Source organism: Nocardia sp. PLKS1-43, assembly GCF_059510335.1.
The window spans coordinates 115344-230686 of record NZ_JCAJZQ010000006.1 but is presented as its reverse complement, the minus strand read 5'-3'; the positions used below and the strand labels follow the sequence as shown (position 1 = coordinate 230686).

At 67.8% G+C, this 115343-nt stretch carries 105 protein-coding genes and 2 pseudogenes (2 of these 107 cut by a window edge); 54 read left to right on the top strand and 53 right to left on the bottom strand.

Features of this window, described 5'->3' with window-relative positions; genetic code table 11:
- A protein-coding gene (gene pdxH / locus AC5WS7_RS22920; protein WP_495956807.1) for a pyridoxamine 5'-phosphate oxidase crosses the window boundary here: on the bottom strand, positions 1-448 show its 5' portion. 230 nt of this gene lie to the left of the window's left edge; only the first 448 of its 678 coding nucleotides appear in the window; its start codon is at positions 446-448; its stop codon lies off the left edge, out of view.
- 257 nt (positions 449-705) lie between these two features.
- Between pdxH and AC5WS7_RS22915 the strand changes: the two genes are divergently transcribed.
- Positions 706-1851, top strand: coding sequence for a citrate synthase 2 (locus tag AC5WS7_RS22915; RefSeq protein ID WP_067886537.1), 1146 nt, complete (start codon positions 706-708; stop codon positions 1849-1851).
- A 150-nt stretch (positions 1852-2001) separates the two neighbouring features.
- Positions 2002-2928 carry a polysaccharide deacetylase family protein gene (locus AC5WS7_RS22910; protein ID WP_495956614.1) on the top strand — a complete coding sequence of 309 codons (927 nt, stop codon included), beginning with the start codon at positions 2002-2004 and terminating at the stop codon, positions 2926-2928.
- Positions 2929-3048: 120 nt separating this feature from the next.
- Here the strand turns inward: AC5WS7_RS22910 and AC5WS7_RS22905 are convergent, their stop codons facing one another.
- Positions 3049-3783 (bottom strand): hypothetical protein, encoded by a 735-nt coding sequence (locus AC5WS7_RS22905; RefSeq protein WP_495956613.1) that lies wholly within the window; start codon positions 3781-3783, stop codon positions 3049-3051.
- Positions 3784-3925: 142 nt separating this feature from the next.
- Between AC5WS7_RS22905 and serC the strand changes: the two genes are divergently transcribed.
- The 3 genes from serC (at position 3926) to AC5WS7_RS22890 (ending at position 7493) form a co-directional block, all read left to right on the top strand.
- Positions 3926-5053, top strand: coding sequence for a phosphoserine transaminase (gene serC, locus AC5WS7_RS22900; RefSeq protein ID WP_495956612.1), 1128 nt, complete (start codon positions 3926-3928; stop codon positions 5051-5053).
- 262 nt (positions 5054-5315) lie between these two features.
- Positions 5316-6500: a septation protein SepH gene (gene sepH / locus AC5WS7_RS22895; RefSeq protein ID WP_495956611.1), complete on the top strand. Its 1185-nt coding sequence runs from the start codon at positions 5316-5318 to the stop codon at positions 6498-6500.
- 243 nt (positions 6501-6743) lie between these two features.
- Positions 6744-7493 carry a DUF6928 family protein gene (locus AC5WS7_RS22890; protein ID WP_495956610.1) on the top strand — a complete coding sequence of 250 codons (750 nt, stop codon included), beginning with the start codon at positions 6744-6746 and terminating at the stop codon, positions 7491-7493.
- A 17-nt stretch (positions 7494-7510) separates the two neighbouring features.
- Here AC5WS7_RS22890 and AC5WS7_RS22885 read toward each other — a convergent pair whose 3' ends face one another.
- Both AC5WS7_RS22885 and AC5WS7_RS22880 read right to left on the bottom strand, forming a co-directional pair.
- A complete protein-coding gene (locus AC5WS7_RS22885) occupies positions 7511-7813 on the bottom strand; it encodes a DUF2537 domain-containing protein (RefSeq protein WP_495956609.1) in 303 nt (100 codons plus the stop codon).
- On the bottom strand, positions 7810-8613 hold the full coding sequence (locus AC5WS7_RS22880; RefSeq protein ID WP_495956608.1) for a TrmH family RNA methyltransferase: 804 nt from the start codon (positions 8611-8613) through the stop codon (positions 7810-7812). The genes AC5WS7_RS22885 and AC5WS7_RS22880 overlap by 4 nt, the downstream gene beginning before the upstream one ends.
- 221 nt (positions 8614-8834) lie before the next feature.
- Here AC5WS7_RS22880 and AC5WS7_RS22875 point away from each other — a divergent pair, with 221 nt between their 5' ends.
- The gene (locus AC5WS7_RS22875) at positions 8835-9197 is read left to right on the top strand and encodes an FKBP-type peptidyl-prolyl cis-trans isomerase (RefSeq protein WP_495956607.1); all 363 of its coding nucleotides are present in this window, start codon (positions 8835-8837) and stop codon (positions 9195-9197) included.
- A 51-nt stretch (positions 9198-9248) separates the two neighbouring features.
- On the opposite strand, the gene AC5WS7_RS22870 is transcribed toward AC5WS7_RS22875, so the two are convergent.
- The 4 genes from AC5WS7_RS22870 to AC5WS7_RS22855 form a co-directional block, all read right to left on the bottom strand.
- Entirely contained in the window at positions 9249-10601 is a 1353-nt protein-coding gene (locus AC5WS7_RS22870) for a sensor histidine kinase (RefSeq protein WP_495956606.1), read from the bottom strand.
- Positions 10598-11302 (bottom strand): response regulator transcription factor, encoded by a 705-nt coding sequence (locus tag AC5WS7_RS22865; protein ID WP_495956605.1) that lies wholly within the window; start codon positions 11300-11302, stop codon positions 10598-10600. Before AC5WS7_RS22865 ends, AC5WS7_RS22870 begins: the two co-directional genes overlap by 4 nt.
- Before the next feature lie 44 nt (positions 11303-11346).
- Positions 11347-11736, bottom strand: a complete 390-nt coding sequence (locus AC5WS7_RS22860; protein ID WP_495956604.1) for a hemophore-related protein — start codon at positions 11734-11736, stop codon at positions 11347-11349.
- Positions 11737-11814: 78 nt separating this feature from the next.
- The gene (locus AC5WS7_RS22855; RefSeq protein ID WP_495956603.1) at positions 11815-13935 is read right to left on the bottom strand and encodes an AMP-binding protein; all 2121 of its coding nucleotides are present in this window, start codon (positions 13933-13935) and stop codon (positions 11815-11817) included.
- 318 nt (positions 13936-14253) lie between these two features.
- Here AC5WS7_RS22855 and AC5WS7_RS22850 point away from each other — a divergent pair, with 318 nt between their 5' ends.
- From AC5WS7_RS22850 to AC5WS7_RS22825, 6 genes are all read left to right on the top strand, one after another.
- Positions 14254-18276: a sensor histidine kinase gene (locus AC5WS7_RS22850; protein ID WP_495956602.1), complete on the top strand. Its 4023-nt coding sequence runs from the start codon at positions 14254-14256 to the stop codon at positions 18274-18276.
- The gene (locus tag AC5WS7_RS22845) at positions 18273-18686 is read left to right on the top strand and encodes a roadblock/LC7 domain-containing protein (protein ID WP_011207200.1); all 414 of its coding nucleotides are present in this window, start codon (positions 18273-18275) and stop codon (positions 18684-18686) included. The genes AC5WS7_RS22850 and AC5WS7_RS22845 overlap by 4 nt, the downstream gene beginning before the upstream one ends.
- 7 nt (positions 18687-18693) lie before the next feature.
- Positions 18694-19068 carry a DUF742 domain-containing protein gene (locus AC5WS7_RS22840; RefSeq protein WP_040818858.1) on the top strand — a complete coding sequence of 125 codons (375 nt, stop codon included), beginning with the start codon at positions 18694-18696 and terminating at the stop codon, positions 19066-19068.
- The gene (locus AC5WS7_RS22835; protein WP_174435003.1) at positions 19049-19651 is read left to right on the top strand and encodes a GTP-binding protein; all 603 of its coding nucleotides are present in this window, start codon (positions 19049-19051) and stop codon (positions 19649-19651) included. Before AC5WS7_RS22840 ends, AC5WS7_RS22835 begins: the two co-directional genes overlap by 20 nt.
- A gap of 364 nt (positions 19652-20015) precedes the next feature.
- Complete coding sequence (locus AC5WS7_RS22830) at positions 20016-21506, top strand: carboxyl transferase domain-containing protein (protein WP_495956601.1); 1491 nt, start codon at positions 20016-20018, stop codon at positions 21504-21506.
- A gap of 72 nt (positions 21507-21578) precedes the next feature.
- Positions 21579-22436, top strand: a complete 858-nt coding sequence (locus tag AC5WS7_RS22825; RefSeq protein ID WP_495956600.1) for an aldo/keto reductase — start codon at positions 21579-21581, stop codon at positions 22434-22436.
- A gap of 17 nt (positions 22437-22453) precedes the next feature.
- On the opposite strand, the gene AC5WS7_RS22820 is transcribed toward AC5WS7_RS22825, so the two are convergent.
- On the bottom strand, positions 22454-23791 hold the full coding sequence (locus AC5WS7_RS22820; protein ID WP_495956599.1) for an NAD(P)-binding protein: 1338 nt from the start codon (positions 23789-23791) through the stop codon (positions 22454-22456).
- A gap of 122 nt (positions 23792-23913) precedes the next feature.
- Between AC5WS7_RS22820 and AC5WS7_RS22815 the strand changes: the two genes are divergently transcribed.
- The 4 genes from AC5WS7_RS22815 to AC5WS7_RS22800 all read left to right on the top strand — a co-directional run bounded on the left by AC5WS7_RS22815 (position 23914) and on the right by AC5WS7_RS22800 (position 28637).
- Positions 23914-24639 carry an enoyl-CoA hydratase gene (locus AC5WS7_RS22815; protein WP_495956598.1) on the top strand — a complete coding sequence of 242 codons (726 nt, stop codon included), beginning with the start codon at positions 23914-23916 and terminating at the stop codon, positions 24637-24639.
- Positions 24639-25793 (top strand): MBL fold metallo-hydrolase, encoded by a 1155-nt coding sequence (locus tag AC5WS7_RS22810; RefSeq protein WP_495956597.1) that lies wholly within the window; start codon positions 24639-24641, stop codon positions 25791-25793. The genes AC5WS7_RS22815 and AC5WS7_RS22810 overlap by 1 nt, the downstream gene beginning before the upstream one ends.
- 36 nt (positions 25794-25829) lie before the next feature.
- On the top strand, positions 25830-26261 hold the full coding sequence (locus AC5WS7_RS22805; RefSeq protein WP_495956596.1) for an antitoxin: 432 nt from the start codon (positions 25830-25832) through the stop codon (positions 26259-26261).
- A gap of 117 nt (positions 26262-26378) precedes the next feature.
- Complete coding sequence (locus tag AC5WS7_RS22800) at positions 26379-28637, top strand: ATP-dependent DNA ligase (protein ID WP_495956595.1); 2259 nt, start codon at positions 26379-26381, stop codon at positions 28635-28637.
- Here the strand turns inward: AC5WS7_RS22800 and AC5WS7_RS22795 are convergent, their stop codons facing one another.
- A complete protein-coding gene (locus AC5WS7_RS22795; protein ID WP_495956594.1) occupies positions 28638-29282 on the bottom strand; it encodes a cysteine hydrolase family protein in 645 nt (214 codons plus the stop codon).
- Positions 29283-29477: 195 nt separating this feature from the next.
- Here AC5WS7_RS22795 and AC5WS7_RS22790 point away from each other — a divergent pair, with 195 nt between their 5' ends.
- Entirely contained in the window at positions 29478-30722 is a 1245-nt protein-coding gene (locus tag AC5WS7_RS22790) for a lipase family protein (RefSeq protein ID WP_495956593.1), read from the top strand.
- A 9-nt stretch (positions 30723-30731) separates the two neighbouring features.
- Here AC5WS7_RS22790 and AC5WS7_RS22785 read toward each other — a convergent pair whose 3' ends face one another.
- The 4 genes from AC5WS7_RS22785 to AC5WS7_RS22770 form a co-directional block, all read right to left on the bottom strand.
- A complete protein-coding gene (locus tag AC5WS7_RS22785) occupies positions 30732-31364 on the bottom strand; it encodes a DUF8020 domain-containing protein (RefSeq protein ID WP_495956592.1) in 633 nt (210 codons plus the stop codon).
- Positions 31365-31651: 287 nt separating this feature from the next.
- A complete protein-coding gene (locus tag AC5WS7_RS22780; RefSeq protein ID WP_495956591.1) occupies positions 31652-32389 on the bottom strand; it encodes an energy-coupling factor transporter transmembrane component T family protein in 738 nt (245 codons plus the stop codon).
- A gap of 49 nt (positions 32390-32438) precedes the next feature.
- A complete protein-coding gene (locus AC5WS7_RS22775) occupies positions 32439-34568 on the bottom strand; it encodes an ATP-binding cassette domain-containing protein (protein WP_495956590.1) in 2130 nt (709 codons plus the stop codon).
- 281 nt (positions 34569-34849) lie between these two features.
- Complete coding sequence (locus AC5WS7_RS22770) at positions 34850-36313, bottom strand: flavin-containing monooxygenase (RefSeq protein ID WP_495956589.1); 1464 nt, start codon at positions 36311-36313, stop codon at positions 34850-34852.
- An 86-nt stretch (positions 36314-36399) separates the two neighbouring features.
- Between AC5WS7_RS22770 and AC5WS7_RS22765 the strand changes: the two genes are divergently transcribed.
- On the top strand, positions 36400-37461 hold the full coding sequence (locus AC5WS7_RS22765) for an AraC family transcriptional regulator (RefSeq protein ID WP_495956588.1): 1062 nt from the start codon (positions 36400-36402) through the stop codon (positions 37459-37461).
- A 255-nt stretch (positions 37462-37716) separates the two neighbouring features.
- On the opposite strand, the gene AC5WS7_RS22760 is transcribed toward AC5WS7_RS22765, so the two are convergent.
- The 6 genes from AC5WS7_RS22760 to AC5WS7_RS22735 all read right to left on the bottom strand — a co-directional run bounded on the left by AC5WS7_RS22760 (position 37717) and on the right by AC5WS7_RS22735 (position 44972).
- Positions 37717-38493 carry a metallophosphoesterase gene (locus tag AC5WS7_RS22760; RefSeq protein ID WP_495956587.1) on the bottom strand — a complete coding sequence of 259 codons (777 nt, stop codon included), beginning with the start codon at positions 38491-38493 and terminating at the stop codon, positions 37717-37719.
- Positions 38494-38652: 159 nt separating this feature from the next.
- A complete protein-coding gene (locus tag AC5WS7_RS22755) occupies positions 38653-39423 on the bottom strand; it encodes an RluA family pseudouridine synthase (RefSeq protein WP_495956586.1) in 771 nt (256 codons plus the stop codon).
- A 322-nt stretch (positions 39424-39745) separates the two neighbouring features.
- A complete protein-coding gene (locus AC5WS7_RS22750) occupies positions 39746-41101 on the bottom strand; it encodes a WS/DGAT/MGAT family O-acyltransferase (RefSeq protein WP_495956585.1) in 1356 nt (451 codons plus the stop codon).
- A 105-nt stretch (positions 41102-41206) separates the two neighbouring features.
- A complete protein-coding gene (locus tag AC5WS7_RS22745; RefSeq protein ID WP_495956584.1) occupies positions 41207-43000 on the bottom strand; it encodes an acyl-CoA dehydrogenase in 1794 nt (597 codons plus the stop codon).
- A gap of 136 nt (positions 43001-43136) precedes the next feature.
- Positions 43137-43697, bottom strand: coding sequence for a TetR/AcrR family transcriptional regulator (locus tag AC5WS7_RS22740; protein WP_495956583.1), 561 nt, complete (start codon positions 43695-43697; stop codon positions 43137-43139).
- A 39-nt stretch (positions 43698-43736) separates the two neighbouring features.
- On the bottom strand, positions 43737-44972 hold the full coding sequence (locus AC5WS7_RS22735) for a cytochrome P450 (RefSeq protein ID WP_495956582.1): 1236 nt from the start codon (positions 44970-44972) through the stop codon (positions 43737-43739).
- A gap of 145 nt (positions 44973-45117) precedes the next feature.
- On the opposite strand from AC5WS7_RS22735, the gene AC5WS7_RS22730 reads away from it, so the two are divergent.
- From AC5WS7_RS22730 to AC5WS7_RS22695, 8 genes are all read left to right on the top strand, one after another.
- Positions 45118-46389: a GlnX family signal transduction membrane protein gene (locus AC5WS7_RS22730; RefSeq protein ID WP_495956581.1), complete on the top strand. Its 1272-nt coding sequence runs from the start codon at positions 45118-45120 to the stop codon at positions 46387-46389.
- Positions 46386-47354 carry a glutamate ABC transporter substrate-binding protein gene (locus AC5WS7_RS22725; protein ID WP_495956580.1) on the top strand — a complete coding sequence of 323 codons (969 nt, stop codon included), beginning with the start codon at positions 46386-46388 and terminating at the stop codon, positions 47352-47354. Before AC5WS7_RS22730 ends, AC5WS7_RS22725 begins: the two co-directional genes overlap by 4 nt.
- A gap of 8 nt (positions 47355-47362) precedes the next feature.
- Positions 47363-48541 (top strand): hypothetical protein, encoded by a 1179-nt coding sequence (locus AC5WS7_RS22720; RefSeq protein WP_495956579.1) that lies wholly within the window; start codon positions 47363-47365, stop codon positions 48539-48541.
- 233 nt (positions 48542-48774) lie between these two features.
- Positions 48775-50994 carry a serine/threonine-protein kinase gene (locus AC5WS7_RS22715; protein ID WP_495956806.1) on the top strand — a complete coding sequence of 740 codons (2220 nt, stop codon included), beginning with the start codon at positions 48775-48777 and terminating at the stop codon, positions 50992-50994.
- Positions 50991-52031, top strand: coding sequence for a double zinc ribbon domain-containing protein (locus AC5WS7_RS22710; protein ID WP_495956578.1), 1041 nt, complete (start codon positions 50991-50993; stop codon positions 52029-52031). The genes AC5WS7_RS22715 and AC5WS7_RS22710 overlap by 4 nt, the downstream gene beginning before the upstream one ends.
- Entirely contained in the window at positions 52028-53314 is a 1287-nt protein-coding gene (locus AC5WS7_RS22705) for a vWA domain-containing protein (protein WP_495956577.1), read from the top strand. The genes AC5WS7_RS22710 and AC5WS7_RS22705 overlap by 4 nt, the downstream gene beginning before the upstream one ends.
- Positions 53315-54013 carry an FHA domain-containing protein gene (locus AC5WS7_RS22700; RefSeq protein ID WP_495956576.1) on the top strand — a complete coding sequence of 233 codons (699 nt, stop codon included), beginning with the start codon at positions 53315-53317 and terminating at the stop codon, positions 54011-54013.
- A 163-nt stretch (positions 54014-54176) separates the two neighbouring features.
- Complete coding sequence (locus AC5WS7_RS22695; RefSeq protein ID WP_495956575.1) at positions 54177-55646, top strand: amino acid permease; 1470 nt, start codon at positions 54177-54179, stop codon at positions 55644-55646.
- Between the two features lie 97 nt (positions 55647-55743).
- On the opposite strand, the gene AC5WS7_RS22690 is transcribed toward AC5WS7_RS22695, so the two are convergent.
- Positions 55744-56862 carry an amidase family protein gene (locus AC5WS7_RS22690; protein ID WP_495956574.1) on the bottom strand — a complete coding sequence of 373 codons (1119 nt, stop codon included), beginning with the start codon at positions 56860-56862 and terminating at the stop codon, positions 55744-55746.
- The gene (locus AC5WS7_RS22685) at positions 56859-57941 is read right to left on the bottom strand and encodes an acetamidase/formamidase family protein (protein ID WP_495956573.1); all 1083 of its coding nucleotides are present in this window, start codon (positions 57939-57941) and stop codon (positions 56859-56861) included. The genes AC5WS7_RS22690 and AC5WS7_RS22685 overlap by 4 nt, the downstream gene beginning before the upstream one ends.
- A gap of 294 nt (positions 57942-58235) precedes the next feature.
- Here AC5WS7_RS22685 and AC5WS7_RS22680 point away from each other — a divergent pair, with 294 nt between their 5' ends.
- From AC5WS7_RS22680 to AC5WS7_RS22670, 3 genes and pseudogenes are all read left to right on the top strand, one after another.
- Positions 58236-59558: an amidohydrolase family protein gene (locus AC5WS7_RS22680; protein WP_495956572.1), complete on the top strand. Its 1323-nt coding sequence runs from the start codon at positions 58236-58238 to the stop codon at positions 59556-59558.
- Positions 59551-60099: a DUF1097 domain-containing protein gene (locus AC5WS7_RS22675; RefSeq protein WP_495956571.1), complete on the top strand. Its 549-nt coding sequence runs from the start codon at positions 59551-59553 to the stop codon at positions 60097-60099. The genes AC5WS7_RS22680 and AC5WS7_RS22675 overlap by 8 nt, the downstream gene beginning before the upstream one ends.
- A 29-nt stretch (positions 60100-60128) precedes the next feature.
- Positions 60129-60332 (top strand): annotated as a pseudogene (locus AC5WS7_RS22670) (cytosine permease); the annotation flags it as partial.
- 386 nt (positions 60333-60718) lie between these two features.
- On the opposite strand, the gene AC5WS7_RS22665 reads toward AC5WS7_RS22670, so the two are convergent.
- Complete coding sequence (locus AC5WS7_RS22665) at positions 60719-61621, bottom strand: DMT family transporter (protein ID WP_495956570.1); 903 nt, start codon at positions 61619-61621, stop codon at positions 60719-60721.
- A gap of 341 nt (positions 61622-61962) precedes the next feature.
- Here AC5WS7_RS22665 and AC5WS7_RS22660 point away from each other — a divergent pair, with 341 nt between their 5' ends.
- From AC5WS7_RS22660 to AC5WS7_RS22650, 3 genes are all read left to right on the top strand, one after another.
- On the top strand, positions 61963-62688 hold the full coding sequence (locus AC5WS7_RS22660) for a ParA family protein (protein WP_495956569.1): 726 nt from the start codon (positions 61963-61965) through the stop codon (positions 62686-62688).
- A complete protein-coding gene (locus AC5WS7_RS22655) occupies positions 62688-63530 on the top strand; it encodes a hypothetical protein (RefSeq protein ID WP_495956568.1) in 843 nt (280 codons plus the stop codon). Before AC5WS7_RS22660 ends, AC5WS7_RS22655 begins: the two co-directional genes overlap by 1 nt.
- Positions 63531-63818: 288 nt before the next feature.
- Positions 63819-64907 (top strand): C40 family peptidase, encoded by a 1089-nt coding sequence (locus AC5WS7_RS22650; protein ID WP_495956567.1) that lies wholly within the window; start codon positions 63819-63821, stop codon positions 64905-64907.
- A gap of 39 nt (positions 64908-64946) precedes the next feature.
- Here the strand turns inward: AC5WS7_RS22650 and AC5WS7_RS22645 are convergent, their stop codons facing one another.
- From AC5WS7_RS22645 to AC5WS7_RS22635, 3 genes are all read right to left on the bottom strand, one after another.
- A complete protein-coding gene (locus tag AC5WS7_RS22645; protein ID WP_495956566.1) occupies positions 64947-66221 on the bottom strand; it encodes an amidohydrolase in 1275 nt (424 codons plus the stop codon).
- Between the two features lie 160 nt (positions 66222-66381).
- Positions 66382-66903: a MerR family transcriptional regulator gene (locus AC5WS7_RS22640; RefSeq protein WP_495956565.1), complete on the bottom strand. Its 522-nt coding sequence runs from the start codon at positions 66901-66903 to the stop codon at positions 66382-66384.
- 104 nt (positions 66904-67007) lie between these two features.
- Positions 67008-67376: a VOC family protein gene (locus AC5WS7_RS22635; protein WP_495956564.1), complete on the bottom strand. Its 369-nt coding sequence runs from the start codon at positions 67374-67376 to the stop codon at positions 67008-67010.
- 129 nt (positions 67377-67505) lie between these two features.
- Between AC5WS7_RS22635 and AC5WS7_RS22630 the strand changes: the two genes are divergently transcribed.
- Complete coding sequence (locus AC5WS7_RS22630; RefSeq protein ID WP_495956563.1) at positions 67506-67706, top strand: hypothetical protein; 201 nt, start codon at positions 67506-67508, stop codon at positions 67704-67706.
- Here the strand turns inward: AC5WS7_RS22630 and AC5WS7_RS22625 are convergent.
- Positions 67703-68209, bottom strand: a complete 507-nt coding sequence (locus AC5WS7_RS22625) for a SixA phosphatase family protein (RefSeq protein WP_495956562.1) — start codon at positions 68207-68209, stop codon at positions 67703-67705. The genes AC5WS7_RS22630 and AC5WS7_RS22625 overlap by 4 nt on opposite strands.
- A gap of 234 nt (positions 68210-68443) precedes the next feature.
- Here AC5WS7_RS22625 and AC5WS7_RS22620 point away from each other — a divergent pair, with 234 nt between their 5' ends.
- The gene (locus AC5WS7_RS22620; protein WP_495956561.1) at positions 68444-70111 is read left to right on the top strand and encodes an FAD-dependent oxidoreductase; all 1668 of its coding nucleotides are present in this window, start codon (positions 68444-68446) and stop codon (positions 70109-70111) included.
- A 75-nt stretch (positions 70112-70186) separates the two neighbouring features.
- Here AC5WS7_RS22620 and AC5WS7_RS22615 read toward each other — a convergent pair whose 3' ends face one another.
- From AC5WS7_RS22615 to AC5WS7_RS22605, 3 genes are all read right to left on the bottom strand, one after another.
- Entirely contained in the window at positions 70187-70960 is a 774-nt protein-coding gene (locus AC5WS7_RS22615) for an acyl-[acyl-carrier-protein] thioesterase (protein ID WP_495956560.1), read from the bottom strand.
- A gap of 176 nt (positions 70961-71136) precedes the next feature.
- Positions 71137-72282 (bottom strand): transglycosylase SLT domain-containing protein, encoded by a 1146-nt coding sequence (locus AC5WS7_RS22610; protein WP_495956559.1) that lies wholly within the window; start codon positions 72280-72282, stop codon positions 71137-71139.
- Complete coding sequence (locus tag AC5WS7_RS22605; protein WP_495956558.1) at positions 72279-72566, bottom strand: hypothetical protein; 288 nt, start codon at positions 72564-72566, stop codon at positions 72279-72281. The genes AC5WS7_RS22610 and AC5WS7_RS22605 overlap by 4 nt, the downstream gene beginning before the upstream one ends.
- A gap of 137 nt (positions 72567-72703) precedes the next feature.
- Between AC5WS7_RS22605 and AC5WS7_RS22600 the strand changes: the two genes are divergently transcribed.
- Complete coding sequence (locus AC5WS7_RS22600) at positions 72704-73678, top strand: NADPH:quinone oxidoreductase family protein (RefSeq protein WP_495956557.1); 975 nt, start codon at positions 72704-72706, stop codon at positions 73676-73678.
- Positions 73679-73812: 134 nt separating this feature from the next.
- Positions 73813-74928 (top strand): winged helix DNA-binding domain-containing protein, encoded by a 1116-nt coding sequence (locus tag AC5WS7_RS22595; RefSeq protein ID WP_495956556.1) that lies wholly within the window; start codon positions 73813-73815, stop codon positions 74926-74928.
- Positions 74929-74949: 21 nt separating this feature from the next.
- Here AC5WS7_RS22595 and AC5WS7_RS22590 read toward each other — a convergent pair whose 3' ends face one another.
- The gene (locus tag AC5WS7_RS22590; RefSeq protein WP_495956555.1) at positions 74950-75465 is read right to left on the bottom strand and encodes an Lrp/AsnC family transcriptional regulator; all 516 of its coding nucleotides are present in this window, start codon (positions 75463-75465) and stop codon (positions 74950-74952) included.
- A 136-nt stretch (positions 75466-75601) separates the two neighbouring features.
- Here AC5WS7_RS22590 and hppD point away from each other — a divergent pair, with 136 nt between their 5' ends.
- From hppD to AC5WS7_RS22550, 8 genes and pseudogenes are all read left to right on the top strand, one after another.
- A complete protein-coding gene (hppD, locus tag AC5WS7_RS22585) occupies positions 75602-76792 on the top strand; it encodes a 4-hydroxyphenylpyruvate dioxygenase (protein ID WP_495956554.1) in 1191 nt (396 codons plus the stop codon).
- 39 nt (positions 76793-76831) lie between these two features.
- Positions 76832-77365: a DUF3558 domain-containing protein gene (locus AC5WS7_RS22580; RefSeq protein WP_495956553.1), complete on the top strand. Its 534-nt coding sequence runs from the start codon at positions 76832-76834 to the stop codon at positions 77363-77365.
- A gap of 8 nt (positions 77366-77373) precedes the next feature.
- Entirely contained in the window at positions 77374-77910 is a 537-nt protein-coding gene (locus AC5WS7_RS22575) for a DUF3558 domain-containing protein (protein WP_495956552.1), read from the top strand.
- Between the two features lie 362 nt (positions 77911-78272).
- Positions 78273-78647 carry a 30S ribosomal protein S12 gene (gene rpsL, locus AC5WS7_RS22570; protein ID WP_014353064.1) on the top strand — a complete coding sequence of 125 codons (375 nt, stop codon included), beginning with the start codon at positions 78273-78275 and terminating at the stop codon, positions 78645-78647.
- Between the two features lies 1 nt (position 78648).
- Positions 78649-79119: a 30S ribosomal protein S7 gene (gene rpsG, locus AC5WS7_RS22565; protein ID WP_040818938.1), complete on the top strand. Its 471-nt coding sequence runs from the start codon at positions 78649-78651 to the stop codon at positions 79117-79119.
- Between the two features lie 184 nt (positions 79120-79303).
- Positions 79304-81406 (top strand): elongation factor G, encoded by a 2103-nt coding sequence (gene fusA, locus AC5WS7_RS22560; RefSeq protein WP_495956551.1) that lies wholly within the window; start codon positions 79304-79306, stop codon positions 81404-81406.
- Positions 81407-81536: 130 nt separating this feature from the next.
- Positions 81537-82727, top strand: coding sequence for an elongation factor Tu (gene tuf / locus AC5WS7_RS22555; RefSeq protein ID WP_495956550.1), 1191 nt, complete (start codon positions 81537-81539; stop codon positions 82725-82727).
- A gap of 135 nt (positions 82728-82862) precedes the next feature.
- Positions 82863-83018: pseudogene (locus AC5WS7_RS22550) on the top strand (DUF433 domain-containing protein); the annotation flags it as partial.
- Between the two features lie 38 nt (positions 83019-83056).
- On the opposite strand, the gene AC5WS7_RS22545 reads toward AC5WS7_RS22550, so the two are convergent.
- From AC5WS7_RS22545 to AC5WS7_RS22520, 6 genes are all read right to left on the bottom strand, one after another.
- Positions 83057-83491, bottom strand: a complete 435-nt coding sequence (locus tag AC5WS7_RS22545) for a type II toxin-antitoxin system VapC family toxin (protein ID WP_495956549.1) — start codon at positions 83489-83491, stop codon at positions 83057-83059.
- Positions 83488-83775 carry a type II toxin-antitoxin system Phd/YefM family antitoxin gene (locus AC5WS7_RS22540; RefSeq protein ID WP_495956548.1) on the bottom strand — a complete coding sequence of 96 codons (288 nt, stop codon included), beginning with the start codon at positions 83773-83775 and terminating at the stop codon, positions 83488-83490. The genes AC5WS7_RS22545 and AC5WS7_RS22540 overlap by 4 nt, the downstream gene beginning before the upstream one ends.
- A gap of 35 nt (positions 83776-83810) precedes the next feature.
- On the bottom strand, positions 83811-85274 hold the full coding sequence (locus tag AC5WS7_RS22535) for a hypothetical protein (protein ID WP_495956547.1): 1464 nt from the start codon (positions 85272-85274) through the stop codon (positions 83811-83813).
- Positions 85275-85383: 109 nt separating this feature from the next.
- Entirely contained in the window at positions 85384-86334 is a 951-nt protein-coding gene (locus tag AC5WS7_RS22530) for a hypothetical protein (protein ID WP_495956546.1), read from the bottom strand.
- A 136-nt stretch (positions 86335-86470) separates the two neighbouring features.
- Positions 86471-87094 carry a TetR/AcrR family transcriptional regulator gene (locus AC5WS7_RS22525; protein ID WP_495956545.1) on the bottom strand — a complete coding sequence of 208 codons (624 nt, stop codon included), beginning with the start codon at positions 87092-87094 and terminating at the stop codon, positions 86471-86473.
- Between the two features lie 5 nt (positions 87095-87099).
- Positions 87100-87447 carry an SPW repeat domain-containing protein gene (locus AC5WS7_RS22520; protein ID WP_495956544.1) on the bottom strand — a complete coding sequence of 116 codons (348 nt, stop codon included), beginning with the start codon at positions 87445-87447 and terminating at the stop codon, positions 87100-87102.
- Between the two features lie 226 nt (positions 87448-87673).
- On the opposite strand from AC5WS7_RS22520, the gene AC5WS7_RS22515 reads away from it, so the two are divergent.
- On the top strand, positions 87674-88858 hold the full coding sequence (locus AC5WS7_RS22515) for an NAD(P)/FAD-dependent oxidoreductase (RefSeq protein WP_495956543.1): 1185 nt from the start codon (positions 87674-87676) through the stop codon (positions 88856-88858).
- 73 nt (positions 88859-88931) lie between these two features.
- Positions 88932-89708, top strand: coding sequence for a glutamate racemase (locus tag AC5WS7_RS22510; protein ID WP_495956542.1), 777 nt, complete (start codon positions 88932-88934; stop codon positions 89706-89708).
- 513 nt (positions 89709-90221) lie between these two features.
- Here the strand turns inward: AC5WS7_RS22510 and AC5WS7_RS22505 are convergent.
- Complete coding sequence (locus AC5WS7_RS22505) at positions 90222-91295, bottom strand: 2Fe-2S iron-sulfur cluster-binding protein (RefSeq protein ID WP_495956541.1); 1074 nt, start codon at positions 91293-91295, stop codon at positions 90222-90224.
- A gap of 58 nt (positions 91296-91353) precedes the next feature.
- Positions 91354-91998 carry a mycofactocin system transcriptional regulator MftR2 gene (gene mftR2 / locus AC5WS7_RS22500; protein WP_495956540.1) on the bottom strand — a complete coding sequence of 215 codons (645 nt, stop codon included), beginning with the start codon at positions 91996-91998 and terminating at the stop codon, positions 91354-91356.
- Between the two features lie 382 nt (positions 91999-92380).
- Here mftR2 and mftF point away from each other — a divergent pair, with 382 nt between their 5' ends.
- Entirely contained in the window at positions 92381-93739 is a 1359-nt protein-coding gene (gene mftF, locus AC5WS7_RS22495) for a mycofactocin biosynthesis glycosyltransferase MftF (protein ID WP_495956539.1), read from the top strand.
- 45 nt (positions 93740-93784) lie between these two features.
- On the opposite strand, the gene AC5WS7_RS22490 is transcribed toward mftF, so the two are convergent.
- From AC5WS7_RS22490 to AC5WS7_RS22480, 3 genes are all read right to left on the bottom strand, one after another.
- Positions 93785-94756 (bottom strand): NAD-dependent epimerase/dehydratase family protein, encoded by a 972-nt coding sequence (locus AC5WS7_RS22490; RefSeq protein WP_495956538.1) that lies wholly within the window; start codon positions 94754-94756, stop codon positions 93785-93787.
- Positions 94753-95193, bottom strand: a complete 441-nt coding sequence (locus tag AC5WS7_RS22485) for a MerR family transcriptional regulator (RefSeq protein ID WP_495956537.1) — start codon at positions 95191-95193, stop codon at positions 94753-94755. The genes AC5WS7_RS22490 and AC5WS7_RS22485 overlap by 4 nt, the downstream gene beginning before the upstream one ends.
- Positions 95194-95458: 265 nt before the next feature.
- A complete protein-coding gene (locus AC5WS7_RS22480; RefSeq protein ID WP_495956536.1) occupies positions 95459-96394 on the bottom strand; it encodes an esterase/lipase family protein in 936 nt (311 codons plus the stop codon).
- Between the two features lie 674 nt (positions 96395-97068).
- Here AC5WS7_RS22480 and AC5WS7_RS22475 point away from each other — a divergent pair.
- From AC5WS7_RS22475 to AC5WS7_RS22460, 4 genes are all read left to right on the top strand, one after another.
- On the top strand, positions 97069-97341 hold the full coding sequence (locus AC5WS7_RS22475; RefSeq protein WP_495956535.1) for a hypothetical protein: 273 nt from the start codon (positions 97069-97071) through the stop codon (positions 97339-97341).
- Positions 97342-97406: 65 nt separating this feature from the next.
- Positions 97407-98123 (top strand): NUDIX hydrolase, encoded by a 717-nt coding sequence (locus AC5WS7_RS22470; protein ID WP_495956534.1) that lies wholly within the window; start codon positions 97407-97409, stop codon positions 98121-98123.
- A 125-nt stretch (positions 98124-98248) separates the two neighbouring features.
- Positions 98249-100270, top strand: a complete 2022-nt coding sequence (locus tag AC5WS7_RS22465) for a glycosyltransferase family 39 protein (protein ID WP_495956533.1) — start codon at positions 98249-98251, stop codon at positions 100268-100270.
- A gap of 249 nt (positions 100271-100519) precedes the next feature.
- Positions 100520-101170 (top strand): hypothetical protein, encoded by a 651-nt coding sequence (locus tag AC5WS7_RS22460; protein WP_495956532.1) that lies wholly within the window; start codon positions 100520-100522, stop codon positions 101168-101170.
- Between the two features lie 31 nt (positions 101171-101201).
- On the opposite strand, the gene AC5WS7_RS22455 is transcribed toward AC5WS7_RS22460, so the two are convergent.
- The 11 genes from AC5WS7_RS22455 to AC5WS7_RS22405 all read right to left on the bottom strand — a co-directional run bounded on the left by AC5WS7_RS22455 (position 101202) and on the right by AC5WS7_RS22405 (position 112414).
- The gene (locus tag AC5WS7_RS22455; protein WP_495956531.1) at positions 101202-102452 is read right to left on the bottom strand and encodes a TetR/AcrR family transcriptional regulator; all 1251 of its coding nucleotides are present in this window, start codon (positions 102450-102452) and stop codon (positions 101202-101204) included.
- 192 nt (positions 102453-102644) lie between these two features.
- Positions 102645-103403, bottom strand: a complete 759-nt coding sequence (locus tag AC5WS7_RS22450) for a hypothetical protein (protein WP_495956530.1) — start codon at positions 103401-103403, stop codon at positions 102645-102647.
- Between the two features lie 14 nt (positions 103404-103417).
- Positions 103418-104593, bottom strand: a complete 1176-nt coding sequence (locus AC5WS7_RS22445; RefSeq protein ID WP_495956529.1) for an MlaD family protein — start codon at positions 104591-104593, stop codon at positions 103418-103420.
- Positions 104590-105765 (bottom strand): MCE family protein, encoded by a 1176-nt coding sequence (locus AC5WS7_RS22440; RefSeq protein WP_495956528.1) that lies wholly within the window; start codon positions 105763-105765, stop codon positions 104590-104592. Before AC5WS7_RS22440 ends, AC5WS7_RS22445 begins: the two co-directional genes overlap by 4 nt.
- Complete coding sequence (locus tag AC5WS7_RS22435; RefSeq protein WP_495956527.1) at positions 105765-106868, bottom strand: MCE family protein; 1104 nt, start codon at positions 106866-106868, stop codon at positions 105765-105767. Before AC5WS7_RS22435 ends, AC5WS7_RS22440 begins: the two co-directional genes overlap by 1 nt.
- Positions 106868-107905 carry an MCE family protein gene (locus AC5WS7_RS22430; protein WP_495956526.1) on the bottom strand — a complete coding sequence of 346 codons (1038 nt, stop codon included), beginning with the start codon at positions 107903-107905 and terminating at the stop codon, positions 106868-106870. Before AC5WS7_RS22430 ends, AC5WS7_RS22435 begins: the two co-directional genes overlap by 1 nt.
- A complete protein-coding gene (locus tag AC5WS7_RS22425) occupies positions 107902-108924 on the bottom strand; it encodes an MlaD family protein (RefSeq protein WP_495956525.1) in 1023 nt (340 codons plus the stop codon). The genes AC5WS7_RS22430 and AC5WS7_RS22425 overlap by 4 nt, the downstream gene beginning before the upstream one ends.
- Positions 108921-110339 (bottom strand): MlaD family protein, encoded by a 1419-nt coding sequence (locus AC5WS7_RS22420; RefSeq protein ID WP_495956524.1) that lies wholly within the window; start codon positions 110337-110339, stop codon positions 108921-108923. The genes AC5WS7_RS22425 and AC5WS7_RS22420 overlap by 4 nt, the downstream gene beginning before the upstream one ends.
- A gap of 11 nt (positions 110340-110350) precedes the next feature.
- The gene (locus tag AC5WS7_RS22415) at positions 110351-111214 is read right to left on the bottom strand and encodes an ABC transporter permease (RefSeq protein WP_495956523.1); all 864 of its coding nucleotides are present in this window, start codon (positions 111212-111214) and stop codon (positions 110351-110353) included.
- Between the two features lies 1 nt (position 111215).
- Positions 111216-112025: an MlaE family ABC transporter permease gene (locus AC5WS7_RS22410; RefSeq protein WP_495956805.1), complete on the bottom strand. Its 810-nt coding sequence runs from the start codon at positions 112023-112025 to the stop codon at positions 111216-111218.
- 164 nt (positions 112026-112189) lie between these two features.
- Positions 112190-112414: a hypothetical protein gene (locus tag AC5WS7_RS22405; protein ID WP_495956522.1), complete on the bottom strand. Its 225-nt coding sequence runs from the start codon at positions 112412-112414 to the stop codon at positions 112190-112192.
- Positions 112415-112716: 302 nt separating this feature from the next.
- On the opposite strand from AC5WS7_RS22405, the gene AC5WS7_RS22400 reads away from it, so the two are divergent.
- From AC5WS7_RS22400 to AC5WS7_RS22390, 3 genes are all read left to right on the top strand, one after another.
- Positions 112717-113622 (top strand): oxygenase MpaB family protein, encoded by a 906-nt coding sequence (locus tag AC5WS7_RS22400; protein WP_495956521.1) that lies wholly within the window; start codon positions 112717-112719, stop codon positions 113620-113622.
- 153 nt (positions 113623-113775) lie between these two features.
- Positions 113776-114219 (top strand): SRPBCC family protein, encoded by a 444-nt coding sequence (locus tag AC5WS7_RS22395; protein WP_495956520.1) that lies wholly within the window; start codon positions 113776-113778, stop codon positions 114217-114219.
- 204 nt (positions 114220-114423) lie between these two features.
- Positions 114424-115343, top strand: the 5' end (the start) of a protein-coding gene (locus AC5WS7_RS22390; protein WP_495956804.1) for an acetoacetate--CoA ligase. Its footprint extends 1024 nt past the window's final position; the window shows 920 of its 1944 coding nt (coding positions 1-920); the start codon lies at positions 114424-114426; the stop codon falls past the right edge of the window.

Genomic DNA, 115343 nt, shown 5'->3' with positions numbered 1-115343 from the left:
GCCGGGACTGCTGCGAGGCCCACGCGCCGAGCTGGGAATTGCGCGGACGCGAGCGCCAATACACCGCCGTGGTCTCCGGACCGACCTGTTTCACCGGCCCGCGCACGGTGACCTGTCTGCCGAGGGCGGGCCAGGCGAACGTCGCCGAGGCGTAAGGGATCGCGGCGAGCTGATTTCCCTTGGCGGAATCGTAATTCGTGTAAAAAGTCACACCGGCTTGCGAGAGCCCTTTGCACAGCACCGTGCGCGACGCCGGGCGCGGGCCCGCGCCGCTCATCTCCACCGTCGCCAGGACCATGGCATTCGGCTCGGCGATACCGGCCCGGGTGGCTTGCTCGATCCAGTTGCGCAGCAACGGTTCCCAGCCTTCGGACAGCCAGGATTCATCCAGATCGGGATCGCCGCCGTATTCCGCGCGCATGGCGGCGATATCCATTTCCGCGCGCATCGCCGCACCCACATCGGGGTACCCGGGGGTCGAATTTCCAGTGGGAAATCCCACTGTGGCTTCCGCGGAACCGGGTGAATTCTCCTCGTCGCGCATGGACCAGAGGTTACTCCGCAGTATTGGAAGGACTAAGGTTCTTATCGGTCGACGCGCGTGGCGCAACGTCCGAGTGAACCTCCGGCTATCTCGCGCGTCGCAGTGAAACAGCGTGGCCGCCCAGAGATCGTGCGGTCCGAATCGCAAGGAGAGTCACCGCAATGACCACCAGCGCTGCGGCATCCACCGGCCCCGCCGTACCCCCCGATTTCGTCAGCGGACTGGAAGGCGTGGTGGCGTTCACCACCGATATCGCCGAACCCGACAAGGACGGCGGCGCGCTGCGGTACCGCGGCGTGGACATCGAGGACCTGGTCGCCAACCGGGTGACCTTCGGCGATGTGTGGGCGCTGCTCGTGGACGGCGAATTCGGCCACGGCCTGCCCCCGGCCGAGCCGTTCCCGCTGCCGATCCATACCGGTGACGTGCGCGTCGACGTACAGGCCGGCCTGGCCATGCTCGCCCCCATCTGGGGTTATCAGCCGCTGCTGGACATCGACGACGCGACCGCGCGGGAGAATCTGGCGCGCGCTTCGGTGATGGCGCTGTCCTACGTCGCGCAGTCCGCCCGCGGCATCTATCAGCCCGCCGTGCCGCAGAAGAAGATCGATGAGTGCACCACGGTCACCGAGCGGTTCATGACCCGCTGGAAGGGCGATCCGGACCCCCGGCACACCCAGGCCATCGACGCGTACTGGGTGTCCGCGGCCGAGCACGGCATGAACGCGTCCACCTTCACCGCCCGGGTGATCGCGTCGACCGGCGCGGACGTGGCCGCCTCGCTCTCGGGCGCGATCGGCGCGATGTCCGGTCCGCTGCACGGCGGCGCGCCCGCTCGCGTGCTGCCGATGATCGAGGAGGTCGAGCGCACCGGCGACGCTCGTGCGCTGGTCAAGGGCATTCTGGATCGCAAGGAGAAGTTGATGGGCTTCGGCCACCGGGTCTACCGGGCCGAGGATCCCCGCGCGCGGGTGCTGCGCGCGACCGCCGAGCGGCTGGGCGCGCCCCGGTACGAGGTGGCCGCCGCGCTGGAACAGGCCGCCCTCGCCGAGCTGCGCGAGCGCCGTCCCGATCGCGCCATCGAGACCAATGTCGAATTCTGGGCCGCGGTCATTCTCGACTTCGCCGAGGTGCCCGCGCACATGATGCCCGCGATGTTCACCTGCGGCCGCACCGCGGGCTGGTGCGCGCACATCCTGGAACAGAAGCAACTGGGCAAGCTGGTGCGTCCGGCGGCGATCTACACCGGGCCCGCGCCGCGCAGCCCGGAATCGGTCACCGGTTGGGCGTCGGTCGCCGGCAAGTAACTCGGAACAACGGCATTCGGCTGCCCGCCGCCCACCGCGGGCGGTCGAGTGCTTTCGGGTGAATTCACGCGGAACGGCAGGTGCCGCCGATTCTCGCCGGTGGGCGCGTGAGATCTGCCCCGGCCCAGGTCTTCCCGTACGATCCGTGCCGTGTTCGAACGAGTGATCTCCCGGCGTGGCCTGCTGACGGCGGGCGCGGTGACGGCCGCCGGCCTGGTGAGCGCGGCCTGCGCCGAGGCGTGGGGATCCTCGCCGACCTCCGCGACGTTGTCCGCCGCCACCCGGCAGCCGCTTCCTGTCACCGCCACGCGGGACCCGGCGGCAATGTTCGCGGCCACGACCGGGACTCCCGCGAACGCGCCCGCGGCACAGTCGGCTTCGGGACCCCAGCCCGAGGCCGTGGCCGCCGCGCATCACGGGCAGCGACCGGCGACGTGGGCGATGGCCATGCCCGGGATCATCACCACGTTCGCCCCGGCGGGCAAACAGATGGCACTCACCTTCGACGCCTGCGGCGGCCCCGGAAACGATCAGATGAATGAAGTTCTGATGAATTTCCTGATATCGCAGCGTATTCCGGCGACATTGTTCCTGAATGAACGCTGGATCGACGCCGATCCGAAGCGGGCGGAATCGCTCGCGAACAATCCGCTGTTCGAAATCGGTAATCACGGCACCCGGCACTGCCCGCTGTCGGTGACCGGACGTTCGGCGTACGGCATCCCCGGAACCGCTTCCGCGCAGCAGGCGGTGGACGAGGTGTGGGGTAACCACGAACGCTTGATCCGGTTGACCGGCCGCGCACCGCGATTCTTCCGCACCGGGACCGCGCATTACGACAACGTCGCCGTCGAGATCGTGCACGAACTCGGCGAGACCCCGGTGGGATTCAGCATCAACGCCGACGGCGGGGCAACCTTCAGCAGTCCGCAGATCCAACGCGAGATGGCCGCCGCCGTCCCCGGCGCGATCGCCCTGGCCCACATGCACCGGCCGAAATCCGCCACGGCTCCCGGCATGCTGGCCGCCATCACCCGATTGCGTTCCGCCGGTTACGAATTCGTCCACCTGCCGTAGTCGCGGCCACTGCCGCTCCCGGCGCGCCTGAGGTGAACGTCGAGGCGCGGACCGCTCGAATCGGTGACGGTGTGCGTGCGCACCGTTCAGCCGGCAGGCGCTCGATCCCGGACAGTGGGGCTATTCGGACGCGGCCCAGTCGACCGCGACCGATTCCCCGCGGTCGACGGTGAAGAAGGCGACCTCCAGATGCCTGCCCCGATCGACCAGTTCGATCGCGGACAGCGGAACGGGCTGGATGATGCGGACCCACCAGGGGCGGGGTTCGTCCCAGGCACGCAGTTCCAGGTCGAGTCGCAGGACCGGATCGTCGCGTCCGGTGTAGTCGGCGGCGACGGGACTGGCCGCGAGCACGGTGGCGTCGGCGCGGCGGCCGTTGGCGAGGATCTTCGCGATGCCGACCCGGGTGGACTCCTCGGGTCCCGGAACGTACAGCACGACCCGATCGCGATCTCCCGGATCGACCCGGCAGCCGACGACATCACCGGGCTGCATGGCGATCAGATCCATCTCGCCGACGCGCTGGCGGATCCGTGTCTCGTAGGGCCGGCGATCCTCGATATCGACGCGGATCCAGAAAAGGTGCCCGGGTTCGGCGCGGCCGCCCGCGACGCCGTCCGCCTTCCGCACCACCGCCGGCCCGGCGAACGGCGGCATCCGGCAGGGTCGCACCCCGAGAATCCGCGCGGTGCCCGCGAGCCCCAGCATCAGCACCTCACGCTGGGCCGGTTCGGACAGCGCGCCGTGCCGGATCGCGAAACCGGGCGAACCCCAGTGCGCCGACCAGCGGCCGAACAGGCCGGAACGAGTGCTCGAGATCACCGGTGCTGGTCGTTCGCTCGCGCGCTCCCGCATAGGCTTACGGTAACCGGAATACGAGATGCATCACGGCCTTTCGACCATCTATGCGAAGAAATTCCGGATTAGCCCGAAGGTCGAAGCGGTCGGACGCGAGGCAAATTAAACATCGCGGTGGCGGGCCATTAGGCTTGGGACCATGACCGCTGCCTTGCCGAGCATCCCCGCCGAACTCAAACCAGCCGACGGACGTTTCGGCTGCGGACCGTCCAAGGTCCGTCCGGAACAGCTGAACGCGCTGGTCGAGGTCGGCGCGTCGGTGTTCGGCACCAGCCATCGGCAGAAGCCGGTCAAGGACGTCGTCGCGCGGGTGCGCGCGGGCCTGCGCGAGCTGTTCTCGCTGCCCGACGGCTACGAGGTGGTACTCGGCAACGGCGGCACCACCGCGTTCTGGGATGCGGCCGCCTTCGGCCTGATCCGGGAGCGTTCGCTGCACCTGACCTACGGTGAGTTCAGCTCGAAGTTCGCCGCCGTGGCCAAGAAGAACCCGTTCATCGGCGATCCGATCGTCGTCTCGACCGATCCGGGCACCGCGCCCGAGCCGGTCGCCGATCCGCAGGCCGATGTGATCGCCTGGGCGCACAACGAGACCTCGACCGGCGTCGCGGTTCCGGTCCAGCGTCCGGCCGGTTCGGAGAACGCGCTGATCGCCATCGACGCCACCTCGGGCGCGGGCGGTCTGCCGGTGAACATCGCCGACTCCGACGTCTACTACTTCGCCCCGCAGAAATGCTTCGCCTCCGACGGCGGGCTGTGGATCGCCCTGATGAGCCCCAAGGCGCTCGAGCGGGTCGCGGAGATCAAGGAGTCGGGCCGGTTCACCCCGGAATTCCTGTCCCTGCCGATCGCGGTCGACAACAGCTCCAAGGATCAGACCTACAACACCCCGGCGCTGGGCACCCTGCTGCTGCTGGCCGACCAGATCGAGTGGATGAACGCCAACGGCGGCCTGGACTGGACGGTCAAGCGCACCCTGGATTCCTCCTCACGGCTGTACGCCTGGGCCGAGTCCAGTGAATTCGCCACCCCGTTCGTGGCCGATCCGGCGCATCGCTCGCAGGTCGTCGGCACCGTCGATTTCGTCGATTCGGTCGATGCCGCGCAGGTTGCGAAGGTGCTGCGCGCCAACGGAATCGTCGACACCGAGCCGTATCGCAAACTGGGCCGCAACCAGTTGCGCGTCGGTATGTTCCCGGCGATCGATCCCGATGACATCACGCAGCTGACGCGTAGTATCGACTGGGTCGTCCAGGAAATCGCCAAGTAGGCGAATGCGGCAGGGGGGTCGGTCGGATGTTTCAGCGGATTTCGGCCATTGAATGGCGATCCGGCCGGGTCGCGAACATGCTGATCGAAGCGGGCTGAATTGAACACGATAGCGCGCGCGGAAGTCTCCCGGGAGATTTCCGCGCGCGTGTCCTGCCACATGAATCTCAGAAGTGCACTACTGTTCCAGAACGTGGGCGGTGTCGCGAGCCATGCTGTGATCGACGCGGCGCTGTGTTCGCTGCACTGATAAGGAGGTAACGGTGCGTGAGCTTCGAGTGATCGGTCTGACGCCCGATTCCGCGCACATCGTGTGCATCGATCCCGAGTCCGGACAGAAGTACCGGCTCGCCGCCGACGAAAAACTGCGCGCTGCCGCCCGAGGAGACCTTGCCCGATTCGGCCAGATCGAGATCGAAACGGAAGCGACTATGCGTCCTCGCGATATCCAGGCCCGTATCCGTGCCGGTGCGTCCGTGGAGCAGGTGACCGAGGAATCCGGAATGCCGCTGAGCCGCGTCGAGCGGTTCGCCTATCCGGTCCTGCTCGAGCGCGCGCGGGCCGCGGAGTTGGCGCAGAAGGCGCACCCGGTTCGCAAGGACGGCCCGGCCGTGGAAACTCTCATCGATGTGGTCTCGGCCGCGTTCGCCGAGCGCGGCCACAATATCGATATCGCCGAATGGGATGCCTGGAAGGACGAGAAGGGCTACTGGGTCGCCCAATTGCAGTGGCAGGCAGGTCGTTCGGTGATCGCCGCGCACTGGCGTTTCCAGCCGGACGCGCACGGCGGTTCGGTGACGCCGCTGGACGACCCGGCCAATGATCTGGTCGATCCCGATTTCGGCCGGGCGCTGCGCGGCCTGGCGACGATACTGCCCGAACCCGCCGCCGAACAGGCCGCGCCGGTGGAGCCGGTGGCCCCGGTGGCGCCGACCCCGCCGCCGCGTGACGAGCCCGCGGCGGTGACCGAGCGGGAAACCGAGGCCGAGGAATTCTTCGAGAAGCGTGCCGTCGGTGGCAGTTCGGTGCCGGTGGCCGCGCAGTCGACTCCGGTCGCCGCGCCGCCTGCCGCACCGTCCCGGGAGCCGCAGGCCCCGGCCGCGGAGTACGCCGCGCCCGCACGTGAGCAGTCGGCGCCGGCCGCGACGCCGTCGCGCGAACAGGTCGAGCCCGCACCCGAACGCGCGCAGCCCGCGGCGGCGAAGGCGACCAAGCCCGCTGCCGCGGCGAAGCCGGCTCCGGCACCCGCGGCGAAGCCGGCCGCCGCCACGGCGAAGTCCGCTCCCGCCGCGGCGGCGAAGTCCTCGCCCGCGGCCGCCGCGAACCAGCCGGCCACCGAGGAGGCCAAGCCGCCCGCCAAGCAGACGCGGTCGAAGGCCAAGCGCGGCAAGGCGCCCATGCCGTCCTGGGAGGACGTGCTGCTGGGAGTGCGCAGCTCGGGTCACTGATTTTCCGCCTCGCACACCGGGGTTCGCCGATCCGGTGATATGTCCGGTTCCGGCGAAACCGGTCTTGACACGCGCACGCGTCATCCGAAGTGCACCGTTTCGGTGTGCCGGAGGGTAGATTTTTCTCATAGCGCCCAGCTATTTCGGGCGGGCACCGGTGATGGTGGGTTCGGATGTCATCCGGCGCTGTGATTGCTGTGGAGTAGCTATGCTTACCCGTACGAGGATCGGGAGGTGTCGCAAGTGCCGTCCACTGCTTCGTCCCTCTGGTACGTCGACGCGCCCGACCCGGTCGCGGTGCTGCGCGAGCATCCGGATCCGGATCCGGCTGCCGCACTGGCGCTTGCCCGGCAGCTCAATCCCGATCTCGACGTGGTCCCGGCCGCCTCGGGCACTTTGAAGGTCTGGGCCGGGCCGGATCCTGGCTCGATCTATATCGGCTGCTATCCGGGCGTCACCGTGGTGTGCACGACGCAGGCCGCGGTGGCCCGGCCGACCCGGCTTCCGGAGTTGCTGGTCCGTCCGCTCGCCTCCGAGCACAGCTATCTGATCTCGTACGACGTCGAGCGGGGCTGGGGGGCGTTCGCCCATTGGGAGCGTGGCGAATTCCGCCGGTCGTTCAGTTCCACCCGAGTCGACATTCTCGAGAACGAGGGGTTGCCGCAGGTGTGGGAGCGGTCGTACTGGGCGGGGGAGCATCCATTGCGTTTGCTGCCCGGCGAATTCCCGGACCCGCAAACCCTGCCGTTCGATCCGACCGAATTCGCCGACGGGGCCAATGCCGAATGGCTCGGCTTCCATTATCGCGGCGGGCAGCACGACGGCGCACTCGAGCCGGAGGATGTTCCGGTCTGCGGCTTCAGCCTGTTCCCGAAGGGGCAGGCGCCGTTGCCGATCCGTCCGGACCAGGCGCAGGACGACTCGCACAACAGCGGTCGCTGGTTCGGCTGGCTGCGCGGTCGAACCGATCACGTGCACGAGACGACGGCGTGAACGACGGCTCGTGTGAGTCAGGAAGAGATCGCGGCGACCAGTAGAGCGCTCCAGCCCAGCCCGACTCCGACGGCGACGCCCAGCAGGATCCACCGCACGACCGGCGTGCCGCGCCAGCGCCAGGCGCTCGGGGCCGCGCCGCCGACCGCGACGAGGTTCACCACGACGGCCAGCGTCCAATGCACCTGTGCCAGTGCGGCTCCGAACGCGTACACCCCGGCGGTGGCGAGCACCGCCACCAGGGCGGACACCGCGATTCCCGCCGCCCATGGCGTCGGTTCGGGATAGGCGCCGTAGCGGGCGCCCGGAGGCTGATTCACGAGATGCGCACCCTTTCGTAGAAGGCCATCGCGGCGGCGGTGGCCACATTGAGCGAATCGGTGCCCGGCGTCATCGGGATGCGGGCGCGAATATCGGTGGCGGCCATGGCCGTTTCGGTCAGTCCCGGCCCCTCGGCTCCGAGCAGCAACGCCACCCGGTCACCGGTCATCACCCGGGCCAGTGTGGCCGCGGTCGGGTCGGGCGTCAATGCGATGACCTGAAAACCCTTGCTGCGCAACATGTCCAGACTTGCGGGCCAGTCGGGCAACCGGGCGAACGGCACCCGCAGCACATGCCCCATCGAGACCCGCACCGCGCGCCGGTACAGCGGGTCGGCGCAGCGGTCGCCGAACAGCACGGCGTCCGCGCCGAGCCCGGCCGCGTTGCGGAAGATCGAGCCGATGTTCTCGTGATCGTTGACGCCCTCCAACACCGCGACGGTCCGCGCCGAGGCCAGTATCCGGTCCGGATCGGGTTCGGCGGGACGGCGAGCGGCCGCCAGCACCCCGCGATTGAGATGGAATCCGATGATCTCGGCCATCACCTCCGCGGTGGCTCGGTAGTACGGCACGTCCACGCCGGTCAGATCGCCGGCCAGTTCCTCGTATCGCCGAGCGACGCCCAGCAGTCCGAACGGAGTGAAGCGCGAATCCAGCATTCGCCGCACCACCACGACGCCCTCGGCGATCACATACCCCTGGCGTCCGGGTAGATCCGGGCGGCGATCCGCGGATTTGAGGTCGCGGAACGCCGCGACCCGCGGATCGGCGGGGTCCTCGATATCGATCACGTCGGCCACGACGCACAATCCTGCCACCGACATGGACAACGCCGACCCCTGTGGTCAGCCAGTCCCACCGGCCCCGAATAACGCCAACTTTGAAGGGCGAGCCTTCGGGGGCCAAGACCCGCCGGAGCGGAGCGGAGGCCGGTGACACAGCCCGCATCAACTTTCTGGTTTCGCGAGCAACGATATGGTGAACAGTAAATTGGCTAACCCATCGCAACGGAAGAGGACGCATGACCAAGCCTGAAGTCGAGTTCCAGGACGGCCCCGCGCCGAGCACTCTGGTGATCAAGGACCTCGTCGAGGGTACGGGTGCCGAGGCGGCGCCCGGTGGCACCGTCGAGGTGCACTACGTGGGCGTGGAATACGACACCGGTGAGGAATTCGACTCCTCGTGGAGCCGTGGTGAGTCCATCACGTTTCCGCTGCGCGGCCTGATCCAGGGCTGGCAGGACGGCATCCCGGGGATGAAGGTCGGCGGCCGCCGCCAGCTCACCATCCCGCCGGAGCAGGCCTACGGTGCGGCCGGTGCGGGTCATCCGCTCTCGGGGAAGACCCTGGTCTTCGTCATCGACCTGCTGAACGTCGTCAACTAGCGGCGTCGCACACCCCTCGCGCGCACGGCACCGCGCGTGCCGTGCGGGTGCTCACCGGTTCGGGAATTCCAGTACCAGCCGCACCCCGCCCAGGACACTGTCCTCGAAATAGGCTCTCCCGCCGTGCAATTGGGCCTGCTGGGCGACCAGAGCCAGCCCCAGCCCGGAACCGCCCTTGGTGGCCTGGCTGCCGCGGATGAATCGTTCGAAGACCTCGGCTCGCTCCTGCGCGGGAATGCCGCGCCCGTCGTCGTCCACCGAGATCACCACGCCCTCGGGCGTGCGATGTGCGGCGACCAGCGCCCGGGTCGCGCCGCCGTGCCGGGCGCTATTGGTCAGCGCGTTGTCCACCGCGAGGCGCAGCCCGGTGGGCAGGCCCCGGATGATCAGTTCCGGATCGGTGTCGATGCGCACAGTCAACTGCGGGAAGAGCCGCATGGCGTCGTGGGCGGACTGGTCGATCAGATCACCGAGGTCGGTCTCCACGTGGTCGCGCTCGTTGGTGAGCTCACCGGCCGCGAGCCGTTCGAGTGCGGCCAGGGTCGCCTCCACCCGGGACTGGCTGCGTTGCAGATCGGCCAGGATCTCCGCGCGCTGGTCCGCGTCCAGGTCCAACGTGCGCAACACCTCGAGATCGGTGCGCATGGCGGTGAGCGGGGTGCGTAGTTCGTGTGCGGATACCGCGGCGAAATCGCGGGCGGTCTCGAGTGCGGCGGCCGTTTCGGCCTGTGCGGCGCGCACCCGATCCAACAGCGAATTCACCGCGTCGGCGAGTTGTTCGGCCTCGCGCACCCCCGACCCGTCCACCCGGGTCGCGCTCTCGCCGGTGCCGCTGTGCGCGCCGACCTGCCGGGTCAGATTCACGATCGGCCGTACCGCCCGGCCGCCGAACATCCAGCCGAGCGCTGCCGCGGCGACCATTGCCAGTCCGGCCGCGGACAACACCCAGCGACGTTGCTGGCTGGTCGCGTGATAGGCGTCGTTCAGCGGAATGCCCATCGAGACCACGCGGCCGGGCTGCTGATTCTCGGTGGTGGTCATGATGCGGTACGGAGTGTCGTCGAGGGTGACGGTGTGCGAGCCCGGATCCAGTTTCGGCAGTCGCATGAGCGTCGAGGCCTGGACCTCGCCGTCGTCGCGGACGGTCACCGCCAGATCCTTGCTGGGGGTGACCACCGACAGCACCCCGGCCGCGATCACCGGCTGCATCAGCACGATGCGCGAGGCCACGTTCAGTTCCTGATCGGCCTGGGTGATGGCGTTGCGCTGGATGGCGACCATGGACAGCCAGCCCAGCAGAGCGGTGAGGATGATCGCGCCGAGTGCGGCGGCCGCCGCCACGCGGGTGCGCAGCGAATAGGAGCGACGACGCCGTCGTCGCATCCACGGTGCCGCGACGGTCACTTCGGCGCTCGCAGCACGAAGCCGACGCCGCGGATGGTGTGCAGCAACCGCGGCGTGTCGTCGGCCTCGAGCTTGCGGCGCAGATAGCCGACGAATACGTCGACCACATTGGTGTCGGCGGCGAAGTCGTATCCCCACACCAGTTCGAGCAGGCGTTCGCGGCTCAGTACCACCCCGGCGTTGCGGGCGAGTGTGGACAGCAGTTCGAATTCCCTCTTGGTGAGCTCGAGTTCCCGGCCGTTGAGCAGGGCGCGATAGCCGGCCTCGTCGACCTCGAGCGGGCCGACGCTGATCGCGCCCGGCGTCAGCGGCGCGGGAGGGTCGGTGCGGCGCAGCAGCGCCCGGATCCGGGCGACCAGTTCGGCCAGGACGAACGGTTTGACCAGATAGTCGTCGGCGCCGGACTCCAGTCCGGCGATCCGGTCGTCCACCGAATTTCGCGCGGACAGGACACAGATGGGCACCTCGTTACCCATCGCCCGCAGTGCGGTGACCACCCCAGCGCCATCCAGGACAGGCATGTTCATATCCAGGACGAGTGCGTCGGGGGACTGCTCGGTCACGCTGCGCAGCGCCTGCGCGCCGTCGCGGGCGATGATCACCCGGAACCCGGACAGCCGCAGTCCGCGCTCGACCGAGGCCAGCAGATCCTCGTCGTCGTCGACCAGCAGAACGGTCGGATTGTCGTGGCTCGTCACCACTACATTCTGCACAGATGGGCGGGCCGGGCCCGGGTAACAGACCGTCAGTAGTTGTGGCAGCTGTCCGCGACGGCCTGGATGGTCTGCTGCATACCCGAGGCTCGGGGATCGTTCTGGATCTGCCGCTGCGCCTCGGGATGCTGGGCGAGATATTGCTGGGCCTCGGCGCGGCGCTGCTGGACCGGCTCGTCGAACTTCGCCTTCAGCTGTGCCTTCTGGCTGGGATTGGAGTCCAGGATCGAGGCGAGCTGGGGATTCTTGGCGTGTAGCGCGCGATCGACCTGATCGAAGCTGCAAGTCGAATTCAGCAGGGGCGCAACCATATCCATCGGCGCGGCGGCGGCGATGCCGGGGGAGAGCAGGGCGGCGGCGGTGGCCAGGCCACCGATCGCGAGGACGGTGCCGGTGCGGCGGCGGTTACGCAGCGTGATCATGAGAAATCCTTCCGCTCGGGGAACGACCGAGACTCTAGGGTCACGCTCTGGGGCCGCTGTGAACCGATTATGAGAAGACTATGAGGACCGGACCGGGGAGCCGTCGGCCGCCGTGCCCGGGCCCGCGGGATGACCGGCGGCGATGATCTGGTCATCCAGCGCGACCAGCACGGCGGGGTCCTCGATGGTGGCGGGCATCTCCCACTCCTCGCCGGAGACGATCTGCCGCATGGTCTTTCGCAGGATCTTGCCGGAGCGGGTCTTGGGCAGCGCCTGCACCACGATGACGTCGTACAGGGTCGCGATCGCGCCGATCTGCTCCCGGACGCGGGCGGTGAGTTCCTCGCGCAGCCGATCCGGATCGACCTGGACGGTTTGCCCGGCCCCGTCGGATTTGAGCACCACGTAGGCGATCGGGCGCTGGCCCTTGAGTTCGTCGGGGATGCCGATCACGGCGCATTCGGCGACGGCGGGATGTCCGGCCACCGCGGCCTCGATACCGCCGGCCGAGAGGCGGTGCCCGGCCATGTTGATCACGTCGTCGCTACGGCCCAGGACGTAGAGGTAGCCGTCCTCGTCGAAGTAGCCGGAGTCGCCGGTCAGGTAGTGGCCGGGGAAGGCCGACAGGTACGAGCGCACGAATCGGTCGTCATCGCCCCACAGGCCGGTGAGCGTGCCCGGGGGCAGGGGTAGGCCGATCACGATGTTGCCCTCGGTGCCCGCGGCGACCGCGTCGCCCTCGAAGTCCAGCACCCGCAGGCGGTAGCCGGGCACCGGCAGCGAGGCCGAGCCGGATTTGATCGGAAGTTGCTGCAGCCCCAGCGGATCCGCGCAGATGGGCCAGCCGGTTTCGGTCTGCCACCAGTGGTCCACCACCGGGCAGTCCGGGCGATCGGCCAGCACCACGTCGCGGGTCCACTCCAGGGTGGTGGGGTCCAGCCGCTCACCGGCGCAGAACAGCGCGCGCAGACCGGACAGATCGTGCCGGTGGGCCGCGGCGGCGTCCGGATCGGCCCGGCGGATCGCGCGCAGTGCGGTCGGTGCGGTGAACATCACGTGCACGCCGTGCTGTTCGACCATGCGCCAGTACGCGCCCGGATCCGGGGTACCGACGGGTTTGCCCTCGTAGAGTACGGTCGTCGCGCCGATCAGCAGGGGTGCGTAGACGATGTAGGAGTGCCCGACCACCCAGCCGATATCGGAGGTGGTGAGCATGACCTGGCCGGGGGCCATGTCGTAGATGTATCGCATCGACCAGATCAGCGCGACCGCGTGGCCGCCGTTGTCGCGCACCACGCCCTTGGGCTTTCCGGTGGTGCCGGAGGTGTAGAGGATATAGAGCGGATCGGTCGCCGCGACCGGAACCGGATCGGCCGGCTCGGCGTCCGCGACCATGTCCTCCCAGTCCAGCCATTGCGCGGCAACGCTTTCCGCGGAGCCCGGCAGGTGTTCGGTGGCGGGCTGGGGCGCCGCGAACCGCAGGATCGGGAAGTTCGGGCGCTGTTTGACCACCACGTGCCGGGGCGCGATGGTGCGGACCAGATCCAGCGCCTGCAACACGATCGGCGGGTACTCCAGCCGCTTACCCGGTTCCAGACCGCCCGAGGCGGTGACGATCAGCACCGGTTCGGCGTCGTCGATGCGGGCGGCCAGTTCGTGCGCGGCGAATCCGCCGAACACCACCGAATGCACCGCCCCGATCCGCGCGCAGGCCAGCATCGCGATGACGGCCTCCGGAATCATCGGCATATAGATGACGACCCGGTCGCCGGTGCGCACCCCGAGTCGCAGCATCGCCCCGGCGAACTGCGCCACCTCGGCAAGCAGTTCGGCATAGGTGTAGACGACGGTGGCGCCCGTCATGGCGGAGTCGTAGATGAGCGCGGGCTGGTCGGCGCGGCCTCCGGTGGCGTTCCAGACTCGATCCGAATTCGATCCGGTCTCGATGAGATCACGACCCGGCGCGGCCGCTGTCGAGGGCTCTATCGGTGTGATATCGCGCACATGACGGTCCAGTGCGTTGTAGCAGGTGTTGAGCCGAGCGTCGGGAAACCAGCGGGCCGTCGGGCGGGCGGTGCCGTCGAGAATCTGCGTGGGGGGAACATCCCAGCTGACAGCAGCCGCGGCCGCGCCCCAGAAGTCCGACGGGTCGACCAGGCTCGTCTGGTAGGTGGGCCGGTACTCCTGCTGTGCGTTCAACCGTGTGACTCCCTGCCTCGCCTCGACGCCCGCCTCGATAGATCAGCCTGATTGTGGCAGACTTCACGCGGCGTCCGGGCGGGCGCCGCGACCTTTGATTTTGTCCAGAACAGGCTGGTCAATGTGCGGAGGTTGCCAACAGGTCACACAAGAAGTTATTGATCCGTTAGAATCGCATGTCACATATTTCGGCCGTCAAGGACGCAATTTCACGGCCTGCCGCAGATCTCGGCCCGCTGTGCCAAACGAGTCCAGCCATGCGATCGTGGAGGCTCGCTGATGGCGCATGGCTGGGGCCAGTTTGGAAAGTGAGTGAAGATGCGCGACGCCGCTAGGTCCGGCAACAAGCGTTGGGCGCTTAGCAACTGGGACCTGCGTTGGAAGGTTACGGCGGTTCTGGCCGTCCCCCTTCTCGTTGCGGTGGTGCTCGGCGCGTCCAGGATCGCGGCGCAGTTCAGCGACTCGAGTCGACTGGATGCCGCGGTGACACACGTCGGGGCGATTCCTGCGGTGACCGGCCTCAGTGGCGCGGAGGCCACGGTGGCCAGTGAACAGATGGCGCAGATCGCCCCGGGCCAATCGCTGGTGCAGGACGCCGATCTCACCGCCCTCGACAACGCCATCAACTCCGCCCAGAAGAACTCGGCGCGGCTGGACGGCGTGCCGGGCGGGCAGAGCGCGCTCGACCAGATGATCACCGGTGCCAAGGAGGTGCGGGCCAACGGACACACGCCGTCCCCCTCGGTCACCGACGCGGTCAACCACGAGGAGAGCATCCGGCAGAACAGCGTCCGGACGACCGAGCAGATCACCTCGACCGTCTCCGACCCGCAGGTGGAGCAGGCCAAGCTGCGCCTGGTCGACACGCTGAACACCCGCGCGGTGGAGGTTTCGGAGGTCGCCGCCATCTCGGAGGCGCTGCGCGGCGATTCCAAGGGCGCGCTGCGCGACTTCCAGATCGCGGCCAACACCGAGCGGCAGATGCTCTCCACCCTGGCGCACCGCTTCCCGGACAACGATCCGACGATCACCGCGCTGAACCAGCTGGTGAACAAGCGAATCGAATTGGCCGGCAGCCCGCAGGCCGCCGTCGGCCAGATTCCGGTCGCCGACCTCAAGCAGTCCCTGCAGGACAGCCTGTCGTACTACCAGAAGATCGTCGACAGCTCGACCAGTCAGATCACCGCGCGAGTGAACCACCTGGCCGACGACGCCCGCACCGGCGCGATCCGGTACGCGATCATCGTCATCGCGACGATCATGGCGGCGCTGCTGCTCGCGGTCGTCATCGCGCGCTCGATGATCGTGCCGCTGCGCAAGCTGCGCCTGGCCGCGCTGCGCGTCGCCGAGCACGACCTCGGTCACGAGGTCTCCCGGCTACGTGACGGCGCATCCCCGGAGGACGTTCCGCTCGAGCCGATGCCGGTGCACACCGACGAGGAGGTCGGCCAGCTCGCTCGCGCCGTCGACGACATCCACGGCCAGGCGTTGCGCCTGGCGGCGGATCAGGCCTCGATGCGTACCCAGGTCAACGATATGTTCGAGACCCTGGCCCGGCGCTCGAAATCCCTTGTCGACCATCAGCTCTCGCTCATCGAGGCGATGGAGTACGACGAGAAGGACCCGCGTCTGCTGGAGAACCTCTTCCGGCTGGACCACCTCGCCGCCCGTATGCGACGCAACGGCGACAACCTGCTGATTCTGGCCGGTACCCGGCAGCGGCGCGGTAAGTCCGCGCCGGTCGAGATCGCCGACGTGCTGCGCGCGGCCATCTCCGAGGTCGAGGACTACGAACGGGTGAAACTGGGCGCCACCCCGCGCGGCGCCATCACCGAACCCGCCGCCTCCGATCTGGCGCACCTTTTCGCCGAGTTGCTGGACAACGCGCTGCGCGCCTCGCCGCCGGAGACCGACGTCAAGTTCACCTTCGCGCAGGCACACGATCAGGGCCTGCTGGTCGAGGTCGCCGACCGCGGTATCGGCATGCCCCCGGCCGAGATGGCCGACATCAACCGCCGCCTGGAGACCGCCGCCGAGGTGGGCCCGGACACCGCGCGGCACATGGGTCTGTTCGTGGTCGGCCGGCTCGCCGAGCGGCACGGTCTGACGGTGCGGCTGCGGCCCACCTTCGACACCGCCCGGGATCCGGGCGTCACGGTCACGGTGCATCTGCCCAAGCCGATCATCGTCGCGCCGGTCGGCGGCACGCTCGCCGTGCCGACGCAGGCCACCCCGCAGGTGCCCACGCCGTCGCAGCCGATTCCGGTGCAGCCGCAGTCGACCACTCCGTCGGCCACCATGCAGACGCGTGCGGTCACCCGTACGCCGAGCGGCAACATGATGGTGACCGTGGACCCCGGTGTCAGCGGGGCGATCCCGACCGAATCCGAGGATGTCGAGGACGCCGTATCGGCCCAGGGCGTGATCGGGTCCACCCCGCCCGCGCCGAACGGCGGCCTGCCGCTGCGTCAGCCGGGAGGCGCGGCGCCGAGCGGGCTGCCGCAGCGTCAGCCGGGCAGTGCGACGCCCGGGGGACTGCCGCAGCGTCAGCCCGGCGCGGATGGCCCGACCCTGCGGCGCAGCACCGTCGACGGCGGTCCGGGTCTGCCGCAGCGCGAGCCCGGCGCCAACGGTCCGCAGATGCCGGGTGCGCAGCCCGGCGCGAATCTGCCGCAGCGCCCGAATACCGGTGGCGGACTCGCGCAGCCGCAGGCCAACCTGGCCGCGAACATGCTCAAGCGTCAGCCCGGCGCCGCGGGCCAACCGCGCACCGGCGGTCTGCCGCAGCGTCAGCGCGGTGACAACGGTGCGCCACAGCGTGAACCCGGTGCGGGCGGTGTGCCGCCGCGCGCGGCCGGTGGCCCCGGCGGCCTGCCGCAGCGCGGTATGGGAGCTGCGGGTCTGCCGCGTCGCGGAGGTCCGGCGGGTCCGGATGCGCCGGGCGGTCCGACGCCACCGCAGGGCCCCGGCGGTCTGCCGGAGCGTCCGGCCGCCAACCGGCAGCCGGGTCCCGGTGGTCTACCTCGGCGCGAGCCCGGTGCCAACGGCCTGCCCCAGCGCGGACCCAGCGGTCTGCCGCAACGGGGCGATGGCCCGCCGCAGCGCGATACCGCGGGTAACGGCCTGCCGCAACGCGGACCGAACGGTCTGCCTCAGCGGGATGCCGCGAAGGGCGGACTGCCCCAGCGTGATACGGCGGGCAATGGTCTGCCGCAGCGCGATTCGGCCGTGCCGCAGCGGGATACGCCGGGCACCGGCCTGCCGAAGCGCGATCCGCTGACCGGGGATCTCCCGCAGCGCGATGCCGCGAGCAACGCCCTGCCGCAGCGGGATTCGTCCGCCGGTGGTCTGCCGCCGCGCGAAGGCGGTCTGCCGCAACGTGAGCCGGGTGCCAACGGTCTGCCGCGACGTCAGCCGGGTGCGAACGGTCTGCCGCAGCGCGGGCCGGGTGGTCTGCCGCAGCGGGATGCCGCGAGCAACGGTCTGCCGCAACGGGAGAACACCGGCAACGGTCTGCCGCAACGGGAGGGCAACGGCCTGCCCAAGCGCGAGAGCCCCGGTCTGCCGCAGCGGGAGAACACGGCCGGCGGTCTGTCGAAGCGCGATCCGCTCACCGGGGATCTGCCCAAGCGCGATGACCCGCTGACCGGCGATCTGCCGCAACGCGATTCCGCCGGAACCGGTCTGCCGCGGCGCAGCCCGGCTTCGCCCGGATTGCCGCAACGGGATTCGGCGGAAATTGGGATACCGCAGCGGGATTCGGGTATAACCGGTCTGCCGCAGCGCAAGCCCGGTGCCGAACTGCCGCCGCGTCCGCTGCCGACGCCCGGCCTGAGCCTGCCGCCCGCGGATCGGTCGGCCGAGAACACAGACAAGGGGGAGGACCTGGGCGAGGGCCGCGAACGCGGTCGCCACAGTTTCAAGTCCAACCCGCAGAAGACGGCCGCGTTCTTCCAGACGCGGTTGCAGCCCACCGAGGACACTCGCTCGTCGATGGCCGACAGTCCGATCTTCGCGGAGATGATGTCGGCCTGGCTGGCGGATCCGAATTCGGATCGTTCGCAGGTGGCTGCCGCCTTCGAGTCGCCGGGCGACGAAGGCTGGGAGGCCGCCCGCCGGGCGGTCGAGGCGCCGTCGGACAAGCGCACCGCATCCGGACTGCCGCAGCGCGATCCGGGTAACCGGCTCGTTCCCGGCGGTGTCGGTGGCAAGGTCGACCGGGTACCGAGTAGCCGTGACCCCGAGTCCATCAGGTCAAGTCTGAGTCGTCACCAGCAGGGCGTCCGGGATGGCCGCGCAATGAAGGCAATGAACCTTACCGGAGATAAAGGAGACCGATGAACCCCGATCTAGGTGGTACGAACCGTCAGCTGGACTGGCTGGTTTCGAACTTCGCCAACGAGGTTCCTGGCGTCGCTCATGCCGTGCTGGTTTCGGCGGACGGTCTGTTGATGGCCGCGAGCGCCCAGTTGCCCGTGGACCGTGCCGAACAGCTATCCGCAGTGACTGCCGGGCTGGCCAGCCTCTCGGTGGGTGTGTCGAACCTGTTCGAGGGCGGCACCGTTCTGCAGTCGGTGGTCGAGATGGAACACGGCTACCTATTGCTGATGGCCGTCGGCGACGGGTCCTATCTGGCCGTGCTGACCAACACGTCGTGCGACATCGGCCAGGTCGGCTACGAGATGGCGTTGTTGGTCGAGCGGGTGGGCCAGACGGTTCAGGCGACGCCTCGCGTCACGATGGGTTCCTGATGGTGGGATGGACATAGACAACCAGCGCGTGGGGAGCGCCGAGCCGAGCCTCGTACGCCCATACTCACTGACCGCCGGCCGTACGCGGCCGACGGTCGAGTTGGCGTTGGAGGCCCTCGTCGCAGCGCAAGCGGTCGCCTTCGAGCGGCAGTTCGAACTCACCAATATCGAGACGTCAATTGTGGAGTTGTGCAGGGAGTCGCCATCGGTTGCCGAACTGGCTGCCCGGCTGGGTATCCCGATCGGGGTGGCACGCGTTCTCGTTGCCGATCTCATCGAGGCCGGACATGTACGAGTCTCGGCGACATTGAAGGACGACTCGAGCGACGATGAACGTCGCGAGCTGATCGAAAGGGTTCTTAGTGGACTCCGGCGTATTTGATTCGACGGCCCAGGTCGATACCCGCACCAGTAAACCTACCTCGGCGAAGATCGTGGTCGCGGGCGGTTTCGGTGTGGGCAAGACGACCCTGGTCGGTGCGGTTTCGGAGATCGTTCCGCTGCGCACCGAGGCATTGGTCACCAATGCCAGTGTCGGGGTCGACAGCCTGGCCGCCGTGCCGACCAAGAACACCACCACGGTGGCGATGGACTTCGGCAGGATCAGCCTCGCCGACGACCTCGTGCTCTACCTGTTCGGTACACCGGGGCAGTACCGCTTCTGGTTCATGTGGGACGACCTGATCCGCGGCGCCATCGGCGCCGTGGTCCTGGTCGACACCCGCCGGCTGGAGGACAGTTTCGCCGCCGTCGATTACTTCGAGGCGCGGAGCCTGCCGTTCCTGGTAGCCATCAACGAATTCGACGATGCGCCCAGGTATCCGACCGAGGACATCCGGCAGGCGCTGGCGGTCCCGGCGGACGTGCCGATCATGTCGATCGACGCGCGTCGGCGCGAGCCGGTCAAGCAGGCGCTGGTCTCGGTCACCGAGTACGCGCTGCGCAAGGTCGTACAGGGCTACTGAGCGGCCCGGCGATCCAGGGTCGCGAGCCCTGTCGGCCGGCGAAGGGCCGCCCGGCGCTCCGCGGCGTGTTCCGGCGCTACGGAGTGATCCCAGTCGCACCCTTGCCGGGGATGCGCACGATCGTCCGATCCGAGTGGGTCGGATGTGTCGCGCATCCCGGGCAAGGGTGCGACTGTCCGTGACTCGATGAGGGCTGCCCTCCATTAGCTCTCACCGTCACGAATGCCGTGTGGCGGACCACCCACGCCTCCGCGAACATATCTTCAACGGGGTTGACCGGGCCCCGGCCCGACGAGCGGAGCGGAGGCCGAAGATTCAGTCAGCGCGAGAGTTCTTGGCGGAGTTGCTCGATCAGGATTCGTTCGTGAGCTGGGATCGGCCGCCGGTGGAGGTGGCCGCGGGGCCGGAGTATCGCGAGGACTTGCGCCTGGCCGCCGAACGCGCGGGGGTGGACGAGTCGGTGGTGACCGGCGAGGGCCGGTTGCGGGGACGGCGGATCGCCGTGATCGCTTGTGAATTCGGGTTTCTCGCGGGTTCGATCGGGGTGGCGGCGGCCGAGCGGATCGTGCTGGCGGTGGAGCGGGCGACCGGACTCGGGCTGCCCCTGCTGGCCTCGCCGACCTCGGGCGGGACCCGGATGCAAGAGGGCACAGTCGCTTTCGTGCAGATGGTCAAGGTCGCCGGGGCCGCGACGATGCACAAGGCGGCCGGATATCCGTACCTGGTGTACCTGCGCGATCCGACGATGGGCGGAGTGTTCGCATCCTGGGGTTCGTTGGGGCACATGACGTTCGCGGAGCCGGGCGCGCTGATCGGCTTCCTCGGGCCCAGGGTGTATCGGGCGCTGTACGGGCGGCAGTTTCCCGCTGGCGTGCAGACCGCCGAGAATCTGTATCGCAGCGGGGTGATCGACGGCGTGGTGCCCGCCCGGGTGTTCCGGCGGATCATGCATCGGTTGTTGAACGTTGTGGACAACTCTCGGCCACAGGGGATTTCGGAATCGAGCGAGCCGGCCGGGTCGCCGGCTGCCGAACCCGCCGGGACGGATGAGACGAAACAGGCTGCCGGACAACCGAGTTCGGCTTCGATCCGAGCGGCCTGGGATTCGGTACTGATCTCCCGCCGTCCGAGCCGTCCCGGAATACGCGACCTGTTGCGCCACGTGACGGACCGAGTTCCATTGAGCGGCACCGGTCAAGGCGAATCGGACCGGACCGTGGTTCTCGCCCTGGCCCGCCTGCGTGGTCGGTCGTGCGTGATATTCGGTCACGATCGCGCGGGGCAGACCGACGAGAACACCATGGGCCCGGCCGCTTTGCGGGAGGCGCGGCGCAGCATGCAGTTGGCCGCGGAACTGCGCCTGCCGCTGGTCCTGGTGATCGACACCGCCGGTGCGGCGCTCTCGCGCGAGGCCGAGGAACGCGGGCTCGCCCCCGAAATCGCCCGCTGCCTGGCCGATCTCATCACGCTCGGCACCCCCACGGTGTCGGTGTTGCTCGGACAGGGCAGTGGCGGCGGCGCGCTGGCCCTGCTCCCGGCCGACCGGGTACTCGCCGCGACGCACGCCTGGCTCGCGCCGCTGCCGCCGGAAGGCGCCAGCGCCATCGTCTTCCGCGATACCGAGCACGCGCCCGGCCTCGCCGACGCGCAACGCATCCGCGCGTCCGACCTGCTGGCCGACGGGGTGGTGGATCGCATCGTGCCCGAGAATCCGGACGCCGCGGACGAACCGGTCGATTTCGCCCGCCGTATGGTGAGCGCGATCGCCGCGGAGTTGACCTGGTTGGGCGGTCGATCGGCGGACGAACTCGTGCTCGCTCGGCAGCGGCGATATCGCCGCTTGGGCTTGCGATGAGTGACCGATGGCGGACCAACACGCTCGGGAGCGTTCGTTGACGGTTGGACGAACCGCTTCTACCGTCGAATTGTGACCTATCGCAGCGAGACCAGTGCCGTCCCCTCGAGCGTCCTGAACGACGGGTCCGTGATACCGAGGTTGGGTTTCGGTGTCTTCCAGGTTCCCCCGGAGGAGGCAGCGGCGGCGGTCGGCACCGCGCTCGAGACCGGGTATCGCAGCATCGACACGGCGGCCGTGTACGCCAACGAGGCCGGTGTGGGCCAGGCGGTGCGCAAATCCGGCCTGGACCGCGACGAGGTCTACATCACCAGCAAGGTGTGGAATTCCGAGCAAGGTTACGACTCCACGCTGCGTGCCTTCGACGCAACCATGGCCGAGCTGGACATGGATTATCTGGATCTGTACCTCATCCACTGGCCGGTGCCCGCCGCCGATCGGTTCGTGGACACGTTCCGGGCGATGCAGGAGATCAAGTCGCAGGGGCGGGTCGGATCGATCGGTGTGTCCAATTTCACTCGCGAGAACTTGGAGCGGCTGATCGGCGAAACCGGGGAGGCCCCGGTACTGAACCAGATCGAATTGCACCCCAGCCTGGCACAGCGGGAACTGCGTGCCTTCCACGCCGAACACGGCATCGCGACCGAGGCGTGGGCCCCGCTCGGACAGGGCTCGGAACTGAAGGATCCGACGATCGCCACGATCGCCGGGGAACTCGGCCGCACCCCCGCTCAGGTGATCATCCGCTGGCATCTGCAACTGGGCAATGTGGTGATTCCCAAGTCGGTGACGCCGTCCCGGATCGCGGAGAATTTCGACGTGTTCTCCTTCGAGCTGAGCCCCGAGCAGATGCAGCTCATCTCCGCGCTGGACACCGGTTCTCGTCTCGGTCCGGACCCGGCCGACTTCAACGTCGGCCTGGAGGCCTGATCCGCACGGTCCGTCCGCTACGGCCGGCGCAGACCGAGGTATTCGGTGAGTTCCACCGCCGCGGCGCGGCCCGCGCGATTCGCGCCGATGGTGCTGGCCGACGGTCCGTAGCCGAGCAGGTGGATGCGCGGGTCGGCGGCGACCTGCGTGGCCAGCCGTCCGGTCATGGTGATGCCGCCGCCGGGCCCGCGCAACCGCAGCGGCGCGAGATGATCGAGCGCGCTGCGGAATCCGGTGGCCCACAGGATCACCTCGGCGGTCTGGAAGGAGCCGTCCGCCCAGCGCACGCCACCCGGTTCGATCCGGCTGAACATCGGATGCCACTGCATGACGCCGCGCGCGCGTGCGGCACGAATCCGGTCGTCGACCGGTAGCCCGGTCACCGAGACCACAGAGCGCGGCGGCAACCCGCGCCGCACCCGGTCCTCGACCATCGCCACCGCGCGCCGGCCTGCCTCGCAGGTGAATTCTTCGGTGCGCCAGCGTGGTTCGGTCCGCGACGTCCAGGTCGTCGTGGTCACCTGCGATATCTCGTCGAGCAGCTGCACCGCCGAGATTCCGGCGCCGACGACCACCACGTGCCGCCCGGCGAACTCCTCGGCGCTGCGATAGTCGTGGGCGTGCAGTTGTCGTCCGGCGAACGTCTCGGCGCCCGGATAGTAGGGGATGAAGGGCTTCTCCCATGTTCCCGTCGCATTGATCAGCCCGCGCACCCGCAGTGTGCCCGCTTCCGGAACATCGGAAACCGTTGCCGTTCGGGCGGTTTCGGCAGCAGTACTGGATTGCCCATCGGACGGTGCTGCCGCCTCGCGACGTGTCCCAGTCGCAGTCGCACCGGAATATGCTGTCGCACTGTCGAATTCAGCAGGATCGGTCGCATCGGGCGATGTGTGGCCGGCCGCGTCGGCCGCCTCGCCGGAACGGGCCGCCGCACCGCCGGATGCGCCCGGAACGGTCTCGGCGTGCAGGAGGCCGTCGACGGATTCGGCGGGGCAGGTGCTGGGGGTGGCGCGGTCGCACACCACGCGCACGGTGGTGGGGCGGTGCACTCGCAGGTCGAAGCGCTGTTCGTAGCGGGCGTAGTACTCGGGAACGGCGGTGGCGGCCTGGGCGTGCTCGGAACCGGGCCCCAGCACCTCGGCGAAGGCCATTCCTGGGAGGTCGTGTACGCCGTTCACGGTGGTGAGCGTGAGCGAGGGCCAGCGGAACTGCCAGGCTCCGCCGGCGCCCGGTGCGTGATCGACGATCAGAAAGTCCTGTTCGGGACGCAATCCGAGGCGCCGGAGGTGATATCCGGCGGACAGGCCGGCCTGTCCGGCGCCGATCACCAGGATATCGACATCGGGTGCGGTCACGGCCGCCACAGTACCGCCAAGTACGTCGGGTGCGGCCGGGCGACCGCGCACCGCATACAGTGAAGGTTGTCCGAGGCGAGACGATGCGTCCAGTCCATCACCGTACGAACCGGGGAGGCCCCTTGCTCGCAGTGAGCCGCGATGGTGACGTGGTCACCATCGAATTACAGCGTCCGGAGCGCCGTAACGCGCTCAACGAGGAATTGGTCGGGCTGCTGCGAGAGGCCGTGGTCACCGCCGCTGCGGATGCCCGGGTCATCGTGCTGACCGGGCAGGGCACGGTCTTCAGTGCGGGCGCGGATCTCAACGGGGTGTACTCGCAGACCTTCCTCGATGCCCTGATGGACATGCTGTCCACGATCGAATCCGTCCCGGTTCCGGTCATCGCCGCGCTGAACGGCCCGGCGCTCGGCGGCGGTGTCCAGCTGTCGCTGGCCGCGGATCTGCGGGTGATGGCGCCCGACGCCTATATCGGTATCCCGGCCGCGAAAATCGGTGTCTCCGTTGACCGTTGGACCGTGCGACGGTTGGCCTCGATAATCGGCGGCGGCCCCGCGCGCAGCATCCTGCTCGGTCTGGACACCGTATCTGCCTCCGACGCATATACTTTCGGCTTCGCGAACCGGATCGGCACAGTGGCCGACGCGCAGGGGTGGGCCAAGTCGATCGCGGAGCTGGCACCGCTGTCGCTGCGGCACCTGAAGCTGGCGCTCAACGACGACGGCACCCGCGATCCGCAGTCACCGGCCCAGCGCGACGCGCTCGAGGCCGCGTGGACCAGCGCGGACGCGCAGGAGGCGCGGCTGGCTCGGCAGGAGAAGCGCCCGGCGAAATTCGAGGGGCGCTGATGAGCATCACCACGATCGTGCGCCGAACCGTGCTGGGCCTGGCCGGTGCGGTCGGACTGAGCTGGGTCGCGCGGGCGGTCTGGGAGATGCCCGGGGCGATGGGCGCTTCGGTATCGGCCATCGCGCCGGTGGCCGCGCGGTCCGCGCGCTATCGCAACCGGCAGTTCTACAACACCGAACCCAGTTCGCAGATGGCCCCGGGATCCGGTGTGTCGCTACTGTTCTCGGCTCTGACCCGGCGCGGTGTCGGACGTCCGCCGGGCCGGATCCCGCTGGTCACACCGGATGTCCCCGAACAGGCCGGCGCTCTGGCGGTCACCTGGTACGGGCACGCCTCGACGCTGGTCGAGGTCGACGGGTATCGGGTGCTCACCGATCCGGTGTGGAGCGAACGGGTTTCGCCGTCCGCGATCGTCGGGCCGACCCGCATGCATCCGGTGCCGGTGCCGCTGTCGGAGCTGCCGCCACTGGACGCGATCGTCATCTCGCACGACCACTACGACCACCTGGACCGCGATACGGTCAGCGCGCTGATCGCGGCCCAGGATGCGCCGTTCGTGGTGCCGATCGGCATCGGCGCGCATCTGCGCATGTGGGGTGTTCCCGAGCACCGCGTCGTCGAATTGGATTGGAACGCTTCATTTTCCCTGTCCGAACCGGTTGGCGGCGGGCAGCCGGGTGAACTCGCGATCACCTGCACCGAGGCGCGGCACTTCTCCGGCCGCGGGCTGGTGCGCAATACGACGTTGTGGGCCTCGTGGGCGATCGCCGGACCCACCCGGCGCGCCTATTTCGGCGGAGATACCGGTTACACCAAGGCATTCGCGGAGATCGGCGAGAGCCTGGGCCCGTTCGATCTGACGCTGTTGCCGATCGGCGCGTACGACGTGCACTGGCCCGATGTGCATATGAATCCGGAGGAGGCGGTGCGCGCACACGCCGACGTGTGCCGCGGGAATTCCGGTCACGGCCTGATCGTCCCGATTCACTGGGCGACCTTCAATCTGGCATTCCATGGCTGGTCGGAGCCGGTGCGGCGGCTGGTCGCCTCGGCCCGTGCGGCTGGAACTCCGGTATCGGTTCCGTTGCCGGGTCAACGTATCGATGCCAATGCGCTATCACCGCAGGTTCACTGGTGGGAAGATGTGGTCTGACCAGCGATAGATCCGACGGGTGAAGGAGCGGGACGCATGAGTCTGATGGATACACTCAAGGGCTTGGTCGGCAAGGGGAAGGAGGTTGCCGCCGAGAACGCCGACAAGATTCAAGCGGCCGTGGACAAGGCCGGTGGGTTCATCGATGAGAAGACCCACGGTAAGTACTCCGATCAAATCGGCAAGGGCGCCGCGGCGCTGAAGAACGCCATCCCCGAGCAGCCCGGATCGGCCGCCTCCGAGCCCGCAGCCGAAGCGGCTCCCGCGGCCCAGGCCGAGGCCGCTCCCACGCCGCCGGCCGAGGCCGCACCAGCTCCCACACCGCCGGCCGAGGCCGCACCCGCAGTGAAGCCGCCGGCGGATGTGGTCGCCGAGCCCACGCCCCCGGCCGAGTCGGAGGCGGCCGCGGATACCGAATCCGCTCCCGAGGCCGCGCCGCCGAGCGAGACCGAGCCCGGCAAGAGCTGATTTCCGGTGGTCCGTCGTCGGACGGGATGTGCTGTGCCGGTGGTTCGCACCGCCCGTCCGTCCGCGGGCCGGTGTGTGCGAAGCCGATCCGCAGTTATCGGCCCGTAAACTTCGATCATGGCCACCCGCCGGGATTTCGGGGGTATCGAGGTTGAGCTGAGCAACCTCGACAAGGTGCTGTATCCGTCGACCGGAACCACCAAAGGCCAGGTCATCGACTATTTCACCGGGATCGCCCCCGCGCTGCTGCCACATATCGCGGACCGGGCGGTGACCCGCAAACGCTGGCCCAACGGCGTGACCGAACCCGCCTTCTTCGAGAAGAACCTCGCCGCGCACGCGCCGAGGTGGCTCGACCGCCGGGCGCAGGAGCACTCGAATCGCCGGGTGGTGTATCCCGTGATCGACTCGGTCGCGGGACTGGCCTGGCTCGGGCAGCAGGCAGCGTTGGAAATCCATGTGCCGCAATGGATTTTCGACGACGAGCGACGAGGGCCGATCACCCGGCTGGTCTTCGATCTGGATCCCGGCCCGGGGGTGGGGCTGGCCGAATGCGCGCTGGTCGCGATACGGATCCGCGATACGGTCCGCGATGCCGGACTGGATGCCTACCCCGTGACCAGCGGAAGTAAGGGAATTCACGTCTACGTGCCGCTGGCGCACATGCTCGATGCCTCCGGGGCCTCGACCGTCGCCAAGCAGGTCGCGGTGGGCCTGGAGAAGCTGTATCCGGATCTGGTGACCGCGACGATGGCCAAGGCGGCCCGGACCGGCAAGGTCTTCCTGGATTGGAGTCAGAACAATCCGTCCAAGACCACCATCGCCCCCTACTCGCTGCGCGGGCGCACCTCGCCCATGGTCGCCGCGCCGCGCGCCTGGGACGAGATCGAAGACCGGGAGAACTTGCGGCACTTGAGCTTCGAGGAGGTGCTGACTCGCTGGCGTGAGCAGGGCGATCTGCTGGCAGGCCTGGATTCGGCGCACGCGGCCGGCACGCCGGACCCGCTGCGCACCTACCGCTCGATGCGTGATCCCGACCGGACTCCCGAACCCGTTCCGCTGCAACCGCCTACGCCGGGCTCGGGCGATCGCTTCGTCGTACAGGAACATCACGCCCGCCGCCTGCACTGGGATGTGCGACTCGAGCGCGAGGGCGTCCTCGCGTCCTGGGCGGTGCCGAAGGGGCCGCCGACATCGAGTACGCAGAATCGGCTCGCCGTGCGGACCGAGGATCATCCGCTGGAGTACCTCGAGTTTCACGGCTCGATTCCCAAGGGGGAGTATGGCGCGGGCGAGATGACGATCTGGGATTCGGGCACCTACGAGACCGAGAAGTGGCGCGAGGACGAGGTGATCGTGCGCTTGCGCGGCAGCCGCCTGAACGGACGCTACGCACTGATCCGGACCAAGGGCGATCAGTGGCTCATGCATCTGATGAAGTCGGAAGCTGCTGCGGGGGAGAGTCTTCCGAGTGACAGCGGGCGTCGTGCCGCCGAGATGCCGCACGATCTGAGTCCGATGCTGGCCACTCCCGGCGACGTGGCCACCCTGGACGCGCGGGACTGGGCGTTCGAGACCAAATGGGACGGCTTCCGATTGATCGTCGAGATCGAGGACGGCGTGGTCACCGCCCGGAGCCGAGCCGGAAACGTTGTGACCGAACGCTATCCACGCCTGGCCGCGCTGGCCGAGGATCTCGCCGAACATCGGGTGGTGCTCGACGGAGAGGCGGTCGTCTTCGATGCCGACGGCACGTCGAACCTCGCCCTCTTGCAAGCGGATTCGGTGCGCGCCGAATTCGTCGCCTTCGACGTGTTGTATCTGGACGGTACATCCCTTGTCCGCAAACGCTTTTCGGATCGCCGCCGGGTGCTGGAGGCGTTGGCCGCCCGCTCGCCCGCCCTGCGGGTACCGCCGCCACTGGAAGGGTCCGGCGCACAGGCATTGGACTACAGCCGCGAACACGGGTTGGAGGGTGTGGTCGCGAAACGGCGGGACTCGGTCTACCTGCCGGGACATCGCGGACAATCCTGGGTCAAGACCCGAAACTGGCGCACCCAGCAGGTGGTCATCGGCGGGTGGCGGCGCAGTGCCGCGCGTCCGTTCGCCTCCCTGCTGGTGGGGGTGCGGCACGAGGGCGCGCTGATCTACGCCGGTCGGGTCGGTACCGGATTCGACGAACGGGAAATGGCGAATCTGGCCGCCCGTATGCACGGGCTGCAACGCAAGACCAGCCCGTTCGACAACGATCTCACGCCGGCCGAACGCCAGGACGCGGTCTGGGTGACCCCGAAACTCACCGGCACCGTGCGCTACATGAACTGGACCGAATCCGGCCGCCTCTGGCACCCGGGGTGGCTCGGATCCGATACCTGATCAGATCTTCCCGGCCAGTAGCGGGACGATGATGTCCACATCGGTAACGATCGCGTTGCCCTGGAAGGCAAAATCGTCCAGCGCCCGGCCCATGGCCGCTTCGTCTCGGCCACCGCAGGCATCACCGATGACGACCGGGACGAAGCCAAGATCGGTGGAGTGTGTGACGGTGGGCGCGATCCCGATCTCCAATGCGACACCCGCGATGGCATAGGAGACGATGCCCAGGTCGCGCAGCGTCGCGGCCAGTGGCGTTCCCTCGAATGCGGACATGGTGGTTTTGTCGAACACGATTTCGTCCGGCCCGGGACGCAACTCGGGCACCAGTTCGAAGCCCGGCGTGTCGCGCAGCAGTATCGGTCGCAGGTCCTCGACCGAATCGACGCCCTGCCACGTCATCGCCATACGGAGGGCGAACACGCCGCTCAGGCGCGGTGGCAGGAACATGTGCCGCAGGAAGACGATGGGATACCCGCCCTCCCGTGCGGCCCGGACCACTCGCACCACCCGCGCGACGATCGCATCGGCATGCTCGAGCTGGGACAGCACGCCCACCTGCATGTCGTAGACGATCAGCGCCATCCGGTGCGGGCTGCAGACGTCGGCGAGTCCGTCCGGAATGTCGAGCCCATTGCCGTGTCGCACGAACTCTCCTTTTGTCGCACGCGGTTTCGACCCACAGTACCGGGCCTCGGGTGTGTCGGGGGAAAGGTTGCCCGACCGGCCGCGGACATCGTTGACCTGGGTATTCGGGACCGATACCGTGCACAGTCGGTGGTGAGGTGCGGTCGGGGTGATCGGTGCCCGCGGCGCCTCGTGTGGCGACGTGGGAGGTTGCGGATGGGATTCGGCCGGCTGGCGGGTGCGCACGCCTCGCCTCGACGGGCGGGCATGGTGCTGACCATGGCGATCGCCATGCTGCTGGGCCTGCTGTCGGCGCAGGTGGCCCGCGGCGAGGTGCTGACTCCGGATGCCGATCCGTTCTACGCCGCACCCGCGGATCTGGCCGCGCATCCCGACGGTGCGGTGCTCGGGATGCGCCCGATCGACGTGTTCGGCTTGCCCCTTCCCGTCTCGGCCTGGCAGTTGCGGTACCGCACAACGGATTCGGTGAACCGCCCGATGCTGGACGTGGCCACGGTGGTGGTGCCGACCACGTCGTGGGACAAGGGCCCGCGGCCGCTGCTGAGTTATCAGGTACCCGAGGACAGCCTCGGCACCCGGTGCTCGCCGTCGTTCGCGTTCTCCGGCGGGCACGATCCGGGTGTGGTGAACACCCTGCTGGACGTGCCGTTCATGACCGCCGCCCTGTTGCGCGGATGGGGGTTGGTGATCAGCGATTACGAGGGCCCGTACTCGCGCTTCATGGACGGGCCGGGGGCGGGCCGGGCCGTCCTGGACGGCGTGCGGGCGGCGCTGAACTTCGCACCCGGCGGGGTTCGTGCGACGAGCCCCGTTGGGGCGTGGGGATATTCGGGTGGCGCGTTCGCCACGCTGTGGGCGGCGCAGTTACGCGCGAGTTACGCGCCGCAGGTGCGCTTCGCGGGAATCAGCACCGGCGGTGTTCCGGCCGACATCCCCGCGATCGCCCGGCGCGTGGACGGCGGAATCCAGGCCGGACTGGCGTTGCTGATCGTCCTGGCGCTCACCCGCAATCACCCGGAATCGGGGCTGCCGGGCATGCTCAACGATCGCGGGCGGGCGTTGCTGGCCGCGAACGCCACCGCCTGCGGATCCGAACTGGTGCCGCAATACGTCAACGCCCGTGTCGATGATTATTCCGCTGCCCCGAATCTTCTGGACAGCAAGGAATTTCGCGGTGTCGCCGCGGCGAACGAACTGGGCGTCGACGCGCCGGACAGTCCGTTGTACATGTATCACAGCAACTCCGACGACGTGATTCCCGTGGCCGGGTTCAGCTCCCTGGTCGAGCGATACTGCGCGAAGGGCGCGACCTTGACCGCGATCCATTCGCCGTTCCCCACACACAACGGCGCGGCGGCCGGAGAGGCCCTGGGCGGTATGAATTTCCTCGCCGACCGCTTCGCCGGGCGGCCCGTCAGACCGGGCTGCACCATCCGCTGAACCTGGAGGTCACTGATTCCATTTGCTGGTGCCGGGCGCGGCGCCGAGGGTGTTGACCAGATCGAGACCGGCGACGATCAGTGCGGGACCGCCCACTACGATCGTGCCGATGATGCCGCCGACCGCGGCTCCGGCCAGTACGCTCGCCACCACGCCGGGCCCGCTGACGATCCCGGTCAGCCCGATCAGCGCGCCCAGGGCCGTCCCGATGAAACCGCCGATCGCGGTGGCGACGCCGAACTGGGTCGAAAAGGCTTCCAGCGCACGCTGATTCTCGGTGACCGAGGCGACCGGGAGGGCCTTGGCCGGGCGGGCCGCGGCCACATCTTTCACCGCGGTCAGATCCAGTTCGCGTGAATCGGTGCTGATCCGGTGTGGCAGTGGGTATTCCGTGCCGTTCTGCCGTATCGACAGCGGCAGCGTGAGGACGGTGTTGCCGCCGGTGTCGCGGATGTCGACGGTGCGCTGATCGGTGGCCAGGCGGAACGAGCCGCCGGTGAGGGTGGTTCGAACCGTGTTGCCCACCAGTTCGGTGGCGTAGTGCACAACCGGCATGGCGGGGTCGGCGTGCACGGTACCGGCCCCGAGGCCGAGGGCGATGGCCACCGGCACGACGGTAGCGATGAACTTGCGCGGGAGCATTGGATGTTCCAATCTTCACCAGAGTCGTCGGAAACATGAGGCGCGCGCGGGCGTGGACTTCCGCTACTCGATGGGCTGCGCGCGGGTCCGTGCAGCGAGATGGCAACCGCTGCACGTTCGGGCAATCTTAGAGATTTTTCTGGGTTGAAGCCCGTGAATTTTGGGTATTCCCATAGGTTACGGTCAGGATTGGATGATTCCGGGGGATGAAAGAGACTCCGGGTCGGTTGCGTCCCCGCGACTTTCGCGCATATCGGAGGATTCCTACCGATCGGTCCGGATGTTTTCTACAGCGCGAGGTTGATCGCCACTGCCGCAACGCATATCGCGATGACGACGAGCAGTGCGATCGCGTCGCGGCGCCCCGGCGCGCTCGGATACGCGGTGAGCTGCCCGGTGCCGCCCCGTGCGGTGATCGCCTCGCCGAGTTCGCCAGCGCGGCGCGTGGACACCGCCATGGCGGCGGTCAGGATGTCCATCATCGCGTTGTCGGTGGCGCGTTGCAGCAAACCGTCGTTCGGCCGGAGTTTGCGCGCCGCTCGAAGGATGCGCATCTCGTCGAGCAGCAGCGGAAGTCCGCGCAACGTCAGCGCCACCACCACGGCCCACTCGTCCACCGGGATGCGCAGCAAGCGTAGCGGCGCACCGAGTTTCGCCAGTGCGGGGGCGATCTCGCCCATCGGCGTGGTCCACGCGATCAGGAAGGAGGAGATCACCAGCAGCAGCGCGAACGTCATCGTCTGCGCGTAGTGCAGCACCGCCGCCCAGCCGGCCGGCAGCGAGGTGAAGGCGCCGATGCTCAGCAGCGCCCAGAACTGCCAGGGCAGTCGCGGCAGGGTGCCCGGCGGCAGGTGCGCCACCGCGCCGACGGCGATAAGGAAGGCCACCACCAGGCCGAGCACCGGCCAGGACGGCTCGAACAGGACGATCAGGCTGATCAGGAAGACCGCGATCATCTTCGTGCCGGCCCACAGCCGGTGCACCGGACTCTGGACCGGGACCTCGCGCAGCAACACCATGGTCATCGCTGGGCTCCCGGAATGTCGGACGTAATGCGTTGTGCGGGGAAGGTTCTCATCGGTTACCTCCGGTCGCGCCGGGCCGCTTCGGGGTCAGCCTGCTCAGGCTGCGGGCCGCGAGTCCGGGAGCCTCGACAGGTTCGGTCGTCGGCTGCGCGGCGGTTTCGGGGATCAGACCGTGCCGCAGGTGCACGGTGCGGTCGCAGACGCCCGTCATATCCTCCACGTCGTGCGAGATGACGATCAGCGTCAGGCCCGAATCCCGCAGCCGGGCAAGAAGTTCCACCACTTCGGCGCGGCCCTGCGGGTCGAGTCCGGCCAGTGGTTCGTCGAGCACCACCACCTGCGGATGGCCGGCCACGATCGCCGCGAGCACCACGCGTTTGGCCTGACCGCCGGAGAGTTCCTCGATCGAGCGTGAGGCCAGTGCGCGATCCAGGCCGACCGCGTCCAGCGCCCGGCCGACCGCGGCCGAACCGGTGCCGCTGCCGCCCCAATCCTCGATCTCGGCGGCCACGGTCTGTCGCTGCAGCTGTAGCCGGGAATGTTGGAAGGCCAGCGCGACCGTGCCGATCCGGGTCGAGACCCGATGGGTGGCGAGGCCCTCGCGCAGTTCGCAACGGCCCTGGGTCGGTTCGACCAATCCGGCCATGATCCAGGCCAGGGTCGATTTGCCGGAACCGTTGCCGCCCACGATCAGCAGTGCCTCACCGCGTCGCACGGTGAGGTCGACGCCGTGCAGAGCCGTTGCGGCCCAGGGAGTTCCGCGATTGTAGGTGTGGCGGACGTCGCGCAGTTCCAGGATCGGCTCGCCCATCGGGCGGCGGCGTTCGTCGCGGGCGGGTCGCGGCCAGGCGGGCAGCCGATCCACCTGCCGTCCGGCGGACAGGTGGACCACGCGGTCCGCGGCCGCGGCATCGGCTTCGTGGTGGGTGACCAGGACGACCGCCATCCCGTGCCGCCGGGGCAGTTCGGCCAGCAGGGCGACCAGATCGCGGCGCCCCTCGGGATCGATCATCGAGGTGGCCTCGTCGGCGATCAGCAGTGCCGGTCTGCGGGCCAGTGCCGCGGCCACGGCCAATCGCTGCTGCTGGCCGCCGGACAGCGTCGCGGTCTCGGACTTGCCCATCCCACCGAGCCCGACCTCGGCCAGCAGCGACTCCACGTCGACCTGTCCGGCCAGTTCCGGCGACAGGCCCCACACCACGTCGTCCGCGACCTGCACGCCCAGGGTCTGGCTCTCCGGCCGCTGCAGCACCAGCGCGGTGCCGCCGAGCCGGCCGAGGCCCGCTGAGCCGGGACGTTCGACGGTGCCCGAGCTGGGCGGCTGTCCGGCCAGCAGCCTGGTCAGGGTGGATTTACCCGAACCGTTGTGGCCGACGACGGCCACGAACTCCCCGACGTCCACGGTGAGCGAGACCGCGGTGAGCGCGTCGGCGCGCGCCCCGGGATAGCGGAACGACGCCTCGCGCAGGGTGACCGGCAGTGGCGCGATCGGGCGGTCGTCGTGCGGCGCGTCCAGCAGGTCCCGGCCGGGCAGCCAGGTCAGCCGGTCCAGCACCGAACCCAGCGCGAACCAGGAGAACAGCGCGGAAGCCACCAGTCCGATGAGGATGCTGCCGCCGATATAGATCCACCACCAGTGCAGCACCTCGTCGGTGATCGATCCGAGCGCCCGGCCGAGCGGTGCGAGCTGGGGCTGTTGTTCGGCGAGGCGCTGCACGCCCTTGGACAGGTTGCGGACGGTCTCGAACATCAGGTGCCGCGCGGCGGTGAACACCAGCAGTGTCCCGACCGAGCACAGCGAGTACGCCAGACCGGCGAGGATCGACAGGCCCAGGACCGCGGGCAGACCGCCGCCGCGACGTTTGACGATGCCGACGATCCCGCCGATGGTCGCCATCGCCACCGTGGTGAACGCGGGCAACATGCCCGCCACCACGAAGGTGACCAGCGTCGCCGCCACACCCGCGGTGAACAGGGCGCGCAACCGGTGCCGATGCGCGAGCAGACCCATCGGCACCGCCGCGATCAGCATCAGCGCGGTGGCGATCGGAAGCACCGTGCCGACCGTCACCAAACCGACCGTGACGCCGGCCAGGACCGCCCCGGTGGCCAATTCGATCGGGCGCAACGGCCCGCGCCCCAGCCGGGGCCGTTCGCTGCCTGTGGAAAGAGCGGTCACGGATCAAGTCTGCCAGGCCCGCCTGAGCGTTGTCCGAGTGCGAGCGGCGGGAAACCTGTGCGGCCGCTGTGTGTAGCCGGGTACGCCTGTGGACGACTGGGGATGAGCGTCCGGCCGGGGTTCGAGCGCCGGTTCCGGTAGCCGCCGTCAAGTGCGGGCAGTGGTCGCAGGGCGTGCGCCCGTGCCACAACCGTCCGGAGGCAGGTACAGCACGTCCGATTCCAGGCGCGGCGGCCTCGCCACGCCTGGGACGGCCGGTTGAGCGTCGATCGGGCCGGGGATCAGGGCGTGCGCGTAAGGGTGTAGTCGGCCGGGTGCAGGGTTCGGGTGCGGAGGCGGTAGGCGGTGACCGTGCCGGGCCAGTTGTTGGTGATGCGGCCGCTCGCGTCGCGGTACCAGCTCGAACAGCTGGACCAGGGGGTACGGCGAAGCCGGCGCTGGGTGCGGGCGTCGAAGTCGCGGGCGGCCTGTTCGGTGACCTCGAGGGTGTGGCCGGGGTGGTTGGTCAGGTGGGTCAGCGCCTGGCGGATGTAGCGGGACTGGCATTCGATCATGTACACGATCGAGCCGATGCCCAGATTCGTGTTGGGGCCGTACAGCAGGAACATGTTCGGGAAGTGCGGCACCGTCATGCCCAGGTGGGCGCGGGCACCGTCGGCCCAGGCTTCGGCCAGATCCAGGCCGTCGCGGCCGAGAATTCGCATCGGCCAGAGGAATTCGCTGCCCTTGAAACCGGTGCCGTAGACGATCACGTCGGCTGGGTGCACCACGCCGTCGGCCGTGCGCACTCCTTCGGGGACGATCTCGCTGATCGCGGTGGTGACCACGTCGACGTTGGGCTGGACGAGGGCAGGGTAGTAGTCGTTGGAGAACAGCACCCGTTTGCACAGCACCGGATAGTCCGGGGTGAGTTTCGCGCGCAGGGCCGGATCGGCGACCGCGCGGTGCAGGTCGGCGCGGCACAGGGATGCCACCAGGCGTCGCAGGAACGGCAGATCGGCCAATCCCAGGGCGAAGAACTCCAGGAAACACCACACCCAGAGCCGTTGTGCCAGACGCAATCCCGGTATGTGGCGGAACATCGCGTGGTGAATCGGCCGGTACTCCCGGTCGGTGCGGCTCACCACCCACGCCGCGGTGCGCTGGAAGACCGTCAGCTGGGCGACCCGCGGCTGGATCGCCGGGACGAATTGGATGGCGCTCGCGCCCGTGCCGATCACGGCGACGCGTTTACCGGTCAGGTCCACCGTGTGATCCCACTGCGCGGAATGGAAGGACGGCCCTCGGAAGGTGTCGCGCCCCCCGATGTCGGGCAGTTGCGGCCGCGAGAGTTGACCGACCGCGGAGATCAGCACGTCGGCGTTGTATTCCGCGCCATCGGCGGTGCGCACGTTCCAGGTTCCGGTGGATCCGTCGAATGCGGCCTCGGTGACGTCCGCGCCGAATCGGATGTGCTCGAGCAGGCCGTGCTCGGCGGCGAGGTCCCGCAGGTAGTTCAGGATGTCGGCCGCGCCCGAATAGCGGTGCGGCCAATCCGGTTTGGGTGCGTAGGAGTACGAGTACAGCGGAGAGGGCACATCGCACGCCGCACCCGGATAGGTGTTCTCCCGCCAGACTCCACCGGGTTCGGTGGCCCGCTCCAGGATGGTGAAATCCTCGAATCCGTTGCGGCGCAGCTCCATCGCCATGCCGAGGCCGCCGAATCCCGCGCCGATGATGATGACCGATGGTCTCCTCACTGACATTGTGGCGCTCCTCACAGTTGCGGGTGTAGCCTCCACTTTAAAGAGCGGGAGCGCTGGTGATCGAGATATTCGGCCATAATCGGAGTATGGCAACGGAGCAGCATCCCGCGATTCGCGATTGGGATTTCCCGCGAGGGATGGCGAGCGTGGCTCTCATGGTCGGCTACGCCCGCGAATATGGCGTGCCCCCCGAGGCCATGCTGCGCGGCACCGCCCTGACCGAGCGCACCCTCGCCGATCCGGACGCGCAGATCGATGCGCGAACCGAATTGGCGGTCATCCGCAATCTGGTGCGCGCGCTCGGCACGGAACGTCCGGCGCTCGGCGTCGAGGTGGGGCGCCGTTATCACATCACCACCTTCGGCATCTTCGGCTTCGCGTGCGTCAGCAGTCCGACCCTGGGGGAGACGATCGACTTCGCGCTGCGTTATCTGGAGTTGAGCTTCACCTTCTGCCTGCCGGTAACCCGTTGGGAGCCGGGCCAATTCGTTGCCGATATCCGCGACGAGCTGGTCCCCCCGGACGTGCGGCGCTTCCTGGTGGAACGCGATGTGCTGGCCATGCATCAGGTGATGAGCGATCTGCTGGGCCGCCCGCTGGTGCTGCTGCGGGCCGAATTCGATTATCCGGAGCCGGAATACGCCGGCCGCCTCGCCGAGATCATCGGTGTGCGACCCCGTTTCGGGCAGCCGCAGAATCTGTTCGCCCTCGATCCCGCGGTGCTGGAACAGCCGCTGCCGCAGGCCAACGAGTACACCTGGGCGATGTGTCTGGCCCAGTGCCGGGAGCTGGTACATCGCCGCCGCGCCCGCACCGGCATCGCCGCCGAGGTCCGAATGCGTCTGGTGCCGCGCGGTGGCGTGGACGGCTACGCGGCGCCCCTGGGAATCGATGCGGTCGCCCGCGATCTCAATATGAGCACTCGCACCCTGCGCCGCCATCTGGACGCGGTGGGGACCAGTTACCGGGCACTCCTGGACGAGGTCCGCCGGACCCTGGCCGAGGAAATGCTCACCGCGACGCCGCTGTCGGTCAGCGATGTCGCCATCCGCCTCGGCTACGCCGAGGCCTCCACGTTCATCTACGCCTTCAAACGCTGGACCGGCACCACTCCGGCCTCGTACCGCCGCGAGCGGGTGCGCAAGTAATCGGTCCGTTGTGCGCTCGCCGGATGCGGTCGCACCGGCCGTTTACCGCCGGAAGTGAGTACAGACGAGAGGCGGCCTCTCGTCCAGGTGGTCGCCGCACACGTCTCGTACTACCGCGAGCAGGCACGCACCGGGGGCAGCCGCTCGGTCACGAATGCGGAGTTCTGCACGCTGCCCGTTCCGGCGCGAGGGGCTCGGATGGTTCGCAGCGGTGAGTTCGCGCGGTGCGAATGAGGTCTTGACGTGGCGGGTTCGCTATACGGCGGCTATCCGGCCGCCCATGGGGACCGGGCGCAGCAAAGTGGTGAGGCGGCCGTCGTCGATGACGTGCAGCAGGAGTGCCGGGTCGGGGGCGTAGTCGATGGGGACCTCGCCGGGGGTGGCGACCTCCCAGGCGCCGCCGATGGTCGAGGCGACGCTGGGGGCGACGACGAGCGGTTTACCTCCGAACAGCGTGGTGCCCATGGTGTGCATGTGGCCGGTGAGCACGCCGAGGATGCGGTGATCCGCCGCGACGATCTGCTCCAGCCACTGCGGATTGGCCAAGCGGATGGGGTCGACGACCGTGCTGTACATCGGCATCGTCGGATGATGCAGCGCGATCAGCACCGCATCGCCGGGTGGAGTGGCACGCAGCAGATCGGTGAGCCAGGCGAAGGTGTCGTCGTCGAGTTCGCCGCCCCCGGTACCGGGCACCGTGGAATCGAGCAACGCCACCGTCAGACCGTCCAGGCGCATCGCCCGATCCAGCGGCTCGCCCGAGGCCGCCTCGCCGAGCAGTACCCGGCGCAGCGCGGCTCGGTCGTCGTGGTTTCCGGGCAGCACCCACAGCGGGATCGTGGTCGACCGCAGGGTGGCCAGCGCCTGTTCGTACTCTTCGGGCTTGCCCGCATCGGTGATGTCGCCGGTGAGCAGGATCGCATCGGGTTGTCGCGGCAGCGTGGCCAGATAGGCCAGCACCCGTTCGACTCTTTCGGCGTTCCTGGCCTTCAGATCGAAATGTGTATCGCTGAGCTGAGCCAACAAAATCATCGGCGGGTGCCTTCTCGTGAGATCGCGCCGTTGCGCCCGAGCGTGCCTGGACAGCACCTCATCAGGCTAGATTGCGGGTTGCCGTCGCGTCTTCATGAGACGCGCCACCGAATATAGCGGAGATGCATGACAATTCGGTCTCTGTGGCCGGCGGGCGGGTCACGCGTCCGCCGCTTGTGCGAGCAATGCGTCCGGATCGTCGGTGAGCCGGACCGTGCCCGCGGTCCAGAAGTCCGGGCCCGGCGCGGCGACGAGGTCCAGGCCGGCGGGTTCGCGCCACGGCGCGTCCAAGCCCAACCGCCACGAATGCAGGTGGGTGCGCGAGTAGGCGCCGGATCGGTCGAACAGGGGATCACCGGCGATCGGATGGCCGATCCAGGCCAGATGCACCCGGATCTGGTGGCGGCGGCCGGTGATCGGGCGCACGGCGAGCACCGTGTGCCCCGCCCCGCGCAGCACGGTGCTGAATTCGGTGCGGGACGGATAGTTCTTGTCCGCCAGCACATCTCGCTGCGCGACGGACCAGGTGGCACTTGCCGGACCGTTGTCGGTGCGCACGATGCTCTCGCGCGGAGCCGCGATCCGAACCCGGTTCTTGCGGCCCACACTCAGCGGCAGATCGATGACGCCGCGATCGGGCAGTCCGGTGGACGCGGTGACGGCCAGATAGGACTTCTCGGCCGTGCGTTTGTTGAACTGCCTGGTCAGCTGGCCGTGCGCGGCGAGATCCTTGGCCAGGAGCACCAGCCCGGAGGTCACCTTGTCGATGCGATGCACCGGATACAGCGTTTCGCCATCCGCCTCGGCGAGCCGCACGATATCGGTATCGTGGCGTTCCCCGGTCACGGAGATTCCGGCGGGTTTGTTCAGCGCCAGAATCGCCGCATCCTCCTCGAGACGGCATCGTGCGCGCAGTTCCGGCCAGTCCATACCTGCAATAGTGGCGTCCGGCGTTCGGCGGCTACTGTGCGGCCCCCGCGGCGTCACCCATCGTGCCCGTAACGGCCGTGTGCGCACGTGCCGTCAGATGCCGTGGGGAGCCACCGACCCCATCGGCCGGATACGCCGCACCAGACGCGCTGCCGTGAGCGTACGCAATACGTCGTAGAGCCTGATGGGTGACCATTGCGAGCGTTTCGCGCACCCGGTTCAGGATCGAGTCGGTTGCGAGCCGACCCGGCCGACGCATCTCGATCGAACCGAACCGCTGAATGTTCGTTCGATGCGGTGTTCCGCACTGGTGTCCGAGTTTCTAGCAGGTCGCGTGTTCGAGTTCGGTGAGGGCGGTGTCCAGGTGGTCGACGAGGGTGGGCAGCTGGGGGACCGAGCGGCGGCAACCCACGATGCCGACGTCGAAACTGTCCGCGGTGCTAGTGACCGTGATGTTCATGGCCTGGCCGTCGAACGGGATGGACAGCGGGTAATTGTGTTCGAGCCGGGCGCCCTGCAGATAGGCGGGTTCGCGTGGGCCGGGCACGTTGGAGATGACGAGGTTGAACGGCACGCGGGGCAGTGCCTGGAAGCCGGGGAGGAACGTCAGCCCGACCGGGGACATCAGCAGTGCGGACAGCGCCAGCGCCTGCAATCGCGGCAGCTCGGTGAAGACGCGCTTGGCCTCGCGCATCGATGTACTGATCGCGGCCAGCCGCTGCGCCGGATCCGCGATATCGGTGCCGAGATCACACAGCAGCGCGGCTACCAGGTTGCCCTCGAGTCCGGTGTCGCTCGCGCGGCGCAGATTCACCGGAACCATGGCGGTGAGGGACTTGTCGGGCAAGGCATTTCGCTTCATCAGGTATTCGCGCAGGGCTGCGGCGGACAGCGCCAGGACCACGTCGTTGACGGTGGTGCCGGTGGCCCGGCGCACGGCGTGGATGCGTTCCATCGGCCACGATCCGACGGCGATACTGCGGGCGCCGCCGATCGGGACGTTGAACATCGTCGAGGGTGCGGACAACGGCAACGCCAGTTTGCCCTCGGCCAGCGCGCGCACCGCATTGCGCACGCCACCGACCTCGCCGGCCAAGCGCGGTAGCGCGTGCCGCACCTGCTGCCACAGGCTCTCCGGGACGTCGGGGTCTGGTTCGGGCTCGCTGTGGCTCACCGTCCACGGCGCGCGGATCCGGGTGGCGCAGGGGTCCTCGGAGAGGCTGCGCTGCAACAGCCGCTGCGCGGAGACGCCATCGATGAGCGCGTGATGCATCTTGACGTAGAGGGCCAGCCGATCCTGTGCCATTCCCTCGATGATCCGGCCCTCCCACAGCGGGCGGTGCCGGTCCAGCAAAGCGCCGTGCAGATGTTCGACCAGGTCGAGCAGTTCGGCCGTGCCGCCGGGCTGGGGTAGTGCGCAGCGGCGCAGGTGATACTCCAGATCGATCTCGCCGTGCGCCCAGACCACGCTGGAGAAGCTGCCGAGGATGCGCCGCTGCTGCCGGCGGAAGCGCGGGCGCACCGGCGTGGCGGACATCAGTTCCGCGTAGAGCGAGCGTACGAAATCCTCGCCCCGCTCGGCGGGCCGTTGATAGATCTGCAGGCTGCCCACGTGCATGGGGTGCTCACGTGATTCGGCCGTGAGGAAGAGAGCGTCGATCGGGTTGAGAAGTTCCATCGGATCCGCCTATACCGGGTGGGTGTAGCCCTTGGGTGTACGGTCGGCGTCGTTGCCTCCGTCCGGACGAATGCGACCTGATCCTGCTCGACGTGCTCGGCGCGACTACAGCGCCGCGGGGTCCAGGTCCAGGGTGGTGCGGTCGAGCGAGTCGAGCAGATCGAACAGCGGTGTGGTGCGCGGAAGTTCCCAACGATAGAAATAGCGTGCCGCGACGCGTTTGCCCTCGTAGAACACGCCGGAATGTTGGTGCGCGGCGACGGCCTGTTCCAGCCAGATCCAGGCCAGCACCACATGTCCGAAGGCCTCGAGGTAGGCCGCCGAATTGGCCAGCGCGATTCGCGGATCACCGGACTTCCACAGCAGTGCGGTGCTGGTCGCGATGCGCTGGGTGGCCAGCGCCAGATCGTCGCCGAAATTGCCGAGTTCGGCGTCGCCGGTGGCTCCGGCGGCGGTGATGGTTTCGGCGATGGTGTCCATCAGCAGCGACAACGCGGCCCCGTTGTCGGCGGTGACCGCGCGCCCGAGCAGATCCAGGCTCTGAATGCCGTGTGTGCCTTCGTGAATCGGATTGAGCCGGTTGTCCCGGTAGTGCTGTTCCACGTCGTAGTCGCGGGTGTAGCCGGCGCCGCCGTGCACCTGGATCGCCAGATCGTTGGCGGCCAGGCACCACTGGCTCGGCCAGCTCTTGGCGATCGGGGTGAGCACGCGCAGCAGCGCCTCCGCCCGGTTGCGTTCGGAATCGGTTGTGGCACTTCGTAGATCATCGATCAGGGTGGCGCAGAACAGCTGCAGTGCCAGGGCGCCCTCGGCATAGGACTTCTGGGCCAGCAGCATGCGGCGCACATCGGGATGGTCCACGATCGGCGCCTGCGGGCCGCCTTTGGCGCCGGTCGGGCGGCCCTGCGGGCGATTGCGTGCGTAATCCAGCGCCTTGAGATATCCGGTGTATCCCAGGGCGGTCGCCGCGAGTCCGACGCCGAGCCGGGCCTCGTTCATCATGTGGAACATATAGGCCAGCCCGCGATGCGGCGCTCCGACGAGATAGCCCACCGCGCCGGGCCGTCCGCCCGGGGTGAACGCGCCGTCGCCGAAGACCGGCGCGGTGTTGACCGTGCCGCGCCAGCCCATCTTGTGATTGATCCCGGCCAATACCACGTCGTTGCGCAGGGTGTCCGAACCGTCTTCTGCCGGAAGGAATTTGGGCACGATGAACAGGGAGATGCCGCGAGTGCCCGCGGGCCCGCCCGGAATTCTGGCCAGCACCAGGTGGACGATGTTCTCCGACAGATCGTGATCGCCGCCCGAGATCCACATCTTGCGGCCGAACAGCCGGTACGTGCCGTCCTCCTGTGGTTCGGCGCGGGTGGTGATATCGGCCAGATTGGAGCCGGCCTGCGGTTCGGACAACGCCATGGTGCCGAAATACCGGCCCTCGATCATCGGCGTGACGAACCGCTCGATCTGCTCGGGCGAGGCGTGCGCGGCGAGCAGATTCGCATTGCCCATGGTGAGCATCGGATAGCTGGTCGTGGCGACGTTCGCGGCGTAGAACCAGGACATGCACGCGGTGAACACGGTGTGCGGCAACTGCATACCGCCGACGCGCTCACTCATCGCCGCGCCGATCATTCCAGCTTCGGCGAACGCCTTCAACGCCCGCTCGACCTCCGGCAGGACGTGCACCTTCTCCCCGTCGAAGGTGGGCTCGTGCAGATCGTTCGCGCGGTTGTGCGGGGCGAAGTATCTGGTCGCCAGCTCCTGCGCCAGTTCCAGGACCTGATCGAAGGTCTCGCGGGAGTGTTCCCGGTAGTACTCGCGCTCGGTCAGGCGCGCGGTGTCCAGCCACTCGTACAGCAGGAACTCGAGGTCCCGCGCCGACATGATGAGCGAATTCATGGACTCCACCCTCGCGATCCGCGAGCCCGCGCGCAACCCTCTGCCGATACCCGCACCCGGTGCACGAAGACGCACCCCGTACCGGGCTCGCGCGGGGTGCGGATCCGCGTTCGGGGTGCGCCCGGACGTCCGCGAATCAGCGGTGCGCGGAGCTGAACAGCGGCGCGATGAAGCGGTGCAGCATCTGCGCCTCCTCGGCCTCGTCCCGGCCCGGGACGGTCAGCAGCGAGACGATCGTGCGAGTCAGCCAGCGGGCGAGCAGCGTCGCGTCCCGGTCCGGCGCGGCGCCGGTCACCGAACCGGCAATGGCCTCGATGACCTGCGAAGTCTGCGCGATTTCGATGGCCAGCCCGGCATCTCCCGGACGGAACCAGGCGATCAGCAGCGGATCGGTGCGCACCGCCCGCAGACTGGCCAGCACGCCCGCGACCGCGCGCTCGCCCGGATCGGCGATCCCGGCGATCTCCTCGGCGACCCGCGCCCCGACGTGCCGGGCCGCGCGATGTACGAAGGCCAGTTGCACCGCCTGCCGGCTGTCGAAGTAGCGGTACAGCGTTGCCCGGGAACATCCCGCGGCCTTGGCGATATCGCCCATCTGCGTGGCCGCCACCCCGCGTTCGGCGAACAACCGCGCCGCGGCGTCCAGGATCCGTTCGGCGGCGCTCAACGAGCGCGCCTCACCCAGCCAATCGCTCACAACTCTCCCGTCCCCGCTGGTCTCCGGCGCCGAATTCACTCACGCGGCCGGACCGCCGACCGCGAACGGCACGCTGACCGGCCAGCGCACATAACTGCCGTCGGTGTACCGCACGTTATCGATGTCGACGGTGAACTCCGGACAGCGCGCGAGCAACTCACGCAGCGCGATGGTCGCCTGCATGCGCGCCGCGGCCGCGCCGAGGCAGTGGTGGTTGCCGTTGCCGAAGGTCATGATGTTCCGCGGGGCGCGGGTGATGTCGAGTTCGGCTGCGTCGGGACCGAATTCGCGCTCGTCGCGATTGGCCGACGCGTACAGCAGCAGGACGCGACGGCCCGCGGGAATGGTGCCGCCGTCGAGTTCCACATCGCGAGTCGCGGTGCGCGCCAGTCCTTGTACCGGCGAGGTGAGCCGCAGGAATTCGTCCACCGAGCCGGGAATCAGATCCGGGTCCTCGACCAGCCGCCGCCGCTGCTCGGGATACTGGGCCAGCAGTTGCACCGCGCCGCCGAGATTTCCGGTGGTGGTGTCGTTGCCGCCGGTGATCATGGTGAAGGCGAAACCGAGGATCTGCAGGATCTCCCCGACATCGCCGTCCGCGCCCAGCCCGGAGGCCACCAGATGTGAGATGGTGTCCTCACCCGGTGCGGCACGGCGCTTCTCGATCAGTCCGGTGAAGTACTGCATGAGCTCGCCGACCGCGGCCTGCGCCTGCATGACGCCGCCGGCGCCGGTGGCCGAGGCCGCGACGATCGCCTCGCTCCAGCCGTCGAAGGCGGTCCGATCCTCCTCGGGCACACCGAGATAGTGCGCCACGACCATGGTCGGCAGCGGTTTGAACAGCTCCGCGGTGATGTCGCCGCCGCCCGCCGCGCGTAGCCGCTCGATCCGTTCGATGACGAATTCCCTTACCGCCGGGCTGATTTCCTGCACCTGCCGGGGAGTGAACCCCTTCGCCACCCGGCGCCGGAAGGCGGTGTGATCCGGCGGATCGGTGAACACGAACGGCCGGTTCTCGCCCAGCCCGATCGCGCTCAGATCGGTGTAGTCGACCGTCAAACCCTGTGCGGAGGAGAAGGTTTCGGGGTCGCGCACGGCCTCGTAGACGTCGCGGTACCGGGACAGCACGTAGTAGTCCTCGTCCTCGCGCCCCTCGGGCACGACGTGATGCACCGGATCGTGCTCGCGCAGCGCGGCATACATCCCCCACGGATCGCGCCAGCTGTCTCCGGACCGGAGTTCGAAGTGCGCCTCGCGAGACAAAGTATCCCTCATGTCTCAACGGTAAGTCAGAACAGGAAGAGTGTCTATAGGCGATCTCGCTGTTATTCGGTCGGCGAACTCATATTCGCTCCCGTACGATCGCGTTCGAGACCCCGGCTCGCCGGAGTCCCGAACGGCCAGCAGGAGGGGGAGGGAGTTGAGACTTCGTCTACCGGCGACCGTCCGTCAGGGCGCGGACTGGTTGCGGCGCCTGGCCGCTACCACGCCGGGGGTGATCGCCGCGGTCGCGGCCGCCGCCGTCGTGCTGTGCTTGATATCGGGACTGGTGTGCGCGAACGAGTTGAGCGACAAGACCGCTCGCCGTGACAACGCCCTGACTCGAGCGGAGCCGCTGAACGCGGCGGCGCAGAGCCTGTACGTCGCGCTGTCCCAGGCCGACGCGAGCGCCGCCACCGCATTCCTTTCCGGCGGTATCGAATCACCGCAGATCAGGTCGCAGTATCAACAGGCGCTCGCCGACGCGGCCGCCGCACTGGCCACCGCGACGGCCGGGGCGAACGATCCGCAGAGCCGCCGGATCGTCGCGAACGTCTCCGCTGATCTGCCCGCCTACACCGGACTCGTCGAGTCGGCGCGGGCCAACAACCGGCAGGGCTTTCCGGTGGGCTCGGCCTATCTGCGCGAGGCCTCGGGTCTGATGCAGAAGTCGTTGCTGCCCAGTGCCGCTCAGCTCGCCACCGACCGTGCCGCGGCGCTGCGGGCGGATCAGCGCGCGATCACCGGGCCGCCGTGGTTGGCGGTCGTCCTGCTGCTGGTGGTGCTCGCGGGTGCGGTCCTCGCGTCGCGAATCCTGTTGCGCCGCACGAACCGGCTGTTCAATCTCGGCATCGTCGCCGCCGGGGGCGCGGCGCTGGTGGCGCTGGTGTGGATCGTGGTCGCGACGATCACCTCGGCCGGTGCGATCGATTCCGGTGCGGGCGGGCCGACCACGCGTTCGGAGAATCTCGCGCAGGCCAGGATTCTGGGACAGCAGGCCCGCACCGACGAGATGCTCGAATTGATCACCCGCGGCGACACCACCGGCACCGAGGCCGACTTCTCGGCCAAGACCGGTCAGCTGCGCGACCGGCTCTCCGGGGTGGTCCCGGCCGATTCGCCGGTGCTGCGGCAGTTTTCGCAATGGCTGGCGGGCCATCGGGCGCAGGTCGGCTACTACGCCGCCGCCAACTATCCCGCCGCGGTGGAACAGGCGATCGGCACCGCGCCCGCCGACTCCTCCGCGACCTTCACCGCCCTGGACGGTTCGGTGCGCGGCGACCTCGCGCAGACCCGGGTTCAGGTACGCGAGCAGATCGCCTCGGCCGGTGACAGCTGGATCGGCGGCGCCGCGGGCACACTGGTGTTACTGGTGTTCGCGGCCGGCGCCGCGGTCATCGGACTCTGGCCGCGGCTGAAGGAGTTCCAGTGAGGCGCACCCGGTTGTTCCGAGCGCTGGTCGTCCTGGCGACGACCGCACTGCTGGCGGGCTGCGGGGCCGATGCGGCCGTGCCGGTGTCCACGCCGGTCCCGCCGGTCCGGCCGCTGCCGCCTGATTCCCGGACGATCACGCCCGGCGCGACGCCCGCCGCCCAGTGCGGCGACGTCACCACCAGCCTGACACCGAATTCCGGTGCGTTCGCGCCGGATTCGACGATGGCGCGGATCCGGGCCAAGGGCCGCTTGACGGTCGGCGTGGACCAGAACACCTATCTGTTCGGCTTCCGGGATCCGGCCACCGGACAGCTGGAGGGTTTCGACATCGATCTGGCCCGGGAGATCGCGCACGACCTGTTCGGCGATTCGAACCGGGTCGAACTGCGCTCGGTCTCCACCGCCGAACGGGTGCCGGTGCTGACCGACCACCGGGTGGACATGGTGGTGCGCACCTTCTCGGTGACCTGCGAGCGTCGTCGTGACGTCGCCTTCTCCAGCACGTATTTCACTGCCGCGCAACGTATTCTGGCGGAAAAGACCTCCGGCATCCGGGCCGCGGCCGATCTGGACGGCAAGCGGGTCTGCGTCACGGTGGGCGCGGATTCGGCCGATCGGCTGTTCGCCCTTGATCTGCCGCATCCGCCGACGGTGCTGGGCGTGACGAACTGGACCGACTGCCTGGTCGCGCTGCAACAGGGACAGGTGGACGCGGTCAGCACCGACGAGCCGATTCTGGCCGGCCTGGCCGCGCAGGACGCCAATCTCCAGGTCGTCGGCGGACCGCTGGGATACGAGAACTACGCGGTCGGATTGCCGCGCGGGCAGGACGATATGGTCCGGTTCGTCAACGGCGTCCTCGATCGCATCCGCGCCGACGGCACCTGGCAGCGGCTCTACAACGCCAGCCTGAGTCCGCTCGGCCCCTCGACCGGACCCCCGGCCCCGCACTACAGCGGATGAGGTCGGCGATGCACGCGCTCACCGCCCTCGAGATCGACAGCGAACTGGCCGCGCGCGGCCGGGAGATCGATGCGGTCACCGCGACCCTGCTGGAGCTGGATCGGCACCCGGGATTGCTTCTGCTGCGCGGATTCCCGCCAACCGGCGTCACCGCACAACAGTGGCGTCCGATCGAGCAGCTGCTGGATCTGATGTGGGAGGATTTCGGCCGCCTCCAGGCGATTCTGGATCAGGCGCGGGTCGTGCGGGCGCAGCGCGCCAAACTCACCGACGCCGATCGCGCCGAACTCACCAGACTGCTGCGTGATCGTCCGCACGAGGCGGCGCGGACGGCGATCCCGATGGCCGAGCGCTCGTTGACCGGTCCCGGTGAGCAGGTGCTGTTCGTGGGTATCGCGGACACGCTGGATCGGATGCGGACCGCCTTCCCGCAGATCGCCCGGTTCCTCGATGCCGTGGACGCGGCCAACACCCGAGTGCTCGAGGCACTGAATCCGGTGCAGGCCGAACTGACCCGGCTCGGCGGCCGCACCCCGGAACTGCGCGAGATCGCGGCGGCGGTCACCGATATGCTGAGCCGCTCCGCGACCGACCCGCTGGCCTCGAGTGCGGCCGAAACCGCCTCTCGCGTAGCGGAATTGACGCGCCAGCTGGAACGCGAGTCGCAGGATCTCGCCGAACTGCGGGTGCTGAGCGAGCAGTGGCCGACGGTGATCGCGCAGACCCGCGACCGGCTCGTGGCGATCGGTGAGGTGGTCGATCGCGCCGCGCTGGCACGGGAGCAGGTGCAGGAGAAGATCCACACCGCACCCCTGCCCGTCCATCGCGACGAGACCGGCTCGCTGCGCGGCGAACTCGACGCCCTCGCCGACGGGCCGCCGGACGCGCGTGCCGCGATCGCCCTGCGGGAGTTGCGGCACCGGATCGACGCGGCGCACGCCCGCGCCGAACAGGCGCTCGAACTGGCTCAGGGCCTGCTGGACCGCCGCGCCGAACTGCGTGGCCGATTGGCCGCGTACCAGGCCAAGGCGGCTCGCCTCGGCGTGAGCGAGGAACGCGATGTCCTGTCCGCCAACCGGATCGCCACCGGCCTGCTCGGCCGCGTCCCGTGCGATCTGGCGGCGGTCACCCGGGCGATCACGGACTATCAACAGATCGTCGCGGAAGTGTCGGGGAGGCGGGGATGAGTGGTACGGCGGTAACCGGCGAGCAATGCGCCGAACCCGGATGCACCGGAATGATCGTCGACGGGTACTGCGAAACCTGCGGTACCGCACCGCGGACGGCCGCGCCGTCCGGCGTTGCGACACCGGCGTCGTTCGCGGCTGCCGCGCTGAACGGTGACAGATGCGCTGAACCAGGTTGCGCCGGAAAGATTTCCGACGGCTATTGCGACACCTGCGGCATCGCGCCCGCGCCGGTGACGTCGGCAGGACCGGGCACCGGGGCGGACGCGAGTTCGCAGCCCGGGACGCAGCCGATCGCGACCGCCGGGACGGCTCGCGGCGGAACTCGTTCGGCACGTACGCGTTCCGGGTCGTCGCGGTCCCGGCGCGGGAGCCTCGGGGCGGGGATGGTCGAGGTGCCCCGGGTCGCGCGGGTCGATCCGGCCAGTGCGGTGCTGACCGATCCCAGCGTCCCGGAGAGCAAGCGATTCTGCGCCAATTGCCAACGGCCGGTGGGTCGTTCGCGCGACGGTACGCCGGGGCGGGCCGAGGGCTTCTGCCCGCACTGCGGCGGCCGGTTCTCCTTCACGCCCAAGCTGGTTCGCGGCGAGCTGGTCGGCGGGCAGTACGAGGTGGTCGGGCCGATCGCGCACGGCGGGCTGGGCTGGCTGTACTTGGCCGTGGACCGCAATGTCAACGATCGGTGGGTGGTGCTCAAGGGCCTGCTCAACACCGCTGACCCGGACGCGATGGCCGCGGCGGTGGCCGAACGCCGCTTCCTGGCCCAGGTCGAACACCCCAATATCGTCAAGATCTTCAACTTCGTCGAACACGCCGGGGCGGACGGCATTCCGGTCGGCTACATCGTGATGGAGTACGTCGGCGGCACCTCGCTCAAACAGGTGTTGCGCCGGCACCGCGACGAGACCGGCGCGCATCTGCCACCCGCGCAGGCCATCGCGTACGTGCTGGAGATGCTGCCCGCGCTGGGATATCTGCATTCGCTGGGCCTGGCCTACTGTGATTTCAAGCCGGACAACGTGATGCAGTCCGACGAACAGCTCGAGCTGATCGATCTCGGCGCGGTCATCGCGATGGACGATCTGGACAGCCCGATCTACGGCACGGCCGGATATCAGGCTCCCGAGATCGCCCGGACCGGCCCCACGGTGGCGACCGAGGTGTACACCGTGGGGCGCACGCTGGCGGTGCTGATGCTGGCGGTGCCCGAGCGCGACGGCCACTTCGCCGAACTCCCGGGCCCCGCGACCGAACCTGTTCTGGCACAGCATGACTCGCTGCACCGGTTTCTGCTGCGCGCCACCGACGCCGACCCCGGCGCGCGCTTCGCCTCGATGCAGGAGATGGCCGATCAGCTGACCGGCGTGCTGCGCACGGTGCTCTCGGTCCAGGACGACCTACCGCGTCCGGGCCTTTCGGTGAACTTCGGTCCGCCGCGCGGTGTATTCGGCGCCGGTGCGCACGCGCCGGGAAACGCGGCCACGGCGAACGCCCCGGTCCGGCTCGACCCGCGGGATATCGTCACCGCGCTGCCGGTGCCGCTGGTCGATCCCGCCGATACCGGCGCGGGACTGCTGGCCACGACCAGCGGTACCAGTCCGGCCGAGCTCGAGCCGGCATTCGCGGCGGGGCTGCGCGCGGTCCGCACCGGTGCGGCCGAATCGGTGGAAATCCCGCTGCGGCTGATCCGCGCGGCCCTGGAGACGGGTGATGCCCTCGACGCCCAGCGCCGCATCGACGAGCTGGCCGCAACCCTCGGCGAGGACTGGCGGCTGACCTGGTATCGCGGCCTGGCCCGGCTACTGGTTCGCGAATTCGACTCGGCCGCCGCGGAATTCGACGCCGTGTACGCCGCGTTGCCGGGTGAGGCCGCCGCGCAGCTGGCGCTCGCGGTGGCGGCCGAACTGTCGGCCGGCCGGACCGGCGCCGATCCCGGCGTCGAATTGGACAGGGCCGCACGGTACTACGACATGGTGTGGCGCACCGATCGCAGATTCGTCAGCGCGGCCTTCGGTCTGGCCCGGCTGCGGCGTGCGGTCCGGGATCACGCGGGTGCGGTCGCGGTACTGGACCAGGTCGACCCGGCCTCGGCGCGACACACCGAGGCCGCGATCACCGCCGTGGAGGTTCTGCTCACGGGCCGGAGCCCGGCCGAAATCACCGAGGAGCTGTTGCGCGAGGGCGGCAGCCGGATCGAAAGGCTCGTCATCGAATCGAAACATCGTGCCGCGCAGGTTCGCAGGGTTGTGCTGGACGCCGCCCTGACCTGGCTGTCCGCCGGCCATGCCGCGACCTCGTCCGAACCTCTCCTCGGCCGTGACCTGGACCTCGCCGGTGTGCGTTCGGGGCTGGAGAGCTGCTATCGAGATCTGGCCCGGGACGCCGGAGATCTCTGGGGCCGAATCGAACTGGTCGACAACGCCAACCGGATCCGCCCGAGGACGATGCTGTGAGCGCCGCGGTGGATCGGCACTGCCCGGAATGCGGGGCCGGCGTCGGCGCCGCCGACCGCTTCTGCGAACAGTGCGGGCGTGAACTGGCCATCACCCGCGCGGTGCTGCCGGACCTCACCATCGATCCCGCGGCGGTCTGCGAGGACTGCGGCGCGGCCGATTTCGACGCCGACGGCTACTGCGCGGCATGCGGCGGGTTGCGTCGCCCGCCCGACCGCAGCGAAGCCGACCTCGGTGCGGTGCAACTGATCACCGATCGCGGACTGGTGCACGCCCGCAACGAGGACGCGGTCGCCGCGGCGCTGTTGGACGAGCCCTCCGGGCCCACGCTCGTGATCGCCGTCTGCGACGGCGTGTCCACCTCCGAGGATCCGCATCTGGCGGCCCGGGCCGGTGCGCGCGGCGGGGTGGACGCGTGCCTGTCCGCGCTGGCCGCCGACCGCACCACCACCGACGCGGTCATGGCTGGTCTGGAGGCCGCGTTCCAGGCCGTCCGGGACGTGTCCACCGGTGCGGGGCACTCCCCGTCCTGCACCTACGTGGCCGCGGTGCTGCGCGCCTGCGGAGCAGGCGAATTCGAGATCACAGTCGCGAATGTGGGTGACAGCCGGGCTTATTGGCTGTGCCCGGACGACGCGCGCGGTATGCCACCGTCGCAGCGGCTGACCATCGACGACTCCTGGGCGCAGGCGCTGGTAGACGCGCGCGTGATGGACGAGGAGGCGGCCATGCAGGATCCGCGCGCGCACGCGCTGGTGCGTTGGCTGGGTGCGGATTCCGAGCACAAGGCCGCGGATACCCGGGTGCGGTCGCTGCGGGTGCGCGGTCCCGGTCTGCTGCTGCTGTGCAGCGACGGGCTGTGGAACTATCTGTCCGATCCGGCCGGCATCGCCTCGGTCGCCACCGCGACGGCGACGCACGCGACCGGGTCCGCTCGCGAGTTGGTCGAATTCGCCCTGGCCGCCGGTGGCGGTGACAACATCACCGTCGCGCTGGCGCCGGTCGGCATGCCCTGGGGGCGAGGAGGCGAGGCATGAGTTCAGCTGCGGCGGAGGGTATTTCGGTCGTCGTCGACCAGAATCAATACCTGGCCGAGGGGGCGGACACCGTGGACGCGGTCGTCACCGTGGCGGCGGGTGCGGGGTTCGCGGTGGCCGCACCGGCACGCGAGCGCGTGGAGATCATCATCATCGACTGTTCCGGATCGATGGCGGCCGGTGACCGGTTCGCCGGGGCCCGCGCGGCCACCCTCGCCGCGTTGGACGAGATGCCCGACGGCACCCTGTTCGCCATCGTGAAGGGCACCCACGTCGGCGAGGTGATCTTCCCCGCGCGCGGACCGCTGCGGCGCGCGGATCGCGAATCACGCACCGCCGCAAGGCATGCCCTGGACACATTGCGCCCCTACGGCGGTACCGCGATGGGAATGTGGCTGGGCGTGGCGCGCCAGGTCGCCGGGCAGTATCCCGGGGCGATGGCCCATGCCATCCTGCTCACCGACGGTAAGAACGAGCACGAGGAACCCGCGCATCTGCTCGATGAGATCCGGCAGTCGGCGGGCCTGTTCACCTGTGACTGCCGCGGTGTGGGCACCAACTACGTCGTGGCGGAACTGCGTACCGTCGCCTCCGGGCTGCTCGGCTCGGTCGACGTGGTCAAACAGGGTTCGGAGCTGACCGCCGACTTCCAGGCGCTGACCCGGGCTTCGATGGGGCGCACGATTCCCGAACTGGCCCTGCGGGTCTGGACGCCCGCGGGCGCCGAGGTGCGGTTCGTCAAGCAGGTCGCGCCCACCATCGAGGACATTTCCGGTCGACGTCGCGAGACGGCCGCGCAGATCGGTGACTACCCGCTGGGCTCGTGGGGCGCCGAGGAACGCGACTATCACGTGCAGGTCCGCCTCGATCCGGCCGCACCCGGCCGGGAGAAGCTGGCCGCCCGGATCAGTGTGGTGGCCGGGGAGGAGGCGGTGGGCCAGGGGCTGGTGAAGGCGGTGTGGACCACCGACAGCGAGTTGTCCGCCCGGATCAGCCGTCGCGTCGCGCATTACACCGGTCAGGCCGAACTCGCCGAGGCGGTGCAGGAGGGCCTCGTCGCCCGCAAACAGGGCGATCTGCACACCGCGACGGCGAAGTTGCGGCGAGCGGTGGAACTGGCCGCCGAGTCCGGAAACGAGGGCACCGCCAAGCTCCTGCGCAATGTCGTCGAGGTGGACGACCACACCGGCACGGTTCGGCTGCGGCACGATGTCGACACCTTCGACGAGATGGCGCTGGACGCGCGTTCGACCAAGACCGCCCGGGTGCGGAAGGAGTCCTAGTTGCCCGCCTGTCCCGATGGTCACTCGTCCGCCGACACCGATTACTGCGACGTCTGCGGGGCGGCCATGAGCAGCGGCCCGCCCCCGGCTCGGCCGGCCGCGGCGCCGCTGCCGTGTCCGGCGTGCGGTGCGCCGATCTCGGCGCGGTTCTGTGAGGTGTGCGGCCATGATTCGGCACTGCCCGCGGCCGGACCGGTACCGGCGCAGGCCGGTTCTGCGGTCGCGGTATCCGAAACTGCCGCGCCGACAGTCGAATACGGCAGTTCCGTCCCGAACGCCCCGGTGGGAGAACTCGTCTGGGTGGCAACCGTCGCGGCGGACCGCGATCTCTACCAGCGGATGTTGGTCCGCAAAGGCCCGGACGCCGAACGGGTGGAATTCCCCGGCTACTATCCCGACCGCCGGATCATATTGCGCGGCAACGATTTCCTGATCGGCAAGCGCAGCGTGTCGCAGGGGGTCCTGCCCGAGATCGATCTCGGCATCGCTCCGGTGGACATCGGCGTATCCCGCTCGCACGCGCGGATCCACATCGACCGCGATGTACTCACCGTCACCGACCTGGGCTCCACCAATGGGACCAGCCTGAACGGCGTCGATGATCTGATCCCGCCCGGCACGCCGGTTCCGCTGCACAGCGGTGATCGCATCCACGTCGGCGGATGGACCACCATCACCGTGACCTACGAACCGGCCTGAACCGGCTGGAATCCGCCCCGCGGCAGCGTCGGCATGCAGATGCGCCCCGCGATCTGCTTGTCCGATCCGACGAAACCGCCCGATTTCATTCATGAAAGCGGACAATCTGGGTGTTACCGCTCACATTTACACTGCCCCGATCAGGTAGTACAAGGAGCAGCACATGCCAGGTAGTTCAGTCATGCGCAATCTTTTCCCGCGCAGCTCATCGGGCCGGGGCGAGTTCTTCCGGCGCAAACCCATCGACCAGATCGAGGAGCACGAATCCGGTGGCTTGAAACGGGTTCTGGGCCTGTGGCAGCTGACCACGATCGGCATCGGCGGCATCATCGGCGCGGGAATCTTCAGTCTCGCGGGTGAGGTGGCGAACAAGAACGCCGGACCGGCGGTGCTGGTCTCCTTCCTCATCGCCGGTGTCGCGAGTGCGGCGGCGGCGCTGTCCTATGCCGAGTTCGCGGGCCTGATCCCGAAGGCCGGTTCGGCGTACACCTACGGGTACGCGGTATTGGGGGAGCCGGTCGGCTGGTTCATCGGCTGGGATCTGCTGCTCGAGTACACCGCGATCGTCGCGGTGGTCGCCATCGGCATCTCCGGCTATATCGAATATCTGCTCGAGCAGCTGAATCTGCATCTGCCGGTGTGGATGCTCGGTGCGCCGGGCACCGGTTCGGGACACAGGGTGGATCTGTTCGCCGCGCTGCTGTGCCTGCTCATCGCCCTGCTGCTGAATCTGGGCATGAAGGCGGCGGCGCGCTTCGAGGCGGCCGTGGTCGCCATCAAGATCGTGGTGGTGCTGATCGTGATCGTGGTCGGCTTCTTCTACATCAAGTCCGGCAACTATCACCCGTACTTTCCGTTCGGCTTCGGCGGTGCGGTGACCGGGGCCTCGACGGTGTTCTTCGCGGTGTTCGGCTACGACGCGATGTCCACCGCCGCCGAGGAGTCCGTCGACGCCAAACGTCATCTGCCCAAGGCGATCCTGTATTCGCTGGCCATCGCGATGGTGCTGTACGTGCTGGTGTGCCTGGTGCTCACGGGTATGCAGCACTACAGCGAGATCAATCCCAAGAGCGGTTTGTCCACGGCGTTCAAATCCGTGGGGCTGCCGGGTTTGGGTAGCCTGATCGCGGCCGGTGCGATCATCGGCATCACGACGGTGCTGTTCACCTTCATGCTGGGCGTCACCCGGATCTGGTTCTCGATGAGCCGGGACGGGCTGTTGCCCCAGTGGTTCGCCAAAACTCATCCGACCCGGCACGTGCCGACCCGGATCACTTGGATCGCGGGCGCGGTGTCCGCGGCCATCGCCGGATTCATGCCGATCGGCTCGGCGGCCGAGCTGACCAATATCGGCATTCTGCTGGCCTTCGTGGTGGTGTGCGCGGCGGTGATCGTATTGCGTTACCGCTCACCCGATCTGCCCCGCTCGTTCCGGACTCCGCTGATGCCGGTGGTTCCGCTGGTCGGCATCGGCTTCTCGATCTGGCTGATCACATTCCTGCAACCGATCACCTGGTTGCGGTTCGCGATCTGGTTCGCGATCGGCATGGTCATCTACTTCGGCTACAGCAGAAGGCATTCGCTGCTGGCAACCGGGTCTCGGCCGGACGCGAGCGAAATCGCCAACGCCTGATCCCGCGAGCGGCCCATCGACCGAATCCCCCTCGTCCGATGGGCCGTTAGCAGCGCGGGTGCCGCCTGCTTCGGCCGTGCTCGGTGCAGGCGAATCGTCAGCGCAGCAGTTCGGCTGTTGCCAATAGGGATTCGTCACATCCGGGTGCGGCGATGAGGGAAAGTCCCAGGGGCAGGCCGTCGATGCGGGCGACCGGCAGGCTCAGCGCCGGCGCGCCCAGAATCGGCGCCAGACAGGTGAGCCGGACGACCGCGGCGCGCCCGGCGGCCGAATCCTCCAGCAGCGGTGCGGGATACGGGGTGGCGGGCAGGGCGAGCACGCGATCGTCGCCGAGCACGCGCAGAATCCGATCCGAGACCGTGCGCAGCACCGACCGGGCCTCTTCGGCCATCCGCGGCGTCACCTCGGCGGCCAGTTTCAGGCGTGCGGAAACGTTGCGGCCGAAGATCGGCCGTTCCCGGCGCACCCACTCGCCGTGCTGCTCCCACACCTGCGCGGCCTGGGCGGTGCTGAACGCCGCGCGCACCCGGTCCCAGCACCCGGCCTCGAACAGCGGCGCGGTGGTGAGCTCGAAACCCGCTCCGACCAGGCGAGTCAGTGTGCTGCGCAGCACCTGGCGCACCGGTTCGGCGACCGGGATGTCCGCGGGCCACCAGATCGTGCGGGGACGTGCGTCGGTTCCGGTGTGGTCGAGCATCAGCCGCGCCCCGGCGCGCAAGGTCGCCAGATCGCGGGCAAGCAGCGCGGGAACGTCGAAAGACGGTGCCAGCGGCACGATTCCGTCGTGCGGGGCGCGCGAATGCGTGGGGCGCAATCCGTAGATGCCGGTGTAGGACGCCGGGACGCGAATCGAGCCGGCGGTATCGGTGCCCAGCCCGAGATCGGCGAGCCCGGCGGCGATCACCGCGGCGGTCCCACTGGAGGACCCGCCCGGCATGCGTTCCGGGGCAACGGGATTCACCGGCGTTCCGTAATGGGCGTTGGTGCCGGTCAGGCTGTAGGCCAGCTCGTCGGTATGAGTCTTGCCGACGACGGTGAACTCGGCACGCAGCGCGCGCACGACCGCCGCGTCCTGCTGGGGGATCGAATGCGTGGCCAGCCACCGCGGATTTCCCGCGCCGGTGGGCAGGCCCGCGACGTCGATGACGTCCTTCACGGCCAGTCGCAGACCCGCCGGCGCGTCCAGGACGGGGAGCCAGGATACGAAGCCGTTCACAGGCCCTCCAGATCGCTCTTGCGGATGCAGCAGTGCACACCCTTGACGATGTCGACGACCTGGGAGATCCGGAAGTCCGCGGTCGCGGACAGATAGGCCAACGCGATCGGTTCCGGAATCCGGTGTCGCACAGCGAGATACGCGATCGCATTGCGAGTCGCCCGCGCCACCGCGACGTCCAGGTCGCGATCGAGCCCGATCAGCAGGTGGTCCCGCGGGGTCTCGGCGAACGGCGTCGCGAGCACCTCGGCGAGGCGGCGCATCTGTGGATCGGTGTGCAGGCGCAGCCGGAGCGTGGCGCGAAGCGGGGCCTCGAACGCGGTCAGCGCCACCTCCCCGTCGCCCATCGCGAAATGCGGATCCCCGGCGTAGAACAGCGCTCCCGGGACCTGGACCGGCAGGTACAGCCGCGCCCCCACGCCGAGCATGCGTATGTCGAGATTTCCGCCGTGCGGGCCCGGCGGCACCGAATGCACCGGGTCCTCGGTAGCGGCGGCCACGCCCATGATGCCCAGGAACGGGTTGAGCGGGAAGCGAAGTGAGCGCCCGTCGCCGACCGCGATGACGCCGCGTCCGGCATCGTCGACGGTGGCGATCGTGCAGACCGGCGGCACCGGTTCATCCGGTGGATGGCCCGGCGGCGGAGCCGGGTACTCGCCGGGTAGCGCACCGCGTCCGTGCCGGTTGCTGATCACTCCGTACCCGGTGCGGCGACGCAGTTCCAGCACCTCGACCTCGAGCACGTCACCGGGGCGGGCGCCGGTGACCGCGATCGGGCCGGTGAGCACATGCGGGCCCTGCGTGGCCGGATCGTGACTACCTGTGGCGGCGACAAGCGCTGTGTCGGAAAGGATTTCGTCGATCCCGGCCGCGGCGAAGAAGGCCGCCGGATCACGGCCCTGATCCTCGAGGATGCCCTCGTGGCTGATGGTGTCCAGGCAGACGACGGCGCCCGAGCCGACGGTCGTCACCGGCTCGCTCGCCGCATTGGGCAACAGGCCCCAAGAGATTCGGGCCGGGTCCGTGGGGAGGTACACCTCGCCCGAGAGCGGGCCGGAATGGGGCTGGAGCAGATTCATCGACCATCCTTCGAGTGCGACGGGAATGGTTCCGTATACAACCACCGCGTGCCGCACGCCGCCAGAGCGGAACGCGAAGCTGTGGGAAATGCCACGCAACCCCGGAATAGCGGAAATTGGTCGTTAGCTATCGAATTGCCATGTGGCGGGTTTCGCGGATTGGTCACGAGAGTTCCCAGCTCGATGCGGGCCGTCTGCGATCTCGGCAAATGCTCGGCGTGTCTTGCGAGGATTTGGTAACGCCCCGGACAAATTTCCTGCGGGCAGGCGCAACACGGCATTCCTATACAGATCGTGCCCCTGCTCTTCCTGGAGGTACTCATGGCGGACCTGGTTCTCCGCAACGCCCGGATCTCGGACGACACCGATCTGATCGATATCGCCGTCACAGCCGGATATATCACCGAAATTGCTGCGGCACTGCCGGTTTCGGCAATCGAAGAGATCGATTGCGACGGCCGCGTCGTCATCCCCGGCCTCGTCGAGGCGCACCTGCACGTGGACAAGGCGATGCTGGATCGCGAGCGCACCGATCCGGACGGCACCCTGGCCGGTGCGATCGCGATCACCGGCGAACTCAAACGCGGCTTCACCGCGGACTCGGTCCGAGCGCGCGCCCGGCAGGTGCTGGATATGGCAATCCTCAACGGCACCACGATGATTCGAGCGCACCCCGATGTCGATCCGATCGTCGGACTGCTCGGCGTGCGGGTCCTGCTGGAATTGCGCGAGGAATACCGCGATCGGCTCGATCTGCAGATCGTCGCCTTTCCGCAGGAAGGCATCCTGAAGGCCCCCGGCACCCTGGAACTGCTGCGCGAGGCGCTGCGACTGGGGGCGGACGTCGTCGGCGGATGCTCCTACAACGAGGCCGACCTGCCGGACTGTCACCGGCATATCGAACTGGTCTTCGACCTAGCGGCCGAATTCGGCGTCCCGGTCGACATACACGCCGATTTCGCCGACGACGCCGGCGATCCGCGCTTCGCCCTCGCCGATCGGATCGCCGAGGTCACCGCACGCAGCGGGATGGGCGGGCGGGTCACCCTCGGGCACGTGACCTCCCTGGCGGGGCGGCCCGCCGCGGAACGTCGGGCAACCATGCGCCGGCTCGCCGCGGCGGGCGTTGCCGTGGTGCCGCTGCCCGCGACGGATATGCATCTGGGCGGGCGGGCCGATACGGTGGCCGTCCGGCGCGGCGTCGCGCCGGTCCGAGAACTCTGGGAGGCCGGGGTGCTGGCCGCGGTGTCCTCCAACAACGTGCGAAATGCCTTCACTCCCTTCGGAAATGCCGATCTGCTCGATGTCGGCCTGTTCCTCGCGCAAACCGGTCACCTGTCGGGTGAGCGCGATCTCGCGCGGGTGCTGGACATGCTCACCGAGGCTCCGGCGCGAATTCTCGGCATCGCCGACCGGTACGGGCTGCGCCCCGGCGCGGCGGCCGATCTGGTGGTGCTGTCCACCCGCCGCGTCGCCGACGTGCTGCTGGACCGGCCGGATCGCTGCTTCGTCCTCAAGCACGGCCGGATCGTGGCCCGCACCACTCGAACCCGAGAACTGTTGTACCCCAGTATGTCCCAGCCTCCTGCCGATATCGGAGTCCTGTCCCATGCGTGAGATCGTCCCCCACGAGATAGTCGCCTCGGCCCTGGCCGGGCTGACCGCCTTCATCGGCGGCACCGCATTGAATCTGCCGCCCTGGGCGATCTTCATCGGCTGGGCCGGAACCTTCCTGGCCGGCGGGCCGTCCATGGCCGTGGCTCGCAAGCTCTGGGCCGCGATGCCCGCCGGATCGACCTTCGCCATGCTGATCGTGCTGCTCGATCAGCACATCGGCACCGCCTTCGGGCAGTCGCGGGTGGCGCAGGACGCCGTGCTGGCCCTGATCATCCTGGTGGTCAACACCGCGCTGATGTACACCGGACGGATCGGCTACTTCTCGCTGATCCCCGGTATGTTCTTCGGCTTCGCCTCCTATTTCGCCACCTACTTCGGCGGATTCGGCTTCCATGCCGGGAATGCGCTCGCGGTCTGGGTGTCGGTGGTCGCGATGAACGCTCTCGGCCCGGTCTTCGCGTATCTGTCACGCAGACTTGCCTTCCCGCGCCCGGCAGCGGCGCCGTCCCCGGCCACCGTGGCCGGGGCGGTGGGATCATGAGCGAGCAGGTCATCGAGAAGCCCGATGCGGCAGCGGAGTACGAGCACGTTCCGGTGCCCGCTGCGGCGCGGCGCAGCCTGCTGTCCGTCGCCGCGGTCTGGGCCGGATTTCCGATGTGCCTGGGCAACACCGCCTTCGGCGGCCTGATCGTGTACAGCCGGGGCATGATCCGCGGGCTGTCCGCGATCGTGCTGGGCAACCTGCTGCTGTTCGGTTATGTCGGTGCGGCGTCGGACGGCAGCTCCTTTCTCGGCCTGCTCACCGGATAGGGCCCCGTATTGACCTGTGTCGCTGTACTTTTCGTCTTCGCGAACCTGGGATCCGTTGCCGCGCACAGTCTCTACAACGGAGCGATGGGCTGGAGCGGCATCATCCCGTTGCGGATGCGGCGCGCCTTGCGGTGTTGCTCGGCCTGGTCGGCACCGTGATCGCGCTGACGGGGGTGTGGGGCCACATCGTGAACTGGCTCGAGTTGCTCGGAGTGATCGTCCCGCCGATCGGCGCCGGTGTTGATCGTGCATCGGCTGCTCGGTCGCGGTCGTGAGGGGACCGCGGCCGAGTTCCGTCCCACGGCCTTCGCGGCCTGGCTGATCGGTGCCGTCGCCGCGGCCGTCGGGCACTACGAGCTGCGGCGGTTACTCACCCCCAGGGCGACGATCAGCAACGCCGCGCCGCACCATCCGGCGACCGAGAGACGCTCGCCGAGGACGAATACCGACAGCAGGGCCGCGGTCAGCGGTTCCAGCAGGGCCGCTATTGCAGCGAAAACCGGTGCGGCAGTGCGTAATCCACGAAAATAGGCGGTGTAGGCGACGGCGGTGGGCACGCTGCCCAGGTAGGCCGCCGTGGCCAGGGTGGCGGGCCGCAGGGGCAGCGCCATGCCGCTGGTCAGGGCGATGGGGGTGAGCAGCAGGCCGCCGGTGAGCATGCCGAAGGCGGTGGTGCGCAACGGGTCCAGGCCCTCGATCGTCCGCGTGGTGAGCAGGGTGAGGGCCGCGAATCCGGCGGCGGCCAGCAGGGCGAAGCAGATGCCCGCGGTGAGTCGCCATCCGGTCGTGACACCGTCCGGTGACCAGGTGAGCAGAATCAGGCCGGTGACCGCCGCTGTGATCGCGGCGAGCGTCGCGGCATCGGGCCGGCGCCGGGTTCGCAGCGTACCGCCGAGGGCGACGAAGACGGGCAGCGTCCCGATCGTTGCCATCGTCGCGATGCTCACCGAAATGTATTGCACCGCAAGGAAATAACTGCCTTGAAAGAACCCCAGCAGGGCGCCGGTGAGCAGCAGCCGGCCGACCGCGGCCCGGGTCCGCGGCAGGCCGCGCAACCCGCCGGAGACGGCCAGCAGGATGATCGCGAGTCCGCCGCCGATGAGCAGCCGGTAGGCCGCGACGGACAGCGGTGACAGATGCGCCTCGCGGGCGAGGATGGCACCGGACAGACCTCCGGTGCCCCAGAGGATTCCGGCTGTGACGAGAGCCAGCGCGGATCGGTCGCGCGCGGGCGCGACGACGTCGACGGACATGGGTGTTGGTACTCCTGCGTCGAAGAGGAAGGAAAGGACGACGACGCGAGGCAGTCCGACGATGTTCGCACCGGAAGACCGATGCCCGAACTCCGGCCGAGCGGCTGATGCCACCCGGCCCGTGAAACCACCTCGCTCAGGAGGCGGGCGGCGGAGTGACGGTGAAGATTCGGTGCATGGCCGAGATACTACCGGGCGGCCGGGTCCGTTCGGTAGCGGAGCGGATGTGCAATTCCGGCCGTGTCCAATTGGACACGCCGCACGAATCGGGCGGTTTCGGAGTTATCTCCGTGTAAGACTGGCGATCGCACAGTTTTACTCCTCACTACGGAGGACCGTCCATGACGAATTCTGTTGCATCACTGGATCTGCCCCGTCCCCTGGTCATCACATTGGGGAATTTGAAGGGCGGCGTAGGGAAGACCACATCCGCGTTCTTTCTCGCCGCTTATTTCGCCCGGGTACACGAATTGCGCGTCCTGGTGATCGATGCCGACCCGCTCAGCCAGACCGGGTATTCCTGGCATCGCAGGCTGGTCCGGGCCGAGGTGGACATTCCGTTCACGCTCATCGCATTTCCGTCCCGACACGTCGGCGACTGTATCGCCGACAACGCCGCCGACTACGACGTCGTGATCGTGGACGCCGGAGGCGAATCGGCGGATATCTTCAAGGCGGCCATTCCCGCTACCGACGAACTCGTCCTGTTGACGAGTGTGAGCCCCTCGGAGGTGAAACGAGTGCCCAGCACCTATCGGGCCGCCGAGGAGGCGGCCGCGGGCACGGACCGGGAAATCCGGGTCCGGGTCCTGATGACAAAGGTTCCGGTCACGATGAAGAACGGCGTCAACATTTCCACCGAATATCGCACGCAGCGGGCCTGTCTGGAAGACGCCGATTACGAGGTTTTCCAAACCTGGGTGAGCGCATGGAAGTGGTATCGCGAAGCCGCCGATGGGGAAGTCGGCGAAGGCGCGGAGAATCCACTCCAGGATCTCGGCGAATACCAGCAGGTGGGCGATGAACTCGTCGCGCCCTATCGCGCCGCGCTGGGGGTGCCCGCCTGATGCCTCCGCAACGCAGGAAATCCACGATCGGCGGCGGTCACGCACAGGCGCTCAATCCGCTGGACGACGCGGCCGAGCACACGCCCGCGGTCTCGCCGCTGCGCGATGCCGAATGGAATCGCCAGGAACGGTCCGGGCGGGCCCTGGCGGTCGTACCGCCATCCGCCGAACCGCAGCTGGTCAACGTGCTCACGGTCCCGCTGCCCGATCCGGGTGAGGGACCGCTCAGCGACGGCGAGCAGACGCAGTTGTCGGCCTGTGAATCCTCGATCGGCACGCTGCGGATGGCCTTCTGGGCGGCCGGCCGGGCGCTGCAGATCGTGCGTGACGGACGGCTGTACCGCAATTCCTATGCCAGTTTCGACGACTATGTCGAACAGCGATGGGATATGCAGCGCTCCTACGCGCACAAACTGATTCGCGCCTGGCCGCTGGCCGCGAAACTGCATCCGCTTGCCCCCGGAATCAACGAGGGGCAGATCCGGGAATTGCTGCCGGTGGCGGCCGAGCACGGTGAGGATGCCGCAGTCACCGTCTATGCCACGCTCGCCGCGGGCGATGTGAAGATCACCGCGGGCAAACTGCGCGAAGCGGTGGCGGTGCTGCCCGGTGAATTCGATCGCGACCGGGTGGTACAGCGGCTGCAGGCGTGGCTGCGCGGTGAGCTGGCCGAGGATTCGCGCGAACATCCGATGGATCTGTTCAGTTCGGCCGAGACCCGGCTGGCCGCGCTGACCCGCCGGATCGTCAAGGGGTCCGGCGGCGACCCGGACGCGGCCCGTGAATTCGCCGCCAAATTACGCGGCCTGGCCGAGCAGATCGAACAGCAAATCAGCGCCTGAGTAGTATCCGACAATGCCCCGCAGTGCAGAAAACGCATTGCGGGGCATTGTCGTGAGATCAGTTGTTTTTCGATACTTTACCATCTCGTTATCGTATTTTGTACGATTGCCATTGTAATTCCTCTTTTTCCGGCGAATGATTGCGCCTCGGATCCGCTCGACTGGACGCATCACCGTGTTGTTTTCCGAATCTATTTCGAGGAGCTCGACGGAGTCACCCGCGTCAACGGGACGCGGGGTCGCACGGCCCCGATCGGCCCTCGATGACAGGATCGTGAGGAGCACATCATGAGCGCAGGAAACGACGAGGTCCGATATACCCGCCTACTGCGGCGGGTGCTCTGGTTCGCGGTTGGAGTCGCCGCGGCCACAGTCGGAATGATCTGGGCGACGTTGCTCACCACCGGCCAGGCCGCCGCCCAACCGCTGAACCTCCCCGGCATCGGTGTCATCGATGTGCCGAGCCAGGTCGACGTTCCCGAAGGTGTCCAACAGGGGCTCCATCTGGTTCCCGCCGCGCCGCAACCCGATTCGAGAATCGAGCCGCGCGTCGTGATCGGCGTGGCGCACGTCCCCGAAATCGTGCGGTCCGCCGTCGGGCTCGCGCCTACTCCCGCGGTCGCGCACCCCGCCGCGACGCCTCTGCCCGGTGCGGGCGAAGTGGCACCCTGTGCTGGAGTCACCCATTCCACTGCCGCGGCGATACCCGCGATCGCGCACCCCGCCATCGCGCTCGCACCGGCGCCGGGCATCGCGGGTTTCGCCGCCGCGCCCACGGTGATAACCGCACCTGAACAGTCTTTCCTGCGGGCGTTCGCGTTCGCCCCGGGCTCGGCTCCGAACTCGGCCCCGGCTCCGAACTCGGCCCCCGGCGAAGCACAGCCCGGATTGCCGGCGCTGCCGCCGGTGCTGGATACCCCGCAGGTCCGGCAATTCCTGTCGGCACCCCCGTTCCGCGGATTGACGTTGCCCGGCCTGAAACTGCCGACGCCGCCGGCGCTGTCCGCGCCGCAGGCCGCGCCCACGCCGCGGGAGACCACCGGTGAACGCGCTCTCGATGCCGCTCGCTCCAAACTCGGATCGGCCTATCGCTACGGTTCGGCGGGACCCAACGCCTTCGACTGTTCCGGCCTGGTGCAGTGGTCGTACCGGCAGGCCGGCGTATCCCTGCCACGCACCAGCTACGCGCAACTCGACTCCGGGACCCCGGTACCGCTGAACCAGTTGCGGCCCGGTGATGTGGTGTCGTTCTACGGCGGTGAGCATTCGGCCATCTACGAGGGCAACGGGCGAGTCATCCACGCATCGACCGACAGCACCGGGGTGATCGAATCCCCGATCTCACAGATGCCGGTCGCCGGCGCGCGGCGATTCTGATCGGCGGCCGGTCATGGGAGCAATGGCAGTGTGTTCCGGTCAGCCCGCGGCGAGTTCGCCGACCGCCGCGACGACCAGCGCGTTGATCGCCGGTGGCAGCGTCTGCTCGGGATCGGGCGCGAAACGGGGGGAATGGTTGGAGGCCGTCCCGGCGGGCAGCGCCATCTCCCGGTGCAATCCGATCCAATCCTCGGCGGTGTACCGATCCGCCGCGAAGCCGCCGACGTACCAGAACACCGAGGCGCAATTCGCCGCAGTGGCGAAAGCTCCGAAATCCTCACTGCCGGTGATCGGCCCGGGCAGCGGGAAGGCAGGGAAGCCGTTGGCGGCGAACGTCGCGAGCAGGCGGTCGGTGTCGGCGGCGGTGTTGGTCGTCACCGGGAAGCTGTCGAATACCTCGATCACCGGATCCTTGTGCGCCCCAGCGGATTCGGCCTCTGCGGCGGCCATCCGGCGCACCCCCTCCAGGATCGTCTCGCGCGAGCCGGGGGTGAATGTCCGCAGACTCAAGAGCATTTCGGCCTGTTCGGCGATCACGTTCGGGCGGTCGCCGACGTGCAATGCGGCCGGCGTGAGCACCGGCGCGGACGGCAGTCCGGAATGCTGGGCGGCCAGCCCCTGCAACCGCTGCACCAGAGAGGCGGCCATGGTCAGCGGATTCACCGCGGCATGCGGCATGGAGGCGTGCCCGCCCGACCCGGTCAGCTCGATCCGGATCGAATCCGACGCCGCCATCAGCGTGCCGCCGCGGCTGAGGATCAATCCGGCCGGAACGGGGCCGACGTGCTGACCCAGCACGATCCGCGGCCGCGGGAAACGGTCCAGCAGACCGTCGTCCAGCATGCCGTGCGCGCCGAAACCGGTCTCCTCGGCGGGCTGGAAGACCGCCACGATCGTGCCCGGCAGGGCGCCGCGCTCGGCCAGGCGTGCGCAGGCGCCCAGCAGAGCTGTGACGTGGACGTCGTGGCCGCACGCGTGCATGACTCCCGGCGTGCGCGAGGCGTAGTCCAGTCCGGTCTCCTCCTGCACCGGCAGCGCGTCCATATCCGCGCGCAACCAGATCACCGGGCCGGGACCGCCGCCGAGCACACCGACCACACCCGTGCCACCGACGCCCTCGGTGACCTCCCAGCCGGGCATCGCCCGCAGTTCGTCCGCGACCAGGCTGGCCGTAGCGACCTCCGCGCCGGACAGTTCGGGATTCGCGTGCAGGTGCCGGTAGACCTCCAGCCAGTGCTCCTGCACGGCGGGCATCGCCGCGACGCCGGCCAGACCGGCACGCACCGCGCTCTCGATATCGACGGGGGAGGTCATCGGGCAGCTCCTTCTTGGCGGGAGATCAGCGGGGTCGCGTCCCACGCACCCGAACTCGCCCGTCTCCGAACCGGATCCGCACGGCCGTGCGCCGTGCGCACCTCGAATATATGAGCAGCGGCGATTACCCGAGCACCGAGCCGGTCACCGACGCGAGCGATCAGACCGGCGCGCCCTGACCGATTCGCTCGTGATCGGCCAACTCGTGATCGGCCGATTCGTCCGGACCCGGGCTCGGGCAGATGCCCACGGTGCGCCAATCCGCGGCATCCGGATTGCCCTGGTACAGCGAGATCTTGCAGTCCAGCACCGCGACGGTCTGCCGCAACTCCTCGATCTGTGCCAGCACGTCGGCACGGGTGCGCTGGAACATCGCCAGGCGCTCCGGATAGGTCGACTCCCCGGCGCGGACGAGTTCGGCGTAGCGGATCATGTCCGCCACGGACATTCCGGTGCGGCGCAGCTTGCCGATCAGCGCCAGCCAGTCCATATCCCGATCGCTGAACCGGCGTTTACCGGCGTGATCGCGGCCCACCGAATCCAGCAGCCCGATCCGCTCGTACCAGCGCAGCGTGTCGCGAGTCAGACCGCAGAGTTCGGAGACCTCGCCGATCGAATAACGCGCCCGTTCGTACTCGGGATCGTCCCTGTCGGTGATCCGATCCCATGCGGCCGTGCCCATAACTCTCGCCTCCGCTTCGATCCGGCGTGTCCGGTAGCCGCCGCGGCGCCTCCGGACTCGGGCCCATTCTGCCGCACTTCGCCGCGGACCCGCCGGGCCGCTGGTCAGGAGCGCTTCGGGATTTCCTGGATCGCCCACTTGTTGCCGTCGGGGTCCGCGAAATAGGTGAACAGCCCCCAGCCCTCGTCCTTCACCGGCGTGGCTGCCACGCCCGCGGCGGTGAGTTGCCGATAGGCCTGCTCCGCGCTGGCGACGACGATCTGCATGCCGACCACGCTGCCCGGAGCGGCATCGGTGATGCCCTTGCCGATGGCGATCGAACATCCGGAACCGGGCGGGGTCAGCTGAACGAAGCGGATGTCCTCGGTGGGACTCTCGTCGTAATCGGCGTTGAAGCCGATACCGGTGTAGAACTCCTTGGCGCGATCGACGTCGGTGACGGGGATGGCGACGAGCTCGATTTTCCAGTCCATGCGCACAGGATGGCAGCAGGCACCGACAAGTTTCGCGCTCCGTCTCCCGGCCGTCGATTCCGCACCCCTTCCAGCAGGAGCGCCGGAAAAGGACCGGACGATCGGGGAGAGTCGGCCTACCCTGAATTCATGGCCAAGGAGATCGATCGGATCCGCGCGAGATCGGCGCTCGAGACGATCAGGGAAAGTCCGCTCATCGCCGCGATCGCACTGCTGCCCGTGTTCGCGGTTCTGGGCGTCGTATGGTGGCTGACCAACTGGTTCGTGGCCCTGGTGCTGCTGATCGTGTTCGGTGTGGTCGTCGTGGTCCGTGGGCGGATCATCAGCTAGCGCCCCGGCGGCTGGCGCGGGACGTGGAAGCGCACCAGATCGCCCGTCCCGGTGTCCAACTCGGCCCAGGCCCGGTCGAATTCCAGGACCGCCAGCGCCGAGGTGGGAAATTTGCGGCTGAGCTGCGCGGCCGGTTCGGAATCGCGATTGGCGGCCAATTCCCAAGCGGTCCAAGGCATTCCGGGGGAATGTCCGACCACGAGCAGGGTCTGCACGTCCGGCTCGGTGAGCTGGATCAGCTCGATGAGCGTGCGCGGCGAAGCCTCGTAGATCGAGGATTCGAATTGCACCGGCGCGGCGACCGCTGTCGCGGCGAGCGTCTCGCGGGTGCGCACCGCGGTGGAACAGCAGACCGCGTCGATCGCCGGTTGCGTCTCGCGCAGCCAGCCACCGGCCAGCGCCGCCTCGCGCCGTCCGCGCGGGGCGAGCGGCCGATCGTGATCGACGACACGTTCGGGGTAATCGGATTTGCCGTGTCGCATCAGGATCAGGGTCCGCACCATAGCCGATACCGTAAGCCGACCGGGCCGAGCGGGCACTCGGGCATGCCGGTCGATGCGGTATTCGGGTTACCGAAACCCTGTTCCGATGCATCCTGATGAGAGAGACGTCTCACTCTCGAGGCACACTGAAGGTGGCGTCACATCCATTGCTCGCGGGCATCGGATGTGATGCCCGTCCCGCTCCGAGCCCCGGCGCGGGTACGGCCCCATGATTGTTTCGAGGATCTGCGAGATATGGCCTATGTGATCACGCAGCGCTGTTGCGACGACGCCAGCTGCGTACCCGAGTGCCCGGTCGATTGCATTCGTCCGACTCCGGAGCAACCCGAGTTCGCGACGACCGAGCAGCTGTACATCGACCCCGACACCTGTATCGACTGCGGTGCCTGTGTGGATGCCTGCCCGGTGGAGGCCATCTTCTCCGAGGACGATCTGAGCGCGTCGCTGGCGCGTTTCGCCGAGATCAACGCCGCGTACTTCCAGCGTCATCCGCTGGAATCGAATTTCGACCCGCTGGTCACCCCGGCGCGTCCGCCGAAGGACCTGGGCACGCTGCGGGTCGCGATCGTCGGGGCCGGGCCCGCGGCCTGCTACGCGGCCGAGGAACTGCTGCGCCGCGCGGACGTCGAGGTGGAGATGTTCGACCGGCTGCCGACCCCGTGGGGTCTGGTGCGCGCCGGGGTGGCCCCGGACCACCCGGGGACCAAGGGCGTGTCCAATATGTTCGAGAGCGCCTTCCGTCGCGAGACCCTGCAGTACCACCTGAACGTCGAGGTGGGTAAACACATTTCGCACGAGGAGCTGGTGAAGCATCACCACGCGGTGATCTACGCGGTAGGCGCGTCCACGGACCGCCGCCTGGGCGTACCCGGCGAGGATCTGCCGGGCAGTCACTCCGCGACCGAGTTCGTCGCCTGGTACAACGGGCATCCGGACTACACCGAGCGCACCTTCGACCTGTCGGGGGAGCGCGCGGTCATCGTCGGCAACGGCAACGTCGCCTTGGACGTGGCGCGGGTGCTGACCCTGGACCCGGAAACCCTCGCCAAGACCGATATCGCCGATCACGCGCTGGATGCGTTGCGGCAGAGCAACATTCGAGAGGTCGTGGTGCTGGGGCGGCGCGGTCCGCTGCAAGCCGCGTACACCTCCTCGGAATTCCTGGCCCTGGGTCACCTGGACGGGATCGACGTCGTCATCGATCCGGCCGAACTGGAACTGGACCCGGAAAGCCAAGCGCTGCTGGATGATCCGAATATCGAGCCGTCGCAGCGGCTGAAATACGAACTGGCGCAGGAGTATGCGGCCAAGTCGCCGAATCCGGCCAACAAGCGCATCGTGTTCCGCTACCTGACCTCGCCCACCGAGATCAGCGGCGACGGCCGGGTCGAGGCGGTCCAGATCGTGCACAACGAACTGGTCGTCGAGGACGGGAAGGTCATCGCGCGGGCCTCGGATCGGACCGAGACGCTGCCCGCCTCGCTGGTGCTGCGGTCGATCGGCTATCGCGGTCAGCCGGTCGGTGAACTGCCGTTCGACGAGCGCACCGGCACCATTCCGAACGAGCACGGCCGGGTCGTCGCGGACGGCTCGCATCTGCCGGGCATCTACGTCTCGGGCTGGATCAAGCGCGGCCCGCGCGGCATCATCGGATCCAACCGGGTCGATGCCGCCGAAACCGTCGAGCAGTTGCTCGCCGATTTCACCTCCGGCAAACTCCAAGCGCCGCAAGCCGATCGGGCCGCACTCAAGACGCTGCTGGCCCAGCGGCAACCGGATCTGGTGGACCGCGAGGGCTGGAAGGCGATCGACACCGCCGAGCGCACCGCGGGCAAATCAGGCGGCCGCCCCCGCGTCAAGCTCACCACTCGAGAGGACCTGCTCAAGGCCGCCCGGGGATAGCAGCCGCTCGGGTACAACCGCATCGGGTACGCCGGAGGATCGCTCACGATCCTCCGGCGTTTTCGTGTGCCGCCCTCACTCCGGCAGCGGGCCGATCCGCACGGTCGTGGTGGTCGTGCCGCCGACCACGAACCACAGCCGCAGAGCGGCGTCTCCGTTGTGATCTCCCGATTCGAACCGGCTGCGCACGCTGACGTGCTGACGCGCGAGCACCGGCTCGATGTACTCGATGACCGCCCGGTGCGGACCCGCGACGAGTTTCGGGGTGTCGACCAGGTAATGCTCCACGGCCTGCCAGTACACGCTGGTGTTGATGTGGTTGTAGAGATCGATATCGGTGGCGCGCAACGGGAAGGGCAGATCGGTGTCCGACTCCGCCGGGGCCACGTCGGTGAGCCACTGCCGCCAGCGCAGCCGGGTCTCGGAGGTGGTGCGGGCCAGATGGGCCAGGCCCTGATCACTGATCCGGGTCGGCATATTGGTCGACTCGTTGAGGTTGATCCAGAAGCCTTCGGTCTCGATCAGTCCGCCGTTGTCACTGGTGATCCGGACCCGCATATTCGCCCAGCGGGTCGACATCGCCGAACACCACCGCCGCAGTTCCACCCGGTCCGGCCACAACACCGGACGCACCACATCGATGACGGTGCGTCGCACGATCCACACCGGATCGGTGCGATGGAAGAAACCGCTCTCCAATTCCTCCCAGGCGATATCCTGCAGATAACGGGCGATGGCGTCGAGCCGCACCCGGTTGTACGGATCCACATCACCGGTGCGGACAGGCCACGACGTGGTGAAGCCGATGCCCTCCTGCGGAAGCGGGGCGAGTGGCTGATCGAGTGACACTGGTGCTCCTCGCGCTGCACGGTGTGCCGCGTTCTCGTGCGGTGCTTCTTGTGCATGACTTTACGGTGCGAGCGGCACGGCGTTACGCGGAGATGTCGGTACCAGCGCGTAGCATCTGCCCGTTTTGCGCGAGAATGGCAAGCGCGGCCGGTGTCGACGTCACCGCGCGCCCGGCGTCAGTAGCCGACGTAGGCGCCACCATTGCGAACCGCGACAACGCCCGGAACCTCGCTCAGCGAGCCGTATCTGTTGATCGCGTATCTGCTGGCCGCGACGATGTTGTCGACCGGATTCAAGATATCCGTATGGCCCGGCGCGGCAAAGGAATTGAAGGTGCTGTCGATGGTCTGCATCAGCCCCTTCGACGGATGCCCCGCCGCGGCATTGCTGTCCCAGTCGTTGACGATGGTCGGATCACCGCCCGATTCGTGCTCGATGATCGTCGCGATGGCGTTGTCGTCGATCTGATCGGGCGGAACGCCCTCTTGGATGAGGATCTCGCGTGCCTGTTTGATCCACTCTGCGACATTGCCCGACGGCTTCGACAGATTCGCCTCGCTACCGCCCCGGGAGCTGAACGAGGCATTGCTGTAGTGGCTGCCGCCATTGTGCGACGACGTGCCGTTGCTGTGGGAGCTGTAACTTGTCGACTGATGCGGCGACGTGGCGGAACTCGAGCTGACCGACGCGGGGCTGGTGTTCGTCGGAGCGGCGGGCGCCGCCGTGGCACCCAGTTTCGGGTCGCCGAGGCCGGCATAGGCCGCGTCGACCTTCCCTTTCGCGGTGTTCACGGCATTGATGAGATCGTTGGCGGCCGACTCCGCCTGGGCGAGCGCACCGGTGATCTTGGCCTGGTGGTTGGCCGCGAGCAGATCCTGGAAACACTTCTGCCAGGTCTTCTCGCCGTCGTTCAACCCCTGCAGTTTGTCGAAGTAGTCCTTGCGCTTGGTCGCGGTGACCACGCCGTTGTCGGCCACTTCGAACGGATCCGGGGGCGTGGCCTCCTTGTCCGCCGGATGTAGTGCCAGATCGCGAGCGTCCATGACCGCTTTGCGGGTGTTCGTCAGGTTCTCGACGTGCGGGGTCATCGCCTTCTGCAGATCCAGCAGTGACGCGCTCACCGCCGAGGCCCGGGTCTTCTCGGTGGCCATGCGGGTGCGAGCGGCCTTGGCGGCGTTGCCGTCCCAGGTGAGACCGCTGATCGTCTTCTCCGCGTCGCTGAGGGCCTTGTCGAGATTCGTGCTGGAGCTGTTGACCGCCGTGGCCGCGGTGGTGATCGCGGTGGGATTCCATGCCTCGACGTTGGAGATGGTGAGGGTCATGCGTGCAACCCGAGCTTCTGCAGATCGGCGGCGAACTGGTCGTCGGTCATCGTGAGCACCTTGCCCGCGTGGTCGACCGAGTCCGCGAGCGCCGTTACGCGGTCCGAAATGCGTTGCAGCGCATTGTCCACCGATGTCTTGGTCTGCTGGCAGGTGTCCTGCCAATTGGTTCCCGGCAGGGCGGACAGGGCATCACCCAGCCCCGGATTCAACTTGCCGATCGCGCTCGCCTCGTCGGTCAGCGCCTTGGCGAAACTGGCCAGCGCTCCGACGTCGACATTCATCGATGGTTCCGGTGCCAAGACATCCCCCTTGCTCACAGTTCGGCGGGCACAAGCGTAGCAAAACGTGCTCCCGTGGACACTCGGCCGCGAAGACCGGTTAACTTGTTCGGACAGGTGTCGGACGACAGGAGCGATTCATGCGTGCAGCCCAGGTGAGCAAGCTCGAGGGGCCCGAGTCCATCGAGGTCGTCGATATTCCGGAACCGCAGCCGTTCGACGGCGGTGTGGTGATCGACGTCCACGCGGCAGGTGTCGCCTTCCCGGACGTTTTGATGACTCGCGGCCTCTACCAGCTCAAACCGGAGCTGCCGTATGTCGTGGGCGGTGAGGTCGCCGGTGTGGTGCGGTCCGCGCCCGAGGACGCGCACGTGAAGGCGGGCGACCGGGTGGTGGCGCTGACTATGCTCGGCAATGCCCTCGCCGAGGTCGCCGTGACCCCCGCGCAGATGGTGTTCGCGCTGCCGGACAACATCCCGCTCGAGGCCGGCGCCGGAATCGTGTTCAACGATCTGACCGTGCACTTCTGCCTGCGTAATCGCGGCCGGCTGGCCCCTGGCGAGTCGGTGCTGGTGCACGGTGCGGCCGGTGGCGTGGGCACCTCGACATTGCGGATGGCCGCGGCGCTGGGCGCGGGCCGGGTGATCGCAGTGGTGAGCACGCCGGAGAAGGCCGAGGTGGCGCGGGCCAACGGCGCCACCGACGTGGTGCTCGCCGACGGCTGGCTGGCGGCGGTGAAGGAGCTGACCGGCGGCCGCGGCGTCGACATCGTGCTGGACCCCGTGGGCGGTGACCGGTTCACCGACAGCGTCCGTTCGCTCACCGCCGGTGGCCGCCTGCTGGTCGTCGGTTTCACCGCGGGCGAGATCCCGACGGTGAAGGTGAACCGGCTGCTGCTCAAGAACGTCGAGGTGGTCGGTGCGGCCTGGGGTGAGTGGGTGGGTTCGCACCCGGGCTACCTGCAGGAACAGTGGGCCGAGGTCGGCCCGCTGCTGGCGGCCGGGAAGATCGCCCCGCCCCAGCCGGTGCTGTACCCGCTCGAGCGGGCCGCGGAAGCGGTTGCGTCCCTGGACAATCGGACCGCGACGGGCAAGGTCGTCGTCACCATCCGCTGAGCAGCGGACCGGCGGGAAGCGTCCGGTCCGGACGTCGCCGGTGCGGCTACGGTTCGGGCCGGCCGCTGTGTGTGGTCGCCCGTGGCGGCATTGTCCGGATTTGTGTCGGTGCCGCCGTTTACGGTGAGCGGACCATGAAACTTTCCGATCGCGTCCTGAACCGGACCCTGCTGGCCCGCCAGCATCTGCTGGCGCGGTCGGCGATGTCCGCGGCCGACATGTGCGCACATCTGGTGGGGCTGCAAGCGCAGGACGTCGCGCCGCCCTACATCGGATTGTGGAGCCGCACGGCCGATTTCGACCCGGAGACGGTGTCGGCGGGGTTGCGGGATCGGTCGCTGGCCCGAATCACCCTGATGCGCGCGACGATTCATCTCGTCACCGCCGTCGACGCGCTGCGGATCACGCCGCATATCCAGCCGGAACTGGAGAAGATCCCGTTCCGCAAGGGGTTCCACTACGGCGCGATGGTCGGGCTGGATCCCGAGCAGGTGCGTCGGCGCGGTGCGGCGGTTCTCGGTGACGAGCCGATCCCCGCGGCGGAACTGCGCGCGCGGGCGGCCCGGGAATTCCCCGAGCGCGATCCGTCCGCGGTCCTGCAGACCTGGCTCTATCAGCTGCCCGTACTGCAGACCCCGCCGCGCGGGCAGTGGCGCGACAACGCCCGCCCGGTCTGGTCCCGTATCGAGCCCTGGCTCGGCGCACCGCCGGACGATCGATACCCGTTGCCGGAGCTGGTCTTTCGTTATCTCTCCGCATTCGGCCCGGCGACGACGGCCGATATCGCGACCTGGTCGAAACTGACCGGAACCGCCGAAGCAGTTGCGGCGCTGGGTGATCGGGTCCGCACCTACACCGACGAGCGCGGCCGCACGCTGTACGACCCCGCCGACGCCGAACTCGCCGATCCCGATCTTCCCGCCCCGGTTCGGTATCTGGGCTGGTACGACAACGTCTTCCTGTCCCACAAGAATCGGACTCGCATCGTCCCCGAGGGCGTCGCCGCGCCGCCCGCACGGTATCGCGGGACGCAGGTCTCCCCGATCCTCCTGGACGGCATGGTGGCGGCGGTCTACAAGATCTTCACCGACCGCGAACGCGCCCGGCTGCGAATCGTGCCCGCCCGCATCTGGTCCGCGGCCGAACGTTCCGCGGTCGAGGCGGAAGGCGCCGCGCTGCTCGGATTTCTGGCGCCCGAGTTACGCCACAGTGTCGAAATCCTCTGTCCAGCAGCCGATTTGAAGATCTGACCGGCACGGGCGGGTGCCCCCTCAGCTGTGCCGATACGCGGGGGCCTTACTCGTGCCGGTCGGCGTGAGCGTCCGCAGCAGCGGCAGGGTCCGGCTCGGCACGACCGTGGACAGCACGATGACGCTGTGCGAGCGCACCACCGCCGCGCTGCGGTCGATACTGAGCAGCACCGACTGCAACCCGGCATGCGAATCTGCCCCGATGCGGCACAGCACATCCTGCGAGCCGGTCGTGGCATACGCCTCGAGCACGCCCGCGATCGCCTCCAGGTCGGCGGCGACGGCGTCCAGCGCGCCCTGGGCGATTTCCAGTGTGACGAACGCCTGCACGTCGAAACCCGCCGCCGTGACGTCGATGTGGGGATCGTAGGAGGCGATCACGCCTGCCTCCTCCATCCGCGCGATGCGGGACTGGACCGTGGCGCGGGCGACGCGGGTGCGGCGCGACAGCTCCAGGATCCCGGCCTTCTGGTACTCGTGCATCGCGGTCAGGATCGCCAGGTCCAATTCGTCCAGCCTGGTCTCGTTGCGGCCCATCGGTAGTCTCCACTTCGATCCGTTGTTCTAGACAGATTGTCCAGCATGATCGGGGTATAGGTGGCGTAATTCGCCATCATGTCTACCGAATTTCCACGATATTGCCTAGCCGCGCGGCGGACGATTATCTGGGGTCATGACTACCGAAACCGCGCCGATGACCATCCGCGAGGACCCGTCGGACATCCAGCTGATCGGCCTGGTCGAGCACGACTCCGCACACGATCCGTTTCCGGTGACCGGCTGGGACGCGCTGGTCTGGGTGGTCGGCAACGCCACCCAGTTCGCGCACTACCTGCAGGCCGCGTTCGGCATGCGGCTCGAGGCGTACTGCGGTCCCGAGACCGGCGTGCGCGATCACAAGGGATTCGTGCTGCGCAGTGGCAGTGCGCGTTTCGTGGTGACCGGCGCGGTGGATCCCGACAGCCCGCTGGTCGCACATCACGGCCGGCACGGCGACGGCATCATCGATATCGCGCTCGAGGTACCCGATGTGGACCGCTGCGTCGAATGGGCGCGGTCCCAGGGCGCGAACATCCTGGTCGAACCGCACGACGACGCCGACGAATTCGGCACCGTCCGATCCGCGACGCTCGCCGCCTACGGCGAGACCCGGCACACCCTGGTCGACCGGTCCCGCTATGCGGGCCCGTACCTGCCCGGATACATCGCCCGCGAATCCACTTTCGTGCCCCGCCCCGGCGCGCCGCGCCGATTGTTCCAGGCGGTGGATCACGTCGTCGGCAATGTCGAACTCGGCGAGATGGACCGGTGGGTCGACTACTACCACCGCGTGATGGGCTTCGCGAACATGGCCGAATTCGTCGGCGACGACATCGCCACGAATTATTCGGCGCTGATGAGCAAGGTCGTCGCGAACGGCAACCACCGGGTGAAGTTCCCGCTGAACGAACCGGCCCTGGGCCGCAAGCGATCCCAGATCGACGAATATCTCGACTTCTACCGCGGTCCGGGCGTTCAGCACATCGCGCTGGCCACCGGGGACATCCTGGGCACGGTCGACATCCTGCGTCGCGAGGGCGTCGAATTCCTGGACACCCCGGACGCCTATTACTCCGATCCGGAACTGCGCGCCAGGATCGGGCATGTTCGCGTTCCCGTCGAGGAATTGCGGTCGCGCGGCATTCTGGTCGACCGGGACGAGGACGGCTATCTGCTGCAGATCTTCTGCCGCCCGCTCACCGACCGGCCCACCGTGTTCTTCGAACTCATCGAGCGGCACGGCTCCCTCGGCTTCGGCAAGGGCAACTTCAAAGCCCTGTTCGAGGCGATCGAACGCGAACAGGACGCCCGCGGCAACCTCTGACCCGGCAGCCGGACGCCATCAACTACTACACTTCGGCGCATGCGGAGGATGACGTCGGCAATCGTCACGGGGACTGCCATCGCGGCACTGTTGACGGCCTGCGGCTCGGGGGACGACTCCAACGGCGCCAATTCGTCGATGCGGCCACCGATGAAGGTGGCCGCACTGGGCCCGTTCGTCGGTGAGTGCGGCAGTGTCACCGACGACGAGGCACGCGATATCGGCGGGCTCGGCCAGATCTCGGCGACCTACAAGAATTCGGTCGGCTGCAACTGGCAGGCGACCGGAATGGACGGCGCGAGCGTGACATTCGCCTCCTACCGGGGCAGTCCGCTGGGCCGGGAGAAGGCGTGGGTGACCGCGCAGGGCCGCAACCCGGAGACCATCGACGTGGGCGGGCACGCGGGCTTCCAGGACGCCACCCCGGACGGCACCATCTGCGATCTCGCGGTGCAGCTCGGTGACGATTTCTTCGAATGGTCCACCTCCAGTGGTCTTTTCGGCACGCCCACCGCCACCCCGTGCGAGAAGAATCGGAAGCTCGCCGAGCTGACCGTGCAGCGATTGAAATGAGGAGCGCCATGAAGGTTCGGCCCGTTCTCGTCGCCGCGCTCGCGGTGGTGGTCGGCATGTCGGTCGGCGGATGCGGCAAGACCATCTCCGGCACGGCCCAGCCGGCCGGTGGCGGCGGGGGCATCAACACGAACTTCGACAAACTGCTGCGTGAATGCGATGTGGTGAAGAAGGACGACATCGCCAAGACGACCGGCGCGCAGGACGCGCAGGGTTCGTTCAACGGCGCGGTGTGCATGTGGAGTCTGGCCGGGACGCCCAGCGGCGACGGCATGGCCACGCTGAACTGGTACGAGATGGGATCGCTGACCAACGAGAAGACGACGAACGACAAACTCGGTTACAGCTCCACCAATGTGAACGTGCAGGGCCGCCGTTCGCTGCAGATCCGCCGCCCCAACGACGGCGATTCGTGCGGGGTGATGACCCCGGCCGCGGATACCGGGATCGTCGGATGGTGGGTCAACTACCATCCGGGCGGCCACGGGGATCCGTGCGCCGCCGCGCAGAAACTGGTCGAGCTGACCGTGAATCTCGCTCGGTGAGCCGGACGTCGCCGCCGGTCTCGGCGGGACCCTTTTTTGCTCCGCGCCGCGCCGACGGGTATCGTGGATCGCTGTGCCCGGAGCGTGCGGGCAAGTTTGTGTGCAGGACGTAAGCCAGCGAAAGCGGCCGACCGTTCAGACATGCCCGAAAATCGGGCCCTGATCTGCGCGCGACACGCCCGACCTCGGGACGCGAGTGACGCGGTCCGGGCGAGCGGGTGAAGGCTCGACAACTGCGACATGAACGGCCAGGCCCGGAGGCGGAAGCTTGTGTAACCACGAAGGGCCCGAGTGAATGTCGCCAATTGAACACAGACACATGAAGTTCCAGAAGCCTGGTAACTAACGAGGAAAGCCGGTCTATGCCAACCATCAACCAGCTGGTCCGCAAGGGTCGCCGCGACAAGGTCGCCAAGACCAAGACTGCGGCCCTGAAGGGGAGCCCGCAGCGTCGTGGCGTGTGCACCCGCGTGTACACCACGACCCCGAAGAAGCCGAACTCCGCGCTGCGCAAGGTCGCGCGTGTTCGCCTGACCAGCGCGGTCGAGGTCACGGCCTACATCCCCGGTGAGGGCCACAACCTGCAGGAGCACTCGATGGTGCTCGTCCGCGGCGGTCGTGTGAAGGACCTTCCCGGTGTGCGCTACAAGATCATCCGCGGTTCGCTAGACACCCAGGGTGTGAAGAACCGCAAGCAGGCCCGCAGCCGCTACGGCGCCAAGAAGGAGAAGAGCTGATATGCCGCGCAAGGGCCCCGCACCCAAGCGTCCGCTGATCAACGACCCGGTCTACGGGTCCCCGCTGGTCACCCAGCTGGTCAACAAGATCCTGCTGGACGGCAAGAAGTCCACCGCCGAGCGCATCGTCTACGGCGCGCTGGAGCAGGCTCGCGACAAGACCGGCACGGACCCGGTCGTCACCCTCAAGCGCGCGCTGGACAACGTCAAGCCCGCCCTCGAGGTCAAGCCCCGTCGCGTCGGTGGCGCCACCTATCAGGTGCCGGTCGAGGTTCGTCCGGGCCGCGCCAACACCCTGGCGCTGCGCTGGCTGGTGAACTACTCGCGCGCCCGTCGCGAGAAGACCATGGTCGAGCGTCTGGCCAACGAGCTCCTCGATGCCAGCAACGGCCTGGGCGCTTCGGTGAAGCGTCGCGAAGACACCCACAAGATGGCCGAGTCCAACCGGGCCTTCGCGCACTACCGCTGGTGATCAGCCACCCGGCCCCGCGATGGTGCCGGGAGGGTTGGTCGCAGCCGGGCGCGGCACCAACCAGCCGCGTCCGGCGTTGTACAGACAGAACCCCCGACAGAGTCGAATCACCCGGCTCACCGCCGGGTTGTTCCCGAAAATCCCAACTAGCTGATCGCTAACAAGCAGAGCGGGGAAGATTTCCGTGGCACAGGACGTGCTCACCGACCTCAACAAGGTCCGCAACATCGGCATCATGGCCCACATCGATGCCGGTAAGACCACGACAACCGAACGCATTCTCTTCTACACCGGTATCACCTACAAGATCGGTGAGGTCCACGACGGCGCGGCCACGATGGACTGGATGGCTCAGGAGCAGGAGCGCGGCATCACGATCACGTCGGCCGCGACGACCTGCTTCTGGAAAGACAACCAGATCAACATCATCGACACGCCCGGACACGTCGACTTCACGGTCGAGGTGGAGCGCTCGCTGCGCGTGCTCGACGGTGCGGTCGCCGTCTTCGACGGTAAAGAGGGCGTTGAGCCGCAGTCCGAACAGGTCTGGCGGCAGGCAGACAAGTACGACGTGCCGCGCATCTGCTTCGTCAACAAGATGGACAAGCTGGGCGCGGACTTCTACTTCACCGTGCAGACGATCAAGGATCGCCTCGGCGCCAAGCCGTTGGTCATCCAGCTGCCGATCGGCGCCGAGAACGACTTCGAGGGCATCGTCGACCTGGTCGAGATGAACGCGAAGGTCTGGAAGGGCGAGACCAAGCTCGGCGAGTCCTACGAGACCGTCGAGATCCCGGCGGATCTGGCCGAGCGGGCCGAGCAGTACCGCCAGGAGCTGCTGGAGACCGTCGCGGAGTCCGACGAGGCGCTGCTGGAGAAGTTCTTCGGCGGTGAGGAGCTCACGGTCGAGGAGATCAAGGGCGCCATCCGCAAGATGACCGTCAACTCCGAGCTCTACCCGGTGCTGTGCGGTTCGGCGTTCAAGAACAAGGGCGTGCAGCCCATGCTCGACGCCGTCATCGACTACCTGCCGACTCCGCTGGACGACGGCGGCACCGACGGCATCGTCCCCGGCAAGGAGGACGAGGTCCTGCACCGCAACGCCGACGTCAACGAGCCGTTCGCGGCGCTGGCGTTCAAGGTTGCCACGCACCCGTTCTTCGGCAAGCTGACCTACGTGCGCGTCTACTCGGGCAAGGTCGCCTCCGGCGCCCAGGTCATCAACTCGACCAAGGGCAAGAAGGAGCGTCTGGGCAAGCTGTTCCAGATGCACTCCAACAAGGAGCAGCCGATCGATGAGGCCCAGGCGGGCCACATCTACGCGGTCATCGGCCTGAAGGACACCACCACCGGTGACACCCTGTGCGATCCGCAGAACCAGATCGTGCTCGAGTCGATGACCTTCCCGGACCCGGTCATCAAGGTGGCCATCGAGCCGAAGACCAAGGCCGACCAGGAGAAGCTGGGCACCGCCATCCAGAAGTTCGCGGAGGAGGACCCCACCTTCAACGTCGAGCTGGATCAGGAGACCGGCCAGACCGTCATCGGCGGTATGGGCGAGCTGCAGCTCGACATCTACGTCGACCGGATGAAGCGCGAGTTCAAGGTCGAGGCCAATATCGGTAAGCCGCAGGTGGCCTACCGCGAGACCATCACCAAGCCGGTCGAGAAGCACGAGTACACCCACAAGAAGCAGACGGGTGGCTCGGGTCAGTTCGCCCGCGTCATCATCGCCCTCGAGCCGTTCACCGGCGAGGACGGCGCGACCTACGAGTTCCAGAACAAGGTCACCGGTGGCCGCGTGCCGAAGGAGTACATTCCCTCGGTCGACGCCGGCATCCAGGACGCCATGCAGTACGGTGTCCTCGCTGGTTACCCTCTGGTCAACGTGAAGGCGAGCTTGCTCGACGGCGCCTACCACGAGGTCGACTCCTCGGAAATGGCGTTCAAGATCGCCGGTGCGCAGGCGCTGAAGGAAGCCGCGCGCAAGGCCGGTCCGGTGATCCTCGAGCCGTTGATGGCTGTCGAGGTGACCACGCCCGAGGAGTACATGGGCGATGTGATCGGTGACCTCAACTCCCGCCGTGGCCAGATCCAGGCCATGGAGGAACGCAGTGGTGCCCGTGTCGTCAAGGCGCTGGTTCCGCTCTCCGAGATGTTCGGTTACATCGGTGACCTGCGGTCCAAGACCCAGGGCCGGGCGAACTTCTCGATGGTGTTCAACTCGTACGCGGAGGTTCCGGCCAACGTGTCGAAGGAGATCATCGCCAAGGCGACCGGCGAGTAGTCCGATCGGGGCAAGTGCTAGCTTGCCCCGATAAGCCGGGAGTCCGTATTACCCAACTCCTCGCACAAGCGGGGACGAACCCCAGCACTGCTGCAACTGCAAGCACCAACAAGTCCAGGAGGACCCAAAAGTGGCGAAGGCGAAGTTCGAGCGGACGAAGCCGCACGTCAACATCGGCACCATCGGTCACGTCGACCACGGCAAGACCACGCTGACGGCGGCTATCACCAAGGTTCTGCACGACAAGTACCCGGACCTGAACCAGAGCTTTGCGTTCGATCAGATCGACAAGGCTCCGGAGGAGAAGGCTCGTGGTATCACGATCAACATCTCCCACGTCGAGTACCAGACCGAGAAGCGGCACTACGCGCACGTGGACGCCCCGGGTCACGCCGACTACATCAAGAACATGATCACCGGCGCGGCGCAGATGGACGGCGCCATCCTGGTCGTGGCCGCTACCGACGGCCCGATGCCGCAGACCCGTGAGCACGTGCTGCTCGCCCGTCAGGTCGGCGTGCCCTACATCCTGGTGGCGCTGAACAAGTCGGACATGGTCGACGACGAGGAGATCCTCGAGCTCGTCGAGATGGAGGTCCGCGAGCTGCTGGCCTCGCAGGAGTTCGACGAGGAGGCTCCGGTCGTCCGCGTTTCCGGCCTGAAGGCGCTGGAGGGCGACGAGAAGTGGGCCGAGTCCATCGTCGAGCTGATGAACGCGGTCGACGAGTCCATCCCGGACCCGGTTCGTGAGACCGACAAGCCGTTCCTGATGCCGATCGAGGACGTGTTCACCATCACCGGTCGTGGCACCGTCGTCACCGGCCGTATCGAGCGCGGCGTGATCAACGTGAATGAGGACGTGGAGATCGTCGGCATCCGTCCGACCACCACCAAGACCACGGTCACCGGTGTCGAGATGTTCCGCAAGCTGCTGGACCAGGGCCAGGCGGGCGACAACGTCGGTCTGCTGATCCGCGGTATCAAGCGCGAGGACGTGGAGCGCGGCCAGGTCGTCATCAAGCCGGGCACCACCACCCCGCACACCGAGTTCGAGGGTCAGGCCTACATCCTGTCGAAGGACGAGGGTGGCCGCCACACCCCGTTCTTCAACAACTACCGTCCGCAGTTCTACTTCCGTACCACTGACGTGACGGGCGTTGTGACCCTGCCCGAGGGCACCGAGATGGTCATGCCCGGTGACAACACCGAGATGAGCGTCAAGCTGATCCAGCCGGTCGCCATGGAAGAGGGCCTGCGTTTCGCGATCCGTGAGGGTGGCCGCACCGTCGGCGCCGGTCGCGTCACCAAGGTCATCAAGTAGGACCTGCTGTTAGCCGAAAGGGGCCGTTCCCGTTGGGAGCGGCCCCTTTTCGTATCCGACGGGCAGCAGCTCCCCCGCTGCCCAGTGCTGACGCCGGCTCGAGGTAGTTTTCGCTGATCAGCCGACCGATTCCATGTGGCCAGGATTGCGTTCGATCCGAACCAGCTCGGAGGTAGGCCCTGCATTCGTGGCATGCGCATCAGGGTGAGAGACGTGCTCGAGTTCCTGGGCGCTGGCGAGACCGACGATTCGATTCTCGAGAACTACCCGTACCTTACCCGAGCTGACATTTCCGCCTGTATGTCTGGCTTGCTGGACCGAACACTCTTTCAATCCTCGGGCGCGTTGGTATCGAATGTGGCTATGCCCAACGATTTCCATGCCGCCAGCAGACGACGGTCACCCGCTGCCGCTACCATGTGCGAATCATCCAATTGTTCTGCTGCAGCACAATGAACGGCGTCGTGGCCGCGCAATGCGAGTACATCGGTCAGTTCTGCCGCGCGAAATACGACGGGCTGATCTACTTCCATCACCTCGACCTGTGGCCAGAGCCGATCCAGCGTGCGCAAGCAGCGCGCATAGCCGGAATCGTCGAGACGTGACATGCGGTGTGCCTGCGCCAATGCCGCTGCGGTTTCTACGTAAAGCAGTCTGGTAGATGCGACGGCGTCTGCATCGTCCCAGAATCGTCGACAGGATCGAGTGCTCGGTTCATCGAATAGCAGCGGAACAAAAGCCGATGTGTCCAGGTAGCCGATCACCGGCGCTGATCGTCGATGAGTTCGGTCACCAGCCCATGGCCTCGGACCGGTTCGGGTGAGGGTTCTTTGGGCTTACGTGCTGCTTGAACGCGTCCCTCCGCGCGCAATTGTTCCAACCGTGTCAGGCGCTCGACCGGGACTATCCGGGCGATCGGCTTTCCGTGATCGGTAACGGTGACAACGCGCCCGGCTCTGACCTCCGCCAGATGGCGGCTCAGCCCGTCTCGCAGCTCGCGTACTCCGACATCCACCGCTACACCCTTATGTGGCGATATTATCGCCATTGATTATAGCCACAGACTCCGGATGTAAATTGTGTTCAGGCCGAGTCGGAGGCGGCCAGGAGTGCCTCGGCGAATTGGCGCATCTGGTCGGCGCCGCCGAACCAGGTGGAGACCAGGTCTACCGCTGCGGTGCGGGTGCGGCGGGCGGCGCGGATGAACTCCGCGAGGGAGACGTCGCCTGCTTCGGCCCTGTCGGCGATGTTCTCCAGGGTGTGGCTGGCCAGGAGTAGGTGCATGATCAGGTGGACGTCGATGTTCTTGGCGGCGTCGTCCTGGGGTGAGTTTCGGCGCGGTTCCGCGGTGCGTGTGCGGCGGAAGGGGGCGGTGCCGGGACTTGTTGTGCTGCTCGAGTTTTCGTCGTCCGGTGCGGTGGCGGCCGCCGCCTCCGCCTCCGCGGCGCGTTCGGCGGCCTTGCGGCTCATTCTGCTGCGGGGCGGGGCGGGAGTCGGCGTGCCGGCCGCATCCGTGGAGTCCGGGGCGGTGAGTCCGGAGGTGGTTCGGGTGCGGGGCGTGCGTTCGGCGGCTGTGCCGGGGGCCGGGGAGTTCGGTGTCGGATCGGTTGCCGTGGCGTTCCGCGCCGGCTCGGTCGCGGTGGCGGAGCGTTCGGGCAGTGGGGCCGGTGCCGGGGCGTGGGTCGTATTGCCGGTGCGGCTGACGAATTCGGCGGAATTCAGTGCGGTATCTGATGTTTCAGCGGTATCGCGTTCGGCGGTGACCAGCAGGGAGTTATCGGTGAAGGGGCCGGATTCGGTCGAGCCGTATGCCGAACCGTTCGTCAGATTGCCCGATCCGCTGGATTTGCGGGTAGCTGGTGGCGAATCGAATTGCGAGTCAAGCAAATTCACGATGGGCTGGCTGTACGCGTAGTCGGATTCGTCGGAATCGGTGAATCGGTGTGGTAGCCCCGGAGTTCGGCGAGGCAGGCCCGGAGTATCACCGGTTGGTTCGGCGTCGGTGCGAAACGCCGGATCGGGAGCCGGTTTCGAAGGTGCGGGCGGGGGCGTTGTGCTGAATTCCGTTGTCGAGGGCGGAGTGTTCGATGCGGTGCGCGCCGATTCGGTGTGCGGCATTCGCGGTGGAGGATTCGCGCTGCGCGGTTCGTGCACGGCAGGCGCATCGAACGCGGAGAATTCCGAACCGTTGGTCCCCGAAGAGAATTGGCCGCTCGTGCCGGGCGAATTCGCCCGCTGCCGTCCCGCGGCCGCCGAATCGGCGATCGCCGTGCCGAAATCGGGCCGGATCGCAACCGAATCGGGTGCGGACATCAGCGATTCCCGTGCGGCCGAAGGCGTTGCGCCGCCGGCCCATTCCGGTGCGGGATCGGCCGGCGTCCACCCCACCGCGACTTCCGGACGGCCCAGGCTGCCGCGACCCGGATCGAATCCGGTGAGCCCGTTCGCCGATCCCGTCGCCTGTTCGTTGCGCGGCTGGGTGAGGCGATAACCCTCCGGGCGCGAACGATTGGGTTCTCCGAAACTGGCGAAATCGGGGTCGGTCATATCGCCATTCTTACCTCCACATCCGTGGTATGCGAGCCTGCGGGTCGTCGGATTATCCACAGGCGCACTCGATTCGCTTGGTAGCTGGGAAGATACGAACGGTGTGAATTCATCGGAGCCGGGGCGCCGGAACCCACCGCCCGTGGCGGGTGAGACAGGCGGCGGCCTCGGCGGCGGTGGTGATCCGGCGGGCCACCTCCCCGGCGTCATCGAGTTCGCTCGAGGTGCATCGGACCGGGATCCAGCCGAGGACGCGCAGCCGGTCGTCGCGCAGTTCGGCGGCGAGTGCGGCACGTTCGGCGGCCTCGGCATCGCGTCCGGGCTCCGGCCGCGGATCGAAGTCGACCGCGACGCCGAGCTGAGGGAACAAACAGTCGACGCGGGCGACGAAACTGTTGTCGGGACTCAGTATTCGGGCCTTCACCTCCGGTGCGGGCAGGTCGGCCGCGGCCACCGCCACTCGCAGACGGGATTCGCCGACACTCGAGCTGCGGCCGTCGAGGAAGGTCAGTACCTGCGCGGCCTGTTTGTAGCCGGGGCGGGCCCGTGCCCGGTGCAGCTGTTCGCGCAGCTGTGCCGCGGTCGTCGCGCCGCGGTGCAGGGCCGCGTCACCGGCCGCGACCGCCTGCTCGAAGCCCTCGGTCCGGGCGATGTCGACGATCGTGCGGGCCGCGGTCGTATAGCGGACCCCCTCCACCGTGACGATCTCGTCCGGCGCGAGCTGCCCGGCGTGCACCACGAGCAGGCGGCCGATCCGCGCGCCGTTGCGGCGGGCGCGGGTGAGGTGGGCGCGGTCCAGCCGGATCCGCCAGGTCGGTAGGTCGTGTCCGATCAACGCCGAAACATGGCTCATCACCGCGACATCCGCGGTTGCGGCGATGGTCGCCCGGATCAGTGCTCGATGCCGGTCCGCCGCGCTGAGCGTCTCGGCCGGGGCGCTGAGATAGTGCCCGGTCCGGACGCGATGCCACAGGCCGTGCCGGCACAGTCTGCGCAGATCGGAATCCGACAGCCCGGTGGCGAGGGCATCGCGGCGAGAGATCGGTTGCGGGGTTGCCATAGGCCGATCATCGGCGCGCCGAAGCCCTTTCGGACGCGCCTCGGGACGAATGTGGACAACTCGGGGGGTGTGGATAATTCACCGTCCCGCGGTCCGTTTCGCCACGCCCGGAACCCGGCGGCGAGTGCCCGAACAGTCAGCCCAGGTGGGTCATACCCGCGGCGACGACCTGCGAGATGTTCAGGATCTCCTCGGCGGTCGGCAGGTTCAGACCGTCCAGGGCGTGCAACCGGTCGGTGGTGGCGATGGCCAGCATCGCCGAAACCCACGCTCCCGCGCAGGCGCGCAACGTGCCGGGCTGCACCGGACCGGGCGCACTGGCCTGCAGCACTCGCGCGGTGATGTCGAGCAGCTGACCGCGCATGCGCCGCAACTGTTTACGGACATCGGGATGGGTGTCGGCCTCGCGCCACATGATGACGCGCAACACCGAGGAATGGTGATCGCGCAGATTCAGCGCGGCGTCCAGGGCGATCAGGCTCCTGGCCGGATCACCCGGCGAGACGACGGCGTCGATGTCGTCGAGCGGGTTGGCCGGAATCCGCTCGGCCATCAGCGCCGACAGGATCGAGTCCTTGGTGGGGAAGTAGTAGAAGACCAACCCCTTGGGGACGCCCGCTGCCGTGGCGATCGCCGCGGTCGCGGTGGCGTCGAATCCGTTTGTCGCGAAAAGGCTTTCGGCGGCATCGAGGATGAGCTGGCGGGCGTCGCCGTCGACCTTCTTACTCCGGCGGCGCCCCGCTCGATGGGGTTCGGTCATGTGCATCAGTGAGCAGTATGCATCCGTGCCGTTACTTGCGGAAGGGCCGCGACGGCGACCACGACGGTCAGTACGCCCACGATCCAGGACGTCCAGGCCGCGCCGTTGTAGGAGCTGTAATTCATGACCCACGGCGCGATGAACAGCAGGACGCCCAGCAGGCCCATGGCGTAGTCCAAACCGGTCATCGCCGGACGTGCCATCTGCGCCAGACCGCTCAGGGCGATCAGCACGCCGAGCACGATCAACGTCCACAAGGCGCGATCGTTGTGGTCGACCCATATCGGCGACAACGCAGTGTAGACACCGAGCACGACTGCTACGAAGTCCTGAGCACGGGATTCGGTGAACATGTTCTGCCTCCTCGGGGCGGTGATGTGGCTTCGATTTCCGGTATAACTCTGATTGACCGCCCGATCAATACTCGGCCGGGCACAATTGGGTGGCGATATCCGGCACGTCCTGGACGTGTCGGTGATCACAGTGTGGAAATTAGAACGTGTTCTAGAATAAGTTGGATACCGTGCACCTTTCGATACCTGAGATCCGCATTGCCCGCGCGACACTCGGCGCGATCCGATGAGCGCCCGTCCGATCGTGATCGTCGGTGCGGGGCTGTCCGGGCTGCGCGCCGCGGAGGAACTGCGGCGCGCCGGATATCAGGGCGGGCTGGTTCTGGTCGGTGACGAGGTGCGCCTGCCGTACGACCGGCCGCCGCTGTCCAAGCAGTTCGTGCGCGGGGAAACCGACGACACCACGCTGCGCCCGGCGGAATTCTTCGCGGAGAACGATATCGAGGTGCGCCTCGGCGTCGCGGCCACCGGTGTGGACATCGTCGCGCAGCGGCTGCTGCTGGCCGACGGGAACAGCCTGGACTACGACCAGCTGATTATCGCGACGGGCCTGCGTCCCAGGCGGATCCCCGGTCTGCCGGACGCGGCCGGGGTACACGTGCTGCGCAGTCACGACGATGCCGCCGGACTGCGCGACGGACTGGCCGGCGCGTCCCGCGCGCTGGTCGTCGGCGCGGGTTTCATCGGTTGCGAGCTGGCGGCCAGTTTCCGTTCCCGCGGCGTCGAGGTCGTCCTGGTGGAACCGCAGCCGACCCCGCTGGCCGCCTCGCTCGGTGAGCAGGTCGGTGCACTGGTCGGGCGGCTGCATCGAGCCGAGGGCGTCGACCTGCGCTGCGGTGTCGGTCTGGAATCGCTCGTCGTCGAGGATGACGCGGTGCGCGGTGCGCGGCTCTCCGACGGTTCGACCGTCGAGGCCGATCTGGTGGTGATCGGCGTCGGTTCGGCCCCGGCGACCGATTGGCTCGCCGAATCCGGTATCCCGCTGGCCGATCGGTCCGCGGGCGGCGGCGTCCTGGCCGACGAGTCGGGCCGCACCTCGGTCGAGAACGTCTGGGCGCTCGGCGATGTCGCGGCCTGGCGCAAGAGCGGGGCGCATCGCAGGGTGGAACATTGGACCAGCGCGGGCGAACAGGCGCAGGTGCTGGCCGCCGCGCTCCTGGGCGCCGAGGGGCCCGCGGCCGGCGTGCCGTACGTGTGGAGCGATCAGTACGACGTGAAGATCCAGGTCCTGGGTTCGACCCGCGGGGCGGACGAGATCCGCGTCGTCGAGGACGACGGGCGCAAATTCCTCGCCCACTACCTCACCGACGGTGTGCTCACCGCGGTTGTCGGAGCGGGCAAGGCGGGCAAGGTGATGAAGATGCGGGCCGAACTCGCCGCCAACACCCGTCCCGGCGAGCGGGTCGGCTGAAGTACCCGGCTCGTCCCGCCCTAGGGCAGGGTGCGGCGCGGGCAGCATGTCGCTCGCTAATACAGTGGCGGGTGTGATTGTCGCGCTGATCGATTCGGGCCTCGGACTGTTGACCACCGGAGCCTGGTTGCGCAGGCTGCGGCCCGATCTCGACCTGCTGTTGCAACTGGATCCCGACGGTGCGCCGTGGGGCCCGAAGCCCGAATCCTGGCTGGTGGATCGGGTGCTGAACGCGACTCGCCGCTCGATCGAGCTGGGTGCGGAAGTCATCGTGCTGCCCTGCAACACCGCCAGCGTGTCGGCCCTGGAACAGGTGCGTGCCGAGGTCGGTCCGGGCGTCCCGGTGATCGGTACGGTTCCGGCGATCAAACCCGCGGCCGCGGTCTGCGCCACGGTAGCGGTGTGGGCGACCGCCGCGACCACCGCGAGCCGCTATCAGGCCGATCTGATCGCCCGATTCGGCGGCGACGCCGAGGTGACCGGCGTGGCCTGTCACGGCCTCGCCGATTCGATCGATCGTGGCGATCCGGCCGGAATCGAGCAGGCCATCACCGAGGCCGCCGCGCTCACCCCGTCCGGCACCGAGGGCATCGTCCTGGGCTGCACGCACTACCCGCTGGTCATGGATGCCATTCTGGCCGCGCTGCCGCCCGGCGTGCGACTGTTCGACAGTGCCGAGGCCGTCGCGGTGCAGACCCTCCGTCGCATGGACGCGCTCGGCCGCCCCACCTCCGGCTCCGGGACGGTCACCGTATTCAACAGCGGCCGCCCCGGCGAACTGCCCACCAGCGCATCGGCTTTCGAAGCCGGGCGAGTCCTCGGCGCCCCCGCACAAGTCACCACCGCCTGACCGCTCAACTCCTCACGGCCGAAGTAAGTCTTCTGGCATCGGTCCACCCGGTGCAGAATCCTCTTCACTCGAATTCGTATGGGCGAAGCCCGAACTTCGAGCGCAAAGACACCGCTCAGCCTGGTTGAAGACGGGCCGAAGCGAAGGGCGGCGAAATCCAACGTACCCAGCGGCGAAGGCGTCTCCATCGAGCTGGAATTCGCCTGCGAGGCCAAAGATTCAAAGCGCTGTCACCCCATAGGTCTTTCAGGGTGGCTCGCACTGAAACCCCGCCGAAGTGAAGCGAGGCGAAAGGTCAACGTGCCCAGCGGCGAAGCGTCTCTGTTCGGCCGGGAGTCGCCCGCGAAGCGATAGGTTCAGTAACGCCAACTCCGAGGGTTTTCGGCGCGGGCTCGTCGTTCAGCCCTCGAAGCGCATGGCCGAAGGCCGAGTCTCGAGGGCTGAACGACGAGCCTTACAGCGCCGAAACCCCGCCGGAGCGAAGCGGAGGCCAAAAATACGGAGACCAAATATTCAGAACTGGATTTTCAGGTGGTCGGTGACCGGGTGCGCCTGACAGCCCAGGATGTAGCCGGCCTCGATGTCCTCCGGGTCGAGAATCTCGGAGTTGTCCATCTCTACCTTGCCCTCGAGGACGGTGCAGGCGCAGGAGCCGCATTCGCCCTCCTGGCAGGAGTACGGCACGTCCAGGCCCTTGCTCAGCATGATGTCGACCAGTGTCTTGCTGCGCGGCCATTGCAGATTGTGCACCTCGCCGTCGAGTTCCACGTCGACGGTGGCGGCCGCGGCGGCCTCCTCCTCGCTGACCTCTTCTTCCTCGACATCCGCGAACGGGTCTCCGGCGAGGGAATTGAATACCTCGGCATGGGTGCGATTGCGCGGGACGCCGAGTTGGGCGAGGGCATCGTGCACACCGTCCATGAACGGCTTGGGTCCGCACATGAACGCCCGGTGCTCGGCGAAGGGCCGGGCCAGCGCGGCCAGCTTCTCCACGCTCGGCAGGCCTTGCAGGGTTTCGAGCCAGTGCACGATCACCAGCCGCTGCGGATATTTGTCCGCGAGTTCGCGCAGTTCCGCGGCGAAGATGACCGATTCGGCGTCCCGGTTCGCGTAGATCAGCGTGATCCGGCCGCTCCCGCCGACCAACGCCGATTTGAGGATCGACATGATCGGCGTGATACCGCTGCCCGCGCCGAACAGCAGCAGATCCTCGTCCAGATCCTTGGGGGTGAATACGCCCGAGGGCGGCAGCACCTCGATGGTGTCCCCGGCCCGGACGTTGTCGCACACCCAGTTCGAGGCGTACCCGTCGGCCGTGCGCTTGACGGTGACCTTCGGTGCGTCGTCGGTGTGCGGTGAGCTGGCCAGGGAGTAGCAGCGTGCCACCGAGCCGGTCAGCTCGCTGGGGATGCGCAGGGTGAGGAATTGACCGGGCTGGTATTCGAACCGCTGGCGCAACTCCGCGGGCACCTCGAAGACCAGCGAACAGGCATCGGCCGTCTCGGTGACGACCTCGGATACCCGCAGCATCACCGAACGGGAGCTGTGCGGTACGTCGGGATCGTGTCGAGGGTCGGCGGTGGTCATAACGTCCTCTCGGGCCGGGCGTTCACGTGAAAGCATCAAACTAGAACGTGTTCTAATTTCATGATACGCAGCCCTCCTGCCGCCGGACAAGCTGGGCTTCCAGACCGGAGATCAGTACGTCCATGCCGAAGTCGTAGGAATATCGGCCGCGCAGGTCGCCCATGTGCTTGACCGCGCGGGCCATGGCGTCGGGCAACGTGGCATCGGCCAGGGCAGCGCGGTCACGCGGATTGACCCGGCTGCGCCCGAACAGATACGTATGGATCGTCGCATATGCCGACAGCACGGCGCGATCGTCGAATCCGGCGTCGGACAGGATTTCCATCACGGCGCCGATCAGATCGAGTTGTTTGCCCAGCATCTGTTCGATCAGAACATCGCCGAGACCCGGATGCTTGCGCAATTTTTCGTCGATCTGATCGACAAGTTCGCGCAGGCGCTGCTGCCACGGACCCGATTCCCGGGTGGGTTTGCGCACACCGGTCAATGCGGCGGTGGCCACCAGATCGAGTAGTTCGCTTTTGTCGGCGACGTAGTAGTAGGGGGCCATCGGAGAGACGCCGAGTTCGCGGGACAACCGCCGCATCGATAACTTCTCGACGCCGTCCTGACGTACCACGCGCAGCGCGGCCTCCACGATCTCCGATTCCGACAGTGTCTGATTGGCGGCGCCTCCGGCGTTACGGCCCCCATTGGTCTGCATCCGTCCGACTCCCATAACACCTCGAGACTGTGCCGGTGGCCCGCTCGTTCGACGGCGTGCTCGTCCTGTAGCTGTTCACCGTGCTTTCTCCCCGAAGTCTAGAGCGCGTGGCTCGGCCGAGGTTCGGTTGTGTGTCACTCGCTGGCCGCGCACATTCGTGCGGCCGCGCCATCCCAATAGCCAGTTGTGAGCTGTTCGATGCCGCAATGCGTTCCGGGACGGTATCGAGTTGGTTTGCGGTGTGATAGCCATTGATCGCGATCGGGTGTGTCGCCGCGAGTCGGCGGGCACCGTGCGCGCTGCCGGGCTGTTCCCGCCGAATGCGATCCGTTTTTCCCGACACCCTGCACCGGAACGACCGACAGCGCATAACATTTCCGGAATGCGCCATCAGCGACTGCCCGACGGGTTCGGGGTGCGGATCGATCCAAGGGTGCGCGCGTATTCCGGTGGCAGGTTCCTCGTCGGTGATTCGCCGACGAGGTTGCTGCGACTTGCGCCGGATGCCGCCGCCCTGATCGGCGACGGGTACCTCGAGGTGACCGATCCGAAGTCCGCCGTGGTTGCCAGACGGCTGCTCGATGCCGGTGTCGGCAATCCGCGCCCGCGCCTGCTGCCGCGGCCGGAGGAGGTGACCGTCGTGGTGCCGCTGCACAACGACACCGACGGTCTGCGACGTCTGCTACGCACTCTGCGCGGGCACAGCGTGGTGATCGTGGACGACGGTTCGGACCGGCCCGTGGCCATCCCGCGCACCGGCGGCCGATGCCGCGTGACCGTGCTGCGGCACGACCGCCGACAGGGTCCGGCGGCCGCGCGTAATTCCGGATTACGGGCGGCCACAACCGAATTCGTCGCATTCCTGGACTCGAACGTGGTGCCCCGGGCCGGGTGGCTCGAGGTGATGCTCGGACATTTCAGCGATCCCGAGGTGGCATTGGTCGCCCCGCGCATCGTCGCGCGCGAACCGGCCGACACGGTGCTCGGCCGATACGAGCAGACCCGGTCGTCGCTGGATCGGGGTCGCCGCGAGGCCGAGGTGAGTTCGCGCGGTGCGGTGTCCTATGTGCCCGGTGCGGCGCTGCTGGTGCGGCGTCGCGCGGTGCTCGCCGAGGGCGGATTCGACGAGGAGATGTTCTCCGCGGTCGAGATCGACCTGTGCCGCCGGTTGGAGCGGGGTGGGTGGCGGCTGCGCTACGAGCCGGCCGCCCACGTCGCCTGCGATCATCCGGTGTCGTTCGGAAAGTGGTTCGGGCGCAAGGTGTCCCACGGCTCCGGGGTCGCGCCGCTGGCACGCCGGCATCCCGATACCGCGGCGCCCCGATCGGTGCCGCTGTGGGCCGTCGTCGCGACGGTTCTGCTGGGGATCGCCTCCAGGATCAGCGTGCTGGGTGCCGTGTTGACGCTCGCCGCCGCACTCGTGCGCCTGCGCCGGGTCTTCGCCGAACTCGACCATCCGACCCGGGTGGCCGCGCTCGCCCTGGCGCGCGGCTATTCCGGGGGCGTGTGGCGCATCGTCTCGGCGATGTGCCGCGACTACTGGCCGGTCACCGTGGTGGCCATGGTGTTCTCCGCCCGGCTGCGCCGATTCGCCCTCACCATGGCCGCCGCCGACGGCCTTGCCGACTGGTTCACCCACCGGGACCCCGGCGGCCTGGACCCGGTGCGTTATCTGATCTGCAAACGGCTCGACGACCTCGCCTACGGCACCGGTTTGTGGATGGGATGGTGCAGGGCCTGATTGCCGCCGTTCGGCACGGTCGATGCTGCCGGGACGTGGCGCCGCTCATTGCGCCTGGTCGAGTAGGCCGAGGTCGCGGAGGCTTTCGGCGGTTTGCACGATCGTGGTCTCGGCAGGGCGCGGTGACCACTGGAGTTCGGTTTTCGCCCGGTCGTTGTGGATGACCAGCCGGGGCGGTTCGGCGCCCGGGGCTTCCTCGGCCGGTACGCGGGCGGCGAGAGCGCCGAGGCGCTCGCTCAGGATTCGGGCCATGTCCAGGAAGCTGATCGTCGGGCCGTCGGCCAGGGCAAGATAGCGTTTGCCCGCGGCCTCGGGGGCGGCCATGGCGCGGATGTGCAGATCGGCGACATCGCGCACGTCCGCGACGCCGAAACGTTGTCTCGGCGCGGCGGCCATCGTGCCGTCGAGCATTGATTTGGTCAGGGTCAGGGACGAACGCACCTGCGTGACCAGGGTGGGGCCCAGAATGAACGTGGGGTTGACCGTGACCAGTTCGGTATCCCCGCCCTCGCGCTTGATGAAGTCCCACGCCGCGCGCTCGGCGATCGCCTTGGATCGCGGGTAGGGGGCCAGGCCAGGGGTATCGGGGTCGGTCCAGTCCTGCTCGGTGTACTCCGCACCGGGCTTGGGCGAGTAGCCGACCGCCGCGAACGACGAGGTCAGCACGACCCTGCGCGCGCCGGCGTCTCGCGCGGCGCGCAGTACCCGCAGTGTGCCGTCTCGCGCGGGAACGATCACGTCGTCCGGATCCTGCGAGTGGACCATCGGGGTGGCGGTGTGATGAATTTCCTCGCATCCAGCGGTCGCCTCGGCCCAGCCGTCGTCCGCGGTCAATCCGGCGGCGACGACCTCCAGGTCGCTATCGTCCGCGCCGCCTCGCCGCACCGACGCGCGTACCAGGGACTCGCTCTCGAGCGAACGCACCGTCGTGCGAACCGGACGGCCCGAGCGCAGAAGTGCGGCTATCAGCTGGGTGCCCAGATAGCCGGTCCCGCCGGTCACCAGAACTCGGCTCATCGCAATACCATCGCTTCCATTCGGGGGTACATACCTTGGACTCGTTCGTTCGCCTCGGCTTCGGCGGCAGCGTCACCGTGATCGCGGGCATCCCACAGCGCGGCCTTGGCTCGCAGATAGTCCAGGTGGACGTGCAGTGTCTCGATCTCGGCCTCGATTCGCTCGGCGTGGCGCAGCAGTAGATCGCGCTGTTCACCGGCCGCGTCGTGGCCGCGGGATCGGTTCGCCTGGTATGTGCGCATCTCCGCGATGCCAAGACCTACGGCTCGCAGACACGCCAGAATCTGCAGATTGTCGAGATCCTGCTCGTGGTATCTGCGGTGTCCACTGGTGGGATCGCGCTCGACCGGGCCGATCAGCCCGACCTGTTCGTAATAACGCAGTGTCGGTTCGCTCAGCCCGCTGCGCCGGGCGGCGTCCTGGATGGTGAATGCCATACATGCAGGAGAACAGACTTCAAGCGCTTGAAGTCAAGGGCTGCTGTGCTGTGAGTGCGGACACCCACGCGAAAGGGCATAGCTGGTTCGGCATTTCGGCAGCTGAGTGGCGGTGCCGCAGCTGAGGCCAGGCCCGGACGCCCGCGTATTCTGGACGTTGAGGTGGTCCGGGTGTGCTCGCGGGATGCGGGCGGGATCACCGAATGCTTCGCCGGTGCCGGTCCCGGGGAAGGTGCGGCACCGGCGGAGGTTCGTGGGGGCGTCCTTACGACTTCAGCTGGTCCACCACCCAGGCCGCGGTCTCGGGGCTCGAGCGCAGGGTGGAGTGATCGACCGCGGGTGCGGTCGGGAAGCGATCCTCGTACACGGCGTTCACCACTCCCGGCTCCTGGATCAGCGAACAGGTCACCGCCGGGGTGGCGATGCGGTCCTTGCGCGTGGCCATGATCGAATACCGCACGCCGGGCTGGGTGACCGTGCCGTCGAACACCGCCCGATACACCTCGGAGGTGGGAGACATCTGCATGGCCGGCGCCATGCCGGGGAACATGATCGCCAACGCGGACACCAGATATGGCGCGACCTCGGCCGCCTGGACCGGAGTCATCGGCGGATTCGTGATGCCGTACTGGGCGAGCAGACCCGCGCCGTCGCAACCGCGCGACTCGGGTGCGAGCAGTACCGCGTCGCGGACGGACGACGCGCCGTGCAGGACCTTCAGGTAGTACTGCGCGACGAACGTGCCCGCCGAATGCGCGACGATGTCGACCTTGTCGGCGCCGGTGGTCCGGCGGACCTTCGCGATGAAATCGGCGACCTGCCGCGCCTCGCTGGGCACATCGCCGGCCCAGCGCTGCCCCTTGATGATGCCGCCCTGGAATACGAAGGCGCAGCCGCCGTCCGCGCGTAACGCCGTGAGCATCGGATTCCATTGCGCCGCGGTCTGTTCGGTGGTCCCGTCGGCGCCCGGGAGAACGATCACCGGATGTGGCCGATGCGGGCCGGGTGTGCAGTTCACCGCCGGTTCGATCACGGTGCCCGCCGGGATCGCCGAGGTATCGGTCCGGATCGGCGACTCGGCACCGGGCGCCGCCGATGGGCCGCTCGGCGCCGCGGCGGCCGGTGTGGCCGCCAGCGCCGCCACCCCCGCCAGCGCGATGCCCGTCAGCGTGATTCGAGCGCGCAACAATGTTGTCCTCATCTGCGGCACAGCCTTTCGATACTGTCCGAACCATCCCCGGCCCGGTGTTACCGGCGCGTCGTGCCGCCGACCGGACTCCGTGGCGGGACGGGCCCCCTACCCGTACATCGGGCCGCCCCCCGAAACTGTCCCTATCGCACCAGCGTCATCTGCCCATGTCAATGGGTATACGGCGTGGTGACGCAAACGCGCCGCTGGAAGGGGTGCGTTCGCCGCCGCGGGGTCCGCGCGGACGGCGCTCGAGGCGGCGGTGGCGGTTCGGGGTGCGCGGCGGTGGATTCGCGCGATCAATATCGCGAGGGCATGCCGTATGGTTGCTGAATATTTATGAAAACGTAATTCTTCGATCTACTTACAACTCTGTGAGTTGTGTCTGCAAACAAGCGAACGAAACATGGTCGGCGTCTTGTTGTCCCGTCACCCCGGCCGGTCATACCCGCCTTCGGGCATATCGCCCGTCTCGGAGCATTAGTCTTTTGTCTTCGGCGAACCTCCCGTTTGGCGCGAAACGAGGGCCGTAGCTCGAACGTAACCCAAGGTGCGGACAGGTTTTGTTAATGTCGGCATACGCTGTTGATCCCGAGTTGAAGGTTGGCGTCAATTCGATCCGGAGTCGTTCGGAAGAGTGTCTCGGAAATGCGTTTCGAGGTTGTCGTACGAAGGGGTGCGCTGTAATGAGCCAGAGCTGGAACCGGCGGCGGAACGTCGCGGAGATCCTGGTGGAACAACAGTCAGGAGATGTGCTGGTGTTTAACGACAGTGGATCCGCCGAACCGAGTGCGGCGGGTTATTACCTGGATCGTGACGGAGATGTGTGGGAGAAGGAGGCGCAGGGCTGGCGGTTGATCCTGCAGCGCGGCGTCGCGGTGGATCCGGTGTCGCTGTGGGATTGGGTCGAGGGGCATGTGCGCGACTACGCGCCGTTCATGCCCGTCGTGATGAACTGATCATTCGAGGCGGAAGCATTGCCGCGCCGCCTGTTATCGTCAGGGTGACGATTACAATCTCGGTCATGGCCAATGCTTTTCGCCTCAACGCAGCGGTCGCCGTCGATCTCGTCGTGCTCACGCTCGGCGCCCGGAACGCGCCCAACGACACCTTGTGTGCCCTGCTCGTGCAGCGGTTGTACGCACCGTATCGAGGCAGGTGGGCGCTGCCGGGCGGATTCGTGCAGACCGACGAGAGCCTCTCGGCGGCGGCCGTGCGACTGCTGCGGGAGGAGACCGGCATCCGCGCGGACCGGATGCATCTCGAGCAGCTCGCCACCTATGGCGAACCGGGCCGCGATCCGCGCGGCAGGGTCATCAGCACCTCCTATCTGGCGCTGGTGCCGAATCTGCCCGCGCCCACCGCGGGCGGAGATGCCACCGCCGCGGCGATCTGGTCCGCCGAGCAGATACTGGCCGATCCCGGGCGGCTGGCCTTCGATCATCACCGGATCCTGGCCGACGGGGTCGAGCGGGCCCGGGCGAAATTCGAATACACGCCGTTGGCCACCGCGTTCTGCGGCCGCGAGTTCACCGTGGCCGAACTGCGGCGGGTGTACGAGGTGGTGTGGGGGACCGAGATCGATCCGCGCAATTTCCATCGCAAGGTGACCAGCACAGCCGGGTTCGTCGAGGCGACCGGACGGACCAGCACCCGCGACGGCGGCCGTCCGGCCCAGCTGTACCGGGCCGGACCGGCCCTGGCGCTGCGTCCGCCGATGATGCGGCCACAGGCAGCCTGACCCCGCCCCGCCGCTGGACATATGTCCCGCACAGCAAGTTCCCAGCCACGGCACGGCGAGCCTGCCAGACGGGATTCCTACGCTCTGGCGGACGAACGGGGGAATCCGTGGAGAAAGGCGGGAAGATGGTGTCGATGTCCGGCGTCGGCGACGTGTCCGAGGGCTACGCGGATGCACCCGGAGCGCGGACGGGGCCGGCTCCCGGTAGCGCCCGGCCACGTTGGGTACGCCCGGGTCTGGCCGGACTGCTGATCGCGACGGCCGTGCTGTATCTGTGGGGGCTGAATTCCGCGGGCTGGACCAATCCCTTCTACGCCGCGTCCGTGCAGGCGGGCACCCAGGATTGGAAGGCGCTGCTGTTCGCCTCGCTCGACCCGGGCAACGGCATCACCGTCGACAAACCGCCCGCCGCGATGTGGGTGATGGCGTTGTCGGGGCGGATCTTCGGTTTCACGGCGTGGTCGATGCTGATGCCGCAGGCGCTGATCGGCGTGGCGACGGTAGCGCTGCTGTACGGCGCGGTGCGGCGGTGCGCGGGATATGCCGCCGGGCTGGTCGCGGGTGCGGCCCTGGCGCTGACCCCGGTAGCCGCGTTGATGTTCCGCTACGACAACCCCGATGCGCTGATGATGTTGCTGGTCGTCGCGGCGGCCTACTGCGTGGTGCGGGCATTGCGGTCGCCGGGGACGCGGTGGTGGTCGGCCGGTACCGGTTGGCTGGCACTCGCGGGTGTGGCGATCGGTTTCGGGTTCCTGGCCAAGATGATGCAGGCGTTCCTGGTGCTGCCGGGACTGGCGCTGGCCGTACTGGTGGCGATGCCCGGCGGATTCTGGTCCAGGATCGGAAAACTGCTGACCGCCGGTTTGGCGGTGCTGGTTTCCGCGGGCTGGTATGTGGCGCTGGTCCAGGTATGGCCGGCGAACGCGCGACCGTACATCGGCGGGTCCACCGACAACAGCCTGTGGGACCTGGCCGTGGGTTACAACGGGCTGGGGCGGGTCCTGGGCGACAAGAGCAGGCAACACGCCGGGAGTGCGCATGTGGCGGTGCATGCGCAGGCGCCGCAGTTCGGGGGGATGGCCCACGGTGGGACCGGATTGCTGCGGCTACTGCAGAATTCGCCGGCGACCGAATTCGCCTGGCTGGTCCCGGCGGCGGTGATCGGGCTGCTGGCCGGGCTGTGGGCGACCCGCCGCGCGCCGCGTACCGATCCGGCCCGCGCCGCGCTGATCCTGTGGGGCGGCTGGCTCGCCGGGACCTGGTTGGTGCTCAGCTATATGAGCAGCTCTTTCCACACCTACTACACGATCGAACTGACTCCGGCCCTGGCGGCGCTGGGCGCGGTCGGCGGGACGCTGCTGTGGCGGCGGCGCGAGCACTGGGCGGCCCGGGCGGGTCTGGCCGCGATGTCGGCGGCGACAGGCTCGTGGGTGTTCCACCTACTGGATGCGACGCCGACCTGGCTGCCCTGGCTGCGATGGACACTGGTGATCGCCGGGTTCGCGGTGGCGGCGCTGCTGCTCGTGCCGGTCTCCCGCGTACGGCGGTTCGGCGTCGTGGCCGCGGCCGTCGCGCTGATCGCCGGGCTGTCCGGTCCGGCGGCTTACGCGGTCGAGACCGTGGCGTTGCCGCACAGTGGCGGGAGCCCCTACAGTGGACCGGTTCGGTTGCGCGGCAACGGTTCCGGGCATGATTCCACGACCCAGAGCGCCCCTCGGCTGGATGCGATGTTGTCCGATGCGGAAAACCGCTGGGCCGCTGCGGCCGTCGGCTCGCAACAGGTCAGCGCCATCGAATTACGCACGGGCGCATCGCTGTTGGCCATCGGCGGATTCAGCGGCCGGGATGATTCGCCGACCCTGGCGCAGTTCGAACAGTACGTCGCCGCCGGGGAGGTGCACTATTTCCTGACCAGCGCCCGCCCGCAGTCGCGCGGCACCGGAGGTACCACCGCGCCGGACGCGGACGACGCGCACACCGCGAGCGTGCACCGAGATGCCACGGCCACCCGTCCCGAAAGTCCGAGCGCCGCTTCGGATACGAGCACCAGCGGCGGCCGGATCACCGCATGGGTGCAGGCGCACTACACCCCGATCAGCGTCGACCGGATGCGGGTATACGACCTGACGGTCCCGCCGCGCGGGTGAGTTCGCAAGTCCGCGGCGGCAGTGACTCGGCGCGGCGTCGATCACCGGATCGCGTTGCGGCCGAGATCGAGTGAGCGGAGCCGACGATGTGCGGATGCGACCCGGGGCGGTGCTCTTCGTACGGCAGGCTGCGCGACCGGATTCCGGTGTTGTCCCGTTCGGGGGCGGGACATCGCGGACAGGTGTCGGTGTGGCATCTGGTTCGCGCGAGGCAGGGCATTCGCCGGTCGCCGGTGGTACACCAGGGGTATGAGCGAGGTTGTGGCCGACGCGCGGGAGATTCGCGGCTGGTCGGCTGAATACTGGGGATATCTGATGTGGGGTCTGGCGGCGTTGGCGATCGCCGGACCGGAGCTGGCTTCGGTGTTCGGCGTGGGGGATTGGCCGACGATCTCAGCCACCATCGGACATCTCGAGGCGGCGCATTCCTGGGTGCGCCTGGTGGTGGTCTTCGTGATCGTCGTCCTCGGGTATTACGCTGTGCCGCAGTTGCTTACGCACCCGTCCCTACCGCGGGTCGTGGCGGGTCAGCAGACCACGGTGAACGGCCGGGCCACCCGTGACGCGGAGGCCGTGCGAACCGAGGGTATGGGCTGGTACCTCGTGGTGGCCATCGCCGGACTCGTGGCCGGTCTCGTCGTCGCGGCCGGCGCCCGGCAGATGCATCCGGGCAGTTACGTCGGCGCGTACGTGCTCTACGGACTCATCGCGGTGCTGTGGGTGATCGTGCCCAGTGTGCTGGCGATGTTCTTCGCGCGAGAAGTGCCGTTCCCCACGCTGTTTCGCACCATCGGCTACCTGGAGCGCCGCGCGCATCCCATCGCGGCGATCATCCTGGCCCTCCTGGTGATCCTGTTGCTGCACCTGGCGTTTTATCCCTGGCCGCGTTTCGGATCCTGAAGTAGCGCAGGCGAATCGGAGCGCGGCGCAGCTAGTGCGGTTCGCCGAACAAGGTCACCTCGAGCAGGCTGATGACGCGGTCCTGGGGGCAGATCCGGTCACCCTCTCCGAAGACACGGCCCAGATCGACCACGAGGCTGAAGGCGGCCTGGACCAGGATGCGGGCTTGGGCCTGGGACAGCTCCGGACGCACTTGGACCAGCAGCGTCACCCATTCGGCCACGATCAGCCGCTGGACGTTGCGCAGCATGGTGCGCTCCTCGGCCGGAATGTGGCCGAATTCCGCGTAGTAGACGAAGGTCAGCTCGCGCTCGGCGAAACAACCGGCGACGTACAGATCGATCAGCTTCGACAACGCCTCGGCCGGGCTGTTCGACGAGGCGGTCGCCGGTCCGATCGCGCCCGCCATCCGATCGGCGGCCCGCCGGAACGCGGCGGCCAGCAGATCGCTCTTGCTGCGGTAGTAGCGGTACACCGCCGAGGCCGCCGACAGTTCCGCGGCCGCGGCGATGTCCTCGACGCTGACGTTCGGATAACCGCGCTCGTGGAACAGCTCGACCGCTTTCTTCAGCAGCAGTTCGTGTTTGAACGATTGCGGGATCTCCACCGCGCGGGGTGTGCGCGGGTCGGCTCGAGGCTCGGGCAGATCCGCGCGGACCACCGCCCACGCGGCCGAATTCAGCACGGCCGTCAACGGTTTCACCGGAAGTGCGGCGTGGTGGTCACCGATGCTGCTGATCACGCTGAACAATGTCACCGAGCAGACCAGGCTGTCCCGGCTGCTCAGCTCCGGGCGCAGATCGTCGATCAACCTGCGCACCACCGCGATCGATGTGCGGAACTGCTCATCGAGGGTTTCGCGGTCGGTGTCGTCCAGATATCGTCGCTCCCAGCGGGTCAGCGCGACCGTCGGGCGATTGGCGATGGTGTCGGCGATCATCGCGTCGATCACGTGACCGAGGCGCTGTTCCGGAGTCCAGTCCGCCGACTCGTCGGGCAGGGTGACCGTCGCGACGGTGCCCGAGCCCAACCGCAGCAGTTCCTCGCGGAACAGCGCGTATTTGCTCGGATAGTGCCGGTACAGGGCCGCGGAGGAGATGCCGAGGCGGGAGGCGATGTCCTCCATGCTCACGCCGTGATAGCCGAGGGAGCCGAAGGCGGCCGCCGAGGTCGCCGCGATCTGCGCCCGGCGATTCTTGGGGCGGCGGCGAATCACCCGTTCGGGTTTTCCGGTCTTCGATACCTCTGCTGAGTGCGCGGTACCGCGCTGACCTCGGCTCACAGTGCTGGCCTGTCTTTCGGTGACGGCGCGCGCACGCCGGATTTCGGTGCGCGCACGCGGCTGAGGGGTTGCCGTCGCGGTGGGTTCACCGCCGTGGCATTCCCGGAGTGTTCATGATCGCCATGGTAGCCAGCAGGGGATATGTCGCCGACCTGTGCTACCGGCGGCCGTCATGTCGTATCCGTGGTACCACTAGGAGCCCGGTGGCGTCGTCAGCGGGGAGTCGACCTTGTTCACCAGCCAGCGGTCGCCGTCCTTCTGCAGGCGCATCGAGATGGAGAGCTGTCCGGGTTCGGGTTTGCCCTGCGTGCCGAGGCTGCTGATGGACTGCCCGACCACCACGATGGCCTGCGCGGAGGTGGCATCGCCGGAGACGATCGCACACTGCACATCGCTCACCGTGGTCGTCACCTCGCCCTTGACCAGTACGTCGCGCAGGTCCTTGCTGGTGGAGTCGAATTGCTTGTGCCAGTCCCCGGTGGCACCCGCGAGGACAGCGCGGAAGTACGTGTCGAGGTGTTTCGAGTCGTAGGTGGCCAGTACCGGGCCGTATTTGCAGGCGGTGTCGCGAGCCTGTTCCCGTGCGGACAGCGTCTGCTTGCCGTGCTGGTCCTGAAGGTAGAAGTACACACTCGACGCGGCCGCCGCGATGAACAGCACCGCGACCACACCGGATATCGCGATCCGGCCGGCCCGGCCGAGGCGGGGGCGATGGATTCGGCGGGTACCGCCGGATTCCGTCGCGGTCCCGATATCGGCCGACGACTGCGAGTCGGTGGATTCGTCACCGGCGCTGTCGGTTTCGGGAGCTCGGGCATCGCTGCCGGGATCGGCGGAGCCATCGGAGACGTTCGAGGCGGTGGGCTCGGAATCTTTTCCCGGAGCCGGATCTCCCGCGGCCGGAGCGGACGAAGGCTCCGCGGACGGCGATTCGGTTACCTTGTCGCTCATGGGTTTTCGGCTCCTCAGTTACCGGAGATGGGGCGGGACAGTTCGTTACCGGTGACGCCCGGGGGCGGGCCGGAGCCGTTGTCGGGGACGTTGGGCCGGGGAGCGTTGGCCGAGCCGCGCACCTGCAGGGCCGGGTTGTCGGTCACGCAGTAGTTGTACAGGCGGACGCGGGTGTCGGCGATATCGGTCGGCGCCACGGGGATCGTCTTGTAGTCGCAGGTCGGGCGCGGCCAGGGATCGATGAGGGTGTGATAGCTGCCGTCGTGAGCGGGCACGCCCAGTGCCTGGATGCCTTGTCGCAGTGCGGGAAACAGCGCTTCGATGGCCGGCTGACGCAATTTGGCCGCCTTGGTGATGGCGACGAAGTTGATCACCAGATCGGTCATCGGATCCTGATTCTGTGTGACGACCCCACCGAGGGTGGCCAGCTCGCCCGGTCCCTGGTCCAGCAGTTTGCGAATCTCCCCGTCGGCCGCGCCGGCCTGCTGGAACAGCGCGGTGCCGCGCGCGGTCAGAGTGCTCAGATCCGGTTGCGCGTGCTGGGTGGTGTCGGCGATGACCTCGAGGTTCTCGATCAGCTGCCGGGTCTGCGGCAGCAGATTGCTCAATCCCGCTGTGGCCGTGCTGATTCCGGCGATCATGTTGCGCATCTTGTCCGGGCCGCTGGCCAGCGCCTCGTCCAGCTCGTCGATCACGACGTCCAGCCGGTCCGGATTCATTCCGCTGATCAGCCCGCTCATATCGGTCAGCACGTTCTGAATCGGGACGGGCACGCTGGTGCGCGCGCGTTCGACGGTCGAGCCGTCGGTCAGGTAGGGACCGGTGTCGGCGTCGGGGCGGAAGTCCAGGTACTGCTCACCGGCAGCGGACAACCGGCCAACGTGTACGGTGCCGCCGATCGGGATCCTCGCACCCGCATCGATGGCGGCGACCGCCGTGATGCCGTCGCCCGAGACGCGCACATCGCTCACCTTGCCGATGCGGGTGCCGCGGAAGGTGACGTCGTCGCCGGGCAGCAGTCCGCCGGAGTTCGCCAGATCCACGGTGACGTGGAAGGTGCGCGCAAAGGGGTGCAAGCGCAGCACTTCCCGGCCCAGATAGCCTGATCCGAGCACCAACACCAGGATCAGTCCGAAATTGGCCAGGACGACGCGCCTGCGCACCAGCCATTGCCACAGCGGCGGATTCATCGCGCACCGCCCTGCACCGGAACCCCCGGAATCGGTGATGGGAGCGCGGGATTCGTTGTGCTGGAGGGTGTTCCGGGAACAGCCTGCGGGGGACTGGTGACGCGTCCGAACACCTTCGCCAGCACCTGCGCGAGACTGCCGATGAACGCGGGCACATCACCGACCTCGGGCCAGCGGCTGCCCTTCGGATCGGTCAGCGCGCCGACGCTCAGATAGGAAACCGTCGCCGCGACCGCGAGAACCGGTCCGCGCAGACTCGCCATCAGCGAGGGATACAGCGTGTGCAGTTCGGCGAGCGACTGGGTGAAATTGTCGCCCATCTGGGTGAATCCGGACATCAGCTGCTGAATGCTGTCGAACAGGCTCAGGAATTGCGGTCCGGTGGTTTCGGTGAAATCGCCCATCGCGTCCATCGTGGTCGCCACCTTGGTGGTCAGGTCCACGATGCGCTGGTCGTTCTCGTCGAACAGGCCGAGCAGTTTCGGAAACGTATCGGCCGCCGCGCCGAGTTCGGCCTTGTGCCTTGCCAATTCGCCGGACAGTGCGTTCATCCCGGCGAGCGCGCCGTCGATATCGCCGGTGCGCTTGTTCAGATCGGTGATCACGGTGGTCAGCTCGGACAGCAGATGCGCCAGTTCCGGTGCGCGCCCGCCGAACATGGAGTTCATCTCCGCGGTGATCTGCGCCGCCTGATTGATGCCGCCGCCGTTGACCAGCATGGCGATCGACATCATCAGCTGCTCCACCGAGGCCGCGGTGCCGGTCCGATCCAGGCCGATCGTCGCGCCCGGCTTCAGCTCGGGGCCGGCCTGCTGCGCGGTGGGCAGCGTCATCGCGACGAACATGTCCCCGAGCGGGGTGGCCTGGCGCAACTCGGCCGTGGTGCCGGTGGGGAGCCGGATGTCGTCGCGGATCCGCATCTGCACGTCGGCGATGAAATTCGTGGTCGTGATCCCGGTGACGGTGCCGATATCACTGCCGCCGATCCGGACGTGCGCGTGGTCCGGCAGGTTGAGCGCGTCCTGGAAGGCGGCGTGCAGGGTGTAGCCGGGCCCGCCGATACCGGGTTTGGGCATCGGCAGGTTCTGCACCGTCACCGCACAACTCGACGCGCCGCACAGTGCGGCGGCCGTCACCAGCGCGGCCGCGGCCCGGACTCGGATGTGTCGCATCATTTTCTCGTGATCCCCAGCAGTGCGGCGGTGAGCCCGAAATCCGGGCCGAAATCTTCGATCTTGCCGGTGCGGCAGCCGTCCAGGCGCATCTGCACGCGTTCGCAGAACGTCGAGAGCGCCTCGCCGTCGAGCAAGGATTTGTCCAGCAGGCCGTGCAGGCGCAGCGCCTGATGTTCGGTGCTGGTCGCGTTGGCCAGGTTCTGGAACATCAGCGGGCCGACGTCCACGACCTCGGTGAGATTGCGTGCGTTGGCGCGCATCTGGTTGCTGATGGCCACGAACCGGTTCAGCGCACCGGCCAGTTGGTCCTTGTTCTGCCCCACCACGGACGAGGTGTTGGTGACGAACGCGTCGAGCTGTGCGAGCACGGCCTGCAGACCGGGCGCCTGACGTCCGAGCAGATCCACCAGTTCGGTGAGCCTGCCGCTGAAATCCCGTACCGTCGAGTCGTTCTGGGCGATCACCTGGGTGATGTCGTTCAGTTTGACGATGGTCTCGGAGATCTGGTCCTTGTTCGCCAGAGTGGTCTGGAAGGCCGAGGACAGATCGTCGAGGGTCTGATGCAGCTTGTCCCCGTTGCCGTTCAGCAGCGGGAACAGGACCCGGCTCGCCATCGGCCCGGTCTGGTCGTCCCCCTTCAACGCCGTGCCGATCTGGTCGAACGTCTGCAGGATGCGATCGAGTTCGACCGGAGTCCTGGTGCGCGGCAGCGGAATATGGGCGTTCTCGGCCAGCACGGGACCGGAACCCGAATACGCGGGCGACAATTCGATGTGCCGGTTGGTGATCAACTGCGGATTCACCAGCGCGGCCATGGCATCGGCGGGAATCTGCACGCCAGGATCGATACTCATCGTCACCTGGACGAAACTGCCCTGGGCCTCGACCGAGTCGACCTTGCCGACCGGCACTCCCAGCACGTCCACCTCGTTACCGGCGTACAGCCCGGCGACGTTCTCGAAATCGGCGCTGATGTGCCGGTGCGAGCCCAGATACTGACCCGACATCGAACTCAGGCTGCCCGGTAGCAGCGAGCATCCCGAGGCCAGCCCGGTCAGCGCGCAGACCGCGGCGAGTTTTACCAGTGCGCGCACTCTCATCACTTGCACCCCTGTACGGCGTGTGCGAAACACAGCCAGTTGTCCGGGAACACCCACGGCGCGTAGACATCTCCGTACGGGCCGTTGCCGAGCACATTGTTGAACTGACGCAGGGTGACCGGCATGATCTGGTACAGCCGGTCCAGGTTGTCCTTGTTCTTCTGCAGGCCCTCGGACATCGTGTTCAGATCGCGAATCGTCTGGCCGAGTTGGGAATTGTTCTCCAGACCCATGTCCTGGAAGAGCTTCGACAGGGCCGCGACATTGTCCAGCAACCGCTTCAGCAGGGCCTGGCGTTTCTGCACCGCCGCGCCGATCGCCTCGCCGCGGGTGAGCAGCATCAGCACGCTGTTCTGGTTGTCCGCGGCCAGTTTCGAGACCGAGTCCATCCCCTTCAGCAGCGAGTCGACCTCGCCCTTGCGGTCGTTGATCACCTTGGCCAGCTCGCCGATGCTGTTCAGCGCCTGCACCGCCAGCTGCGGAGAATTGCCCATCTGCTTGTCGAGGGCGTCCAGCGCGGTGCGCATCTGCTGCGGGTCGAGCTGCTCGATGCGGTCGAAAGAGTTCTTGTACTCCGGATCCCGGATGACCTTGCTCAGATTGTACGGGACGCTGGTGTTGCTCAGGCGGATCGTGTTGTCCGGCAGTCCCTTTCCGTTGCCTGGTGTGAGATCGACGTGCAGCCGGCCCAGGATGGTCTCCAGTTTGATCGCAGCTTTCGCGTCGGGGCCCAGCCGCAGGTCGCGACGCACTCGCAGGTCCGCGACGACCTTGGTCCCCGCGAGCCGGAGCGCACGCACCGAACCCACCTCGATACCCGAGACGTCCACGGTCGCGCCCGCGCGCAGACCGGCCGCCTGCTGGAATTCGGCGTGAATCGTCTTGTCCCCCAGCTTGACCTGGGTCAACGCACTGGAACCCACCAGCAGGACAACCACGACGGCAGCCGCGAGCAGGCCCAGCCGCAGGAACTTGTTGCCGAGGAATCCGGGCAGTCGCACCGGCCGCGGTCGGGGCAGCGGTATTCGTGCCATCATCGGCACACCTCCGAATGTGAGTTGCCGCCGACCTGGGAGAACAGCCCCGGCGGGAGCAGCACACCCCACAGCGAGACGTCCAGGCTGCACAGATAGGCATTGCCGTAGGCGCCGTTGCCGGAGAACTGCGCCACCCGGTTGAGGAAGTTCGGCAGTTCGACCGCCGCGTTGTCCAGCGCCGCGCCGTTGGTCAACAGCAGTGCGATACCGCTGGTGGCCTTGTTCTGCGCGGCGGCCACACCGGGTTTGACCTGTGAGATGAGCCCGACCAGCGAATCGGTCGACGCGGCCACCCGATCGACCGAACTCTTCAACGCGGAGCCCTGTGCGTACAGGCCGTCCATCAGCGAACGGGTCTGGGTGATCAGCGTTTCCAGGTCGCCGCTGCGGTGCGCGAGGCCGCTGATGACCGAGCTGAGGTTGGTCACCACGTCGCCGAGGATCTTGTCGCGCTGACCGAAGGTGGTGGCCAACTGCGCGGCCTGGGTGATCAGCTCGCTCATCGATACGTCGTTACCCTGCAAGGCCTGAATGAGCGTCTTGGACAACGAATTCACCTGATCGGGCTGGAGTACCGAGAACAGCGGCTCGAATCCGGACAGCAGCGCCGAGACGTCGAAGGACGGTTCGGTGTGCTGGACCGGGATCGTTCCGCCCGGCGCCAGCGGCGTACCGGGTTCCGGGCCGGGCATGAGCGCGATGTACCGCTGGCCGATCAGATTCTGATACCGCACCAGAGCCTTGGTGGTATCGGTCGGATGCTGATCGGATTCGATCCGGAAATCCACCTTGGCCTGGTAATCGTCACCGAAATCGATCTTGTCGACCCGGCCCACCCGGACCCCGGCCATCCGGATGTCGTCGCCGACCCGCAGGCCGAGCACATCGGTGAAGATCGCCGAATAGCTCTGCGTCGTACCGGAAACCGACCGTTGCAGAGTCGAGTACATGGTGTAGGTGAGCAGCACCGCGACGATCGCGAAAAGGCCGAATCCGGCTGCCGTCTTGCCCGATCTCATCGCGCCGCACCGCCTTCGCTCACCGTCAGGTGTCCGCCCGAGAGCACCGGGCCCAGGAGCAGTACCTGCGCCATGTTCGGTCTGCCGCCGACCACCGCGTCGACCGCGGCCATACCACGCAGCGATGCGGGATGCGTTGCGCCGGAGTCGGTTCGGTCGTGATCGGCCGCCGGTGCGGTGATACCGGGAATCCGGGGGAGGCCGGGCAGCTGCGCCGCACCGGGCAGCAGCGGCTGTGCCGGTCCGGGGACCGCGGCGGCCGGAGCCGGCGCCGGCAGCGGTTTCGGCCCGGCCGCGTCGAGCCACTGCGGGAGCATCGAGGCCGGATACTGCTGCGGCGGTGCGACGGCCGGGACGCTGGGCCCGCCGCAGCGGGGGCCGCGCAGACTGCCGTAGTGCGGGCAATCCTTGGCCGTGTACTGCTGGAACGGGGTGAAGGTGACGTCCATCGTCCACACCATCTGTTTCTGCGGGCCGTAATGGAAAGCCGCCTGCAACCGCCGCAGCGCGGTGTTGAGATTCGCGGCGGTGAACGGGATGGCCTGCGGGTCCCCGGCGAGGCTGCCGAACAGGCCGTCCAGACCTGAGACCAGGTATTTACCGGAATTGGGATTCCGGGCGAACAGGGCGTTCACCGAATCGACCGCACCGGACGCATTCGTCAGCAGCGCAACGAGATTCGAGCGCTTCTCGGTCAGGGTCCGCGCGGTGGTGACCGACTGCGCCAGTACACCCACCAGATCCGGCGCCGATTGGCTCAGCGCCTGCGAGGCCCGGCCCAGATTGCCGAGCAGATCGCCGATGTGCGGGATGTCGTGCACCTGGGTGAGCCAGGTGTCCAGGCGCTCGACCGTGGAGCCGGGGGCGCGGGCGGAGGGGTCCAGTGCCGCGGACAACGTCGCCAGCACCCGGCCCAGTTTCTCGGGTTGGATCTTGTCCAGCACGTTGCGCAGCGTGTCCAGGGTGGTCTGCAAGGCGATCGTGGGCGCCCCGGTGTCCTCGGCGATGGTCATCCCGCTGTGCAGGGTGGCCGTGTCCGGTCCGTTGTCGACCAGTTCGATCGCGGTCACGCCGAAGATGTTGCTGGGTATGGCGCGTGCGGTCACGTTGGCCGGAATCGTCTCGGCCACAGCCGGTTTCAGATTTATCAGGGCACGTTGCCGGACCCCCGCGGCGACCACGTCCACAGAATCGACCGTGCCGACCAGCATGCCGCGGAACTTCACGTCGGCATGCGCGGGCAGTCCGTCTCCGGTGCTGGTGAGCATCGCGGTGACCGGCACCTTCTCGGTGAAATGGCCGGTGTAGCGCAACATCAGCAGATACAGCAACCCGGCCAGCGCCAGGATCATCGCGATGCCCGCCAGACCGAGCCGGCGGGCGGTGGCGCCTCTGCCGCTGGGATCGAGAATCATCGCCGCACCCCCTACCCCGAGATCCGGAAGCCGGGGTCGATACCCCAGATCGACAGGGTCAGAAACAGATCCGCGAAGACCGTCACGACGATCACCATCTTGATCGCGCGCCCGGCCGCGGTGCCCACGCCCTCCGGGCCGCCGGTGGCCACGAAGCCGTAATAGCACTGGATGAACGTGGCCAGCAGCGTGAACAGTACGACCTTCAGCAGCGAGTAGAACAGGTCGTGCCCGATCAGGAACTGGTAGAAGTAGTGGTCGTAGGTTCCCGCGGTGGTGCCGCCGAGGAACAGCACGGTGAGTTTGGTGGCCAGGTATGCCGCGGCCAGGCCGATGCTGTAGAGCGGCACGATGGTCACCGTCGCGGCGATCATCCGGGTGCTCACCAGATACGGAAGTGGCCGGATGGCAATGGATTCCAGCGCGTCGATCTCCTCGGAGATGCGCATCGAACCCAGCTGTGCGGTGAAGCGGCAGCCGGACTGGATCGCGAAGGCCAGGGTGGCCAGGATCGGCGCGAGTTCGCGGGTCGTCGCGAATCCGGAGATCGCGCCGGTCAGCGGGCTCATTGTGAGCAGGTTCAGCGCCGTGAACGACTCCATCCCGACGATGATCCCGCCGAACGCGCACAGGATGAACACCACGCCGATGGTGCCGCCGCCGGCGATCAGCGACCCGTTGCCCCAGCCCACGTCGGCGGTCAGCCGCGCGACCTCGCGGCGATAGTGCCTGAGCGCGAACGGAATTCCCGCCGCTGCGCGGAAGAACGTGATCGCCTGATGGCCGAGCCGCTGGTTCGCCTGGACCGGCGCCATCGCGACCGTGCCGACCGCTCGTAGCGGTCGCACCGCGGGCGGTGTGTAGCTACTGGCCACCTCAGACCACCTTCGACGGGAGCAGCGTGTTGTCGAGCTGGGTGAGAATGATGTTGGTCGCGAACAACATCAGCGCCGAACTCACGACCGCGGAGTTGACCGCGTTGGCCACCCCGCCGGGGCCACCGTGGGCATGTAGTCCGATGTCGCAGGCGATGATCGCGGTCAGCACCCCGAAGATCGCGGCCTTGGTCAGTGCGACGAGCAGATCGTCGGCGACTGCGAACGAGGCGAACGAGCCGATGAACGAGCCCGGCGTACCGGACTGCGCGTAGACGTTGAACATGTACGCGGTGGCGAAGCCGACGAAAACCACGAAACCGCACAGCAGCATGCTCACCAGCACCGCCGCCGCCATCCGTGGCGCGACCAGCCGACGTATCGGATCCACGCCCATCACCATCATCGCGTCGATCTCCTCGCGAATGGTGCGCGAGCCGAGATCGGCGCAGATGGCCGAACCCACCGCGCCCGCGATCATCAGCGCGGACACCAGCGGAGCGCCCTGGCGGATGATGCCCAGGCCCGCGACCGCACCGATGAACGTCGTCGCCCCGACCTGGTTGACCAGCGCACCGACCTGGATCGAGACCACCACCGCGATCGGAATGGCGACGAAAACCGTTGGCGCGGCGGACACATTGGCCATGAAGGCGCACTGCTTGACGAACTCTCGATACGGAAATCGCCGCTGTACCAGGGAGAGCACCAGTTGGATGACGGCATCACGGCCGAGCATCACCTGGCGGCCGAGGGTTTCGAGGGACTGTTGCGGATGGCGTCGCCACAGACCGTTCACCGCATCAGTGATCCGCCGCAGCTCGCCCTCCGCAGGTGGGTAGGGGCGCTGCGAGGGCGGCAGCGACTGCTCGGGAACCGGGGTCCGGGTCCGCACAACAGGATTGGCCTTCGTTCGGCCACCGAGAATCCTGATCGCGATCACCAGGATGTCGATGAGCCACACCAGCGCCAGCATTACGTCATGCACACATTCGAGAAGGTGAGCACGGGCCAGCACACGATGGATCCGAGGAACGAGACCACGACGTCGATCCCGTGCATGTTCCGCAGATGGGCGGTGTGGGTGAGGCTCCAGATCACCCCGACGATCCCGTACGGGATGCCGAGCAGGATCAGCGTGCCCACGAACTCCGAGACCCGCATCTCGTAGCTCAGTAGCCGGTCGAGCCGTTTCAACATGGTGGTGTCCGTCCTTTCGGATGCGGGGCGGTCGCTGCGGAAGGCGACTGCCCGCGGTTGCGTATGTTACGGACTATTCTCATCGGAATGGAAGGCTTTGCCTCAGATTTTCTCGATCGGTCCGCAGATCTTCGGGTATATGGCTCGCTCAGCGAAAACAGCCAGATAGATAAGTTGTCGATGATTCTTGTAGAAATTCTGTCCGGTTCCGGTCCGTTCGGGGTGCGGTCGCCGCTATGCTCGGCGACTGTGCCGGTAGTTTCGAGCGCAGCGCCGGCGGCTGCGAGAAGGGTGGGGTGGCGATGACCGCTGCACGGGCGTTCGAGCCCTCCGATGTCGAGCCGTTGACCGTCGAGCAGACCCGGATCCACATCCCGGACGGACATCGACTGGAATCCAAACGTCCGCCGCGACTGGGTGACGCGCTGGACTTCTGGCAATTCGCCGGTGCCGCGGCCAATGTCGCGATGCAGATGTCGCGACCGGGGGTCGGACACGGTGTCGCGGACAGCAAGGTCGAATCCGGTGCGTTGATGGTCCGCCCGTGGAAACGCTTGCGTACCACCGCCTCCTACCTCGCGGTCGCGGTTCTGGGGTCCGAGCAGGAGAAGGCCGCCTTCCGCGATGCGGTGAACGTCGCGCACCGGCAGGTCAAGTCCGAACCCGGTGCGGCGGTCAAGTACAACGCGTTCGACCGGGATCTGCAGCTGTGGGTGGCGGCGTGCCTGTACATCGGATTCGAGGATTCGTACCAGCTGCTGCACGGCAGGATGAGCGCCGAGGAGGCCGAGGCGTTCTATCGGACGTCGTCGCCGCTGGGCACGACTTTGCAGGTGCCGCAGAATATGTGGCCGTCCACGCGCGCCGAGTTCGATGTGTACTGGAACGAGGCGTGCCGGTCGGCGGTACTGGACGACAAGGTGCGCGCCTACATCGACGACCTGCTGAATCTGCGGATGATCCACTGGTATCTGCGGGTGTTCTTCGGCGGTCTGCTGCGCTTTCTGACCGCCGGATTCCTCGGACCCTACTTCCGTGAGCAGATGGGCGTGCGCTGGCGTCCGATCGATCAGCGCCGGTTCGAGAACCTGTTCGCATTCGTGGGATTCGTCAACCGGTTCATCCCTCGATTCGTGCGGTTCGCACCCACGTATGTGCTGATGTACGACGTGCGCAGGCGAATGCGCAAGCATCGCGCTATGATCTGAAAAGCGTGCTGTCACAATCTTTTACGTGATGGCATGGGTCGCGGACCGGTCTCGAAAGCGCATCGATTCGACCCGGCGCCCTGGTTCGCCGGGGGCGACGCATCGTAGGCTGCGCTGCGAATCTTCCAACCCTGATGAACGGAGTCCTGATCGATGCGCACGGTGAAGCTGGAGCGCACCATCCGGGCACCCCTCGCCGATGTATTCGAATGGCTCACCGATGCCACCAATTTCCAGCGCGTGCCGATCATCCGCCGGGTGACGCCGGTGCGCCCTGGCGATCTGGTCGAGCACGGCGTCGGCGCGGTGCGGCTGCTGGTAACGCCGCTGGTCCGGGTCACCGAGGAGATCGTCGAATACGATCCGCCGCGCCTGATCCGCTACAAACTGCTCAGCTCCTACCCGCCGATGCGAGTCCAGGACGGTTCGCTGGAGTTCAAGGAGACCGAGGGCGGCGCCTGGATTCGCTGGACGGCGCATTTCGAGGTCGCGGCACCGCTTTTCGCCGACGTGTGGACCGCGGGCATGGCTCCGATGGTCCTCGCCGGAATTCGCAGCGTGCTCGTCACCGCCGAGAAGGAACTGCGCCGGCACTGAGGCGTCGAATGGGCCGGCGAATGGCGCTGTCTGCGCATCCGGGGGTCGTATTGTGGATGCACCCGGTGATTCGGCAGGTGCGGCGTGTTCCGCATGGCGCTCATCGACGAGCGGTCGTGCGGGCTCGCTGCCGGGTCGCCGGGGTGACGCGCGGTCGGCGAACGTGCGATGGATTGCCGGTGCAGGAAGGCGAGTTGATCAGTGATGCAGCCGCAATGGGTGCCCGAGGACAGTGATGTCGCGAAGGCGCGAATCACCGATTTCGCGCGATTCGTGACCGATCGCACCGGAACCGAATTCGCGGACTACTACGCGCTGTGGGAGTGGTCGGTCCGCGATCCGGACGGCTTCTGGGGTGCGCTCTGGGAGTATTTCGGCCTCGGGCCCGCGCCCGAGCAAGTGCTTGCCAATCCGGAAATGCCTGGGGCGCAATGGTTTCCGCAGACGCGGTTGAATTATGTGGATCAGGTCGTACGGCAGGCGCGCACCGACAGGCCGGCGATCCTCTCGGCTACCGAGGGCGGTGCGCTCACGGCGGTGTCCTGGCGCGAGTTGCTCGGCCGGACAGCGGCTTTCGCGCGCACGCTGCGCGAACACGGGGTGGTGCCCGGTGACCGGGTGATCGGCTATCTCCCCGATATCGCCGAGACGGTGATCGCCTTCCTGGCCACGGCATCGATCGGCGCGGTGTGGAGCGCGTGCGGACAGGACTATTCGGCCAAGGCCGCGCTGGATCGGCTCGGCCAGCTCGAACCGGTGGTGCTCGTGACCGCCGACGGTTACCGGTACGGCGGCAGGAGTCACGACAAACGCGAGGATATCGCCGCGCTGCGAGCGGGCCTGCCGGGGCTGCGGGCGACGGTCGTGGTGTCCCGCCTCGGCGGGGAGATACCCGATTCGCTGGACTGGGCGCGGGTCAGCGCACCCGGCGAAGCCGAAATCGTCACCGAGGCAGTGGCATTCGACCATCCGCTGTGGATCCTGTTCTCCTCGGGCACGACCGGCCTCCCCAAGGGTATCGTGCACGGTCACGGCGGCGTACTGGTCGAACACCTGAAAGCTACTGCCCTGCAATCGGATATCGGCCCGGACGACGTGTTCTTCTGGTACACCAGCCCGTCCTG

Bases quoted from the DNA above. Each gene is read 5' to 3' on its own strand.
- AC5WS7_RS22915 (WP_067886537.1), top strand. From the start codon at position 706: ATGACCACCAGCGCTGCGGCATCCACCGGCCCCGCCGTACCCCCCGAT.
- AC5WS7_RS22905 (WP_495956613.1), bottom strand. From the start codon at position 3,783: ATGCGGGAGCGCGCGAGCGAACGACCAGCACCGGTGATCTCGAGCACT.
- serC (WP_495956612.1), top strand. From the start codon at position 3,926: ATGACCGCTGCCTTGCCGAGCATCCCCGCCGAACTCAAACCAGCCGAC.
- AC5WS7_RS22875 (WP_495956607.1), top strand. From the start codon at position 8,835: ATGACCAAGCCTGAAGTCGAGTTCCAGGACGGCCCCGCGCCGAGCACT.
- AC5WS7_RS22860 (WP_495956604.1), bottom strand. From the start codon at position 11,736: ATGATCACGCTGCGTAACCGCCGCCGCACCGGCACCGTCCTCGCGATC.
- AC5WS7_RS22850 (WP_495956602.1), top strand. From the start codon at position 14,254: ATGCGCGACGCCGCTAGGTCCGGCAACAAGCGTTGGGCGCTTAGCAAC.
- AC5WS7_RS22845 (WP_011207200.1), top strand. From the start codon at position 18,273: ATGAACCCCGATCTAGGTGGTACGAACCGTCAGCTGGACTGGCTGGTT.
- AC5WS7_RS22840 (WP_040818858.1), top strand. From the start codon at position 18,694: ATGGACATAGACAACCAGCGCGTGGGGAGCGCCGAGCCGAGCCTCGTA.
- AC5WS7_RS22810 (WP_495956597.1), top strand. From the start codon at position 24,639: ATGAGCATCACCACGATCGTGCGCCGAACCGTGCTGGGCCTGGCCGGT.
- AC5WS7_RS22805 (WP_495956596.1), top strand. From the start codon at position 25,830: ATGAGTCTGATGGATACACTCAAGGGCTTGGTCGGCAAGGGGAAGGAG.
- AC5WS7_RS22800 (WP_495956595.1), top strand. From the start codon at position 26,379: ATGGCCACCCGCCGGGATTTCGGGGGTATCGAGGTTGAGCTGAGCAAC.
- AC5WS7_RS22790 (WP_495956593.1), top strand. From the start codon at position 29,478: ATGGGATTCGGCCGGCTGGCGGGTGCGCACGCCTCGCCTCGACGGGCG.
- AC5WS7_RS22785 (WP_495956592.1), bottom strand. From the start codon at position 31,364: ATGCTCCCGCGCAAGTTCATCGCTACCGTCGTGCCGGTGGCCATCGCC.
- AC5WS7_RS22780 (WP_495956591.1), bottom strand. From the start codon at position 32,389: ATGACCATGGTGTTGCTGCGCGAGGTCCCGGTCCAGAGTCCGGTGCAC.
- AC5WS7_RS22770 (WP_495956589.1), bottom strand. From the start codon at position 36,313: ATGTCAGTGAGGAGACCATCGGTCATCATCATCGGCGCGGGATTCGGC.
- AC5WS7_RS22765 (WP_495956588.1), top strand. From the start codon at position 36,400: ATGGCAACGGAGCAGCATCCCGCGATTCGCGATTGGGATTTCCCGCGA.
- AC5WS7_RS22760 (WP_495956587.1), bottom strand. From the start codon at position 38,493: ATGATTTTGTTGGCTCAGCTCAGCGATACACATTTCGATCTGAAGGCC.
- AC5WS7_RS22755 (WP_495956586.1), bottom strand. From the start codon at position 39,423: ATGGACTGGCCGGAACTGCGCGCACGATGCCGTCTCGAGGAGGATGCG.
- AC5WS7_RS22750 (WP_495956585.1), bottom strand. From the start codon at position 41,101: ATGGAACTTCTCAACCCGATCGACGCTCTCTTCCTCACGGCCGAATCA.
- AC5WS7_RS22745 (WP_495956584.1), bottom strand. From the start codon at position 43,000: ATGAATTCGCTCATCATGTCGGCGCGGGACCTCGAGTTCCTGCTGTAC.
- AC5WS7_RS22735 (WP_495956582.1), bottom strand. From the start codon at position 44,972: ATGAGGGATACTTTGTCTCGCGAGGCGCACTTCGAACTCCGGTCCGGA.
- AC5WS7_RS22720 (WP_495956579.1), top strand. From the start codon at position 47,363: ATGCACGCGCTCACCGCCCTCGAGATCGACAGCGAACTGGCCGCGCGC.
- AC5WS7_RS22705 (WP_495956577.1), top strand. From the start codon at position 52,028: ATGAGTTCAGCTGCGGCGGAGGGTATTTCGGTCGTCGTCGACCAGAAT.
- AC5WS7_RS22695 (WP_495956575.1), top strand. From the start codon at position 54,177: ATGCCAGGTAGTTCAGTCATGCGCAATCTTTTCCCGCGCAGCTCATCG.
- AC5WS7_RS22685 (WP_495956573.1), bottom strand. From the start codon at position 57,941: ATGAATCTGCTCCAGCCCCATTCCGGCCCGCTCTCGGGCGAGGTGTAC.
- AC5WS7_RS22675 (WP_495956571.1), top strand. From the start codon at position 59,551: ATGCGTGAGATCGTCCCCCACGAGATAGTCGCCTCGGCCCTGGCCGGG.
- AC5WS7_RS22665 (WP_495956570.1), bottom strand. From the start codon at position 61,621: ATGTCCGTCGACGTCGTCGCGCCCGCGCGCGACCGATCCGCGCTGGCT.
- AC5WS7_RS22660 (WP_495956569.1), top strand. From the start codon at position 61,963: ATGACGAATTCTGTTGCATCACTGGATCTGCCCCGTCCCCTGGTCATC.
- AC5WS7_RS22655 (WP_495956568.1), top strand. From the start codon at position 62,688: ATGCCTCCGCAACGCAGGAAATCCACGATCGGCGGCGGTCACGCACAG.
- AC5WS7_RS22650 (WP_495956567.1), top strand. From the start codon at position 63,819: ATGAGCGCAGGAAACGACGAGGTCCGATATACCCGCCTACTGCGGCGG.
- AC5WS7_RS22645 (WP_495956566.1), bottom strand. From the start codon at position 66,221: ATGACCTCCCCCGTCGATATCGAGAGCGCGGTGCGTGCCGGTCTGGCC.
- AC5WS7_RS22640 (WP_495956565.1), bottom strand. From the start codon at position 66,903: ATGGGCACGGCCGCATGGGATCGGATCACCGACAGGGACGATCCCGAG.
- AC5WS7_RS22635 (WP_495956564.1), bottom strand. From the start codon at position 67,376: ATGGACTGGAAAATCGAGCTCGTCGCCATCCCCGTCACCGACGTCGAT.
- AC5WS7_RS22630 (WP_495956563.1), top strand. From the start codon at position 67,506: ATGGCCAAGGAGATCGATCGGATCCGCGCGAGATCGGCGCTCGAGACG.
- AC5WS7_RS22625 (WP_495956562.1), bottom strand. From the start codon at position 68,209: ATGGTGCGGACCCTGATCCTGATGCGACACGGCAAATCCGATTACCCC.
- AC5WS7_RS22620 (WP_495956561.1), top strand. From the start codon at position 68,444: ATGGCCTATGTGATCACGCAGCGCTGTTGCGACGACGCCAGCTGCGTA.
- AC5WS7_RS22610 (WP_495956559.1), bottom strand. From the start codon at position 72,282: ATGACCCTCACCATCTCCAACGTCGAGGCATGGAATCCCACCGCGATC.
- AC5WS7_RS22605 (WP_495956558.1), bottom strand. From the start codon at position 72,566: ATGAATGTCGACGTCGGAGCGCTGGCCAGTTTCGCCAAGGCGCTGACC.
- AC5WS7_RS22600 (WP_495956557.1), top strand. From the start codon at position 72,704: ATGCGTGCAGCCCAGGTGAGCAAGCTCGAGGGGCCCGAGTCCATCGAG.
- AC5WS7_RS22595 (WP_495956556.1), top strand. From the start codon at position 73,813: ATGAAACTTTCCGATCGCGTCCTGAACCGGACCCTGCTGGCCCGCCAG.
- AC5WS7_RS22590 (WP_495956555.1), bottom strand. From the start codon at position 75,465: ATGGGCCGCAACGAGACCAGGCTGGACGAATTGGACCTGGCGATCCTG.
- hppD (WP_495956554.1), top strand. From the start codon at position 75,602: ATGACTACCGAAACCGCGCCGATGACCATCCGCGAGGACCCGTCGGAC.
- AC5WS7_RS22580 (WP_495956553.1), top strand. From the start codon at position 76,832: ATGCGGAGGATGACGTCGGCAATCGTCACGGGGACTGCCATCGCGGCA.
- AC5WS7_RS22575 (WP_495956552.1), top strand. From the start codon at position 77,374: ATGAAGGTTCGGCCCGTTCTCGTCGCCGCGCTCGCGGTGGTGGTCGGC.
- rpsL (WP_014353064.1), top strand. From the start codon at position 78,273: ATGCCAACCATCAACCAGCTGGTCCGCAAGGGTCGCCGCGACAAGGTC.
- rpsG (WP_040818938.1), top strand. From the start codon at position 78,649: ATGCCGCGCAAGGGCCCCGCACCCAAGCGTCCGCTGATCAACGACCCG.
- AC5WS7_RS22540 (WP_495956548.1), bottom strand. From the start codon at position 83,775: ATGGCGATAATATCGCCACATAAGGGTGTAGCGGTGGATGTCGGAGTA.
- AC5WS7_RS22535 (WP_495956547.1), bottom strand. From the start codon at position 85,274: ATGACCGACCCCGATTTCGCCAGTTTCGGAGAACCCAATCGTTCGCGC.
- AC5WS7_RS22530 (WP_495956546.1), bottom strand. From the start codon at position 86,334: ATGGCAACCCCGCAACCGATCTCTCGCCGCGATGCCCTCGCCACCGGG.
- AC5WS7_RS22525 (WP_495956545.1), bottom strand. From the start codon at position 87,094: ATGACCGAACCCCATCGAGCGGGGCGCCGCCGGAGTAAGAAGGTCGAC.
- AC5WS7_RS22520 (WP_495956544.1), bottom strand. From the start codon at position 87,447: ATGTTCACCGAATCCCGTGCTCAGGACTTCGTAGCAGTCGTGCTCGGT.
- AC5WS7_RS22515 (WP_495956543.1), top strand. From the start codon at position 87,674: ATGAGCGCCCGTCCGATCGTGATCGTCGGTGCGGGGCTGTCCGGGCTG.
- AC5WS7_RS22505 (WP_495956541.1), bottom strand. From the start codon at position 91,295: ATGACCACCGCCGACCCTCGACACGATCCCGACGTACCGCACAGCTCC.
- mftR2 (WP_495956540.1), bottom strand. From the start codon at position 91,998: ATGCAGACCAATGGGGGCCGTAACGCCGGAGGCGCCGCCAATCAGACA.
- mftF (WP_495956539.1), top strand. From the start codon at position 92,381: ATGCGCCATCAGCGACTGCCCGACGGGTTCGGGGTGCGGATCGATCCA.
- AC5WS7_RS22490 (WP_495956538.1), bottom strand. From the start codon at position 94,756: ATGAGCCGAGTTCTGGTGACCGGCGGGACCGGCTATCTGGGCACCCAG.
- AC5WS7_RS22485 (WP_495956537.1), bottom strand. From the start codon at position 95,193: ATGGCATTCACCATCCAGGACGCCGCCCGGCGCAGCGGGCTGAGCGAA.
- AC5WS7_RS22480 (WP_495956536.1), bottom strand. From the start codon at position 96,394: ATGAGGACAACATTGTTGCGCGCTCGAATCACGCTGACGGGCATCGCG.
- AC5WS7_RS22475 (WP_495956535.1), top strand. From the start codon at position 97,069: ATGAGCCAGAGCTGGAACCGGCGGCGGAACGTCGCGGAGATCCTGGTG.
- AC5WS7_RS22470 (WP_495956534.1), top strand. From the start codon at position 97,407: ATGGCCAATGCTTTTCGCCTCAACGCAGCGGTCGCCGTCGATCTCGTC.
- AC5WS7_RS22465 (WP_495956533.1), top strand. From the start codon at position 98,249: ATGGTGTCGATGTCCGGCGTCGGCGACGTGTCCGAGGGCTACGCGGAT.
- AC5WS7_RS22460 (WP_495956532.1), top strand. From the start codon at position 100,520: ATGAGCGAGGTTGTGGCCGACGCGCGGGAGATTCGCGGCTGGTCGGCT.
- AC5WS7_RS22450 (WP_495956530.1), bottom strand. From the start codon at position 103,403: ATGAGCGACAAGGTAACCGAATCGCCGTCCGCGGAGCCTTCGTCCGCT.
- AC5WS7_RS22445 (WP_495956529.1), bottom strand. From the start codon at position 104,593: ATGAATCCGCCGCTGTGGCAATGGCTGGTGCGCAGGCGCGTCGTCCTG.
- AC5WS7_RS22440 (WP_495956528.1), bottom strand. From the start codon at position 105,765: ATGCGACACATCCGAGTCCGGGCCGCGGCCGCGCTGGTGACGGCCGCC.
- AC5WS7_RS22435 (WP_495956527.1), bottom strand. From the start codon at position 106,868: ATGAGAGTGCGCGCACTGGTAAAACTCGCCGCGGTCTGCGCGCTGACC.
- AC5WS7_RS22430 (WP_495956526.1), bottom strand. From the start codon at position 107,905: ATGATGGCACGAATACCGCTGCCCCGACCGCGGCCGGTGCGACTGCCC.
- AC5WS7_RS22425 (WP_495956525.1), bottom strand. From the start codon at position 108,924: ATGAGATCGGGCAAGACGGCAGCCGGATTCGGCCTTTTCGCGATCGTC.
- AC5WS7_RS22420 (WP_495956524.1), bottom strand. From the start codon at position 110,339: ATGATTCTCGATCCCAGCGGCAGAGGCGCCACCGCCCGCCGGCTCGGT.
- AC5WS7_RS22405 (WP_495956522.1), bottom strand. From the start codon at position 112,414: ATGTTGAAACGGCTCGACCGGCTACTGAGCTACGAGATGCGGGTCTCG.
- AC5WS7_RS22400 (WP_495956521.1), top strand. From the start codon at position 112,717: ATGACCGCTGCACGGGCGTTCGAGCCCTCCGATGTCGAGCCGTTGACC.
- AC5WS7_RS22395 (WP_495956520.1), top strand. From the start codon at position 113,776: ATGCGCACGGTGAAGCTGGAGCGCACCATCCGGGCACCCCTCGCCGAT.